We start from the raw sequence: 95,541 nt of genomic DNA, 5'->3' as shown, positions 1-95,541 counted from the left end.
CTACTAAACTTGTTTTATAGCGAGTTGTTGGAGGTAGTCATGCCTAGACCCCGTAGTACGTTAATTTCCAGCACACATATAGACAGCCATAATTAATTGCTCGTGATGACAAGCGTGGTGCTATAAGTAAAAACAGTAAAGGCATACTTGAACGGCTCAATATCCCAGCAGAGAATTGGGCAAAAATCGTCAATGATTTTGGTAAGGTATTCCATGGCCCCGTGGGTACCTTGCAAGAGTATGATAAATACTGTGAGCACTTAGAAAGGCGACGAAAGCATTTCAAACAAAGTTGCCAATTCTTCGAGTAAACACACCACTTATCTATTCAAATTTTGCACTGCACCCGCGGTGTCACAGTGTTGCGTGATTTTTGATGAATAGATGCTTAAAGTAACCAAACCAAGCCAACAAAGCTCAACCTTACTTCCAAGCACCACAGAGTATGGCCAACATGAATGAAGCTTGATTGAAGTTCAAGATTTTGTGTTGTAAGTTATTGATTAATAATGGGTGGCTATAGTTAATCATATTGAAAGGCTAAAAGCTGTTGAAACAGTTATCTCTGGAAGTATAACTTATAGTATTAGTAAGGATGTTTACGGTACGATAGAAAGTGGTAATGAGCTGGATTTAACAAAAACTGCTACAAATGTGTTGCTTGATAAGGTTGGTAATAAACTGCCAACGAGCAACCTCCCAGTCTTAAAGCAAGTGACTGAATTTGGTAGGGATGCTGCAAAGGACTTCACGAAAGCATATGTGAATAGTCAGTTTGCAGGGGAGGTGGCGCCCTCCTTGGGGAGCTCTGTTACAGGGACGTTGGAACGTAAGGTAAAAATGGCCCCTTCAACCGTACTTAACCCAATTTTGACAGGTTTGGAGTATGATGATTTCACCCCAATAGTGACTGAGGTGAATAAGTTAGCTAATCAAAAAATCTATAACTCAGAAGAAGATAAAAAATAATGTTTAATATTAGTCGTTCTACACTATTTGCTGTTTGCTCTTTATTACTTATACAAGCTAATGCAGGAGAGGTTGATAGCTTAGACGGATGTAAATCGAAATTTCCTAATCTACATAAAAGCAACGAGTCTGAGCTGGCTGATGAAATCGTTGAAAGTACAGAGCGTGGTACCGATAAGTTCTTATGTTCCGTTGGTATGCTATCTGAGCTGGCTATCAATAAGGGGGATAATAAGTCGCTTGTTAAACTGTTAGAGATCCCCTTCATCTATAAGGTTCCTATAGGAGATCAGAATCAGCTTGATTATCTGGTTGGTCTCGCAATTGAGCGAGGTTTAGATATAGGGAAATACTCTCAAGCATTACTCCACTATTATGCGGGAGAATATAGCAAGTCAGAAGAGCTTTTGGTGGGAATGAGAGGAGAAGAGTACTCTGATAGATTCAATCTTCTCGCACATATGAATTTGAAAGGCTTAGTCGGAAAGTCAAGCCGAAAAAGGGCTATGAACTTCTTGAGAAAAGGCGTACAACTTGGGAATTTAAAAAGTATTTACTTGTTGGCTGCTGAACTTACTTCAAATGTTTTACCAAACAACAAACTGGCTATTGAAGAGATCGACTCACTATTGAACATGGCGGGTGAGCGCGGAGATGGTAGAGCGTTTCTTGTTTTAGGAAGTATCTACCACAGTGATGATTATGGGTTAAAAAACTCTCAAAAAGCGATAGAGTATTATCTTAAAGCTGCAAACTTGGGCATAGTGAAAAGTACACAGTATGATTTTAATATCTATGAAGTTATTGCAGTCATGTATTTTTATGGTGATGGTGTTGAAAAAAATATCGCAAAATCCTATCAATTGGTTTGGCTATCAAAGCTACTGAAAGAGAATGAATATAACAAGTTGGTTTACGATACGATACGTAAAGGAGTAGAGCAAAACTTGAAAGAGCAAGATATTTTAAAGGTTGAAAGCTTTATGAAGAAGTGTGCATTAGATAACGGGGCTAAACTTTGTGTTAATCAAATTATTCCCTAATTCAATTAATATGGAATTAACGGAGTGGATTAACGGTGCCACCCAATAGAAACAATAGACAGCTATAATTAATAGCTGCTTTTTCAGCCTCCTACTAAACTTGTTTAATAGCGAGTTGTAGGAGGTTGTTATGCCTAGACCCCGTAGTACGTTAATTTCCAGCACACATATAGACAGCCATAATTAATTGCTCGCGATGACAAGCGTGGTGCTATAAGTAAAGACAGTAAAGGCATACTTGAACGGCTTAATATCCCAGCAGAGAATTGGGCAAAAATCGTCAATGATTTTGGTAAGGTATTCCATGGCCCCGTGGGTACCTTGCAAGAGTATGATAAATACTGTGAGCACTTGGAAAGGCGACGAAAGCATTTCAAACAAATTTGCCAATTCCTCGAGTAAACACACCACTTATCTATTCAAATTTTGCACTGCACCCGCGGTGTCACAGTGTTGCGTATTTTTTGATGAATAGATGCTTAAAGTAACCAAACCAAGCCAATAAAGCTCAACCTTACTTCCAAGCACCATAGAGTATGGCCAACATGAATGAAGCTTGATTGAAGCTCAAGATTTTGTGTTGTAAGTTATTGATTAATAATGGGGGCTATAGTTAATTGTGCCGAAGGTTTTATCGATTATTATAATTTAGCAAAAGGGAAGCAGTAATGCCGATTAGAAAAATATTGATATTTATACTGGCAGTGGTTGTCAGCAAGGTAACTTATGCTGATGTATTAAAAACGACTACTTCTTATAAAAATCCTAAACGCCTCCAGCTTAATCCAGATATGAAGCTACGGAAACAGCTTGAGAACAATCAGATTGAAGTATATGGCATGAGTACCCCTATTATCGAACAATCATCTAAATGGCTGCACTTTAAGCAAGGTGACCAAGATATGGCAGTATCATTAGTTTATATGAGTACAGATAATATTGACTGGGTCGAGCCAAGATCTTCAGGGATATCATTGGCGGTAAGGTCGGGTAAAGGAAAAGATGAAATAGTAGCAATACGTGATTTAGGATCTGCTTATGACGATGATCGTCCGGCTGAAATTAAAATTGTAGATTTAAACAAAGACGGTACCAATGAGATTTTATTAATTGGACATTATGATGAAGGTCAAGGGCAATATTGGCGTTTGTTTAGTGTTAAAGACGATGGCTATGTACTGCATGTAAAGGAAATCAATAAACGAAAAATATTCTCATCAACCGGGAATGTTGGTTTGTTTCCAGGGGAACTTCAACTCTATACCGATAAAGTTGATGAGAATGGTAAAAGGGTCATGGATGATGGCTACTATGTTGTAGAGGTTGAGAAAGTCAAAATTGAAGATGCATTTGACTTTTCTGACTAAAGGTCATGAACGACATAATTAACAAGAATAGCCATTGTTGATGCGCATTTTATAAACCATAAAAGTTAAACCTTAAAAACAGGGCCACCTACTGGCCCTGTTTTCATAGTTATTGTGTCTCCATCTCAGGCTCATTTGCCTCCGCAGCGTCGAACAAGCTTGTAGGTAATAAGGACTATAAATTCAGTTGGGCGAATATTGCGTCAGCCGCAGGTGCCAGCTACTTAGGTGGGGAGTTGGGATTAGATGATGGTTCATTCACTGACACAATATAACAAGGACTGCCGCCGCTAATCTTTAATTAGCGAGCTGAAGACAATAAAAAACCGAGCCCATAATTATTGAGCTCGGTTTTTTGTGTTTGAAGATTGATTACCGATTACCGATTACCGATTACCGATTACCGATTACCGATTACCGATTACCGATTACCGATTACCGATTACCGATTACTGATTTTCCGTATTCTGTATTCGTTGATCAGTATTCTAAATAGCCTTAAAGCGTATGAACATTCCCTTGCTGGTTAAAGCCCATCTTAACCAGGTAACTACTAAAATCTGGAATATCATTGTGGCAGCTTAGGGTCTTCACATTCAGCTTAGTTTTCAAGCCTTGCTGTTGGTATAGGAACTCACCTGTTTTAAAGTCGCGGTATTCTTTAAAAGCGTATTCAGCCACAATTTCAGCATTGTCAGCCTCAGTATTAGCTAGCACAAAGCCACACACTTGGTTGTTACGCATAATTAGCATCGCCTGAGTGTTATCACTCAGTTGCTTCTGGTATGTAGGAAAGTAGTTTTGGATGTCCCCTTTATAGCTGCCTAACCAATGCTGTAGTGTTTCACTTTCAACATCAATATTGACTAAATCAAATTGATTAGTCGAGGTGTAAATTTGTCTTAAGTAATAAATATTGGCTAAAACAATAAAACCGTTTAGCGACCATACAGGCAGGGCATCAATTTGGAAGCCGTAAACGGTAAACATAGTTGCACCAACTAGGTTTAACCAACGTAACTTTACGATAGAACTCATGGTCAATGAAATGGCTACTACTACAGAAGCAGATAAACCAAAAATTTCTACAGGGCTCATTTTTTTGCCTTTATATGTTTGAATTGATGTATTAATTTTAACCTGAGCCGAACCATTAACAAGGGGGAAACTCGGTTATTGTTAGAGTTTGTGAAGCTGATCTAAAAAAGCCCAAAGTTATCAATAACTTTGGGCTTATCTATAACGATTAAATATTTACGATAGGGTAAAGAAAATACCCGCTAGACACGCACTCATTAGGTTAGCAATGGTGCCTGATAACACGGCTTTAAGACCTAATTGAGCCACTTCGCTTCTACGCTCAGGGGCAAGAATACTAACCGCACCTAATAAAATCGCAATCGAACCAATGTTAGCAAAACCGCATAGGGCGAAAATAACGATAACTTTGGTTTGTTCGCTTAGGGTGGCTTGGTAGTTTACAAAGTCAATGAAAGCCACAAATTCGTTCATTACAATCTTTTGACCGATGAAAGAACCTGCAAGCATTGCTTCGTTCCATTCGACACCAATTAACCAAGCAATTGGTGCAAAAACGTAACCTAGTAGTTCTTGTAAGCTAATGCCTTCACCGCCAAAGATTGAGGTTAGACCCTGTAGACCTTCGTTCACCATCGCCATAACCGTGATGAATGCCAGTAGCATAGAACCTACAGCAGCTGCCATTTTCATGCCGCTCAGAGCACCCGCCGCTAATGCATCAAAAATGTTTTGGTGATCTGAACGTTCCATCTCGATGTTTTCAAGATTTTTAACTTCATCACTCTCGGGTACTACGATTTTAGCGATCATTAGCGCACCAGGTGCCGCCATAAAGCTAGCAGCGATTAGGTATTTCATTTCAACACCTAGGCCAGCATAGCCACCGAGTACCGAGCCTGCTACAGATGCCATACCACAAGCCATCATAACAAATAGCTCTGAACGGCTTAGGTTGTTAATGAACGGGCGGATAAGCAGTGGTGATTCAGATTGACCTAAAAAGATGTTACCTGTCGCTACAAAGGATTCAGGCTTAGAGGTACCTAGTACTTTTTGCAAGGCACCACCAAGCACTTTAATCACAAACTGCATCACACCTAAGTAGTAAAGGCCACTTACAATAGCGCTAAAAGCAATAATGATTGGCAGTACTTTAAGGGCAAACACAAAACCGGCATCTGGACCGGTCAGTGGGCCAAATAAAAAGTTAATACCATTGTTGGCATAGCCAAGGACGCCAGATACAGCGTTACTCATGCCAGCAAGCACTTGTTGACCCACAGGTACGTATAATACAAATGCTGCTAAACCTGCTTGTAACGCAAAAGCTTTGATTACAAGTGGCCAGTTAATTGCTGAGCGATTTTCTGAGAATAATACAGCAATGCTTACCAGCACTGCCAATCCTACTAAAGACATTAACATAATGTAATCCTACAGTTGGTAGCAGCTAAGCGCGCTGTTTGGGGGCATAAATTGTTGGGTATAAATGTTTTGTTCAGTCGTAAATGACAAAAAGTTAGACTGTTTTTTAAATTGTAAAAACATCAGCTTTTCCATACATGTTGCTGGCCGCTATGGCCATGAAGACTGTCGGTCCAGTTCCTTGGGGTCATTCACATTCCGTGGTGACAACATGTAATTTTTCGGGGCGAATTTTATAAGAGAAAACTGATACTTTCTAGCGCTTCAGGGGGAAACTGGACTTAAGGTCACGTTTTTGGTGGTTTAGCATGTCATGCTGGACGAATGGACGAATGGACGAATGGACGAATGGACGAATGGACGAATGGACGAATGGACGAATGGACGAATGGACTAGATATCTCTATCTAGTCGGTTAGCCAAATCATTAGAGTCAAAAAGCCAATGATGATGCCGCTAATGCTAAATATGTAATAAAAGCCTTTTTTACCCTTTTCTAAGGAGTGGTTGTTAGATTTTAAGTATAACGCCCAAAATATACTCAGTATGAGGGGGATCAGTAGAAATCGAGCCACATGTATTTCCTTATAGTTAACAATCAATTACTACTATAGATGAATTAACCTAGAAATAAAACTAAGGTCCAATAGTTGGACCTTAGTTAAATGTGATTAGCTTTTTATCGCTTCTGCCTCTTCGGCGCTATCGTACACATTGGTGTCTACCAATCCTTCTGACTTGCCGACTACAACCGCAGTTGCTAAATCGCCAGTGACATTGGTGGCGGTTCGCATCATATCAATAATCCGGTCAATCGCCGCAATGAAGGCGATACCTTCTAATGGCAGACCAACGGCATTTAACGTTACCGTTAGCATCACCATGGCAGAGCCGGGAACCCCAGCGGTACCGATAGAGGCAATAGTCGCAGTAAAGGTGATCAGCAGGTAATCAACCATTTCTAATTCAATGCCATACAACTTAGCAATAAAAATGGCTGAAATAGCAGGGTAGATTCCGCCACAACCATCCATGTTCATTGTTGCGCCCATGGGTAACACAAAAGAACTGTATTTCTTGTCAACCCCTAGGGTTTCGTTGGCGACTTTGGTCGAAGCCGGTAGGCTGCCGTAACTAGACGCTGTAGTGAATGCAACTAATTGTGCTGGCACAATTTTTTTGAAAAAAGTAAATGGGTTGAGTTTGGCTACAAAGGCCACTAAGCCACCATATACAAACGCAATGTGAATAATACATGCTAAATAAATGGCCCCAATAAATTTAGCCAGTGGTAATAAAGTTTCCAGGCCATATGTGCCGACAACCCAAGCCATAAGCCCTAACACACCAACAGGAGTTAATTTAAGCACCATACGGGTTAAGGTAAACATCACCTCTGACGCAGAAGTTATGACGGATTTTAACGGTTGAGCTTTTTCACCGGTTAAATTAATGGCAACACCAATCAAAAGCGCAAATACAATGATTTGCAGTACTTTGCCTTCGGCTAATGAGGCAAAGGGGTTTATTGGCACCATATCGAGCAGTACTTGGGCAAAGCCTGGGACTATTTTTTCGTTTACCTCTGTACTTTGCAAGGTCATGCTGGCACCCAGATCAATGCTGGAACCAATAGCGAGACCGATTAATGACGCAATTGTAGCAGTAAAAGCAAACATCAAGATGGTTTTAAAGCCTAAACGAGCGAGGTTATTACCTTCGTTCAATGAGGTGGTGGCAACCACAATGGCACAAAAGACCAATGGGGCAACTAACATCTTAATGGCACTAATAAATAGGTCACCAAGGGGCTTTAATTCAACAGCGAATTGAGGTGCGATAATACCTAGGCCAGTACCTATAATAAATGCAGCGACAACTTGCTTCCAAAAAGCAATCGCCGCTAAAGACTGAATTATTTTCATTTTTTATGGCATCATGTGAGCAGAATAAACCTAGTGTATCTAGATTTAGGGTCTAAAGTAAAAATAAATTACTAATAAGATATTTTGTTTTCAGTGGTTTTGTTAATTCTACTGGTGATATGTAAATTTTTGAGGTGTGGATAACAATGTCTGTTTTTAAATCTGTAGCAATATCTGAATTTGGTGCAGCATCGGTATTAACGATACAACAAAACCCAATTACCGATTTACCCGCTAATGAAGTCCGGGTAGAGGTAGCGTTTGCTTCGATTAACCCTATCGATCTGAAAACAAGGGCAGGTTTGGGCTGGGCTGCCCAAGCTAATAAAGATAATTTACCTTGGGTGCCGGGCTATGATATTGCCGGTACAGTCATTGAGGTTGGTACTGCCGTTGACTCTATCAAAGTAGGAGACAGAGTCGCTGGTATGATTGGTTTTCCAACCCAAGCTGGAGCCTATAGCCAAATTTGGCAGGGCAGTACTGAGGCATTAGTGACACTGGACGTCGCTATCGATCTTGAGCAAGCCGCCGCATTTCCTTTAGCGGGGTTAACAGCGTATCAGGGCTTATTTAAATTTGGGGCGCTTGGCCCAGGGCAGAAAGTGTTAATTGTTGGCGCAGCAGGTGGCGTTGGCCACTTAGCCGTGCAATTTGCAGCCTTTGCAGGTTGTGAGGTGATAGCCAGTTGTGGCCCTAAGGATATTGAAACCGTCAAAGCACTTGGTGCCACTAAAGCCATAAGCTATGAGGATGGTCATTTAATTGCTGCAGAAAAAAATATTGATTTAGTTTTTGATTTAGTTGGTGGGGTGGCCACCCTGACGTTACTCGAGCTGGGATTAAGGGCTGAAAAATTAGTTACCGTGCCGACAGTCACTGCGGATGTTATCAATGATAATTGTTTTGCAAAGGGGATCGCATCAAGTGGAATGCTGGTGGAGAGCGATCCGCAATTATTAGCGCATTTATTTACCAGTTTTGAACACGGATTACAGGTGATTATTAACCAGATTTACCCATTAACCCAAGCTAATCAAGCTCATGCTGATCTTGAGTCTGGTAAAGTAAAAGGTAAAACTTTACTTAAGTGTAATTAATGGCTGTTCTGCTGAGTATGTTTATGGCGGCTTTTTTGGCCGCCACTTTATTGCCTGGGGGATCTGAAGCGGTATTTGTTGGTTTGCTTAAGACTCACCCTCAATTGACTTGGGGATTATTGCTGATGGCATCGGTTGGAAACACTCTAGGGGGCGCCAGTAGCTACCTGCTTGGTTACCTTGGGCGTCATCAGTGGCAGGCTAAAGTTTTACAATCGAAAAGCTATAAAAAATCTGAGCGGCTGCTTAGCCGTTACGGTGCTTGGTCACTGCTCTTATCTTGGTTACCCTTAATTGGTGATATATTGTGCCTATTGGCAGGTTACTTGAAGCTACCTATACAAAAGAGTATGGTAGCCATGTTTATAGGTAAATTGTGCCGCTACAGTTTGTTATTAGTCATATTCCAATGGATAGGATAAAACATGAAAAAAAACCTCATAAGTTTAAGTTTGGTAAGCTTGTTAATTGCCTGCCAACCGAATACTCATTCTACTCTTCCTCAATCTGTTACCTTGGTAGAGCAAGTCGAACAAACTCCTGAACGTCTTGCTATCCCCTATAAGAAATATCGATTGGATAATGGCTTGACCGTTATACTTGCTCCTGATCATTCAGATCCATTAGTCCATCTAGATGTGACCTATCATGTGGGCTCCGCCAGAGAAGAAATTGGCCGCAGCGGTTTTGCACACTTATTTGAGCATATGATGTTTCAAGGGTCGAAAAATGTCGCTGATGAGCAACATTTTAAAATCGTCACTGAATCTGGTGGCAGTATGAACGGTACCACCAATACTGACCGTACTAATTATTACCAAACGGTTCCCAAAAATCAGCTCGAGAAAGTGCTGTGGTTGGAGGCTGATCGCATGGGCTATTTACTACCTGCGATTACTGAGAAAAAGTTTGAAAACCAACGTGAGACGGTTAAGAACGAGCGTGGTCAACGTATTGATAATGTTCCTTATGGGCGCGTAGGGGAGCGTGTTGCGCAAGCTCTATATCCCGTAGGTCACCCCTATTCATGGCCTATAATTGGTTGGATGGACGACCTAAATGCTGCAACAGTCGATGATGTGCGAGCATTCTTTAATCGTTGGTATGGCCCTAACAATGCAACCCTTACCTTAGGTGGTGATTTTGATGAAGCTCAAGCTTTAGCATTAATTGATAAATACTTTGCCCCTATTAGTAGAGGACCAGAAGTCAAAGATCTTGAAGTGCCTTTGGTTACCTTAGATGCTGATAGGTATATTTCAATGGAAGATAAAGTACATTTACCGTTACTTTATATGTCAATGCCAACGGTTAAAGTTCGACATCAAGATGAAGCCCCCTTAGATCTTCTGGCGCAAATCTTAGGTGGCGGCGATACTTCTATTCTTTATAAAAATTTAGTCAAAAATGGCTATGCGGTACAGGTAGGGGCGCAACAGCCTTGTTCTGAGCTTAGTTGTACGTTTAGTATTTATGCTTTAGCCAATCCTGCCAAAGCAAAAGGCTTGGCCACTATTGAAGATATTATCCGTGATAGCATTAAAGAGTTTGAAAATCGTGGCGTCAATGATGACGACTTGACTAAAGTAAAAGTTGGATATAAAGCGAATACAATTTTCAGTCTGCAATCCGTAGCAGGCAAAGTTTCCACGCTAGCATTAAATGAGACATTATTTGGTAACCCAGATCTGATCCAAAGTGATCTCGATCGCTATGCTAATGTCACCAAAGAGCAGGTCATGGCGGTCTTTAATCAATATGTTAAAGATAAACCTATGGTGATCATGAGCGTAGTGCCCCAAGGGCAGCAGGCGCTAATTGCCAAAGCTGACAACTTTACACCGACAGCAGCACCGGTGGTTGAGCTTTCAAAAAGTGATGGCACTGAGCGTCAGCATAAAGCGGATAGCTTTGACCGCAGTAAAGTACCCCCAGCAGCTGCAAATCCAACTTTTGAGCTGCCCGTTTTACATCAGGCCAAGCTAGCAAACACATTACAAGTGCTAAGCACACAATCCAGTGAGACCCCAACAACGGATATCACCATTCACTTTGATGGTGGCAATCTGTTAGTCGATAAATCTAAAGCGGGTTTGGCTAATTTAACTGCCGCGATGTTGCAAGAGTCTTCGCAATTACGCAGCACTGAAGAATTAGCGACGGCTTTAGAGTTATTGGGAGCAAGTGTCAGTTTTAGCGGTTCTAGAGCGGGTTCGACACTCACTATCAGTGCCCTTACTGAGTATTTGGATGAAACCATTGCTATCGCAATAGAAAGGCTGATACAACCCGCCTTTAATGAAGCGGATTTCGCGAAAGTAAAAGGACAGTTAGTACAAAGCCTAGCCCAGCAAAGTCAAACTCCAGATTGGATGGCTCGCACTGCTTTTGATGGGCTTATTTATCCCCAAAGCGCCCTTGGCCAGCCCAGTAGCGGTAGCGCCGAAAGCGTCAGTCAATTATCTTTGGCGGATGTTAAAAATTTTTATAACGTTCAATATCAAGTTGCCAAAGCACAGTTGGTAGCGGTGAGTTCATTATCAAGTGCAGATTTGATGGCTAAATTAAAGGCATTCGAAGTACTCAGTGGTGACAACGGTTTCACAGCGCCTAATACTCACATTCAAGCTTCTCAGGCAGGTGTTATTTATTTGGTTGATAAGCCTGCAAGTGCCCAGTCAGTGATCCGTATCGGTCGTCAAGCAATGCCTTACGATGCGACCGGAGAGTATTTTAAAGCTTATCTGATGAATTATCCTTTAGGCGGTGCTTTTAATAGTAGAATTAATCTTAATCTCAGGGAAGACAAAGGTTATACCTATGGTGCTGGTTCAGGCTTTAATGGGGGCAAGCTTACAGGAGTATTCGTTGCCACTGCCAATGTCCGTAGTGATGTCACCGCCGCGTCTTTAAAAGAGTTTGAGAATGAAATCCGTGGCTTTGCGTTAAATGGAATGACCGTTGAAGAATTAAACTTTTTGAAAGCTTCGATTGGCCAATCAAGCGCACTAAAATTTGAAACGCCAAGTAAAAAGTCTGGTTTCATTCGTCAAATTCAGATGCATAATCTACCCCATGACTATTTATTAAGCCAAAATCAGTTGATAGAGCAAATAACCCTTCAAGAGTTAAACTCGGTTGCTAAGCAACAGCTTAATTTCGACGATATGGTTATCGTTATTGTTGGCGATGCAGTCACGGTGAAACCTGAACTGGAAAAGTTAGGCTATCAAGTAAAACTGCATGAGCTTTAATTAGTTACAGTATTGTTGCTTTTAGACAAGCCCAAAAGGTTAAATTAATCCTTTTGGGCTTTTGCTATTTTACCGGTCAACCATTAAAATAATGGCAAATGCCCATTGGCAGAAAATAGAGAAACATTATTAGATGTCATTAACTCAAACCTTGGCGAGTTTAACCGCTGACAATAAAGCCCACCTTCTTTCTCAATTAAATCGTGGCCTAGAAAGGGAAACTTTAAGGATAGATGCTGATGCTAAATTAGCTCAGAGTCCGCACCCTGTGGCATTAGGAAGTGCTTTAACCCATGACTGCATTACCACGGATTATTCTGAGTCATTACTAGAATTTATCACAGGTGTTGAAACAGATATCGAGACCCTACTTGGTAAATTACAGGATACTCAAAAATACACTTTAGAGAATATCAATAGCGAAAGGTTGTGGCCGATCAGCATGCCCTGCGATATTGGCGCCGAGGTAAACATTCCTATTGCCCAATATGGCTCATCCAATATTGGCAAAATGAAGACTTTGTATCGAAAAGGGTTAACCCACAGATACGGAGCTAAGATGCAAGTTATTGCGGGGTTGCATTTTAACTTTTCTGTTTCTACTGAATTAATGCAATATTTACATGAAAATACAAAGTCACAGAAGAACCTGCAAGATTTCCAATCAGAGGCATATTTCGCCTTGATTAGGAATTATTTAGCTAAGGTGTGGTTTTTACCATATTTGTTCGGAGCCTCACCAGTACTGTGTAATAGTTTTTTAGACAATAATCCTACTCAAGTCCCGCTAGAGCCATTCACCGCAGGCAGTTCTTATTTGCCTTTTGGTACCTCGTTGCGTATGAGTGATCTTGGCTACACCAACAAAGAGCAGAATGCTTTAGGGATCAGTTACAATAGTCTGCAGCAATATGTCGATTCAGTGATTAAAGCCATCGTTCAACCTTCTGCTGCTTTTGCGGGTATTGGGGTCAAAGTAGAGGGTGAATATCGCCAGCTAAACGATCGTATATTACAAATTGAAAATGAATTATATTCTTCAATTCGTCCTAAAAAGGTCGCCCAAACAGGAGAAACGCCATCCCATGCATTAAAGCGTGGTGGGGTAGAGTATATTGAAGTACGTGCTTTAGATATTAACCCTTTTAGTCCTCTAGGGATCACTGCAGACCAGATCAGGATATTAGATTTATTTTTGCTTCACTGTTTATTGTCACCGGCAAAATTACTCGATACAGAGCAGCAGCAAAGAAACGCAGAAAATTTATCTAAGGTCATTCTTAATGGTCGTCAGCCCGATCTTGAACTGGACCGGGCAGGCAATATCGTTACTTTGAGAAGTTGGTTAAGAGATATTTTTGCAGCGATGACGGAAATTGCTGAAGCGATGGGACCACAAAAGCAAGAATACCTCAACGCATTAGAGCAATGGCGGCCTTGTATTGAAGACCCAAGTGCGACCTTATCGGCTCAAGTGATCAGTGCCGTTAAGCAAGCACAAGAGCATTCTATTTGGGCTTCAAAACTGGCAGATGACTATCAACAACAATTGCTGGATGGGCAATATCAATACCTAGATGAAAATTACTTTAGGGAAATGGCTGAGCTATCGGTGAGTAAACAAGCTCTGTTAGAACAGCAAGACAGCTTGTCATTTGATGAATATTTAGATGATTACTTCAGCTACCTTAAAAGCTAGTTTAGTGATGGTGCTGCTTGCCCTTTTGCAGGGGTGTAGCAGCTCTGATCATCATTTAGCTGTAGATTGTGGCTATATATCGCTGCAATCTAAAACCCAACAGCATCGCTATCCGGTGATATTAACCCATATCAACGGACAAGCGGTGATCTCTAAAAACACTTCAAAATTACCCGTTGGTACTTATCAACTCACTTTATATGAGTTTATCGATTCACCTAAAATCCACATAAATCCACAACTCAGAACCGTGTTGGATGTATCAGTGACGTTAGCTAAAAATAGCCAAGTGCAATTGTGGGCTGAAATGGTGGGAGATGGTTACTCGCTTCCTTATTGGCAAATTAAAACGCAAACGGCAGCTAAGCTGTGTGAGCTCAAACAAGCCGCAGCTCAAGCCGATTAGCTATTTATTGAAAAAATTATTCTTTATTAATGGTTTAATGGGTTGTTTTTGACAGAAAAATACCAGTAAACTGGCACTATTGTTTTGTTAGTTTTGTTATTATGTCTACTAACCTAAAGTTCGTTATCATTAGCATTAGTCTGATTGCATTAGCAGGCTGTGCCACGCCCCCGCCTCGGGACCCAGAAAATATTTGTGCCATTTTCACTGAAAACCGTGACTGGTATGAAGCCGCGAAAGATACTCGCGAAAAATGGGGGGTCCCAGTTCATGTCCCCATCGCCATGATGTATCAAGAAAGTTCATTTAAGCACGATGCTGCCCCACCGATGAAATACTTTCTAGGTTTTATCCCAATAGGAAGGGTCAGTTCGGCTTATGGGTATGCTCAGGCAAAGACAATCACCTGGGATCAATATGTCAAAGAAACGGGTAATTCATGGTCGAGCCGTGAAGATTTTGCTGATGCCATTGATTTTATGGGCTGGTTTATTTACAAGTCGAATAAAGTAAACAAGGTTTCAAAGTGGGATGCCTATGGGCAGTACCTTAATTACCATGAAGGTTGGGGAGGCTATAAGCGTAAAACCTACAATCAAAAAGGGTGGTTGATTGGTGTTGCTAAAAAAGTTGATGCAAGATCGAAGCGTTATTCCCAGCAATACTGGGGCTGTAAAGATGATCTGGAAAAAGGCTGGCTATGGCGATTATTCTTCGGTTAAACAATTATTATTACTAAGATTTGTTGAGCTTTGCTGTTGGCATCGAAAGCCGTTTGTTGGTCTTACATTCGCCTATAAAGCCAACATCAAAGATAGCAGATCCTAAAAAGGCGCCCAAAGGCGCCTTTATATATTTTGCAATTCAGCGTTAGATCTTAATCCAAACACTCTTAGTTTCTAGGAAGTAAGCTAACTGCTCTGGACCTAAATCTTTACCAATACCTGACTGCTTAAAGCCGCCGAATGGCATCGCTGGATCACCTGGATCGTGGATGTTAACCCAAACGGCACCGGCATCAATTTGTGGGATCAGACGATTAGCGCGAGATAAGTCTTTAGTCCAAATACTAGAAGCTAAACCGTAAATGTTATCATTAGCCAGCTCAACGGCTTCTTCTTCTGTATCGAAAGGAATTACGACTAATACAGGGCCGAAAATTTCTTCCTGTACGATAGTCATATCATTGGTACAGTCAGCAAATAGGGTCGGACGTACAAAGGTACCATCAGAAGCAAGGGCTTCACCACCGGTAACAAGGGTTGCGCCTTGGGCTTTACCTTGCTCAATAAAACCTAAAATGGAATCCTGTTGAGTTTTGTTGATCACTGGACCCATAACGGTTTCTGGATCTAAACAAGGACCAAGCTTGATGCCTTCTGCAATGGCTTTAATTTTAGCTACAGCTTCATCGTAACGTGAACGGTGCACGTATAAACGAGAGCCCGCAGAACAAACCTGACCGGCGTTGAAGTAAACTGAGCCTAGGGTGTTTTTGGCTAGGGCATCAATGTCAGCGTCTTCGAAAGCGATCATTGGCGATTTACCGCCAAGTTCTAGGGTAGCATGGGCAACACGGCTGATAGCCGCTTGACCAACAATCTTACCGGTGTTGGTTGAGCCAGTGAAAGAGATCTTAGATACGTCTTTATGCTCAACAATGGCATTACCTACCACTGAACCTTTACCGGTAACAATGTTAATCGCACCTTTAGGGAAGCCCGCTTTCTCAGCAAGTTCCATCAGGTAAAGCATACTCAGAGAAGTAATTTCTGCAGGTTTAAGGACAATTGAACAGCCAACCGCTAGTGGTGCTGCCATTTTCCATACCGCCATGCCTAGTGGCCAGTTCCAAGGTACAATCGCACCAACAACGCCAACAGGCTGTTTGCGAGTATAGGTGACACAATCAACAGGGAATGAAGTATCACGGGTTGAGCCTTCAATCTTGGTTGCCCAACCAGCGTAGTATTCAAAAGTATTTGCAGCAACATTGAGGTCAACAGCTTTACAACCCGAAATGGCTTTACCGCTATCTAGTGACTCAATTTCAGCAATCGTTTGAGCGTTTTCACGGATCAGTTCCGCTAATTTGCGTAGGGCTTGCTCACGGTCACGAGGAGAGAATTTAGACCACTCACCTTTGTACATAGCATGTTTAGCTGCTTTAACTGCAGTATCAACATCTGCCGCGGTACCTAGAGGGATCTCTGTGATCTTGCCACCGGTACATGGGTTGATCGCAGCAATCGTTGGGCGGTCTAAATCCGATTGAAATTGACCATCGATATACATGTATTTAGGTTTCGCTAGGAATTCACGAGTTTGTTCTGTAATACCAAACTGCTCAATTAGCGATTGTACTTTTACGTCCATTTTGTGCCTCTTATTATGTGATGGCTAAAATATTGTGACCATTGTCTCAGAGTGACAGGAAATAGCATTACCCTTGCAAGGTTACATTGGGCCATGGTTACTGGAAATGGATCTCTAACTGGTTATTTTAGCTAGATATGTAGAGATTTTATCTTGGTAACTAATGCCTGATTAATCGGCGCAATGATTCCATGTTTGGCAGCACAAGCACAAATGTATTGATTAATGTAATCAATTTCGGTTGGTCGCCCTAGTAAGATATCCTGCCTCATTGATGAACTATTACTGGCGGTAAGTTCAATCACTTTTTGTACCCTGGTCACCAACTCATTAGTCGTGAGCTTGATCCCTTCACGTTGCGCCACTTGGCAAACTTCATAACAAATATGCTCGATTTGCTCATAAAATTGCGGAGCCGATAATTGACCATTGTTAAGATTAAAAATAGCGGTTAATGGGTTGATGCAGCAATTAATAGCCAACTTATTCCAGAGGTTTTGTTGGATATTTTCAGTCCAGTTGGCATCGAGCTGTTGACATAAGCTGTGTTTGTAATGAGTTGGCACTTGGGGGCCACAATAGTGGCCAATATAAGTATCACCCACACCAGTGTGATGAACATCGCCATCGACTATCATCGCGCCTTGATTGGTGGTACCCAGTAATAAGGTTTGCTGTTGTGTGAGTTTGTTGGCAATTTCTAAGTGAGTCCCCATGCCATTATGCAGCAACAGAATTTTAGCGTCATGCTTAAGCTGGCCTAATAAGGGCAACAATGTTGGCAATACTTGATAAGCCTTTAGGGTGACTATGAGTAAATCTATTTTGCTGACGTCAGCTAAAAATATACAAGTCTGCTGTTTTGTATGACCATCTAGTGTGTGTAACGTACTAATATTGATGCTTTTATTTCTGAGATCGATAAATGGCCATAAATGTAGGGGGTTGGCTTTATGGTTAATAAGTCTACCAATGGCACCCGCGCCAATAATCGCTATTTTATCCATGTTTGTTCGGGGAAATAAAGTAATGCAAAATCATATAAGTCATCGCGCCGGCCATATCGGCAGCAAAATCAGCCCATTCAGCACTGCGGTATGGCAGAAAATATTGAACAAACTCAATTAAACAAGCATAGCTTGCCATAATCAACAGTACCCCAAAATTTGACAGCTTTGGAAAGCTGTTTGCAGTTAATAATGCTAGGGCAAAAAAAGCGGAAAAATGGCCAATTTTATCAAAATGATCAATATCGACTTTAGGGTAACTGGGTTTAGAGAAGACGAGGTAACTAATGGCGATAAAGGCAAAAATTAATGCAAATTGGATATATTTCGTTGGTATGGTCACTTTGGGCTCAAACTTAATGAAAATCAGACTAATCATAAAGCTAGCATGACAAAAAGTCACTCTCAAATGAGTATGATATGGTTACAGTATATGCTAGTTGGTCAAAATCGTATCTATTTTATGCAAGCTGCTCATTGCAATTGCAGTCGAAAGGAGGGATCCCTAAAGCATGCTGCTTTATAAAGGGTAACCATTTGTCAGTCTTGTTTGGTTTCAAATTAAAATGGTAATACTAATTCAATGATTTATTAAGGAGAGACTCGATCATTATTTAAATTACCTTATAATAATGAGCAAATTTAGAATGATAAGGGTTAAATTATGCCGTCTTTCGATGTTGTGTCAGAAGTGAATTTAGATGAAATGCGTCATGCGACTGAAAACTCAACACGTGAATTGAGCACGCGTTTTGATTTTCGAGGTGTCGAAGCGAGTTTCGAATGGAAATCACCTACGGTAACTGTTAAAACTCAGAGTGAGTACCAAGTTAACCAAATGGTTGATATTTTACGTGGCCAATTAGTTAAAAGAAAAATTGATCCCCAAGCAATGGAAATTTCAAAGCCAGAACTATCGGGGAAAACCTGCCTAAAAAAAGTCACCATTAAAGAAGGCATCGAAAAGGATGTGGCTAAAAAGTTGGTTAAGTTAATTAAAGACAAAAAAATGAAAGTGCAAGTGGCGATTCAAGGTGAAGAGCTAAGAGTGACGGGTAAAAAGCGTGATGACTTACAAGCGGTTATGCAAGTCATTCGTGAAGCTGATCTAGGTCAGCCATTCCAGTTCAAAAACTTTAAAGACTAACGTTAACAGCTTCAGTTTTTAGGCTTGTAACTAAAAAGGGATGCCATATTGGCATCCCTTTTTCGATTTCTACAGACCATTAAAGTTCAAAGTATGCTTTGATGGTATTGGTTACGCCTGTCGCATCAAGACCCAGTTCGGCTTGTACCAGTGGCGTGTCACCATGGGCAATAAAGCTATCAGGCAAGCCAATATTCAGTACTGGCAACCACTGTTTAGATTGCTGCAGGTATTCATTCACAGCAGAACCAGCACCACCAGCAATGGCATTTTCTTCAAGGGTAATAATACCATCGTGATTTTTAGCGATTTCATCAATCATGGCCTTATCGATAGGCTTTACAAAGCGCATATCCACCAAGGTTAAATCCAACTCGTCAGCGGCCGCTTGTGCTGAAGCCATGAGATGGCCAAAGTTAAGCAGCGCATACTTTTTACCTTGGCGTTTTAGCACAGCCTTGCCGATTTCAAGTTCCGTCATTTGCTCATTTGCCGTGACTTTTAGGCCACTGCCACGAGGATACCTTACAGCACAAGGTTGCCCTAATTTATAGCCGGTGTAGAGCATTTGACGACATTCGTTTTCATCAGAAGGTGTCATGACTATCATGTTAGGAATACAACGTAGGTAACTTAAATCGAATGCGCCTTGGTGAGTGGCACCATCTTGGCCAACAATGCCGGCACGGTCGATGGCGAACATGACTGGTAATTTTTGTAATGCCACATCATGAATGAGCTGATCATAGCCACGTTGCAGGAAGGTCGAATAAATTGCGACAACAGTCGGGTGCCCCATGGCGGCGAAACCGGCACCTAGAGTAACAGCATGCTGTTCAGCGATGGCGGCATCAAAATACTGCTCAGGGTATAGTTTGGAAAATTCCACCATACCTGAACCTTCTCGCATCGCCGGTGTGATGGCGATAAGTTGTTTGTCGGTGGCAGCAACATCACATAACCACTGACCGAAAATTTGCGAATAGGTTGGGGCTGATTTGGGCGCTGCTGGTTTTTTGAATTCATCAACATTAAATTTAGGTACCGCATGCCAACCAATAGGATCGGCTTCTGCAGGGGCATAGCCTTTACCTTTCTTAGTCATGACATGGAGGATTTGTGGCCCTTTTAAATGTTTCATGTTTTCTAAGGTGTCGGCCATAGACTCAACATTATGACCATCAATTGGACCAATATAATTAAAGCCCAGCTCCTCGAATAAAGTCCCAGGAACCACCATGCCTTTTAAGTGCTCTTCAGTACGGCGGGCTAATTCTTTGATGGTAGGTAATCCTTGTAGGGCTTTTTTGCCTCCTTCTCTAATGGAAGAGTAGAATTTACCTGATAACAGTCGAGCAAGGTGATTGTTTAGGGCGCCTACGTTCTCAGAAATCGACATTTCATTATCATTGATAATAACCAAAAGGTCTTTGTCGATATCACCTGCATGGTTTAATGCTTCAAACGCCATACCACCAGTTAATGCACCATCACCAATGACAGCAACCACTTTGCGGCCTAATCCTTCTTTGTCTGCCGCGACTGCCATGCCCAAAGCGGCACTGATCGAGGTGCCAGAATGACCGACACTGAAACTGTCGTACTCTGATTCTTCACGCCAAGGGAAGGGGTGTAAGCCACCTTTTTGGCGAATGGTCGACATTTGGTCGCGGCGGCCAGTCAAAATTTTATGGGGGTAAGCTTGATGGCCAACATCCCAAATTAACTGATCAAAAGGGGTGTTGAAAACATAATGCAGAGCAACGGTTAATTCAACGCTGCCTAAGCCTGAAGCAAAGTGGCCGGAGGATTGGCTTACTGAAGAAAGTAAATATTTTCTTAATTCATCGGCAAACTGAGGCAATTGGGCCTTGTTTAGTTTTCTAAGCTGATCAGGAAAATTTGCTTCAGCTAGTAAGGGAAATTGTGATAAATCCAAACTCATTTTATCTATGCCGTGGGTAAAAGTTATTGCTGACGTTCAATAATGTAGTAGGCAAATTGGCTTAACAGTGCCTTATCAGGAAATATTGATAATGACTCAATTGCTTCATCCACTAACTGTTTTGCTTGTGCTTGCGCTTGTGGCAGCCCCAGCAGTTTTGGATAAGTGCTTTTATCGGCTTCTAAATCAGAGCCTTGAGGTTTACCAATAAGTTCTGTATTACCTATTACATCTAATACGTCATCTTGTATTTGAAAGGCTAAACCAATGCACCTAGCATAATTTCTTAATGCTTGTTGTTGCTCTGATGTGGCATTAGCAGCGATCAAAGTTAATTCTATGGCGCATTCTAGCAAGGCACCAGTTTTTAAGCTATGGATCTTAACCAATTCTTGGTAACTAGTGTGACTGTTGGTTGCGGCCAAATCAAGTGCCTGGCCGCCACACATTCCAGCTTGTCCAGATGCTATCGCTAGGGCTTTAACCATTTTGATTTGTTGTTCTGGCTGGAGTTGACCGTCTTCTGCCAATAATTCAAAAGCTAAAGATTGCAAGGCGTCACCGGCTAGAATAGCGGTGGCTTCATCATAGGCGATATGAACGGTTGGCTGACCACGTCGTAATTCATCGTCATCCATTGCCGGCAAATCATCGTGTATCAAAGAATAAGCATGGATGCATTCTAAGGCAGCCGCGGCATTGTCGACTTTGGCTGCGTTTACACCTAGCAGTTCGGCAGCACTATAGACCAAAAATGGGCGCACCCTTTTACCCCCAAGGAGTAATCCATGAGCCATAGCGGATTTAAGAGGGTTGGCCAGTTGCGGCAGTAATTCTACTTTTTGTTTAAGGATTGTATTGATGCGGTCGCAGTAAAACTGTTGCTTGCGTTGTAAATTATGCATTGAGTTACTCATCGCTTGCTAGCGGGGTAGGAGCTTTAGCACCTTCTAGTAAAATAGACACTTTTTGTTCTGCTTCGGTCAGTTTGGATTGAGTCGCACGCACTAAAGTGATGCCACGCTCGAACTGCTTTAAGGCATCATCTAATGAAGTCTCACCTTGCTCTAGGGCATTTACGATTTGCTCTAATTCATTTAGTGATTCTTCAAATGATAAGTTTTCTGGCTTTTTTACCATGACCAAAGCTCCGTTTTTAATAATGCTGTCACGGTATAGCACCAAAACGTTTTGGTCAAACTTGTTTGAACTTTATTTAAGCAAAAAGTCATGATTTAACTGAGTAAATTTAATTTTTTTCTAAACTTGTTGGCGAACCAACCGATAACCAGTAGAGTTTAGGAGAAGTCCTAGTTAGCGATATATTTTTTTTCAATGGAGTGATTGTGGATTTAGCTACTCTAATCGGCCTTATTGGTGCCTTTGCATTCGTTACATTTTCCATGTTCAATGGTGGCGATATCGACATGTACATGAACGTGCCAGCCTTTTTCATCGTTGCAGTTGGCAGTTTATTCGTGGTGATGATGAAATATAATTTAGGGCAATTTTTTACCTCGATTAATATTGCCAGCAAAGCTTTCATGTTCAAGCTCGATAAAGCAGAAGATCTTATTGAACAAGCGGTGTTGATGGCGGACTCCGCCCGAAAAGGCGGCTTTTTAGCCTTAGAAGACACTGATATTAAAAACCCTTTCTTTCAAAAAGCTATTGATATGCTGGTGGATGGTCACGATGCCCAGACCGTTGCCGCAACACTTAATAAAGATATTGATTTAACCCGAGAAAGACATCAAACCGGTATTGGTATTTTCCGTTCTTTGGGGGATGTGGCTCCAGCAATGGGGATGATTGGTACCCTGATAGGCTTGGTCGGCATGTTATCGAATATGAATGACCCTAAAACCATTGGCCCAGCCATGGCCGTGGCATTATTAACGACGTTATACGGTGCTATGCTAGCCAATATGCTGGCTATTCCTATTGCCGATAAACTTGAGTTAAGGATGAATGAGGAAATGCTCAATCGACGTTTGGTCATTGATGCGGCGTTAGCTATTCAGGATGGCCAAAACCCTAAAGTTATAGATAGCTATTTGAAAAACTATCTGCACGAACGCAAGCGCTCAATTGATACCACCTCAGGGGTGTAGCGATGAAGAGGAACTCGCCAGGGTGGATGGCAACCTTTGCTGATCTGATGGCACTGCTGATGTGCTTCTTTGTACTTCTTTTAGCGTTTTCAGAAATGGATGTGTTGAAATTCAAACAGCTTGCTGGTTCTATGAAGTATGCCTTTGGTGTTCAAAATGAAATCAATGTTAAGGATATCCCCAAGGGAACGTCAGTGATCGCGCAGGAATTTAGACCTGGTAGACCTGAACCCACACCGCTTGAAATAATTAAACAAAATACCACCGATGTCACCAAGCAAGAACTGGATTTTCAACAGGGCGAAGACCCAACGGCTGGCGGTTCTGATGAGCTTTCTGGTACGGGCAATAAGGACATTATTGGACTAGAACAGGCTAATAATACTAGACAAAGGCAAATGGAATCGAGCCAGCAAAAGGTCAATGCACAGGCTAAAAATCTAGCCTCATTACTGCGGAATGAAATTATTGACGGCAATATTGAAATAGAGTCATATGGCCAGCAAATTATCATTAGGATCCGGGAAAAAGGCGCGTTTGCTGCCGGCTCTGGCTATTTGCAGCCAAGATTTAAAGGCGTTATCAAAAAAATAGCGCAAACCCTCAATGATGTACCTGGCATTATTACTGTGTCTGGGCACACAGACGATGGTCAAATTGCCAATGAGTTGTATGCTTCGAATTGGGCGCTTTCTTCCCAGCGCGCATTAAGCGTTGTACATGAAATGCTACGAGTGCCTAAATTTGAACAACATCGGCTTAAGTTAGAGGCCCATGCAGACAATCGCCCCTTAGCCAGTAATGAAGAACCAGCCAACCGAGCGAGAAATCGTCGTGTTGAAATATCAATCATGCAAGGCAAACCCTATTTGTCAGATGAAGTGAGTATTCAAAACTAACTTTGACATGGGAACTGTGATTAATGCTGCATGGAAATGCGGCGGGACTATACTGAAAGTCTAGCTTGATTTATAATCCGCCCCATTTTCAATTATCTGAGTTCGTCATGAAATTTGTCGTAAAGCTTTACCCCGAGATCACCATCAAAAGTAAGTCAGTTCGCTTACGCTTCATTAAATTACTGGAAACCAGTATCCGCAACGTCTTAAGACGTATCGATGAAGGGGTACGTGTCAAACGCAATTGGGATTCACTGGAAGTTAACTTGGCTTCAGAAGATAGCAGTATCAGAGATGAGTTGGCCGAAAAGCTGCAGTGCATACCGGGTATTCAGGCGATACTAGAGGTAAAAGTATTTGAATTTGAAACCTTAGATGATATTTATCAACTGGCACAGCAACACTTTGCAGATACTATTAAAGATAAAACTTTTTGTGTTCGTGTAAAACGTAAAGGTAAGCATGAGTTTAACTCTTTGCAGGTGGAACAATATGTGGGTGGTGGCTTAAATCAATTTACTGAAGCTAAAGGGGTTAAATTAAAGAATCCAGATGTGCTATTAACCCTAGAAATTAAAGAAAATAAGCTTTATCTGGTAACGAACCAATACCCTGGGTTAAAAGGTTTCCCAATTGCCAGCCAGGAAGATGTTTTGTCACTGATGTCGGGTGGGTTTGATTCTGGTGTAGCCAGCTTCCAAATGATTAATAAAGGCTGTCGTACCCATTATTGTTTCTTTAATTTAGGCGGTAATGCCCACGAAATTGGTGTTAAACAGGTGGCTTATTATTTGTGGAAGCGTTATGGCGAATCACATAAAGTAAAATTTGTTTCAGTACCTTTTGAGGCGGTGGTGCAAGAAATTTTAGAAAAAGTCGATAATGGCCAAATGGGCGTGGTTCTAAAGCGTGTCATGATGCGTGCTGCGACTCGAGTTGCTGAGCGTCTAAACATTAATGCTTTAGTGACTGGGGAGTCATTAGGGCAAGTGTCCAGCCAAACTCTTACAAACCTTAATGTCATTGATAGATCGACTGATATGCTTATCTTACGCCCTCTGGCTGCGATGGATAAACAAGACATCATTGATACGGCGCGGGAAATTGGTACCTATGAATTTGCTGAAACCATGCCTGAATACTGTGGTGTGATTTCTAAAAGCCCAACCATCAAGGCGGACCTTAAAAAGATAGAAATCGAAGAAGCAAAATTCTCAGAAGATCTTATCGACAATATTATTGCCCAATCAAAAACCATTGATATTCGTGAAATTGCTGAAATGGCAGAGGAACAAGTTGTCGATGCTGAGACTGTGCAAGATGTGAATAATCATGATGTTATTTTAGATATTCGTTCATCAGAAGAGCAAGAAGCGAAACCCCTAGTCGTAGAGGGACATGAAGTTCAGTGGATCCCATTCTTTAAGCTAGGCAGTAAATTTTCCGAGCTCGATCAATCTAAAACATACCTTTTATATTGTGACAGGGGAGTGATGAGTAAATTACAAGCCCTTTATTTACAAGACCAAGGCTATCAAAACGTGAAAGTTTACCGCCCATAATTCATTATTACTGAAAACCTCCATTTGGAGGTTTTTTTACATGAATAATTTGCTTTATTATGCAAATCTATTGAAGCCTTTCTAAAATCACTATATAAATTAAAGAACCTAAAAAATACTGTCGCCTGATAATATGATAGCCATAATTATCTATTTAATTCAGCGAAATAAAAACAAAAGGGTCCACATGGAAAGGTATCAAGTAAAACGTGTTCTCATGCAATCAATGGAAAATTTAGGATGGAATGCGCAGCATCTTGCTCGAGCAATCTTATCTCAGAAGTCCACAGAAATTGATGTTGTTGAATTAGAAGCACTAGAATCACAAATCAGAAAAGACATTCATTGGTTTACAACTAAGCCTGTCGTATTTGAAAGATATTTGAGCCAATTAAAAGCCCATGATGAGTATAAAATTTGGCTTAAAAAGCAAGAATTATTAAAACAAACCGCTGTTGAGGACTCTAAAGTTCAGATGGCTTAATCGATATTCGATTTCAATTATCTAAGCAGCGTATTTACGCTGTTTTTTTATTTCAATATGGGTGTTTAAAATTAACAATGGGTGGATTGGCTTAACTGGGTCTATCAAATACGGCATATTATTGCGATGTGGCCTCCCCACGAGGAATATTTTTCGAGATTGATGTAAATCGACAAAGTTGTACCTAGTTGAATTAGCGCTTTTAAAATAATCACTTAGATTCATTTTCGCCATTTTCTTCTGTACAAAAATATTTCTTCATTGATAGAGTTAGTCCCAACATTGACCACGGAGTGACCACCGTTGAGGTCGATGTTTTAATCTATCAGAGGAATGAAATGATTATACGTTCTAAAGAAAAACTCGAGCAGGATAAGCCAGAGATTAAGTTCAAACGAGACTATCTTGTACAAGCTAAGCCAAAGGCTACTCGTTACACGATTAGTGATGAAGGCACAACTAAGAGTGTTCAAGGTTTGATGCTTGAAGTGCTGCCTTCAAGGAAAAAAGTGTTTAGGTTTCGTAAGCTTGTTAATGGCGAGCGTCCTAATCTTCATATTGGTGACTTTCCGATGATCACTATTGAAAAAGCTCGTGAGATCGCAGCGACTAAGTACCATGAATTACTAAAAGGCGTAAACCCGAATACTGCAAAGAAGGAGCAGAAAGAAGCTTCAGTGTTGGAGTGTCAAGATAGCCAAACCGTTCAGGATTGAGTTGACATTCATACCGCCGAGATGAAAATGATGGTCCAAGCTGGAACTCGCCGTCAGAAGTCACTTGATGATTTCGAAGGTAACTGGAAAAACCACCTCGCTCCTCGGGTTGCTTCAATGGAGGCATGTAATATCACAGTTGATTCGGCTAATAAGTTGATGAGCGATATCTTTAAAGATTCAACACCCTCTGTTAGAGATAAATGCCTAACAATAATGAAAGCAGTATTTGCTCACCACCCGACAAACCCATTCCAAGCGATCAAAAAATGTAATACTAAAAGCCGTGAACGAGTGTTGACGCTTGAAGAGTTGAAACGCTTTTTTGATGCTATGGAAGCCGAAGCTCAAATTTATCAAGATGTGGTGATGCTACTGCTAATCACCGCTCAACGTAAAATGTGTGTTCTGTCGATGGAATGGTCAGAGCTGCATCTTTCAAGCTACTTGTGGCTCATTCCACAGTCTAAAATGAAGGGTAAGAATATCCACGGTGTGCCTCTAGTCAGTCAGGCTGTTGAAATTCTTCACCGACGTTATCAAGAAGCGCCAGATGGAGCGAAATATGTGTTTCCATCGGACAGGTCGAAATCTGGTCATATTGTTGATAAATCAGGTGAGAGCGGCTTTTGGAAGCGCATCACTAAGAAGGCGAACTTATTTAGTGACGACCTGATCGTAATCTAACAATACATGATTTAAGGCGCACCACTGCGAGCCATAACGTAATTTTAGGTGCATCAATTCAGTCTACCAGTAAGTTGCTTGGGCATCGCAATATCGAGGTGACCAACAGCACCTATGCTCACCTTGATACGACTACTGTCAGAGATGACTTAGCTCGTACAGTAAATGTTATGCTTGGCGATGTGAACTATACGGAAAAAGTGACCGAACTTGTGAACCTGTTTAATGCGTTGCCTTCGCAAGAACAACAACAGGTCAGGGCTTTGATTTAAGTACAGTCCCTAACCTACTCTAAAAACAACCAGAATATTAGAGTAGGTTAGGGTTTATTCAAAGCAATGATGACAGTTATTATTTTGAGGGGTGTCATTTTACGCTCAATTTACTTTGTTGTTTGAATTTATTCAAATCCAATCCTTTAAGGTTCAAGGTGTCAAGTTTTGCATTAGACCCGTTTAACTTCATATTGGAGATATACACGTTGCCGTAACGGATTGTTTCAATCTTAAAAACTTTACTGGATTCAGTTTCATTTAGTAGGGTTGTTATGTCTTCTTTTCCACCAAACTTAATTAGGATATCTGAATTATTGATTGATAAGTTTATTTCTTGTGCAGAATCAAAACCGGGTTGAGACACCATGGCCAATAAGTCTCTTTCAAAACTCTCAACATCAAAGTTTTCGTCTAGGTTGGATATGTGCTTTAAATAATCATTTACTTCTTTCCCATCAAATGAACCACCACCAGCTACCAAAACAGCAGTATAATAAATTGCACCTAAACCCTTGCACATAGATTCTTTAAAATAACTCTTTTGTATGCAGCTTTCATACATTGTATTTCTAAAATCCACGTCACAGACTTTCTTCCTAGCTTTCCTATTGTGTGTCTCATCACAAATGCCTTCATTAAACCATTTTCCGCCCTCTAGGCAACGGCTATAGCAGTTATCATGTGCCGCACAGGCTTTAGTAAAATCTAAATTTAAAGAGGAAATTGTTTCAGGAACCAAGTGCTCGTTCCAATCGGTACCGCAACCATTGTTGAAATCTACTTCTTGTGTATTTCCACTGAATGATAAGAACATGAACATAAAAATAAACATACTAGATTTCATCTTTAGCTTTCCTTTCTCTAAGCTGCCTACTAACTAGGCGGTTATATCTATTTTGTAAATTTGCAATTTGTTGTTCTAAAGTCATTTCCCTTTCCTCTAGTTGGGTTACGCTCTAAAGATAGCAGTGCATTTTGCTTTAACAAATAAATAATCATTTGGTCTGATATTCGTTGGATTCAAAGGGTAATCAAATCGAAAAGTATTATAATGAACCAAAGCCAGCCTTCATGCAGAAAATGAGAGTTTAGTAAATAAGCATTAACAGGTAGCATGGAGCATCGGTTGAGGGAGTAAATAATATTAATATTTAAAAGTGCGTAATTTCTCCTTTTCTCATGATATTTTTTATCTAGTTTTAGTAAACCTAAACTTTCCCTCTATATATCCAAACTCATACTCGAACATTGGCCCAGATGTAGCAGAGTGGCGGCATTTGGTATTCTCTATGCTTACTACAGTCTTTTGATTTGTACTTTCAAGTTTGTTCTTTTTGGCAATCAGAACATTGTCGATAGCTCTAGCAATTTCTGAGTGGCCACGGTAGCTCTTTTCTGACTTGTCAGTGTGGTGCAAAACCAAGATGGCCTTATTTTCTGCCCTGAGCTTATCTAAGCATGAGTTGTAAAAGTTCCAGTCGTTCTGGTTCAGCTCTTCGGCTGAACGGTAGATGGATGAAATATTATCGAGAATGATGACATCAGCGCTATCAAAAGCATCTGCTAACTGTGAGTAACCCTCTTGATAGGTGAGATCGGGTATCCCTTTTTTAAATGATTTTTTATGGATGATAGTGAGGTTGTTATCATCAGGTTGGCAGCCAAGGCTACTAAATATGAGCTTAAACCTTTCTTGGATTTGGTATGGACTTAACTCAGCATCAATATAAAGCACCTTCAATTCTTTTACCGTTGGAAAGCCAAAGCAATGGCTACCAGTTGATAAGCAAGCAGCGAGGTATTGACTTGTAAATGTCTTACTAGCACCTGCCGCACTGCACAGCATGGTGCTTTCACCTTGAGTTAGAAAATGGGGGGCTATTGTGACAGGTTGAGGGATGTCTGCTTCTATTAGTTCGTTAATGCATTGACCAATTGATGAGGTGTGCTCAGAGTTATCAGTGTTTAATTCTAGTGCTAATTGTTTCATTGTGTTTTTCCCTAATGAATGAAGTATTGAGCTATTACTTAAGGGAATGGGCTGCAAACTTTTTCAGTTTGTATGAAAGCACTAAATAAATTTATCTGATTGAAAACCTATGTAGCCGCATGGCCCTTTAAGGGGCTATGCGGCTATGTAGTCTGCTTATCTGAACTTAAGCCTTAATCAGCACATGATTCATCTTTAGGGTAAAGCTTCGGAAGCAACTTGATGTAAATCATAGAAAATGGAAAATCTTTAATAGCTTCAAAATACTTAGGTTTTTCAGTCTTTAGGTAATTTAATGCAACTAAAAATTCATCTTTGAGCATTATGAAAGTTTTATCTTCAGTGCTGCTGTTACAGTAGTCTTTGTCATTATAATTTAGTTTAAGTTCAGTAACATTTACACCAGAAATAAAGCCTGAAAAGTACGCTTCACAAAACTCTTTATTTGATTCGCATATTTTCATAATCGATTCTACTGAGGTTTGGCTAGCTTCAGTGGAATTACAAATTGGAGATAGTAATACCATAAGCACTAATAATGTTTTTCTCATTAAAATTTCCCTAATTGTTAATTTCAATTTCACATAAAACACTTTTGACGGAAACGATGAATGATTTAAGTCAAATGGGCGAGCAAAGCTCGCAACAAAAGGCGGAGCAGTAAAATAACGAAGTTGATTTTGCTGTGGAGCGTTGCACAGCAACAAAAAGGGCGCATCTCCAGAAGCTCGCAGAGGTGGCGGAACAACATGGCTTGCCTCACCTTGGGCTTCTTCCAAGGCGGGTTGCTCCGCAACCGAAGGGTAGTGGAGATGCGCCATATTGAGAATGTTTTTGCAGTATGCAAAAGCGCCAGTGGAGCATGACGCGTCATGTGTAGCCAGCAATACTCAATATATCATCGCTAAGCGATGACGTTCTTAAGCGCAAAGCGCTTGTCTTTCCCCCATTGCCTGCTGGTACAGCAGCAATTCCCCATGTCTTAAGGATTTTTTCTGTCTTTGGGCTTATGTATCTAAACACTAAGGGGAATTTTATGAGCAACAACAAATCAATTGTCTATTCTGAACGTGGTATTTTGGCACGCTATATCTCATCTACATCGACCCATCAAAGGCATCAAGCCAAAGTCTTAAGTTTACTTGACTGGATTTACCGCTTTGGGTTTACGTCAACAGCTGTACTGGAAGATCTGTGGGAGTTAGACCGTTCGGTGATTAACCGACTACTAAGGCGCTACTGCAAAGAAGAAGTGATAGAGGAAATGGCAACCTTTGCCTGTCGTGATAAGCGCATATTTTTGCTAAAGCCAAAGGGCATAAGAATGCTTGAAGCGTTTCATAATGAAAGCCTGAAGTATAAAGTTAAGCGTTCAACCATAAACTTTAAAACCATCACCCATGATCTCATGGTGCAATCCATTGTTGCCACAGGGGTAAATTCAGGCCGTTATGCTTTCTTTTACACAGAGTCAGAACAAGACAAAGATGCAATGGGGAATCGTCGCCGATTTGATGCGCTTGTTTTTGATGGTAGCCAAATGCTAGGGGTAGAAGTTGAAGCGAGTTCCAAAACAATTCCAAGCCGAAAAGATATTCTAAAACGTTACCAACAAGCAATTGAAAGTAAAAAAGTAGACAGCATTTTGTTATTCAGTCATAGGCGAAGGTTTATCGCTGATGCTGAAAGAATTCACAATAAGCTTTACGATAAATCCGAGAATCAGCTAGATAGAACATTTTTTGAGAAGCATATTCGCTACGTTTATTCGAAAGAAACAATAGCTCATCTGTACGGAAAATTCTGGGCGCATTAGCCCAACTGTTGGGATGAGAGCTGAATACACGAAAAGCGCTCTAATCAGCGCTTTTCGTGTGTTTATAGCTTTTAAATAATCTTATGTCTTAGTACAACATGGCGGTTAATCAACATTCTGCCGGTTAACCAAGCTCTTAGAAAGAGCGACTGAGGGCTTGCATACCCAGCCTTGTTCTATGTTTGCTGAACAAACAAAGTAGTCGAGTCATGCGCTGCAAGTGGCATGAAGTAGTTGTACAAATGTATGTAGGGTTGATGCTAGCAAATTAACTCGTTTTTGCTCATTCCGAGTTACGATAAGCTTGAATGAGCTGCGTACTTAAAGAGGTGAGTGGATTTTCTCTTTGTATACTCTCATAGGATAAGTCTATGTAATATCGATAGATTGCTCATCTCGATTAAGAATCATGAGACTGCAATAAGTGGAAAACCTGGTTTGAAATTTAGTCTTGGTATTGATACTGTAATTTATCAATTAAATTAGAGGTTTTACTCAGTATTCGACAAATATCGGGGCAGCCCAAGTTGAATACCTTTATAAAATGTTAAGCGTCTACTCAGGAATCAACAAATGAATGATGATGAATACATAACGTCGAGGGTTGATAATCAAATAGGGTGGTATGATAAAAAAAGTCAGAGCGCGCAATGTTGGTTTAAATGGCTTAGAGGTGCTGAAATAATTGCTGCAGCTTCAATCCCGCTAATAGCTGGCTTTGCTACCGAGCCATTCCCAGTAACTTTGGTTGTAGGACTTTTAGGGGCATCAATTGCTGTCATTTCAGCACTAATTAGTTTAAACCAGTTTCAAGAAAATTGGACCGAATACCGAACAACTTGCGAGTCCATAAAGCATGAGAAGTTTCTGTACATGACGAAGGCAGAGCCTTATCACGAAGGTGAGCCGTTTCCCCGCTTTGTTCAGCGAGTAGAAAGTTTAATCTCTAAAGAGAATAGCGCTTGGGCGCAATATACTCAGGCCAACCTCGAAAATATTAAACCAAATAATGAAAAAGGATAGGTAAGATGGATACCGGACTACTATCGAGGGTTGGTAAAATAAAAAGAAAAGTATTTGTTAGTTACCATCACGGTAATGACAAAGCTTATTACGATGCATTTATCAATACGTTCTCAAACAGCTATGATGTTATACACGATAACTCTATTGAGCGCTCGGTAGATAGTTCTAATGCAGACTATGTAATTCGCAGAATTAGAGAGAACTATATTACAGGTAGTTCGTGTACCATAGTGCTCTGCGGACCAAAAACTCCATGGAGAAAGTTTGTAGACTGGGAAATCAAAGCAACGCTAGATAAACAGCATGGCCTAATTGGTGTAAACCTTCCTACAAATACAATGAACGCGAATAATCTCTATACCGTTCCAGATAGACTCCACGACAACATTCAGTCAGGATTTGCAGTATGGACAGACTGGAATACTTTTACACAAAGTAGCCAAAGCGTACAGCAATATATTGAGTTGGCAAACTCGAGGTCACAAGCATTAATTGATAATAGTCGTCAACTATTGAAACGAAATGGTTAGAGAGTCATAAAATGGATAAACCTACAATTTTCTTTAGCCACTCTTCGCTTGACAAGGAATATATTTCTTTATTGAAGGGTAAGCTTTCAAAGAAAACTGCAAAGACAATCGAGATATTTCAATCTAGCGATGGTGAAAGTATTCCCTTTGGTAATAACTGGGTACATAAAGTTGAAGAAAGTTTAAATAATGCAAGGATTATGCTTGTATTTGTCTCGCCGCTCTCTATGGCGTCAAGCTGGATATATTTTGAGGCTGGCTATTCGTACTCAAAAGACGTTCGAGTAATTCCAATAGGTATATGTGGGATCGATGTTGGTCAGTTAAGGCCACCATTAAACCTTTTACAAGGGTTTAATATTTCAAACTCTGAAGGGCTAAATAATTTAATTACGGTTATAAATAGAGAGTTTGGTTGTGACTTTGAGGAAGGATTTACAGAACAAGATTACATGGATTTTTCAATTTTAGAAGGCGAGAATTCATCAGAATCTGTTCAAGCTTTTGAGGCTATTGACTATATATATTTCGAGTTTCCCAAGAAAATTAAAACTACGGAAAAAGACAGTAGTTTTTCAATTAAAAGCGAGCCACTGAAAATTGTTGAGCAATGCTTAAATGATTTAGATATTTCAAATAAATACAGTGATATAAATAAAATCCATGCTCCTGGAATTATCTTTTCTGCTCACAGTGAAGCTGGAAATCTCTCCGCGATAAAAATGAAAATTGATCCATACAGTCTTCTTAAGTGCAATGACATTATTAATTCGCTTTGTCTCGAGTTATATGAAAAAGAGAACCTCAAGAAGTTCTGGTGTAATGTTATTTTTAACAATGGTTTTCCTCTAGAAACAACTGATTTTAAAGTTTCATCTAGGCTACATAAATTTGGGTTGCAAATGTCAGATCTTCATGGGGGTTTCTTTAAGTATGATGAAATAGACTTTACTCTTTCACCGAAGCCTGAAAGAAATGACCTCTTTGGACCTGATGAAGATAGCTTAAGAGTTGTATTCGATGCAGGAAGTTTTCAATCGCAGGTCGTTATTGATCTGGTTGCTCAATTAATGAACGCAAAAGTAATCGGGTAGCAGCTATTTTGTCATGTTTAGAGTAGCTTAACATGACAAAGCATTCTGACGCTGTAAAGCTCATCAGTGCTTTAGACGTTACCTTAAAATCATAAAACGGTTTTGGCCAAAAATCTGCCATAAAAAGCGAGCCATTCGGCTCGCGTGTGGTGCACTACAACAAATTTAATGATTGTTGCCAAGCAGCTTTTGCATAGTCGCTGAAAAAAGTGTTTTGGTTACTCAGAAAAATGGATTGGAACTCTGTGATAACAACATGGTTACGACAATAGGCTTCAATCTCTTCACAAAAGCTTGCTAGAACAATGTGTGCGTATTTTGCTTCTAAATATTGCTTTTGAAAATTTTCTGGTAGTTGTTGCTGTAATTTTTCGCTGATAGCAAAGCCGTTGAACCCCGAATCCCCGATATGTAAGTAAATACCAGCCTTCGTTTCAGGATCAAACATCATTACCACCCTAGCCGAATCATCCCAAGGGGATCTAGATTGGCGAGTGTATTTCTTGTAAAACTGGATATGTGTACTCATGATAGTTACCGTTAGTTGTGTTCTTCTTAGTAACTAGAGCCAATAGGCGGGAATTATAAAAAGCCCACTTCAACTTATGATTTAAAAGTGGGCTTTCATATTAACAAACTCCATTTTGTTAATAGTGCATTTTAAAATGCTTATTCAAAATCGTAAGCGGCACTGGTACTTAGGTAGCGACGATCATTAATGAAATTGTTGATGTCATTGAGATCGTATTGGATACGGCCTCCGATTTTGATAAATGGTAGATTATATCTACCCGAAGTTCGCCAAGCCGCGAGGGTTTGGACTTCTAAATTCAGCTTTTTTGCGGCTTCCTTAGGTGAAATAAGCTGTGGGTTCAAGGTGTTACTCCTTAGTTGTTGAAGATATTTATAACTTTATATGGTAATTTTGGGTGCTGCAACTGGATTAATTCAGGTTAATGTAAGTCTTAAGAGCTAACAAAAATTAACTAGAATTGTCTCTGGTTTTATGAATCAATTTGCAGTTATTTTCTGTATAAATATCATCCTAACAAGCAACTCGTTAAGGAAACTCTCAAAGTTGTCTATTGCCAATCTTCGATTAAGATCGTAAATTACTCCATTTTTTATTTGGTTGTTTTTTATTCAAAAGTTGGTTGTTAACATTTCTATGACTTAACTTGAATAAAACTCATGTTTTCTTGTGTGAAAAGCTGAAGTAAATAATGGAGCGCGGATAAAACAGGAACAGCCTTTTTTACAGGCGTGGGCACATAGTGGGCACAGAATAAGTTGAATTGGTGAAAAGCTTGATATATCTGGGGTAGCTGAGAGTTATGGCCTCCCCACGAGGACTCGAACCTCGATCATCCGCTTAGGAGGCGGGTGCTCTATCCTGTTGAGCTATGGGGAGGCAATTTGTATACCCAGTATAAAAACAGTTACCCTTAAAAAGAAACCCCTTAAATAACTGTTTGCTTATTCGCTGAGCAATTTTAGTCGTTACAAGTGAACAATATCGCCAATAGCAAAATTATTGAGTAGGTGATCCTCATTGATAACGGCAATACTCTGAATTTGAGACACTTGTTTCAGCTGTGCTGTGGATGACGTTAGCTGCATTTTGGGGCTGACATTAAATTGCCGACTGTCGATATCTTTTTTGTAAGCTAATTTAATGTACTCACCGTTTTTTAGTCCATGTTGTCTGCCTAAATTGATATGGATTTCATTATTATTGATAGCAATAATTTGCCCTAAAACGGCGCGGCAATTTAATTGACGATCGATCTGTAATACGGCTTGCTGGATTTGTTCAATGGCAAGCTGACCATAATCGGACTGCCATAATAGTGCGCTATTATTGGTTAATATTGTACCGCGCTTGAAATCCCACTGTTGTTGTTCTTTATATTCTTGCTGCCAGATCAATTCACCAGATATCGCGTGATATAAATTCGCGCGCCAATGTAAATATTTATCAGGAGAGGTTTCAAATAGACCACCGAAAGTGGAGCGACTGGGTTCAGAGCTTAAATCAATAATTTCAGGGATTAAAATATACTGGCTGTTGGCGCTGTTAACTTGCTCAGATTCAAATAAGCCAAATTTAGGCACTAGCATATTGACAAAATTAGGGCTGGCTACAAAAGAAAACTCACTGTTATTGTTCAATTGCGTTACCACTTGCTGACTGAAGTTTGAGCCAAAATCATAGATACGACCCTGATTTAACTGCTGTCTGTCTCTTATGTGTGCCTGTGTCACCATGATGTTAGATTTTAATTTGGGGCCTTGGCACTGTTCACGGTTGCCATTGCTGATCACCAATAGTTGAATTTCGATTCGATTATCAACAATTTGTTCAGAGATGATTTCTATTTGCTGCAAATGACTTTGTTGATCAATTAACCCTTGTAAATGTGCACGCTGGATTGCAGAGTTAATCGCTACCTGCCTAGCTTTGTTGACATCACTATGCTTAATAACGGCACTTGATGCTAACGTGTATTCATTAGCTAATGTGGCCATTGAAAACAGGGAAAATAGACCTGCGATGACTTTTTTTGACATCATGTTATTACCTAATCTTTAGAACTTGGCTTAGATGAATCAAGAAGCAATAATCATGCCCTAAATTCTATTAAAGAATCTTAAGCAAGTGTCGATATATAACTATTGCATGTTTAGGGATGAATTATGAAATTAAGATTACTCGCTATTTTGCCAATTTGTCTTATTGGCGCTTGTTCTCACACGGTACCCAAGCAGCCTCTGGTTGAGATAGCCAAACCCTTAGAAGTTAAAAAGCAACAGCCACAACAATTATCTACAGAGTTCGCTAAGGAACTGGTTCAAAATTTAAAATTGAGCTGCCGCTCTAAAGACTGCTTTGCACCTGTGATAGTCACTACCCCCGTAAGCAGCCAGGACTTAAACAGCAGCAACCACTTTGGGTTGATGTTGCAACAGGGATTGTTGTCTGAGATGTTCGCTCAAGGGTTTGATGTCATTGATATTAATGCGGCAGAGCAAATTCAGATAGGCGTGAATGGTGAACGTTGGCTGAGTCGTGATTGGCAGTTGCTTTCTGCTAATGTACCGCAAGCCCAAGTGTTGGTCACCACAATGAGCCGCAGCCAAGATGCTCTGCACTTAGATTTACGTTTGTTGGACTCTCAGTCAAAACGTGTGCTTGCTAGCAGTAGCGGCTTATATACCGTGGATGAACTGGCAAATTATATTCATCAGTCCCGCAGGGTATCACTTAATAACGGCGTTCTAGAAAGATCGGCAAGTAACAGTGCTGAATTACAATTTTATGGAGAAAACAATGAATAAATGGATTTTACTGTTAACCAGTTTTCTTATTATTGGTGGCTGTTCGAGTAGTAATGATAGATATGTTCAGTGGCAAAGAGTAACCCCTGAACAGTTTCCTAAATTAACTGCCGTTGGTTATGCATCCATTGATTCTCAAATGGGTACTACTGAGCAGCAAAAAGTATTAGCCGCGATTAAAGCCTCTAAGTTGGAGGCATATCGTGAGTTGGCTGAACAAATTTATGGTCAATCAATCAGTTCAAGCAGCAAAGTGAGCGATAAAATTTTGCAGTCAGATTCTTTTACTGCCCAAGTAAATGGGGTAGTTAGCGGTGCTGAAATTGATAAAGCTTACCGCCTTGGTGATAACTATATTACTGAGTTAAGTCTGGACTTTGAAAAGGTTTGGTATTTGTACCAGAATAAACACCCAGATCGTCAAGTTCGAGACGTGGTTTATTTTTAAGGTATTTCTTACTAAAAAAGCGCTAACAATTTAAGTATTGGTTAGCGCTTTTTCATGGGGTATCAGAGAATTTCAGTGTACTAGGGGCTGCTTGCCGATCCGCTTGCAAGCCCTGGGAAATCGCGAGTCTAAGCGGTAATATCATCACCCAAAAACGGACTGGTATGAGTTTGTCCTTTATCGTTATAGGTCATTGAGTTGGCATTTCTGCTCGATTGCAGAGCATGATTGAGCCTTTTTAAGGCCGCCATGTTTAAATCAATGATTTTCTTGTTATTAAGGTTGATGCGCTTAACTTGATCCATTTTTTGTTGAACTTGAGCGACCACCGCTTGGAATGCCGGGTTCTGCTTTTGTTGGTTCAATTGAGGATGGTTTTGCAATTGTTGGTCGGCTTGGTTCAGTAACACTAAAATATCTAGCTTAGACTTTGCCAGCTCACTAATGCGGTTGGCATCTTGGTCTTGAAGGGCCTGGGTTTCTTGTTGCAAAAGTACGATCAGCTTATCAATTGAAGATAGCTGATCGGTAACAAATTCAAAGGCTGTTGCCATTGGGGTAAACTTCCTATAGCTCTTGCTCAAGTTTCAGCATGTTTGAAGCAAGTTTTTGGGTATCAATTTTGTACTGTCCCTCGGCAATGGCTTGTTTAATTTGATCTACTTTAGCTTGATCAATACCACTACTATTGGCAATTTTACTCTCTAATGAGTGCATTTGCTTGCCTTCTTCTGTGAGCTCAACAGAGTTAGCCTTTACTTGAGCCACTTCAGCGCTTTCACTTGAATTAGCTTGCTTTTTAAGTGTATTAATATTGGCTTGATGGCCAAGTTGACTAATGTTTATTGTCATAATTTATTTCCAACAATAGGTGTTACTGAGTTTATCGGCTTAACCATCGCTTTCTTTAATTTATTTTTAAAGAAAAACTTGAACCAATCCTACTTGGGTAACTTTTGCTTCAATAATACGGCCGCTATGCATATTTTTGACTTTAATTATGTCACCAACATTGCCATCTTCAATAGCGCTACCGCTAGTTCTCAAGCTGAGGGCGGAACCTGTCGCTTGAATGATCACTTGATCGTTCTGACAAACAAAACAAGTGTCGTTGGTAGTAATGACACTGTTATGTGTTAAGCGACGTTTCATCTTAACACCAATAAGCGTATTTGCATCTTGATAATAGCCCCCGCGTAACTTTGCCAAGGGCATTTTTTTTACCAGCAAATGAGATTGTTCAAGTTGATCACCAATATCAAGCGGACGGCTATTGATTACCACATGAGTGTATGGCTCAACTCGAACGTTGATATAACGTTGCCATGTTGTTTCATTGTTATTGATGCAGGAAACTTTTACGGTATTATGTTTTGTAATTGGCCGGTCGTTATTTAAGGTGGCAATAAGTTGCCCCTGGCAGGTGCTAGGAGCTTGGCCTATAAAAGGTAAGACCTTGATAGAATTGAAATTGGCCGGGTTGTCAGGTAGTTTAGCTAAAATCAGATCGTATGCTGCCTGCTCCATGTTTGATAAAGGCTGAGCACTGAGCTGGTTAGCTAAAGTTAATAAAATGAGATAAAAATAACGCATAGACTTGATAGGTTTTTATTTAACAGTATGCCTATGGCGGGTAAATGTTGCAATCAGAGGGAATAATAAATGTCGCAATTAATAGACTCAGTAAACAGTCGTACTCAGTTGGTAGGCCAAAACCGTTTGGAATTACTGTTATTTAATTTGGGGGGACGTCAGCTTTACGGTATTAACGTTTTTAAAGTACGAGAAGTATTGCGCACTCCTAAATTGGTAAAAATGCCTAGGACTAAAGAGTGTGTTATTGGTGTGGCCCATGTTCGCGGCCAAAGTATCTCTGTGATCGATTTAAGTCTGGCAACTAAAGGTCGTCCTATTAAAGATGTCGATAACGCCTTTGTGATCATATCTGAATATAATGGTTCGGTGCAGGGATTTTTAGTCTCTAACGTTGAACGGATCATTAATTTAAATTGGGATCAGGTTACGGCACCACCGGAAGGAATGGGGCAAGCAAATTATCTTACTGCTGTGACACAACATGAAGATAAATTAGTGGAGATCATCGATGTTGAACAAATACTGTCACGATTGATGGCTATTGAAAATCAGTTAAGCGCTGATGTTCAAGACAAAATAAATCAACAGGGTGCTCTCGATTTTTCCCATGTGATGGTGGTTGATGATTCTTCTGTCGCACGAAAACAAGTTTGTCGTGCCTTAAGTGGATTCGATTTTGAAATAATTCTTGCTAACAATGGTCAGCAAGCTTGGCAAAAGTTACAGTTATTGGCTGAGCAGAACGAGAACTTATCGAGTACCCTTCCTCTGGTCATTTCAGATATTGAAATGCCTGAAATGGATGGATATACCTTAACCTCTAAGATAAAACAGCATGAGTCTCTTAAGCATTTAAAAGTGATCTTGCATACTTCATTATCAGGGGTGTTTAACCATGCATTGGTTGGACAGGTTGGTGCAGATAATTTTATCGCAAAGTTTGATCCCGATACTTTAGCGAATGCCGTTACTGAAGTTTTACAGGAAAATTAATGTTGCAAAGCAGTACCCAGATCGATTTACCTCGCTATCGTGAGTTTTGCCAATATTTAAAACTAAAAACAGGCATCGATCTTAGTGATAATAAGCAATACTTATTAAACAGTCGTTTAAAGACTTTAGTTGACTTTTATGGCCTAAAAGATCTTAACCATCTAATTTCAGCAGTGATATCGGAATCGAATAGCAGTTTATGTAAAGCTACTCTAGATGCGATGACCACGAATGAAACCTTATGGTTTAGAGATGAATATCCATTTGAATTATTAAAGCGTGAACTTTTACCTAAGTTAAATAAAGAGGGTAAAACCATAAGAATATGGTCTGCTGCTTGTTCTTCAGGGCAGGAACCTTATTCAATTGCAATCACTTTGGACGAGTACAAGAGGCAAAGTTTTGCCTATCGCCTTGACGCTCAAATCATGGCCACTGATATTTCCCACACCATGTTAGAGTTTGCCGCTAGGGGGCAATATGATGCCTTGGCGATGTCTAGGGGCATGTCAGCCCAAAGACGTAAATTGTATTTTGATACAGTATCTGGCGCGGATAAGATCAAGCCAGAATATGCAAAAAACATTGAATTTAGGCAACAGAATTTACTCGATAGTTATTGGCTACTAGGTAAATTCGATATTATTTTTTGTCGTAATGTGCTGATATATTTTGATTCAGCGGATAAACAGAGGGTAATTAAACAAATGGCTCAGGCGCTGCAACCTGGGGGTATACTTATCCTAGGCGCTGCTGAAGCGATTGGCAGTATTATGCCTGAATTCGAAATGATTAAATCACCTATCGGTATTTACTATAGAAAAAAGGGTGGATAACCCCTTAACAAGGCCACTCGGCCGCGAACTCACCAACTGGGCCATGCCCCACCAGAGCAGCTCTTAAAAGGGGCTGCTTGCGACTTCCAATTTCTCGCCACCCGCCATCCGTTAGCTTGTTTTGAATAATTGGCACGTCCTTTGCTTCGATAAATCGAGTAAAGAGAGGAACTTATGGCCATTAATTTCAAAAATGCATTAGGAATACATCAACATGCTTTGGGCTTACGGGCTGAACGTGCGGAGGTATTAGCAACCAATATTACTAATGCTGATACTCCTAAGTACAAGGCAAAGGATATTGATTTTGCTAAAGAGCTAGCCAGCGCCGCTAAGCTTAAGGGTAAAGTCCATATGAATAATACCCATGAGAATCATTTTGAATTTGGTGGTCATGTTCAGGGGCAACTAAAGTACCGTATACCTACCCATATGGATACCGGTGATGGTAACTCGGTTGATATGGAACAAGAACGTAATGCGTTTTATAAAAATGCCGTTGAGTACCAGTCTTCATTTACTTTTCTCAATGGCAAATTCTCCGGTTTAAGAAAAGCTATTAAAGGGAGTTGATAATGAGTTTATATAACATTTTTGGCATTTCAGGCTCTGGCTCAAATGCACAGAACATTCGCTTAAACACCACCGCTTCTAACATTGCAAACGCCGACACGGTAGCAAGCTCTGCAGCAGAAGCTTATAAGGCGCGTCAGCCAATTTTTGGTGTGGAACTCAATCAAGCTTTGAACCGTAATCACCAACAGCCTGGTTCCAAAGTGGAAGTGTTAGGGATTGTTGAGAGTGATCGTCCAGCAATTAGAGAATATAAACCAGGACACCCGTTAGCGGATAATGAAGGTTATATCTGGAAATCTAATGTCAATGTTGTTGAAGAAATGGCAAACATGATTTCAGCTTCGCGTTCTTATTCAATGAATGTGCAACTTGCTGATACGGCTAAAAATATGTTGCTACAAACCCTTAAACTAGGAAAGTAAGGCAAGCTAGATGAGTACAATTAACCCTTTAGATAGTAGTCTTTACTGGCAAGAGCCATCAAACCAAATTAGTGATAGCTCTAAAGATCAATCATTAAAGCAAGAAGACTTTTTTGCATTATTGTCACAACAGTTATCGATGCAGGATCCCTTTAAACCTGTCGATAATGATCAAATGATTTCGCAAATGGCCTCGTTTGCATCGGTAGATGGCATTAATAGCTTAAACAGTGAAATTGGTAACCTCAATGCCACCATGACGTCATCGCAAGCGCTGCAAGCTTCGTCCTTGGTTGGCAAACAAGTGTTGATTCCATCAGGTAGCAGCTATTTAGCCGCAGGCAAGTCAATGGGTGGTGTCGTTACGGTTCCTGAGGGCGCCACCGTCAATAAGGTTCGAGTCGAGGATGCACAGGGGCAACTTGTTGCCTATGTTGACTTGCCAGGGGGGCAAAGCGGCAACCTTGATTTTCAATGGGATGGCACAGATGCCAATGGTAATCCGACAGCTGAAGGGGTGTATACCTTTAAAGCAGAAGCAACCTTAGCAGGAGAAAGTCAGGAGTTGGCCGTTTCAACCTATGCCCATGTAAATTCGGTTTCTCTGGGTAATGGTGCCTCAGGAGCAGTATTAAACCTCAATGGTTTAGGTGGAATTTTACTTAGTGATGTCCTAGCGGTGACAGAAGCTTAATAATTTAAGGATAAATAATTATGTCATTTAATATTGCCCTAAGCGGCATTGCAGCAAGTCAAAAAGATTTAGATTCAACGGCAAATAATATTGCTAACGTTAACACTTATGGTTTTAAGGGATCACGAGCTGAGTTTACTGATGTTTATGCCAGTTCTGTTTTTACTAACAGTAAAACCAATGTTGGTGGTGGTGTATCGACCAGTCAAGTGGCCCAGCAATTTCATCAAGGCTCGTTATTAAGAACCAATAACGCACTTGATATGGCCATTAATGGTAATGGTTATTTTGTGATGTCTGGTGGTAACACTAATGGCAATAGCATGGACTTTTCTTACACTCGCTCAGGGGCTTTTAAGCTTAACAGTGATAACTATATTGTTGATTCTCAGGATAACTTTTTACAAGCTTTTCCGGTTGATGCCGACGGTAACTCTACCAGTGTCAGTTTGAGTACCACTCAACCTATTAGGATCCCTGATACTGCAGGTAACCCTAAATTCACAGAGAATGTCACTTTAAGTATGAATTTAAATGCAGGCGAACTTGACATGGATCCAGCTTTATTCGATCCAACCGATGCCACAACTTTTAATAATTCAACTTCAGTGACGATTTATGACTCTGTTGGTAACCCACATATATTAACCACTTATTTTGTAAAAATTGCTGGCGGTTCAAGCACGACTGAAAATAATTGGGCATCGTTTTATGCGGTTGATGGTCAGCAGGTGAATGTTTGGGATACGGCAACGGATACTGCTTTAGCTGGTACCTATGATCAAGATATTGATGCCGATGGAACTCCCGATGTGTTTGGGGTGCCAGTTCAAACGGCAGGTGGCTGGACGGGTTCTGTGATGAAGTTTGATTCAGCAGGTAACTTTTTAACCTCGGTACCAGCAACCATCGAAACTCAAACCTTAGGTTTAACGGGGACGGGGGCGGGAGTATTGTCTGCAGGAACCGATGGCACCCAAAATCTAACGATTAATATGGGCAATCCAACTCAGTTTGCGTCTGTTTTCGAGGTTACTGAACTTAGACAAGACGGCCAAACAGTAGGGCGTTTAACCAATGTTGAAGTGGGCGCCGATGGGCTAGTGAGTGCCTCTTATTCCAATGGTACTCAAAAGCCACTAGGTCGAGTTGCTTTAGCGCGATTCAACAACGATCAAGGCTTAACTCAAATCGGTAATACCTCTTGGAAACAGAGCCTTGCTTCGGGTGAAGCGTTAGCAGGTGAAGCGAATTTCGGTACTTTTGGTAGTGTTAATTCCGCTTCATTAGAGCAATCCAATGTGGATTTGACCACTGAGCTTACGGATCTGATCACTGCACAACGTAACTTCCAGGCCAATTCACGTACCCTAGAGGTGAATTCAACCTTACAACAGACGATTTTGCAAATTCGTTAATTTGTAAAAGTAGCAAAGCCCATCAATGATAATTGCTGGGCTTTAATTTATCCCACCTTTTCTGCGCTCACCAATAGCGCTGGGTTTTGCTTTAGCATTTACGTTAGCAAGGCGTCGCGAGCGTGCACTCTTTAGCCCCAATATAAAACTTTGGCATTGTTTTTGCTTTTAAAATAACAATAAAAAACATAAGTTTGGAAAGCACACATGGATGAGTTTTTATACATTGCAATGAGTGGCGCTAAAAACAGTATGCAACAGTTAAGTGTGCGTGCTAACAACCTAGCCAATGCCTCAACGGACGCTTTTAAAGCAGAGATCACCCAAGCCCGTTCAATGCCGGCCTATGGTAGTGGTCATCCCAGCCGTGTGTTTGCCATGGCTGAAAACCCATCGGCTAATTTTGCCCCAGGAGCCATTAAAACCACGGGCAGAGCGCTAGATGTTGCCATAGATGGCAATGGCTTTTTTGCGGTTAACGATGCCAACGGCAACCAAGCTTATAGCCGTAATGGTGCTTTTAGATTTGATCAGAATGGCATGCTACTTAATGGTAAAGGACAAGCAGTGCTAGGTGATGATGATGCGCCAATATTTGTGCCTCTACCAATTCAAAAAGTAGAAATTTCACAAGATGGTATTGTCAGTGTCCGTCCCCGTGGTGCACCAGCAAACGCCCTAGAACAGATAGGCCGACTTAAAACCGTCAATCCACAATTTGATCAGTTAATGAAACTTGAGGATGGTTTGTTCCGTTTGAAAAGTGGTGCAAATGCTGGCCATCAAATTAACGTCAAAATGGTCAGTGGTGCCATCGAAGGCAGTAATGTTAATGCGGTGAGTGAAATGGTGTCATTGATTGATTTACAACGTCAATTCGAAATGCAAATTCAAATGATGAAGATCGCTGAAGAAAATGATTCGAGCGCAGAAAAACTAATGAGATTAGGCTAAGGAGAAGCAGATGCACCCAGCTTTATGGATAAGTAAAACCGGCCTTGATGCCCAGCAAACTAATATTGCCGTCGTTTCAAACAATGTCGCGAATGCTTCGACAGTTGGATTTAAAAAGAGTCGTGCGGTATTTGAAGACCTTTTATATCAAACCGTGAATCAAGCGGGTGGGATCAGTGCCCAAAACTCCGAATTGCCTAATGGTTTAGCTTTAGGCGCGGGTACTAAAGTGGTGGCCACCCAGAAAATGTTTAGCCAAGGCAATATGCTAACAACTAATAATTCATTGGACGTGATGATTGATGGTGCAGGCTTTTTTGAAGTGGAAATGCCAGATGGTTCCATTTCTTATACCCGTAACGGCCAGTTCTCGTTAGATTCTGAGGGGCAAATTGTTACTCCAGGTTCTGGTTACATTATTCAACCTGGGATCACTATTCCAGAAAATACCCAGACCATTTCAGTATCGGCTGAAGGCGAAGTGTCGGTAAAGTTGCCTGGCCAAGCTGAAAATCAAATTGTTGGTCAATTTACTTTAGTTGATTTTGTTAATCCATCGGGTCTGGAACCCATGGGGCAAAACCTATTTGCTGAAACAGGCGCAAGTGGCGCGCCTATCCAAGGGATCGCTTCACTTGATGGGATGGGAGCGATCCGCCAAGGGGCTTTGGAAACTTCAAACGTCAATGTGACCGAAGAGCTGGTTAATTTGATTGAAGCGCAGCGAGTGTATGAGATGAATTCGAAAGTCATTTCATCGGTTGATCAGATGCTTTCTTATGTGAATCAAACTCTATAGGTCTCTTTGATGCGTTTATTGCTTAGTATATTGTTTTTAGGATTAACGGCCTGTTCAAGTCAATATAATACGCCGATTGCAAACGATCCAAGGTTTGCTCCTGTCTACCCTGATCCAAAACCACAGAAAATGGTTCCGACAGGTTCTATTTTCCAGAAGGCTCATGCGAATGAGCTTTATTCTGACCTAAAGGCGCATAAACTTGGTGACATAATTACTATCGTGTTAACCGAACAAACTCAGGCTAAAAAGCGTGCCAATAATGATATTTCAACAGAAAATGATGTTGGCATAGGGGCGTTAACGGTTGGCGGAACACCGATAACCATTGCTGGTCGAAGTACCGAAATTGGCTATGGTGATAACTATGACACTTCTAGGCAAGCGGGTGCCGATCAATCTAATAGCCTATCAGGAAGTATCACAGCTTCGGTGGTGCAAGTACTATCCAATGGCAATCTCGTGGTTCGTGGTGAAAAGTGGATTACCATCAATAACGGCGAAGAGTTTATCCGCCTAAGTGGCTTGATCCGTCCTCAAGATATTGAAACGGATAACACTATAGTGTCAACTCGAGTTGCCGATGCCCGTATTCAATACAGCGGTACAGGTGCCTTTGCTGACTCTCAACAACCAGGCTGGTTAAGTCGCTTCTTCTTAAGCTGGTGGCCAATTTAGGTGTTTATGATGCGTTTATTAATTTTATTATTTGCTCTATTTAGCAGTTGCAGTAACGCCGCTAGAATTAAAGATATTGTTGATGTTGAAGGGGTGCGCTCTAACCAATTAGTCGGTTATGGTCTAGTCGTTGGTTTACCGGGCACTGGTGAAAAAACGCGCTACACGGAACAGACTTTTCGAACCATGCTGAAAAACTTCGATATTAACCTACCGGCAAATGTTCGCCCCAAGGTGAAAAATATTGCCGTTGTTGCCGTTCATGCGACCATGCCAGCCTTTATAAAACCGGGGCAAACAGTCGATGTAACGGTATCGTCAATCGGTGAAGCAAAAAGTTTGCGCGGTGGTTCGTTGTTACAGACCTTTTTAAAGGGCGTCGATGGCCAGACATATGCTGTTGCCCAGGGCTCACTGATTGTTAGCGGCTTTAGTGCTGAAGGGCTTGATGGTTCCTCTGTCATTCAAAATACACCTACCGTTGGCCGTATCCCAAGTGGTGCCATGATCGAGCGTATTGTGGAGACCCCCTTTAATCATGGTGATAGCTTAACATTAAATCTAAAACTGAGTGACTTCGCCACCGCCCAAAGAACCGCCGCCGCCATTAATCAATTTTTAGGTCCAGGCATGGCTAAAGCCCAAGATGCAACATCAATTATTGTACGAGCCCCAAGGGACCCAAACCAAAGGGTGAGTTTTTTAGCGGCATTGCATGAATTGGAAGTAGAGCCTGGGCGTCAAGCCGCCAGGGTTATCGTCAACTCAAGAACCGGTACTATAGTGGTAGGCGCCCAAGTAAAACTGCTACCCGCAGCAGTGACCCATGGTGGCTTAACGGTCACCATTTCTGAAAACCAAAGAGTGTCGCAACCGAGCCCTTTTAGTGGTGGTAACACTGTGGTAACCACGAATAGTGTTATTGATGCGAATCAAGTACCCAGCCGCATGTTTGTTTTTGATCCTGGCACGACTCTTGATCAACTTGTTCAGGCGGTAAACAAAGTGGGGGCCGCTCCAAGCGATGTGATGGCTATTTTAGAAGCGTTAAAGCAAGCCGGTGCATTACATGGTGAGCTCATTATTATTTAAGGTTTAGGGATGAAACTGGATAATCAAGTTGCGGGTGCTTTTGATATCGCTGGCTTAGATAAGCTCAGAGCGTCAGCACAAAAGGATGAACAAGGCAGCTTGCAACAGGTTGCAGAACAGTTTGAAGGTATTTTTACTTCAATGCTATTGAAGTCTATGCGTCAGGCTAACAGCGCCTTTAAAAGTGAAGATAGCCCCCTATCGAGTCGTACTACTGAATTTTATGAGCAGATGCATGATTCCCAATTGTCGTTAGAGCTATCAGCACAGGGGGCTCTAGGGCTGGCGGATCTCATTGTGCAGCAGCTTTCCCCGGAAAAACATAACTTAATGCCTGCAACGGCGTTAAGGGGGCCAATTAAGTCAACCAATGTTAGCAAAACGGCGCTAAATGTCGAACAAACTGAACTTGCCAACCCTCAACAATTTGTTAATAAACTTAAGCCCTTGGCACAAAAAGCCAGTAAGGCTTTAGGGGTAGAGGCAGAAGTACTATTAGCGCAGGCGGCATTAGAAACGGGCTGGGGGCAAAAAGTCATTCAAACTTCCCAAGGCAGCAGTTTTAACTTGTTCAACATTAAAGCCGATCAACGTTGGGCAGGGCGGCGCCAGCAGGTTAATACCCTTGAGTTTGAACAGGGGGTTGCCAAGCAAACCCAAGCCCATTTCAGAACTTATCAAAATTTTGAACAAAGCTTTAATGATTATGTCGCTTTTATTAAAGATTCTCCCCGTTATGCCGATGCACTTAAACAGGGACAAAATTCTGAACAATACCTGCGTCAATTGCACACCGCTGGCTATGCGACCGATCCTAATTATAGCGATAAAGCCATAGGTATTTTACAGCGCATCAAGTCAGGTAAGTTTTAAGGGGTAAGTAATGAGTTTATTTGATATTGGCCGCTCAGGTTTGATGGCCGCCCAGTCACGATTAAATGTGACGGGGCATAATATTGCTAATGTCAATACTGATGGATATTCACGTCAAGTCGTTGAACAGCGCTCCCAAGATGGTATTTATATTGGCAATTTTAATTATGGTTCAGGTACTTACGTTTCAGATGTAAAGCGAGTATACAACGAATACGCCCATCGAGAATTAAGATTAAACCAGTCCACTTTAAGCTATGCGCAAACGGCGTTGGCCAAACAAAATGAGCTCGACGAAATCTTTTCTACCGTTGGTCAAGGGGTGCCGAGTTCATTGACCGATTTCTATACCGCCTTAAATGCGGTAGCTGATATTCCTAATGATATTGGCATGCGTACCAATTTAATTTTGAGTGCAGAGCAGTTAACCGATAATTTTAATGCCCTGCATAATAATTTGGACAGGCAAATTACCCAAGTTAACTCGCAATTATCAGGCACCGTCAATCATATCAATGATATTGCTATTGAACTGGCGCATATTAATCAAGAATTACAAAAGGGAGTCGAGCAAAACTTTACCCTTTTAGATCGTCAGACTGCATTATTACAAGAGCTCACTCAGTACGGTGATGTCAGTGTTATTGCCCTTGAAGAAGGTGGCAGTTCGGTTATGTTTGGTGGTTCAGTGATGTTGGTTTCATCTACTTTTCCTGCAGAACTATCGATGGTCAATGGTGAACCTGATCCTAAGCAAACTCGCCTACAAGCGGATCTCCATGGCAATAAAATTAGTCTTGATGGTAGCCGTTTCAATGGTGAACTGGGGGCATTACATGATTATCGGGATAACAACCTTATCCCGGCTATGGATGAACTGGGTTTAATGGCTCTAGGCATTATGGATGCGTTCAATACTGCTCAAGCTCAGGGCCTAGATCTTAATGGTGATATTGGCAGTAATTTGTTTACTGATATCAATGAAAAAGCGCTGACTGAACGTCGATCTTTTGCTTATGACAAGAATCAAGGCAGTGCCTATGTGACGGTTGAAATTAATGATGTTTCAGCCTTAGCGGCGGACAGTTATCAATTACACTATGATGCGAGTGTTGGTTACCAGTTAAAAAATCATAGAACCGGACAAGTTGAGTTATTAACAATCGATGCTGCCGATCCTAATCGTCTTAATTCTGCTCAGGGTTTTAGTATTCAAACCGATGCCTTAGCTAATCTACAAGATGGTGATAAATTTGATATTCGTCCCAGCATTGATGCTGCCCATGAAATCAAAAGCTTGATTAAGCAACCACAGCAGATTGCCGCGACGGCGGGTGTCTTTGCTAATTCACAGCCTGAACAAGGGGTGATGTTAACCAACATTGATAGAACCGATCCTAACTTTGCCGCAAATTTCTCATCTGATGTCACCATTGATATTACTAATGGTACCTTCAGTGCATTGGATGATTTAGGTAACCCTGTTGTCGGCACACTCAGCGGAGAGCCGCTCTCTGGTAGCGTTTTTGGGGTGAGTTTTAGCCTAAAACAACCCCTGCTCGATGGCGCAAGTTTTACTATCGATGTGACTGGCGGCAGCGGCGATAACCGCAATATTAAAAGGATGACAGATGTCAGTGGCGCCAAAATAATGCGCGATGGTCAATCCAGTATCATGGATATTTACCAGGAGGCAAAATCAACGGTCGGTTCAAATACCTATAGTGCGGCGATTGCAGTGGATACTGCTCAGTCGATGTTTGATCAAGCCTATGCGCGAGTGGAATCGGAATCAGGGGTCAATTTAGATGAAGAAGCCGCTGATTTAATGCGTTTTCAACAAGCCTATCAAGCTTCTGCCAGAGTCATGACAACGGCTTCGGAATTGTTTGATACTTTATTTATGTCTTTAAGGTAGGGAACAATTATGCGCGTTTCTACAAATCAATTGTACTATCAAAATACTAATAATATCTCCCAATCGCAAAATAAGGTAACCCAATCACTGGAGCAAATTTCATCGGGTAAACGTGTCGTGACCGCTGGCGATGACCCGGTTGCTATGGTGGCTATTGATAACTTGAATCATCAAAATGCACAATTAGACCAGTACCTTAGTAATATTATTTATGCGCAAAATCGTTTGGCTTCTACCGAAGATTTGATCCAAGGTGCCCAAGACTATATTGGTATGGCTAATGAAAGGTTGCTGTATGCTAACTCAGGTGCATTATCTGATCTTGATAAACAAGCAATCAGTAATGAATTAGACCAGATTAAACAAGGGCTGCTTGAATTGGCCAACTCAAAAGATGAGTCTGGAAACTATATTTTTGCCGGCAGTCAGACCGATACCATTCCATTTGTGGATGACGGCACTGGCGTGATCATTTATCAAGGGGATGATTTAAATCGCCAGCTTAATGTTGCCGATGGCGTGACAGTGACGACGAATGTGAGCGGTTCGGATGCATTTCTTAGCCCAATTAACGGCGGCTTGGATGTATTTGCAGCCATAACCAGAGCCCAAGAGTTAATGACCACCCCAGGTGGGATAGCTCAGCTCGATCAAGCAGAATACGCCACTTTACTTGATGACTTGACTGGAACCATGGATGCTTTAGATGTCAACCGTTCAAAAATAGGCAGCCAATTACAGCGTCTTGATTATTACCAACCGGCTCATCAAGAAAATCAATTATTGAATGCCAGAGCCATCGCCCCATTACAGGACATTGATTTCGCACAAGCTATTAGTGAATTTGAGCGGCAATCCCTTGCCATGCAAGCGGCAACCCAAAGCTTTGCCAAAATAAATTCAACCACTTTGTTTGATTATATTTAAATCGTTTTCGTTGCTCTAAGTTATTTTACTTAGAGCTTGGTGCAATATCGTCCAACTCAAGCCTTGATATAAGGGCTTTTAAAGCACTAACTTCACGTTTAATAAAGAATTTTCTATTTTTCGTTAAAAACTCCTAAAGTATTTTTGTTCCTAGCCGAAAACCTGTTACAGAGGCAGTAATCATCCTCTACTGTGCTTGTGATTACAGGCTTTTAATAGATTTAATAAGGAAATCAAATTATGGCTATTACGGTAAATACTAATGTGACCTCAATGCAGGCACAGGGTAACCTAAACAAAGCAAACTTCGGCGTGCAAGGCTCAATGGAGCGTTTGTCTTCTGGTCTTCGCATTAACTCAGCTAAAGACGATGCCGCGGGTCTGCAAATCTCGAACCGACTAACATCTCAAATTAACGGTCTTGATGTTGCAATGCGTAACGCTAACGATGGTATCTCGATTGCGCAAACCGCGGAAGGCGCAATGCAAGAGTCAACCAATATTCTTCAACGTATGCGTGACTTGTCTGTACAGGCTGCTAACGGTTCAAACTCTAGCGACGAACGTACTGCTATGCAAAAAGAAATTTCTGCACTACAAAAAGAAATTACTCGTATTGCAGATACTACTTCTTTCGGTAGTCAAAAACTACTAGACGGTACTTACGGTACTCAGTCTTTCCAAGTGGGTGCGAAAGGCGGTGAAACTATTTCATTGTCACTAAACGATGTATCTGCAGACCAAATTGGTTTTACTTCTATGAAGAGTGTATCTGGTGGTAGTGTTTCAGCTGCAGATATTGATGCGCTAACGAATGCGGGTGCGGCAACAAACGATGGTGTACTTGAATTTACTTATACTCCAGCTGATGGTTCTGGTGCGCAAGTATTAGCCATTGACCTTTCTCGTGTATCAGATTCTGATACCTTAGCTGCTGAGATTAACTCTACTTTTGAAGGTGCTGGTCTAGAAGTCCGTGCTTTTGCTGAAAACGGTAATGTAGGTTTCGCTGGTGCTTTAGAAAATGATGGTGCGGTTGCTTCTAACTTAGCCATTACTACTCAAACTGCGGATACAACATGGACAGCGGCAGGTGGTGCAGCAACAGCCATCGTTGATAACACCATTGGTGCGGATAACTCTGGTATGTCGGTAGCGGATGTAGATGTGACTTCAGTTACTGGTGCACAGTCTGCGATTGCTGTGATTGATGAAGCGATTGCTAATATCGACTCTAACCGTGCGGACTTAGGTGCGGTACAAAACCGTATGAGCTTCACCATTAATAACTTAAGCAATATTGCAACTAACGTATCTGATGCTCGCTCACGTATTCAAGATGTTGATTTTGCGAAAGAAACGGCAGAAATGACTAAGCAACAGATCCTGTCTCAGTCTTCATCTGCAATGCTTGCGCAAGCGAACCAGTTACCACAGGTAGCGTTATCTCTACTTTAATCGGTAGGTTAGGCAAGTGATTGATAAGGGGAGGCAAGCTTTTGCCTCCTTTTTTGCCTATAAATCAATAAGGGTTACCCATTCGGAAATAAGCCATAAAAGAGGATTTAATCATGGATGCATTAAAATCAGCGGCAGTACTTCCTAATATTAGCAATGAAAATCAGGCGCATTTGGTTAAAGAGCAGTTAAAAAATAACGGGCTCGAAAAAAAACAAAGTGTTGGCACAGAACCTGCTGAATTAAAGGCGACAGACAATAATCAAGCTGTGTTAAAAGTTGAAGACTTACAAAGCATTACTGAGGCGATGAATCAATTGATGAGTCAAACTCAAAAAGGCTTGAATTTTAGTGTTGATACTGAAACCCAGACCGCCGTTGTTAAAGTTATCGATGAAACAACCGGTGAAGTGATCCGCCAAATTCCATCCCAAGACGCCCTGGAATTGGCAAGCAGGATGGCGGAAATAGCCGGCATGCTACTTTCTGACAAAGTTTAGTTAACGAATTATTTGAGGTTTTACCATGGGTTTAACGGCAGCAGGGATCGGCTCTGGTCTCGATATTAATGGTATTGTAGAGTCTTTAGTCAACGTTGAAAAAGCGCCTAAAGTGGCTTTGTTTGATAAGCAACAAGGAGAGTTGACTACCGAAATTTCTGCCATTGGTGCTTTAAAGGCTGCGATGGAGAGTTTCCAGGAGAAATTGCAAGCCTTACAAGATGAGGTGACCTATAACTCGTCGAAGGTGACTCAAAGTAATAAGGACTATTTAACGGCAACCGTTGCAGAAGGGGTGGCTGCTTCAAGTTATTCTATCGAAGTTAATCAACTGGCAACGGCCCATAAACTTGCGAGTGTGCCATTAACCAGCGCTGAGTCAATCCCAGGTGCAGGTTTTCTAAAAATTTCCTCAGGTGAAGAAACGTTTCAAGTTGATTTAACTTGGAGTGATAGTCTCCAGGATGCTGCCGACCTCATTAATAATTCCGAACAAAACTCAACCGTAACCGCCGCGGTAATTAGCAGTGATGATGGGGCGCGCTTAGTCCTAACCAGTAAAGAAACCGGTACTGCTAATAATATTACTGTTATTCCAAGGGGCAGTGATAATCTAAAAGCCGCATTTGATGCGATTAACATGACCGATATTGCAGCCCAGGACGCCCAACTGCTCATCGATGGTTTTGCTGTCACTTCAAGTTCAAATACGGTAGAGAATGCCATCAATGGCGTGACGCTGGATCTTAAACAAGCAGCCTTGGGAGAGGCGACCAAGGTTACCATTAGTGCCGATAACGGTAAAACAACAACAGCAGTCAAAGAGTTTGTTGACAGTTATAATGAATTAATTAGCACTATGTCTTCTATGTCAGGCTATGACAGCGAAACTGGCGATGCAGGTGTGTTACAAGGTGACTCATTAATACGCACTTTCCAATCGCAAGTACGCAATAGTTTATTCAAGTCATTTTCTGATGGTGGCGAAGATAAAATCTTAAGCCATTATGGCATTAGCTTAGATGAGTTTGGCAAAATGAGTCTTGATACCGCTAAGTTAAATGACACTTTAGAAACCTCGCCGAATAAAGTACAACACTTTTTTGCTGCTGAAGATAGCGGCTTTGCGGCCCATTTGCATAGTGTTGTTGATGTTTACACCCAAACCGGTGGATTACTGGATTCCCGCGATCAAACTTTAGATATACAAATGGAGCGCATTGAGGATTCTAGGGTAGCTTTAGACCGTAAAATGGTCTCCTATGAGGCGAGACTTTATGCCCAGTATTCGGCAATGGACTTATTGGTTGCACAATTAAATACCCAAGGCTCTTTCTTGGCGAGTCGTTTTGATTCTTTACCTGGTATGGTTAAGAGTAACTAATTAGATGGAATTATTAGCCGTTAACCAAGCAATTGAGAGGGAACTTACATTGCTGAGCAAGCTTGATTTAACAGACATTGAGCAAAGTGATGTCTGCTTATCTACTATTGCAAATAAAATTAATTTAAGGGATAAGCTATTACAGCAACTGCCATTAAGCGAATTACAAGCCGAGCAACAATTTGCACTCACCACAAAGTTTATTGAGCAGATCCAACAATTACAGTTACACAGAACCAAGCAAATTCAACAACAACAGCTTGGAAATAAGAAAATACAACAATATAAAAACAACAAATAAGGAAGTAATATTATTATGCGTGGTTCATTACAGTCTTATCGTAAAGTATCAGTTGAAGCTCAAGTTCAGGATGCCTCTCCTCATCGGGTGATCCAATTATTATTTGCTTCTTGTCTAGAGCGGTTGGCAAAAGCTAAGTATGGTATTGAAAATAATGATCTTGCTCTTAAAAGTGATAATCTGACTAAGGCAGTTCAAATTATTCAAAGCCTAAATCAATCTTTAGTGATGGATGAAGATAATGACGTCGCTGAGAATCTACAAAATTTATATGACTATATTTTGACAAACTTATCAAGTGCTATTTTAGAGAATAATACTGATGCGATTGAGGTGGCCAGTGATTTAGTTCGTACTTTAAAAGAAGGCTGGGACGCCATTGACAGTGCAGAACATCACACCACCTCATTAACCGCTGAAACTATTTAATACAGTCAACCAATACAGGTACGGTTCAGCTTTAGTAGTATAATCATAACTCTATGATAAACATTGAAATTTATAGAGCCATTAACAGTATAAATGTTATACAATCGGCGCATTATTACTTGATTAAGGTATTTTTTTACCTTAGTGTAACCCTATAAAACAATAATGAATAATAAACATGCACTTGGGAAATGAAAGGTTTCAAATTGGGAATGAGATGACCGCTTCTAGTTCTGCATCGGTGATGCCTTTGTGGCTGCAAGGTAGCAGTCAGTCAATCCAAGAATTAAGGGCTGCTATTACAAAATTAGCCAATTCAACATTATCTGCTGTGCTGATAAGTGAAGCTGGTTGTTTTCGTGAAAAAGTGGCAGCTTGCTTACATGAACTGAGTCATGTTGATGCGCCATTGTTTAGTTTTGATTGCGCAGGATTAAATCACGATTCGATTTTAAATCAGCTTTTTGGGGTTGAAGACAAAATCAACAATATTGAACACCAAGGACTCATAGCAAAAGCCAATGGGGCAACATTATTTATCGATAATTTTTGCCAACTGCCTTTGCCTGTTCAAAGTAAGTTTATTCGCCTTATTAAATACGGCAGCTATTCACCTGTTGGTTGCTTTAATGAGTATAAATCTCAAATTAGAATTATTTTGGGTAGTGATGATGTAATAAATGATGCGTTACATCAAGGTCGGTTATTACCAGAGTTTTATTATTTAGCAGCAACTATTCCCCTTAGGATCCCAAGCCTAAGGGAAAGAAAAGATGATTTTACCTTCCTAGTAAAAAAAGTATTGCTTGAGATAACTGACCACAACATAGACGTTTCCCAAGAACTGATTGATCATATCTCAATGCTACCTTGGTATGGTAATTATCAAGAACTACAGAATCTATTAAACAGATTAGTATTGTTGACCAATAAGCCAATAATTAGTTTGCAGGACTTACCAAGGGAGTACATGCTAAAAACCTTAGTATCTTGCAGTAACGATACTGCTGATTTTCTAAATAATGAGGATTTAGATTTACTCCCTAGTGTGCAAAATCACACCAATAATAATATTGTTAGCTTGTTACCCGATGATGGCGTTAATTTAAAAGATATGCTTGCCGAAATGGAAATTGAGCTGATAAAACAAGCCCTTGATAAGCAAGATTCGGTAGTTTCTCGAGCCGCCGATATGCTCGGTGTCCGCAGAACGACTTTAGTTGAGAAAATGCGAAAATATGGTTTAGGGAAGTAGGCGTCATTTTTCCGCTTTTTGAATTTTAGTTACTCAAATTTAAAAAAATTGTTGTTCAAATTGTTGCTCACTTGTGTGATTATGTAGTTATAAGAATAATTAGTGTATTGCACAGGTTAGGTTTTGCAGTTTATCTCTCCTTTACAACAGACATCAGGATTAGATGTGGATTCGATGTCTGCCAGAATTGTATTTGACAGTATTCCCCATGCCATTATTTTATTAGCTCCTTCGGGGGTGATCCAGTATGCCAATAGTGCCGCTGAAAACTTGTTCAATCAACCTTTGCTCAATAAAAGCTGGGCTTTGATCTTAAGTCAGAATTTTCAACCACGAGCCGATGATGGCCATGAAATTTCATTGAAAAATGGTCGACGTGTTAAAGTTGAGATCAATGCCTTGCCTAATGGTTATGCAACCTTAATTACATTAACCGATTTAACCGAAACCAGAGCGTTGCAGCAAAACGTTGCCCAGTTGCAAAAGCTTTCCTCGCTAGGCACCATGATGGCGTCAATGGCCCATCAAATTCGTACCCCATTGAGTGCGGCATTGCTGTATGCCAGTAATCTTGCCAACACCCATTTAAAGCCTGAGATGCAACACAAATTTCAAACTAAATTACTGAGCAGGCTAATGGAATTAGAGCGCCAGGTTGAAGATATGTTATTGTTTTCAAAGGGCAAGAATAAAAGCCCAGAAAGCTTTACTAATGACCAATTGTTAGCCAGTTTAGAGCAACAAGTTGACGCTGTAGTACAGCAATCACAGATACGATTTACTGTTTTAAATGATACAGAATGGTCTTTATTAGGTGACTTAGGTGGTTTAAGTTCGGCTTTAGCCAATGCAGTTATTAATGCTATCGAAGCTAAGGCAACGGCAGTTGAGTGTCGCTTTGCTATTGAGCAGGGTAATTTGTGTATCACCATCACCGATAATGGGGAAGGCATGGCCAAGGAAAAGCTCGCTAATGCTTTTGATCCATTTGAAACTAACAAGCCTCAAGGCACTGGATTAGGTTTGGCGGTTTTATTTAGTGTCGTCAAGAATCACCATGGTGCGATCAGCTTGTGGTCAGAACCTCAGCAAGGTTTTCAAGTTAAAATAATAATGCCAATAACGGGTGCACTCCATGACTAAAACTATTTTATTGGTAGAAGACGATATTAATTTAGCAGAAGCGTTAGTCGATACTTTAGAGTTGGCCAACATGGATTGTGTATGGGTTGATTGTGCTGAAGCGGCAATAGCGAAATTAAAAGCACAACCATTCGCACTGATCATTTCAGATGTCCAAATGTCTGGTATTGGTGGCTTTGGTTTACTTGATTATGTAGCCAGCCATTTCAATCATATCCCCATACTATTAATGACGGCATTTAGTCAAGTTGAGCATGCCGTTAAAGCCATTAAGCTAGGGGCGAAAGACTATTTAGCCAAACCCTTCACCCCTCAAGTACTATTGGCCCAAGTTGAACGCTATATGATGAGTCAACCCTCACAGCAGGCCATTGTTGCAGACCCACAGTCCCAACAGCTCTACAGCCTCGCTGCTAAGGTGGCAAAATCCGATGCAACTGTGCTGATCAATGGCCCAAGTGGTGCAGGTAAAGAAGTGTTAGCACAATATTTACACAACCATTCAGCCCGTGCGGATGGCCCTTTTGTGGCGATAAATTGTGCTGCAATTCCTGAGAGTATGCTCGAATCTACTCTGTTTGGTTACGAAAAAGGCGCTTTTACCGGTGCCCATCAAGCTTGCCCAGGTAAATTCGAGCAAGCTCAACAAGGCACGTTGTTGCTTGATGAAATTACAGAAATGGCACTAGAATTGCAGGCCAAACTGCTTAGGGTATTGCAAGAAAAAGAAGTTGAAAGACTTGGTTCGAAGAAAACGATAACCCTAGATGTCAGGATCATAGCAACTAGCAACAGAGATTTACTGAAAGCGGTAAAAGCCGGAGAGTTTCGGGAAGATCTCTATTATCGTTTGAATGTATTTCCTTTACAGGCGCTTGCATTATGTCAACGGCCAAAGGATATTGTGCCTTTAGCTGAGAGTTTTATTCAAAAATACTCCACTTCTGGTGCTGCTTTAAACTTGACTGACGCTGCTAAAGATAAGCTCGAAGGCTATTGCTGGCCGGGTAATGTTAGGGAGTTAGAAAATGTGATTCAGCGGGCTTTGATTTTAGCTAGTGACAATATTTCAGAAGATGATATTTTATTAGAAGCAATTGATTTAAATAATAAAGTTTTAGAACCGCAAGCCCCAGACTTAAAATCTGAAGTGGTTGCTCAGGAGCATCAAATTATTTTACAAAGGCTTGAGCAATTTCGCGGTAATAGGGCGCAAGTGGCACAGGAACTAGGTATTAGTCCACGAACTTTGCGTTATAAATTAGCCAAAATGCGCGATTTAGGCATTGAAGTGTAAGAACAATAAAACTAAGGATTGGTATGCAATTAAAAGAAAATCCGCTATTGCAACAAATGATGCAACAGCGTCTTGAAGTTCAACCACAACAAAGCAACCAAGTGTTACCGAGTCATGCTCCTGTTAAAGGGAGTGATTTTGGTGAGCTGCTCTCTGTTGCGGTAAATACCGTTAATGGTTTACAAAAAACATCCGCAGACATGACTACTCGAAAAGAATTAGGGGATGATTCCATTACTCTTGCCGATACCGTTATTGCTCGAGAAAAAGCATCTGTTGCTTTTGAAGCAACGGTAGAAGTACGTAATAAGCTAGTAGAAGCTTATAAAACTATTATATCCATGCCGATTTAAGTAAGGTGTCTTAGGTGAGTGAAGCATCAACCGACGTGGTAGTGAGTTCCGATAGTGCTAAATTTCCTGCTAGCCAATCACAGCCAGAAGAAAATACCAGTGTAGTCAAAAAGCTAGCCGACGTAGATATGTTACGTCAGGTAACCTTGATATTAGCTTTACTGATTGCCTTGGCAATGACTATTTTTATTTTAATTTGGGCTAATGAGCCAGATATGCGGCCATTAGCGAAAATGGAAACAGAGCAGCTTATCCCTGTTTTAGATTCATTAGATAAAAATAATATTGATTACGAGCTGCTAAATAATACTATTTCGGTCACCGTTGATGATTACCAGAAAGTAAAGCTATTGCTGGCTCGTGAAGGGCTGGGCCTTGCGGCACAAACCGAAGATTATTTACAGCAAGATTCTGGTTTTGGGGTATCTCAAAGACTAGAGCAAGCGCGCTTAAAATTTTCCCAAGAGCAGAATCTCGCTAAAGCGATTGAGCAACTGCAAACCGTATCGCGGGCAAAAGTTATTCTAGCCCTGCCCAAAGAAAACGTGTTCGCCCGTAAGCAACAAGAAGCCAGCGCCACGGTGGTTGTTACCATTGCCCGCAGGATGACCCTAGCTCAAGAAGAAATTGATGCGATTGTCGACATCGTGGCTTCGGCGGTACATGGCTTAAACCCCAAAAGGGTAACTGTAACAGACCAAACGGGGCGTTTATTAAATTCTGGCTCACAAGATGGGGTATCAGCCAAAGCCAGACGAGAACTGGAAATTACCAAAGCCAAAGAAAGTGAATACTTACAGAAAATCGAAACCATTTTGATGCCAATCTTGGGGCTGGATAATTTCAGTTCCCAAGTGGATGTGGCCATGGATTTTACCGCCGTAGAGCAGACCAATAAGACATTCAATAGTCAAGATCCCGCGATTCGGTCTGAAATGTTATTAGAAAGTAATAACAAAGGCGGCTTTATTGGTGGCATACCTGGTGCTTTAAGTAATCAACCCCCAATAGAAGCAAATATTCCACAGGGGCAAGAGTCGCAGCAACAGGGCAGTCAACAAGGACCAAACTCCAGTCATAAAGAGCAAACACGAAATTATGAATTAGATTCGCAAATAAGCTATACCCGTTCTCAAGTTGGGGTGGTGCAACGAGTCACCATATCCGTTGCGGTTAATTATCGCAATGCCACCGCGAGTGAATTGCAATCGAATCCGGAATTAAGTAAACGACCCATTTCTGATAATCAAATGGCCAATATTCGTCGCTTACTTGAAGGTGCAGTTGGCTTTTCTGCGTCTCGTGGAGATGTGATTGAAGTGGTTAATGTACCATTTCAGGACTCTTTGGTTGCTGATGGTGTGGCCGTAAATTGGTTTGAGCAACCTGTGGTGCAATGGTGGGTGCGGCTCGGGGCTGCGCTGTTGGTCATTATAGTGATCATTATGGCCATTATTAAGCCACTGGTACAACGACTTATTTACGGTAAGGACTACCAAGATGAAGAGGGCAATAGTAATTTTGAACTTGCAGAAATTGAAGATCAGTTAGCCCAGGATACCCTTGGCATGCTAGAAAATTCACCGATGGCATATAGACAAGGTGAAGATGGTTCAATCATTATACCGAACATTAATAAAGAGGATGACATGCTTAAAGCCATTCGTTCTCTGGTGGCCAATGAGCCGGAATTATCAATACAAGTTATTAAGAGTTGGATAGCTGAAGATGCCTAAAACAGAAAATACTGCAGAAGTTTTAGAAACTGCAAGTTTTGATATCAGTACCCTTTCTGGCATTGAAAAGTCTGCAATATTACTGCTTAGTTTAAGTGAGGGAGATGCGGCGGTATTGCTTAAACATCTTGAGCCTAAACAGGTTCAAAAGGTGGGTGCCGCAATGGCTGAAATGAGAGATTTCAGTTCTGAAAAAGTGGCCAGTGTACATCGATTATTTCTGACAGAATTACAGCATTTTTCTTCTATTGGTTTTAATAATGAAGAGTTTGTCCGTAAGGCATTAACGGCAGCGCTAGGTGAAGATAAAGCGAGTAACTTTATTGAACAAATAGTGTTGGGTAAAGGGGCAAGTGGTTTAGATTCATTGAAATGGATGGATGGCCGCCAGGTGGCATCCATCATTAATAATGAACACCCACAGATACAAACTATTGTTCTATCGTATTTAGAACCCGATCAAGCCGCCGAAATATTAAGTCAATTTCCAGAGCGTATGCGTAATGAACTGTTGTTAAGGGTGGCGAACTTAGAAGAAGTTCAACCGGCAGCATTGCAAGAATTGAATGATATTATGGAAAAACAATTTGCCGGCCAAGCAGGTACCCAAGCCGCCAAGATGGGCGGGCTTAAAGCCGCAGCAGATATTATGAACTACCTAGATACTGCGATGGAATCGCAGATGATGGATGCGATTCGTCATCAAGATGAAGAAATGGCTCAACAAATCCAAGACTTGATGTTTGTGTTTGATAATCTCAATGATATTGATGATAGAGGTATGCAGACATTACTCAGAGAGATTCAACAAGATGTGCTGCTTAAGTCCCTAAAAGGCGCTGACGAGCAATTACAAGAAAAAATCCTGGGTAATATGTCTAAGCGGGCATCTGAAATGATGCGTGATGATCTTGAAGCGATGGCGCCAATCAGGTTAAGCGAAGTGGAAGCGGCTCAAAAAGAAATATTATCCATTGCCAGAAGATTATCGGACAGTGGAGAAATCGTTTTTGGTAATAATAATCAAGAAGAGTTCTTGTAATGAATCAACCTTCGGCAACTGAAGCGACCCTTTGGCACTATCCTGATTTTGAACAAGAAGATAATACCATTGAACAACAGGGTGTCTTTGTTAGAAATGAAGCTGTAGCTGAAGAGGTTATCGATGTACCAACGCCGGAACAAATTGAGCAGATCCGCCTTCAGGCCCAGCAGCAGGGCCATCAACAAGGATTTGAAGAAGGCCGGCAGCAGGGCTATGAACAAGGGCAACAGTTAGGGCAACAACAAGGTTTTGAAGTCGGTCAACAGCAAGGGCTTGCACAGGGGTTAGAGCAAGGCCAGCAACAGATTGAACGGCGTCTAGAACAATTGCAAGGGCTAATCGATTCACTCCAACATCCCCTAGAGCACATCGATTCATATGTGCTTAACAGCATAAATGAAGTGATAAATGACACTTGCACGCAGATCTTACAGCAAGAGCTGCAACCCCAATCTAAAGTGATTATTGCACAGATTAAAAAGGCATTATCCAAGCTAGATGTGGCCCATAATGATATTAATATCCATTGCAGTGAAGAGGATTTTGAGCCTTTAACCTTGCAGTTAGAAACGGTTTTGAAAAATACCACCATTAAATTGGTTATCGATACCAGCTTGCACCCTGGCCAATATCAAATTAAACAGGATTTCTCATTAATTGATATTGATGTCGAACAATTAATACATCAAGCCCAGTCACAATTAAAAAGCAAATAGATGAATGTTCGTACTGAAAAACTGATTAGCGCACTTAGCAAGCGACCTAAACTCAAGCCTATTAACATTCCAAGCAGTGGTGTTTTACTTAGGGTAGTCGGGTTAACCTTAGAAGCTAAAGGCGTTAATGCAGCCCTTGGTGCTCAGTGCTCTATTGAATACCAAGGGCAAATCACCTTAGCTGAAATTGTCGGCTTTGATCAGCAATTAGTGTATTTAATGCCATTGCAGCAAATATCTAGATTAGCGCCAGGTGCCAAAGTGACCCCCATTGATGCTTTGCAGAGTTTACCTTTTTCAGAGCAACTTCTGGGGCGAATTTTAGCGGGCAATGGAGAGTTTATCGACGAACTACCGGTGCCTGAGCACATCGACCTAAGTTACCAGCCACAACAGGTCAACCCATTATCAAGGCAGCCTGTTGAACAGGCTTTAGATGTCGGTATTAGGTCTATAAACAGTTTGCTGACGGTGGGTAAAGGTCAACGAATGGGACTTTTTGCTGGCTCTGGTGTTGGTAAATCGGTGTTGTTAGGAATGATGACCAAAGGCACTGCTGCAGAGGTGATTGTCGTGGGTTTGGTAGGGGAGCGTGGCAGAGAAGTCAGGGAGTTTATCGATGAGATCCTTGGGCCTGAAGCCAGAAAAAAGGCCGTGGTGGTGGTCGCCCCTGCAGATGCCTCACCTTTGATGCGTTTACGGGCCTGTGAAACGGCCACAGCCATTGCTGAGTATTTTCGAGATAAAGGTAAAGATACCCTATTGTTGTTGGATAGTTTAACTCGATATGCGCAAGCACAAAGGGAAATCGCCCTCGCGATTGGTGAACCACCTGCCACTAAAGGCTATCCGCCTTCGGTATTTGCTAAATTACCGGCTTTGGTAGAACGAGCTGGCAACAGCACTAACGAACAAGGCAGCCTTACCGCTTTTTATACGGTATTAACAGAGGGCGACGACCCTCAAGATCCTATTGCAGATGCTGCTAGAGCCATTCTCGATGGTCATATTATGTTGTCTCGCGACCTAGCAGAAAGCGGTCATTATCCTGCCATCGATATTGAATCATCCATTTCTAGGGTGATGCCAAGCATAGTGTCAGCGGAACAATTAAAACAAAGTTTAAAAGTAAAAAAAAGCTATAGCCTTTATCAACAAAATAAGGAATTAATTGCCATTGGTGCTTACCAACAAGGCAGTGAACCTAATATTGATAAAGCCATCTTGATTCAACCGACTTTAACGGCATTTTTACAGCAATCTATGAATGAAAAGATCAATATTACTGATTCGCAAATGTTGTTGGCTGAAGTAGCACAGCAGTGCCCAGAGTTAAATTGATGGCAAAAACAAATTCATTAATGCCAGTAATTAACTTATTGGCCAAGCAAAAAGATCAATTACTGTTGCAATTACGACAGTATAATGTGCAGATAAGCAACCATCAGCAGCAAATAAAAAAGATAGAAAGGTATCGTCTAGATTACGTTGCGCAACTCAATGAAGCCAAGAGTAAGCAACAGGAAGCTCATTATATTCAGCAGTATTATCGGTTTATTAGACAGCTTGATAATGCTACCGAAAAGGAATACTCCTCCCTTAATAACGTGCAATCATCAAAGCAGCAAGTGACCCAGCAATACCAGCAAATTGAGTCCAAATTAAAGGGCTTAAATTTTATTCAAGATAAAAAAGTTCTAAAACAAAAGCAGCTGCTTGCAAAGCAAGAGCAAAATCTGCTTGATGAGCTGAGCCTTCTACAAGTGTTAAAACGATAAATGTTTTTGATGGCACATTATTTGCTTTGTTTTAGACAACAATAATATTGACTAGGCCATCAAAAATGGAAACTATGCAAGGTTTTACAGGTAATTTAGGATGAGTGTATCGTTAGATAACGTCGACATGCTCGCTCCATTATTTGATGCAGCAAGTGTCGACTTAGATCCCCAAACACAAGTCAATTTTTCTGAGTTGTTGGCGAATGTGAGCGATGCCATAGAAACCGATCCCATTCAACTACAAGGTCAACAACAACTATTAGCGAGTGCAGCAACGGAACCTAAGTCAGACACACTTGCAATAAATCAACGGCACACTGATTTTAGTGAAGTGGACACACAACAATTACTGCAACAAATTGAATACAGTAATGTGCTGAGCGGCAAACAATTGCCGTTCGAAGACCAACCATTGCCAGAGGCCGAAAGTCTAGAATTTTCATCCGAACACAGCTTAAGCCGCAGTGAATATAAGCTGCAACAGCCTCAAGTTTTAGAAAATGATGTTACATTAGAGGCGCAATCACCAGTAACATTGGCATTATTGCCAGATGAGCAACCTGAACCACAATCCCTTGACATGGAAAGGGCCGATTTAATCAGTGCAAGCAGCATTGAGGGCATACAGCTGCAACCAACACAGTCCCTTCAAAATGGCCATGTTGCCATTGAAAAGGCACCATTAGATGTGGCTTTAAGAGCGGATTTAGTTGTCAGTGATGGTGTCAAATTAGCGCCAGAGTTTACCCCAGAGGGCAAACAATTTGTGTCGATTGCGACGAACAAATATGAGCAGCAATTGGTTAAATCTGACGCTTTGGATGTAATGGTTAAACAAGCTGAAGGCGAGAGCCGCAGCGCCAAATCAGCAATCATCAATGAAAACGTTAGCGTAAAAACTTCGGCTTTAGACGGCTTAGCAATGACTTCTAAGCTATCCCAGTTACCTCAACAGCCAATAGAAGAAGTGAAAGTCGCGGCAAATCCGCCAATCTCCACCAGTACACTGAGTAGCTTGAACAGTAACAATATGATTCAAGCCAGTGCTCAAATTGGCGCCGATGCTGTGTCATCATCTTTGCCATTAAAAGAAGCGGCTGCCAATTCAATGATTGGCAATCAATTGGTGCAGCAACGGTTGTTGGAAACGACTCAAAATCAAATAAAACTGATGATCCAACAAGCCACAAATCAGGCCGAGATCAAGCTTGATCCCCCTGAGTTAGGCTCTATGGTTATCCGTTTGCAGGTTCAAGGGGATCAAACTCAAGTGCAATTTCAGGTTCAGCATCAACACACCAAAGAATTGTTAGAGCAATCTTTAGAAAGATTAAAAGGCATGCTTGAACAACAAGGATTGTCTTTAGCAGATACACATGTTGGCCGTGATCAAGGCTCAGATGAGGGTCGTACATTTGCACAGCATGGCAGCGATGAAGTGACGCAAACGGATGAAATAACAGCGAATACAAGTACAGCTATTGGTAAATTAGGTTTAATTGATTACTATGCGTAACAATCGGAAAAATAACTACATTGGAAGTGTCTATGGCTAATTCATTCTTAAAATTTGATGGTAATAGCAGCCCCATTAATCAAAATAAAGCAGTCGTATTTATTGTTGTGATGTTCTGTGTTTCAGTGTTGAGTTCATTAATATATTGGACGTTACCTAGCAGTGACAGTGGCGCTTCAGTTAACCCCAATATTGAGCACATTACCGGTGATGCGACGTATGTGCCTATGCCCAGACCTTTCACTTTTAATTTACAAGATGGCTCAAGGGATAGAGTGGTACAAATCAAAGTGCAGTTACTGATCCGTGGCACAGATAATCAAATAAATGTACGTAAACATATTCCACTGATTGAAGACACTCTATTAAAAAACTTCAGTCAAAGCAGTGCTAGCCAATTAAAAACAGCCGAAGGCAAAGCCCAACTTCGCCAACAAGCTTTATTAGCCGTTCAACAAACTTTGCAACAAAACCTTGGTAGCCCTAGTGTAGAACGGGTGCTATTTACAGGTTTTATTATGCAATAGGGCCCAGCTGTGACTGATTTATTAAGCCAAGATGAAATTGATGCCCTATTGCATGGGGTAGAAAATATTGAAGAAGAAAATGTTCATCAATCCAATGTTGTAACCTATGACTTTTCTTCACAAGATCGAATCGTTCGTGGACGGATGCCGACACTGGAAATCGTGAATGAACGCTTTGCAAGACACATGCGCATCAGTTTATTTAATATGATGCGTCGCACTGCAGAAGTCTCGATCAATTCAGTGCAAATGCTTAAGTTTGGTGAATATGTGCATTCTTTGTTCGTTCCAACGAGTTTAAATATGGTGCGTTTTCGTCCACTCAAAGGAACAGCATTAATTACCATGGAAGCACGCTTAGTGTTTATCCTCGTCGATAACTTTTTTGGTGGAGATGGCCGTTTTCATGCCAAAATTGAAGGGCGTGAGTTCACCCCGACCGAAAGACGCATCATTCAATTAATGTTAAAAACGGTTTTTGAAGATTACAAGGATGCTTGGGCCCCGGTAATGAACGTGGAGTTTGAGTATCTTGACTCAGAAGTTAACCCCGCAATGGCTAATATTGTAAGCCCGACGGAAGTGGTGGTGGTTTCTTCTTTCCATATTGAGTTAGATGGTGGCGGTGGTGATTTTCATATTACGATGCCATATTCAATGATTGAGCCTATTAGGGAATTGCTTGATGCCGGTGTCCAAAGTGATAAGCAAGATACTGATCTTCGTTGGTCATCTGCATTGAAAGAGGAAATCATGGAGGTACCGGTTGAGCTATCAACTCATTTACTTGAAAAGCAACTCAGCCTTCAAGAAATCATCAATTTAAAAGCTGGGGATATCATACCTATTGAAATGCCTGAGCACTTATTGGTTAAAGTTGAAGATTTGCCAAGCTTTAGGGGCAAGCTTGGCAGAAGTAACGAAAATATTGCCGTTAAGATCAGTGAACGAATTGAAAGGCCAGATGGTAATTCTCATGAGTTGCCGCTGCTCGATGATAAGAATTATTTTCCAAAAAATAAAAAATTAGATTAATACAAGGAAAGCATATGTCCGATCCAACTTTAGAGAATGAACAGGCAACAGCCGTTGCCCTTGAAGACATAGAATCGGTATCTGAAGAAATAACCCAAGAGCAGCAACAGCGATTGGATTCGATTTTGGATATTCCAGTGACGATTTCCATGGAAGTTGGTCGTTCAAATATCAGTATTAGAAATTTACTTCAATTAAACCAAGGGTCGGTTGTCGAACTCGATAGAGTTGCAGGCGAGCCATTAGATGTCATGGTAAACGGAACATTGATTGCCCATGGTGAAGTCGTCGTGGTAAATGATAAGTTTGGGATTCGTCTGACTGATGTGATAAGCCAAACCGAAAGAATTAAGAAGTTAAAATGATAAAAAAATTTAGTTTAGTTTGTGCCTTGATATACACACCTAGCTTGTTTGCATCGGATAAAGTAACCAGCCCAACTGAACAGCTTGTCAGTATGCTGTTTGGCCTAATTATGGTGGTCGGCTTAATATTCGCCTTAGCATTTATTGTTAAAAGATTAAATTTAGGGCAAATGGCTTCAGGGCCAATTAAAACCCTAGCGATTGCTAATTTAGGTCAAAAAGAAAAAGTTGCCGTTATCGAAGTTGCTAATAAGCAATATTTAATCGGAGTGACTGCTGGTCAAATTAACCTTATCGATACGTTGGAAGAACCATTAGCAGTGAATAAACCCGATTTCGCATCAATACTTAAAAAGCAAAAAAAATAAAAATATGAAAAAGTGGTGGTGGTTAGTACTGCTGGTGTTATTACCAGCATTGGGGCATGCCGATAATGGTTTCCCAGCGGTAACGATGACGCCTGCCGATGATGGCAGTGAAGAATATTCGGTATCCTTACAGATATTGTTATTAATGACGGCGCTGAGCTTTCTACCAGCACTGCTGATCATGGTGACTTCTTTTACCCGAATAATCGTTGTATTGGCTATTTTGCGACAAGCCATTGGTTTACAACAGACACCTTCTAATCAGATTTTGGTTGGAATCGCTCTGTTTTTGACCTTTTTTATTATGTCTCCAGTGATTGAACAGACATACGAACAGGCTGTAAAACCCTATATTGATGAACAAATTACCTTGCAGCAAGCCTATGATATCGGCGAAAAACCTTTCAAAGATTTTATGCTATCGCAAACTCGTATCAAAGACATTGATATGTTTGCCTCTATCGCTGGCATTGATTCTATCGATTCGATTGAACAAACACCAATGCGGATATTGATCCCGGCATTCATTACCAGTGAATTAAAAACCGCCTTTCAAATCGGTTTTATGTTGTTTTTGCCATTTTTGGTGCTTGATCTGGTGGTGGCGAGTATCTTGATGGCGATGGGGATGATGATGTTGTCGCCTATGATTGTATCGTTACCGTTTAAAATAATGCTATTTGTACTCGTCGATGGTTGGAACCTAGTGATGGGGACATTAGCCACAAGCTTCGGAGTGGGGACATGAGCCCAGAAGCTTTTGTTGATATATTTCGGCAAGCCTTATCGGTAGTGGTGTTGCTAACGTCAGCAATTATTTTACCAGGCTTGGCTATAGGCCTGATCGTGGCGGTTTTTCAGGCGGCGACTTCAATTAACGAACAGACATTAAGCTTTTTGCCTAGGCTACTTGTGACCTTGGTGGCTATGATGTTGCTGGGTCATTGGTTGGTGCGCACCATGATGGATTTTACCTTGCAACTTATTGAACAGATCCCGATGGTTATTGGTTGATGCAGTGGTTACAGGAATTTGTAAGTGGTTCTATAGCTGCCTATGTATGGCCATTTATGCGGATCAGTGCCATGTTTATGGTACTCACTACAATCGGATCTAATTCTACTCCACAAAGGGTTAGACTGTTGTTAAGTGCCACTATCACATTTGCAGTAGCACCCGCCCTTGGGCCTATGCCAGAAATTCCACTGTTTAGTTTAAGCTCTTTTATTATTATTTTACAGCAGCTGTTAATTGGTATTGTGATTGGTTTTTGTTCGCTGCTGTTTATGCAAACTTTTGTGGTGGGTGGCCAGTTAATTGGTATGCAAACCTCATTGGGTTTTGCCTCTATGGTCGATCCGGCAAATGGTCAACAGGTGCCGATAGTTGGTCAATTCTATTTATTGTTAGTGACTTTATTGTTTTTTATTTTGGATGGTCATTTAACCTTTATTCTGATGTTAATCCAAAGTTTTGAAACGATTCCAGTTGCCACCACCGGCTTAACAAGTGTGGCTTTTAAACAAGTGGTAGATTGGGGAGCTTGGATGTTTGCCGGGGCACTGACTTTAGCCTTGTCAGCGATCACTGCGTTATTATTGATTAATCTTAGCTTTGGGGTGATGACTCGAGCGGCCCCGCAATTGAATATTTTCGCTATAGGTTTTCCTATCACCATGCTTTCAGGGCTTTTTATCCTGTGGTTGACTTTAGATGGAATACTTTTGCATTACCAAACGCTATGGTTAGAAATACAAAAGTTGATATGTCAGGTAGTTCAATTAGAGTGCACTTTTTAATATGAGTGAATCTCAATCTTCCCAAGAAAAAACCGAACAACCCACCCCAAAAAAACTGCAGCAAGCGAAAGAGAAGGGGCAAGTTGCCCGTTCTAAAGAATTAGGTACGGCCTTTGTTTTAATCGGAGCCGCTATTGCTTTATTATGGTTCGGTCGAGACTTAGCCCATGCATTGGCCAACATTATGGCTGATCTTTATCAGATTGAACGGCAGAGCTTGCTCAACCAAGAGGCGATGCTAAGCGCTGGTCACATTATCTTTAGTCATATCGCTAGCCCACTTGCGAGTATTTTAATATTTGTCTTTATTGCCGCGATAGTCGGCAATGTGCTACTTGGAGGGGTAAGCTTTTCTACATCGGCGATGGCACCCACCCTCAATAAAATGTCACCGTTAAAGGGCTTTGCAAGAATGTTCGGTATTCAGGCTTTGGTTGAATTAACCAAAGCCATTGCCAAATTCGCAGTAGTCGCTGGGTTTGCCTATGTATTATTGACGTCACAATTTGAACATATTTTACAGCTTTCTCTTATTGAGTTAGGGCTGGCCGTAGAAGAGGCTTTGGTCATCCTTGCACTGATGTTTTTAGGTTTGTGCTGTGGATTATTGTTTATTGTGATGATCGATGCACCATATCAACTGTGGGATCACAATCGTAAACTCAAAATGACTAAGCAAGAAGTCAAGGATGAGCATAAGGATACCGAAGGTAAACCTGAAGTTAAAAGTAGAATAAAGCAGCTTCAAAGGGAAATATCTCAGCGAAAAATGATGGCAGAAGTGCCGACTGCTGATGTGGTTATCGTCAACCCTGAGCATTATGCTGTGGCACTAAAATATGAAGTGGCTAAAGCCAAGGCTCCCTTTGTAGTTGCCAAAGGTACAGATGAGATAGCCTTCAAAATCAGACAAATAGCCAAAGAGCATGAGGTTGTTATTGTCCCTTCTGCTGCCTTAGCTCGGGCGGTTTATTACACCACAAAACTCAATCAGCAAATCCCAGAAGGTCTATTCACTGCTGTGGCACAAGTATTGGCTTATGTGATGCAGTTACAGCAGTATCAAGCTGGGGTAGGTGAACGCCCCAGTGAACCACCAAGCAACCCTAAGCTAGATGATGAGTTTGTTTTTTAAGCGAAGCTGGCTATTTGTTTAATTTTGGTTCGCAAACTGTTAATAAATTTATCTTTTTGGGTTTATTCTGGCGTTTATTCAATGCTATATTGGCAGTTGTAAAGGAATAATAATAAGACCCATAAAAGGGCGGAGTTGTCGTTGAAGTTAGCTGCTTTAGATAAGTTAAGTCGCTTTGATCCTAGATATTTACAAGCGCTGGGTGCTCCACTTGTGGTGGTGGCCGCTTTGGCTATGGTTGTGTTACCCATGCCTGCTCTGCTGCTTGATATCCTCTTTTCTTTTAATATTGCCCTAGCATTAGTGGTATTACTGGTGAGTGTCTACACACTTAGGCCGCTAGATTTTGCGGCTTTTCCAACGGTACTGCTTATTGCAACGCTATTGAGATTGGCACTTAATGTTGCCTCAACCCGTGTGGTGTTGTTGGAAGGCCATAATGGCGGCGATGCAGCCGGCAGCGTTATTGAAGCATTTGGTAGTGTGGTCATTGGCGGCAATTATGCCGTTGGTTTAATTGTCTTTTTAATCCTTATCATTATCAACTTTGTTGTTGTAACCAAGGGCGCTGGTCGAATTTCGGAAGTTAGCGCACGCTTTACCTTAGATGCTATGCCAGGCAAGCAAATGGCCATTGATGCCGATCTCAATGCAGGCATCATCAATCAAGAACAAGCCAAATTAAGACGGGAAGAAGTGACTAAGGAAGCGGATTTCTATGGTGCGATGGATGGTGCTTCTAAGTTTGTAAAAGGTGACGCGATTGCTGGGATCTTAATTCTTATTATTAATATCTTGGGCGGGTTTGTCATTGGTATGGCACAACATGACTTGAGCCTGAATGATGCCGTAGAAATTTATACGCTGTTGACCATTGGCGATGGGCTAGTGGCTCAGATCCCTGGATTACTCCTCTCAATTGCCGCCGCATTAATGGTTACTCGTCAAAATGAATCAGGTCAAATGGGGCAGATGGTTTTTAGCCAGATGTTCAGTGATCCCAAAGCTTTATATATTGCAGCGGCGGTGATGGCCTTAATGGGATTAGTTCCAGGAATGCCGCACTTTGCATTCTTATTTCTGGCATTGCTAGCCGTCGCTTGTGGTTATTGGATTACCAAGAAAAATCAGCAACAACAAACTATTGAACAAGAACAGCAAAAGCAACTTCCCGCCAATAATCCAGCCAGTAGCAAAGAATTAAGTTGGGACGATGTTCGCCATATCGAAACCATAGGCTTAGAAGTTGGCTATCGTCTGATCCCTTTAGTGGATAAAGCACAACAAGGGGAATTACTCGCCCGTATTAAGGGCGTGCGAAAAAAGTTATCCCAAGAGTTAGGTTTCCTAGTACCCGCTGTGCATATTCGCGATAACCTCGATTTGGCCCCTAATCATTATCGCATCAACTTAATGGGAGTGGCGGTCGGTGAAGCAGAAATTCGCCATGACTGTGAATTGGCCATAAATCCAGGGCAAGTATTTGGTTCGGTCGAGGGCCAGGTTACCACGGATCCGGCATTTGGCTTAGAAGCGGTTTGGATTGCCCCTGAATTAAAAGAGCGAGCCAGTTCACTTGGCTACACCGTGGTGGATGCGGCAACGGTTGTGGCTACCCATATTTCTCAAGTATTAACCAATAATGCCTCGCAATTATTAGGTTATGAAGAAGTTCAACAATTACTGGATATGCTAAAGGAAAAATCGCCGAAACTTGTGGAAGGTTTGGTTCCGGATCTTCTCAGTTTGGGGGTGGTTGTTAAGGTGATGCAGAATCTGTTGTTTGAAGGGGTATCTGTAAGAGACGTCCGAACAATAGTACAAACCCTGCTTGAATACGGGCATAAAAGTCAAGATCCAGAAGTACTGACTGCAGCAGTGCGGATTGCGTTGAAACGCATGATAGTGCAAGAGCTTGGCGGACCTGAGCTGGAAATCCCTGTGATTACCTTAGCACCGGAGTTGGAACAAATTCTGCATCAGTCGATGCAAGCCAATGGTTCTGAAGGGCCCAATATTGAGCCTAGCTTAGCTGAGCACATACAAAAAACTTTGGCTAATGCCACTTCGCAGCAGGAGTTAGCAGGTCAGCCGGCAATTTTGCTGACTTCAGGGATGTTACGTGCCACTTTATCAAGGTTTGTGAAGCATACCATAACCAGTTTGCGGGTTATTTCTTATCAGGAAGTTCCTGATGATAAACAAATAAAAATTGTCGCTGTTGTTGGACAATAGGAGCAATCGTGAAGATCAAACGTTTTTTTGCTAAGGATATGCGTAGTGCATTAGAGCAGGTGAAAGAGGCTTTAGGCAATGATGCCGTGATCATGTCAAATAAAAAAGTGACTGGGGGAGTTGAAATCCTTGCCGCTATTGACTTTGATGATGTCGATTTGCAGCAACACTCCCAAGGTCCCAGTTCACCTATTGAAACTGCCCAGATCGATAAGGCCTCAGCTTTATCAGAGGATAAAGTGGCACTATCTAGCAAAGCCCAAGCTCATTATCAACGTGCCCGCACTGAAGCAGAGCATAAACCTGCAGAATCCTTAGAACAATTATTACAAAGACAACATTCTCCAGCAGCCAAAGTTAAATTTAATCCTTTCGAGAAACCCGAGCCAGCTAAGGATACAGGGGTATCCAGAGATGAAATTTTAGCGATTAAAAGTGAGCTCAGAACGGTGCGTGAACTTTTACAGTCCCAAGTTTCAAGTTTGATAAAGGATGATAAACATAGGCAAAATCCCATTGCTTCAATGTATTTCGATAAGCTTAAAGAACTGGATTTTTCTAATGCGGTAGCGGAGCATTTGGTATCACAATTAGACGTTGATGGTGATATTCAGGCACAGTTAATTGACGAACTGGCTGGGCTGTTAAAAACCGAGCGCAGCGACCTTAGTGTGAATGGTGGTGTGATTGCGTTGGTTGGGCCAACGGGTGTCGGCAAAACCACCACCTTGGCTAAGTTGGCTGCTCGATATGTTCAGAAATTTGGTGCAGAGCAAGTGGCGCTGATCACGACTGATCATTACCGCATTGGTGCATACGAACAATTAGCAACCTATGGCAGAATTTTAGGCTGTAACGTTAAGTGCGCAGACGATTATAACCAACTCGAACAAGCGTTATACCAATTTAGAAATTGTCGTTTGGTATTGATTGATACTGCCGGTATGAGTCAAAAAGACTTAAGACTGACTCAACAGCTTGATAATTTGACCGCAAATAATAATGTGCCGATCAAAAGTTACCTGCTGATTAATTCAACCACTCAGCGTGGAGGTTTAGCGGAAGTTTATAAGCAATTTAGTCGAATCCCATTAAGTGGCTGCATTATTTCCAAAACAGATGAAGCTTTTGCCCTTGGAGGGGCCTTGTCTATTGCCATAGAACAGCAATTGAAGATCAGTTATATCACCAATGGACAGAGGGTGCCTGAGGATCTGAACTTGGCTAATTGTTATGACTTAGCGAAATCGGCATTAAAGGATTTTGAGCAACAAGTACCAGCACAATCAGTGGCCTTAACCGCTGGAGGTCTTTGATATGGAGATTGAAGATCAAGCGACAGGTTTAAGGAAATTACATCAGTATTCAAATCATACCAAAATCATTACAGTGACCGGTGGTAAAGGTGGGGTTGGCAAGACGAATGTGACCATTAATACTGCAGTAGCCTTAGCAAAATTAGGCTTAAAAGTGTTGGTTATTGATACCGACTTAGGGCTGGCTAATGTTGATGTGATGTTGGGATTAAGAGCGAATAAGAACTTATCCCATGTGATTGCCGGCATCTGCGATATTGAGCAAACGATAGTTAAAGGCCCACAAGGCATTGAGGTAATAGCTGCGACCTCCGGTACACGGGCTATGGTGTCTTTGTCTGCCAGTCAAGAACAGCTGCTAATGCGTGCAATTGGCACTATTGAAGCTCGCTATGATGTCGTCCTTATTGATACTGCTGCGGGAATTTCAGATATGGTGATGCGTTTTAGTAGAGCCGCCCATGAAGTATTTGTTGTTGTCTGTGATGAGCCCTCCTCAATTACTGATGCCTACGCGCTTATTAAGGTGATGACTCGTGAACATCGAGTTCATCGTTTTAAAATTATTCCCAATATGGTGAAAAATGCGAAAGAAGGAATGGAGTTATTCCATAAGCTAAACACCGTTGCTCAAAAGTTTTTAAATATAGAGTTACAACTGTTGTCAATTATTCCTTTTGATGACACATTAAGAGTATGTATTAAAAAGCAAAAATTAGTCGTTGAAAGTTATCCACTGGCGAGCAGTGCTATTGCTTATAGAGGCTTAGCAAACAAAGTACAGTCCATGGAGCGACCCAACAACCAAGGTAAAGATCTTGGTTTTTTTGCTGAAAAAATGCTGGTTAATACTGCAAATTTAAGGGAAGTGAAAAGTGAATAAACTTGCAGCCTATACCCAGTTTGTCCCGAAAGAATCAATCGCTCAACAGTATGCGCCGTTAGTCAAGAGAATTGCGCTGCATCTTATGGCTAGATTGCCTGCGAGTGTGCAACTGGACGACTTGTTACAAGCGGGCATGCTTGGCCTGTTAGAAGCTGCAGGGCGCTTTGATGGTTCTAAAGGGGCCAGTTTTGAGACTTTTGCTGGCATAAGGATCCGCGGTGCTATGTTAGATGAAGTCAGAAAAGGTGACTGGGCGCCAAGATCCGTCCATAGAAATCAAAGAGCGATTGTCGAGGCGGCTACCGTACTAGAACAATCTCTAGGAAGGGAAGCTTCTGAGCTTGAAATCGCTCAACATCTTGAGGTTGATTTAGCGACCTACCGCCATATGGTGCAAGACTCAAACAACACCAAAGTGGTTGGGTTTGATGATGTGACAGGTGGTGAAGAAATAATCGAAGTTGAACAGCCTATTACTTGTTTGTTTAAAGAGTTGGCTGATGAAAAGTTTAAAGAGGCACTCGCCCAAGCAATTAGCTCACTTCCTGAGCGGGAAGTACTCGTTTTATCATTATATTACGATGAAGAGCTTAATTTGAAAGAAATTGGTGCCGTTATAGATGTTAGTGAGTCCCGTGTCAGTCAAATATTGAGTCAGTCGATTAAAAAATTAAAAGGTAAACTGACCCAATGGAATCAAAATTAGTATACAGATAGCAAATGGAGAACTGCTTTGGATAAAAATATGAAGATCTTAATTGTGGATGATTTTTCTACAATGCGCAGGATCATTAAAAACTTGTTGCGTGACTTGGGGTTTAATAATACTCAAGAGGCCGATGATGGCACTACGGCTTTGCCGATGTTACAAAATGGAGATTTCGATTTTGTGGTGACCGATTGGAATATGCCTGGAATGCAAGGGATAGATTTACTTAAAGCTATCCGTAGTGATGATAAATTGAAATCAATTCCAGTGTTAATGGTTACCGCTGAAGCAAAGCGCGAACAAATTATTACCGCAGCTCAAGCTGGAGTTAATGGTTACGTTGTTAAACCTTTTACCGCCGCCACTTTAAAAGAAAAACTAGACAAGATCTTTGAGCGTTTAGGCTAATTTAGGAAAATTTCATGGAAGTAGTTGAGACTCCGATTAGCTTAGATAAAGCGAAGGAACTCGTTGAGCTTTTAGAAGAAGGTCAAGAGCAACTGGCAAACCAGTTGTTTAATGAATTGGCTCATCAAGCGCATAGAGACTTATTTGTAGAAGTGGGCAAATTAACCCGCCAGTTACATGATGCATTGCAGAATTTTCATATAGACAATCGTCTAATTGAACTAACCAGTAATGATTTACCAGACGCGGAAGAGCGTTTGAGTTATGTGATGAGAATGACCGAACAGGCGGCCAATAAAACCATGGATGCCGTTGAGGAAAGTCTTCCTTTAGCGGATAACATCCACAGTGGCTTACAACAAATCTTACCAAGTTGGCAAAATTTAATGGATAAAAATATCCAATTAGATGAGTTCAAAAAGTTATGTTTTAGCCTAGATGATTTACTTAAAAGCAGTTCAACAGATTCAGCACAAATAAGAAACTTATTGAATGAAGTGCTGATGGCGCAGGATTTTCAAGATCTTACCGGCCAAACAATTACTCGAGTTATTGATTTGGTTAAAGAAGTTGAGTTATCTCTGGTCGGCATGCTGAAAGTGTTTGGTAATCAAGTAAAAGTCAAACAAGTGATCACAGATAATATTGCTGCTGAAGGACCGATAGTCAATCCAGCGATGCGTGGTGATGTGGTTAACTCACAAAACGATGTCGATGATTTATTGTCTTCATTAGGATTTTAAACGGAATTAAACTATGAGCTTTGAGTTAGATGAAGAGATCTTGCAGGACTTTTTAGTTGAAGCAGGGGAAATCTTAGAGGCACTTCAAGAGCAGTTAGTAGATTTAGAAAAGTCACCATCAGACAGTGACTTATTAAATGCTATTTTTAGAGGATTTCACACGGTTAAAGGTGGTGCTGGATTCCTTTCACTGACACCTATGGTGGATGCTTGTCATCGAGCGGAAAACGTGTTTGATGCTCTAAGAAATGACCAATGTTCTCTTAATGCCGAAGTGATGGATGCTATCTTGATGATCACTGATAGCATTAATGAAATGTTTGCAAATCTAAAACAGAATCAACCATTGCAACAAGCTGATGAAAACATATTAGCTTATCTGGATGCTTTTTTAGTTAACGATACTGACGCTTCTTTGTCATCATCTCAAAGCCAAAGCCAAAGCCAAAGCCAAAGCCAAAGCCAAAGCCAAAGCTCATCTCCCCAAGGAATTGACCATTTGCAGGCTGATGAATTTGAGCAAATGTTGGCAGTTTTAGGTGAGGGTAGCAGTGATTTAGCCAGTCAAGATCTCACCGATGACGAATTCGATGAGATGTTGGCAAAATTAAAATCAGCGCCATCCAAAGCAACTGCCTCGACAGCAACAATGGCAGCCCAGTTAACATCAGCAACGAATAATGATATTGAAGAAGCCGAGTTTGAAGCACTTTTAGATGAACTTCATGGTGCAGGCAAATTTAGTAGCCTCACTCAATCACAGCAATCGGAAGATATATCCGAAGATGAATTTGAAGCGTTACTCGATCAACTTCATGGACAGGGCAAGTTTAAAGACCAACAATTGCAGCAAGAAGTGGCTTTAATTGAGTCAGCAAAGCCGGCTCCAGCTAAATTGCTGAAAAAAGAAGAAGAAATCAGTAAACCCGTTGTTCAAGAGTCAACTATTCGTGTTGATACCGCTTTACTTGATAATATAATGAATATGGTCGGCGAGCTGGTTTTGGTTCGTAATCGATTGATTTCAATAGGCAATCAAGTTGAGCTTGAGGAGATGACACAGCCTTTATCTAATTTAGATTTAGTGACTGCTGACCTACAGGGCGCGGTAATGAAAACCCGCATGCAACCCATTAAAAAAGTATTTGGACGTTTTCCCCGGGTAGTAAGGGATCTCTCTAGGCAGTTAGGTAAACAAATTAATTTAACCCTAGAAGGGGAAGATACTGATTTAGATAAAAACTTAGTAGAAGCCCTGGCAGACCCATTAATCCATATCGTGCGTAATTCGGTTGACCATGGTATTGAAATGCCTGACGTTCGAGTTCAATCCGGCAAGCAAGCCATGGGTAATATTCACTTAAGTGCCGCTCAAGAAGGCGATCATATCTTGTTGACCATTGAAGATGATGGTGCAGGGATGAACGCTGAGAAGTTAAAAGAAATCGCCATATCTCGGGGCGTTATCGAAGCTGATGAAGCACAGAGAATGACCGACCAAGAAGCTTTCAATTTAATTTTTGCGCCTGGTTTCTCCACTAAACAAGAAATTTCAGACATTTCAGGCCGTGGTGTAGGCATGGATGTAGTGAAAACTCGAATTGCTCAGCTCAACGGTAGTGTCGCGATAGATTCGAATTTAGGTAAGGGCACAAGCTTAACCATCAAAGTACCACTTACTTTGGCGATTATGCCAACTCTAATGGTGAAAGTGAATGAACAAGCATTCGCCTTACCGTTATCAAATGTAAATGAAATCATTAATTTGGAAAAAAATAAGACGAATGTGGTTGATGGTCAATTGAGCATGATGGTCCGAGAGCGAGCAATACCCTTATTTTATTTAAGTGATTGGTTAACATCTGAACAAAATGACCTTAAGCGTCAAGGACAACATGTCGTTATTTTATCAGTAAGTAATCTCGTCGTCGGTTTTGTGGTCGATAAGTTGATTGGTCAAGAAGAGGTTGTCATTAAACCCCTTGGCAGTATGCTGCACGGCACGCCAGGAATGGCCGGTGCGACCATCACCTCAGATGGCGGCATCGCGTTAATTTTAGATGCGGCGGCATTACTTGCTCATTATGCCAATTACAAAGGACTGAGAATCTCTCAATAGGGTGTTAAATGAAAGTCAAGGTTTTAGTTGTAGATGATTCCAGTTTTTTCAGAAGAAGATTAACGGAAATCTTAAACCAAGATCCACTCATTGAAGTGGTCGCGACGGCAGAAGATGGCCTGCAGGCATTAGCAATGGTGAAACAGTACCAACCTGATGTGGTTACTATGGACATTGAAATGCCTAAACTCAATGGTATCGATGCTGTCAGACACATCAGGCAAGATTCCAATGTACCGGTGTTAATGTTTTCTTCATTAACCCATGAGGGTGCAAAAGCGACAATTGAAGCTTTAGAGGCGGGGGCAAGTGATTTTTTACCAAAACGATTTGAAGATATTGCCTTAGATAAACATACGGCCATAAAAACCTTACTCGATAGAGTAAAAGGCTTGGCCACTGCCGCTATCAGTGCACGCTCAAGGAAGGTTGTTGGTAACTCAATGATGGCTGGGGCATTAAAGCCTGAGTCTGTAGTAACCAAAGTTAATAAAAGCAAACAATCGCGCCCCAAAGTGTTACTTATTGGTTCTTCAACTGGCGGACCTGTGGCTTTGCAAAAAGTGTTAACACAATTACCACAGGATTTTCCTGCGCCAATATTGTTGATTCAACATATGCCCAGTGCCTTTACTCCCACTTTTGCGGAGCGACTTAATGGATTATGCAAGGTCAATGTGGTCCATGCTGAAAATGGGATGAAATTAGAGCCTGGGGTAGCTTATTTGGCACCAGGTGGCATGCAAATGCTACTGCAGCAAAGGGCCGATGAAGTTTATTTAAAAATTATCGAATCGGCGCAAGATATTAGTTACAAACCCTCTGTTGATATTACTTTTGGTTCAGCTTCCAGAGTTTATCAACAGGATGCCTTGGCATTAGTATTGACGGGCATGGGAGCGGATGGTTGTGAAGGTGCCCGCTTATTGCAACAAGCGGGTGCCGATATCTGGGCCCAAGATGAACAAAGTTGTGTTGTTTATGGTATGCCTAGAGCAGTAGTCAAAGCAGGATTGGTTGACAAAGTTTTTGCCATTGATGATTTTTCGCACAGTTTGTTGAAGGAATTTCAATGTCAGTAGCCAACAAGGGGCTTTCCAGTTTCTTAGTACTGATATTAATTTTATTTAATATCAGTAGTGCAGGTTATATCTGGTTTTTAAGTACTGAGCTCAAAAGCGCCAATAACTTGTTAAATAAGCCCTTAAAAAGACTGATAATGGTCACCCCCAATGAGCAGGGGCCGGCACTTGAAGCTTGGCTTAAAAAAGATACAGATAAATACTACTCCTATCTAGAAAACCTAGAAGGAGAAGTGAAACTTCATTTTCATATTACCCGGCCGACAAAGGATTTAGACAATAAACCAGTGTTAGCAAAAACCCAATTACTGGAAGAAGATGAAAATGGCGTAAAGGTTTTTCAACTGCCCCATGGTGGGGTACAAATCACTACTCGCGATAGGGAAATGCGATGAATATTTGGGCAATTGCGAATCAAAAAGGAGGGGTTGGCAAAACGACAACCGCTGTCAGTTTAGCTGGTATTATTGCTAAACGTCGTAGCCGTATTTTACTTATTGATATGGATCCCCATGGTTCTTTGGGGCTGTACTTAGGGGTGAAAGCAGAAGAGCTAAACTTGACTGCCTTTGACTTATTAAAACACCAACAAAGTTACAGTCGTGAAATGGTTTTAGAGCATATTGTCTCAACGCCAATAGAAGGCATCGATTTAATGCCTTCTTCAATGGCATTAGCAACATTAGATCGCTCCCAGGGTAATGATTTTGGTATGGGTCTTAAGTTAAAACAAAGCTTACAAGCGATTGAAAATGACTATGACTACGTGTTAATTGATTGCCCTCCAGTTTTAGGGGTATTAATGATCAATGCCTTGGCGGCTGCACAAAAGTTGGTCATCCCTGTGCAAACGGAATTCCTTGCTCTCAAAGGACTTGAAAGAATGCTTGCAACCTTAAAAATGGTTGAAAAGTCACTTGGCAAAACACTTGATTACAATATTATTGCGACCATGTTTGATCGCCGCACTCGTGCAGCGGTCATTGCAATCGAGGAATTAGCTTCTCGATATGGCAGTCATTTTTGTAGCGGCTATATTCCCGTAGACACAAAATTTAGAGACGCCAGTTTAGCTTTAACACCTATCAGTCACTACGCGCCCAATAGTCGTGGCTATGACGCTTATAAGAAGGTGTTTAAAGAGATCATTGAGGAACCAAGTTATGTCTAAGCATGCTCAAGAGGCGATTGAAGAATACTTTAGCCATTTGCTGCAGCCACAACAATGCTTTGCTGAAGATTGTATCAACCCACAATCTGTACAGTTGCAAAAGCAACTGGACTTGGCTCAACAACAATTTGTCGAACCAAGCCCATCAGACACCGATAACTTACCCCAAGCTGCTAGCCCATTAGCATCGTCAGCAGCACTGGTTGATGAGGTATTTATTGGCCTTGATGAAACTCTTGATGATCGCTTTCAAGCACTATTCTTTAAGGTTGGTGGGCTAACGATTGCGATTCCCTTGTTACATTTAGGCGGCATCGTCAATCGTCAACTCATTAGTCAATTACCGGGTATGCCTAATTGGCACTTGGGGGTTCAGAATCACCGAGGAAAGTCTTTAAATGTTGTTGATACTTACGCTTGGGTTACCCATAATAACGATATAAAAGCTGAAGAATATCAATACTTAATACAATTAGAAGAGTCAGATTGGTGCCTCGCAGCCGAGTCTCTGGTTGAGACCAAAACATTGAGTAAAGCAGATGTTAAGTGGCGCTCTCAGTCTGGTAAGCGACCTTGGCTAGCAGGAATAGTTAAAGAACAGATGTGTGCAATTGTTTATCCTCAAAAATTACAACAAATGTGTGCACTAGGACTAAACGAACAGGATCAATTAGGAAAATAACAATGGAACTTGCAACTCACTCCAAACAAAAGCAATTAAACGATGAAGTATTACAATGGGTGACTTTCACTCTTGATGATGAAATCTATGGTGTAAATGTAATGCAAGTACAGGAAGTCTTAAGGGTCAGTGAAATAGCACCAGTGCCCGGCACTCCTGATTATGTACTTGGTATTATTAACTTGCGTGGTAATGTGGTTACCGTGCTCGATACCCGTACTCGTTTTGGTTTGGCTGACAAAGCCATCGATGAGTCAGCAAGAATTATTATCATTGAAGCTGAACATCAAGTCATCGGTATTCTAGTTGATAGCGTGGCAGAGGTGGTGTACTTAAATCGTTCTGAGATTGAGCAGGCTCCCAATGTAGGTACTGACGATAGTTCTAAATTTATTTCTGGTGTGTGCCATAAAGATAATAAATTACTTATACTGGTTGATCTTAATAGTTTATTAACTGATGATGAATGGGATGAGTTGGCCCAATATTAACATGTCTTTAGAAATCATTAGTTTAATAAGTGGTTTGTTTTTGTTGCTGTTATGCATAGCCTTTATGCAATTTCGAAAAATAAAGCAATCATCAAAAAATATAAAAATGTTACAAACCCAAGTTGATCATCTTGAAGATCAACTTCATAGCCATGCTTTGCAATTGAGTGAATTGCATCAAATTAGTCAAGGTTTGGGTAAGCAGTTGCGTGATTTGCATAGTCAGCAGATAGAACAATCCAGTCAAATCACCCAAGCGATTGAGCAGGAACCACAAGCTAGGCTATACAACAGAGCTTCTAAAATGTTGGAGTTAGGGGCTGATGTTGAAGAAATTATGCGTGAATGTGAGTTGCCTAAAGCTGAAGCAGAGTTAATGCGACATCTTTATCACAGTAAATAGCGATTAAGTTTGCCAAATTAATTCTAATTGGGTCGGTTTCTCATAACAAAATGAAATGTAGTGACTGATCCCCTGAATGAGTTGAAGACTGGAAGGTTTAGTGCTTATAAGGGGGAATTCTTGTCTTGTGATAGAGCTGTGTTTGCCCCATAAACAATGAAGACTGCCTTTGACAGTATCGACTAATAGGTAACTAAAATCGCTGTTACTACTGATTAAATTCAGTGGTTCGCTGAGTTCTTTCTCAAGGTGACTCAAAAGATAACTAATGGGTAATTTGAAGGTTTCAATACGCCTTTTAATTAACCATTTAGCAACTTGAGAAAAATAGATTGTATGCTCCCCCTGGCTTGCCCAATCCGCTAAAAACACCAATTTGAATCGTTCACCGATGGTAAAAGCATCATAAAAAAACTGTCGGTTAGGGTTTATTTGCCTGATAGATAATGGCTCAGGCATGACTGGTGGCTGTGTTAAGTACATCGCTACATTTGTCGTTGCTTGTTGTGTTTTTATTGAACTGAGGTTTTTTAAAATGTGTTGATAATGATGGCTTGTTGAGGTTTCTAAATTATCTATTAGTTGCAATAAATCACTAAATTCGTCTAAGGGATTTTCAATACAATCTAAGGTGCCTAATTTAAGTAGCTCTGTAAGTGTCTGATAATCATATATATTACCGGTTACAACCACATTAGAATCAATAGCGGTTCGGTTTATCCAAGTCAAAAGCTCAAATGCATCAGCGCCAGGTAAATGGTGATCGTAAATGATGAGATCAACCTGATGTTGCTCTAGTTGCTGCAAGCAGATAGTGTAATTATGTGCTTCCAATATCCTATGCTGTTTTTGTTTTAAGCGCTTGCTTAAATCATAACGGATAACAGGATCATCATTAGCAATCAGTATGATTAGATTATCAGTGTTGGTCATATACCTTAGTCTAGTTCATCCATGAAATCCTCAAGTGCTTCATCGTCTTCGTTTACTTGAGGTAACTGTCCATCTAAAACACTGTAATTAACGTGCTGAAGGTAGGATTCTCTAACAAATAAGTAGGGATCTAACGCCCCGTCAATCAGCTGGTCTTGCTCAAGAGCCATTGCTCTTTTGTGAAGGTTTTTAATTCCCCATTTTGCTGCCGAGACCCATAACGTCATCTCTGATAAGGGAAAGTATAGACCATCGACAAAATCTGTGGCTTCTCGCGTCACATAGGGGCCTAAAACGGGCATCATGATATAGGGGCCATCTGGTACCCCCCAATAGCCTAAAACCTCGCTAAATTGATCCTGCTTTCTTTCTAGACCAATCTGCCCGGCGACATCAAAAATTCCCAGGATCCCAAATGTTGAGTTGATCAAAAATCTGCCTGTGGCGTTAGCGGCATATTCGGGTTTCCACTGTAATAAGTTATTTACCACCGAAGACGGCTCTTCTAGGTTAAGTGTTATGTTATACAGTCCGCTTTGTATAGGTGCAGGAACATAGTTAGCGTAACCTGTTGCAGCTGGTCTTAATAAATACTTATCTAAATACAGATAATTGAAGTCCCACATGGCACGATTGAAACCTTCAAAGGGATCTGGGTTGGCTTGCTCTTGATTGTCCTGAGCTTGGACACTAACACTTAGCGTCAATAATAAGCTTAACAGCAGGGATGAATATGCTTTCATTTAAATTTAATTTAATTCCATATATAGACACAGTTAATGTTAGCTGTATGTTTGTTATTTTGAAAGTGACGTAGGCATTTGTTGTGCATATATTAAACAATACTATCGGTAAAACCAATAACTTAACAATAAACAAAGTTATTTCTGGACAGTGGCAAAATGGTTTAAGTTCCGCTCAAATGCAAAAATTTAATTTAGCCGCTACTGAACAAACGCTTTTTAATCGTGACAGCAGTCAATGGCGACTTAAAACTAGCACTGGATTGGAGCGACTGTTAAGGCTAGGTGAGGGAAGAGTGATGTCTTTACCATTGGCTGTGCAAAGAAATATTCTGTCATTGTTAAACTCAAATAATAATGAGCAATTAAATGCATTCTTGGGGGTGCAAAAGTTACAAAATGGTTCCCTCAGCATAAATGGTCAAAAGATCATGTTGTTACCCCACGCAAAAACGACCTTAGGGAATCCGTCATTATTTGTTGATTTAGTTAAACAAGGGCACAAAATTTTTTTAAAAGTTTCAAATATTGAAGCCAGCTTTCAGCGCCAGTTTGCAGGTGTCAGTGTCGCAAAATCCACGACAGAGCAGCTTTTATGGCAACAAATGCTACGTCCTACTACGAGCAATCCAAGTATAAGCAAACTGTTTCAGTTTTCAGGAATTGAAAACTTATTGCAACATTCAACCATTCAACGGGCTTTACCTATTCTAAATTTGCAGGAATTAGGCCAAATTGGCATGTCACAGTTGATTAAGGTGTACTTCCCTAATTTAGCGAACCCAGTATCGAGTCCATTAACGTTGATGTTATGGCTGTGGCTTGCAGGTAGGTCAAGGGAGCAAGAGATTAACGCATGGCAGCAACTCTGGCCAACTAAGTATTTGGTCGATGAGTTAAGTGGACAACAGTTATTGCAATGGGCTAAACAAGTCTCTAAGGAACAGCAACAAATTGTTATTGGCCATGATCAGTGGTGTTTTTCATTACCTTATTTGGAAGAGGATGAAGTGAAAACACTACAGGTAAAGATAACTAAAAAAGAATTTTGGCAGGTAAATTTAAGATTACATATTGCTGATGGACTGGCTGTATATCAGCTTAAATATTGGCCAGAAACAAAAGAATCAACATTAACAGTGAAAAGTGATTCAAGCGCCCTATTAAGGTTGCTCTCTAGAAGTAAAGAAACTTTGGTGGCTAAAGTCGCAGAGCATGGTGTTGAACTAAAGAGCCAATTTCAATTCGCTCAAGAGTTACCTGAGTTATTAGAGCAACAAGAGGTTTATCATGGCTATCGATGATTTTAAAACGGCCACAGCACTTTTTTATGATCAGCTAAGCGCCCCTAAAGTGGTGGCTCAAGGAAGCGGTGAAGTCGCACAACAGATAATCGAAATTGCCAAACGTGAAGGTGTTGTTATCCATCAAGATCCGATGTTATCTGAGTTTTTATCTCGATTAGAGACAGGAGATGAAATTCCAAAAGAATTGTATTTCATAATTGCAGAAATTTTAGCGCATATATATTTAGTTAAAGGAAAATACCCAAAAGGATTTAAAGGGGTTACTGATCAATATGTTTAATGGGCTACAGATATGGTCTGATAAATTTGCAGTCAAGGTAATAGCAATATCGTTAACGTAGGTTGAATGCGATGACAATAGGGTAGGAATGAGTTAACTGCGGTAGCGCCCCTTTTGGGGTGAGCCAGTGACATATGGGTTAGGGTTGACCTGTCGTCCACCGTTGCTTTTATGACACTCTTTAAAGTGGCTCCCCCTGCTGGACTTGAACCAGCGACATATGGATTAACAGTCCACCGTTCTACCGACTGAACTAAGGGGGAACAAATTGTAATGCTTAGGGTTAACTAAGACTTTTAAAGTGGCTCCCCCTGCTGGACTTGAACCAGCGACATATGGATTAACAGTCCACCGTTCTACCGACTGAACTAAGGGGGAACAAATTGTAATGCTTAGGGTTAACTAAGACTTTTAAAGTGGCTCCCCCTGCTGGACTTGAACCAGCGACATATGGATTAACAGTCCACCGTTCTACCGACTGAACTAAGGGGGAACAAATTGTAATGCTTAGGGTTAACTAAGACTTTTAAAGTGGCTCCCCCTGCTGGACTTGAACCAGCGACATATGGATTAACAGTCCACCGTTCTACCGACTGAACTAAGGGGGAATTACTCTGTCCTTGAGGACGAAGCGAATATTAAAGTGACCATGGCTTAGAGTCAACTTAAACGAAGAAAAAAAAAGAGATTTTGTGCCGTTTGCTTAAGGCTTGTTCAAAAAACTAAATCCAGCTCAAATTATCGACTAATAATGGTTAAATATTCATAAACAAAGATTTAATTCTGTTTCTCGCTTTATGTTGATTTATTCCTCTTTATTCATTAGCACTCGAAAACCCTTAGTGGCACTGGGGTCGTGAGAGTTACCCACAGAAACTGTGGATAACTATGTGTGTAGTTTGTTTGAATGGTCGCTAAAGCCTTAATAGTACTGGCTAGTTAAGAAAATGTAACATTTTTGTTGACTTATTATTTTTTAGTAAAAACAATGGTTTAATATTTTTATGGGGGTTGTGGCATGGGTTTAGTTTATTTTGTTGATGACAAAATAAACGTATTAATTGAAATGAATAACTTTTAACAGGCTAACATTGAATTGCTGTTGTGGCTGACGCAGCAAACTAATCGCTAAGTGCTTATTATTATCAAAAAAAAGTTTCCATATATCGATAATGTTAAAAAGTTAGTTATTACTAACCTCGTGTTAAATGCTTATTTTGCATGAATGACTTGTTTTTTACTTTATCTCGCTTACATAAAGGCACTTTTATATAGGTAAGAATATTCGGGGCTGGATTATTGAAGCATTAATTTGAAGGAGTTGTGTTATGGTATGCTGATATGTACCAAGTTCATCATTATTCGTAGGCGTAGGTAGAATTATGACAGAAAAAAAACTTCATTTAGTCTCTAAGTATCAACCCGCTGGGGATCAGCCTACAGCCATTAAGCAATTGGTTGAAGGGTTAGAAGATGGACTTGCGTATCAGACCTTACTGGGGGTAACGGGCTCAGGTAAAACTTATACCATGGCTAACGTGGTTGCGACGTTGAATCGACCAGCCATTATTCTTGCCCATAACAAAACTTTGGCTGCGCAGTTATATGCTGAAATGAAGGAGTTTTTTCCTAATAATGCGGTCGAGTATTTTGTTTCTTATTATGACTACTATCAACCAGAAGCTTATGTGCCCAGTACCGATACTTTTATTGAAAAAGATGCGTCGATAAATGATCATATTGAACAGATGCGTTTATCGGCCACCAAAGCCCTGTTAGAGCGTAAAGACGTTATTTTAGTGGCGTCGGTATCGGCTATCTATGGTTTGGGCTCTCCTGAGCATTATATGAGCATGCTGTTGCATCTATCTATTGGCGATACCATGGGGCAAAGGGATATTTTAAATCGCTTAGCAGAAATGCAATATACCCGTAATGATATCGAATTCTCTCGCGGTACCTTCAGGGTCAGGGGAGAGGTGATAGATATCTTTCCGGCAGACTCTGAACAAGACGGCTTTCGAATCGAGCTGTTTGATGATGAAGTGGAGGACATCGCCCGCCTGGACCCATTAACCGGTGCCGTTAAAGAGCGTCTCAATCGTGTGACCATTTACCCTAAAACCCACTATGTTACTCCTAGGGAAACGGTCATTGCGGCAACGGATAAGATTAAGGATGAGCTTAGGGAGCGCAAAGCACAGTTACTCGAACTTAATAAGTTATTGGAAGAGCAACGCATCACCGAGCGTACCCGCTATGATATTGAAATGATGCTCGAGCTGGGGTATTGCTCGGGCATTGAAAACTATTCCCGCTATTTATCGGGCCGGGCACCGGGTTCGCCGCCGCCTACCTTATTGGATTACTTACCGGATGATGGGGTATTAATCATTGATGAGAGTCATGTGACCGTGCCTCAGGTAGGAGCGATGTATAAAGGCGATCGTTCCCGTAAAGAAAACTTAGTGGAATACGGCTTTAGATTACCTTCGGCTTTAGATAACCGCCCATTAAAGTTTGAAGAATTCGAAGCGATTATGCCACAAACCATCTTTGTATCTGCGACTCCTGGCGCCTATGAATTAGAGAAGTGCCCGGCCGATGCTATTGCCGAGCAGGTTGTCAGGCCTACGGGTCTGTTAGACCCAATTATTGAGGTGAGACCGGTTAATGTGCAGGTGGATGATTTGCTCTCAGAAGCCATGGCCCGTACTAAAAAAGGCGAGCGTATTTTAGTGACCACTTTGACCAAGCGAATGGCGGAAGACTTAACTGAGTATCTGGTCGAGCATGGCGTTAAGACCCGTTATTTACATTCAGATATTGATACCGTAGAACGAGTTGAAATCATCCGTGATTTGCGCCTGGGGGAATTTGATGTGCTAGTAGGCATTAACTTATTACGTGAGGGGCTAGATATTCCTGAGGTATCGTTGGTGGCGATTTTAGATGCCGATAAAGAAGGTTTCTTACGTTCAGAGCGCTCACTTATTCAGACGATAGGCCGTGCTGCCCGCAACCTTGAAGGTAAAGCTATTCTCTATGCTGATAAAATCACTAAGTCGATGAAGGTCGCTATTGATGAAACTAAGCGACGTCGTCAATTGCAGCAAGACTTTAATGAAAAGCATGGCATTACTCCTAAGGGCGTCTCTAAGAAGATCACCGACTTGATGGCCCCTGGCGCGGGCAAGGGTAAAGCGCCTAAATCTAAAGCGGTTAAGTTACAGGATGTACGTAAACAACAAGATATGTCACCGGCAGAAATTGCGGTGCAGATAGAGCAACTCGAAAAGCAGATGCACCAGCATGCTAAAAACCTAGAGTTTGAGCAAGCAGCAGCCCTTAGGGATCAGGTGCATCAATTAAGGGAAGCGTTTACACGTTTGTAGCACGAGTCGTTTTTGCCAATCTAAACAGTGGCAGTACCACAAGTGCTGCCACTACCCCAAGCAAATGCGATTCTGTCGCCACCCTGGCATCAATTAAGCTTTCGACGGAGGTAGTCGAACCCCAAAACTGCTCATAAATAACTTTGATAATTACCCCCGCAAACAATAAATAGCCGGTAATCATTTTCTTTTGGCTATCTATAAATGCGCCGATCAGTACGAGTCCATGTAAAGCCCCACTGAGGCCTACATAATGGCTGGTATCAGGGTAAAAGGCGTATAAACCAATCGAAACGGCCAACACTAAATAAATTAATAATAAATGCAGCTGATTTGGCCTAAAGTAATGGCCGTGCAAAAACGCCAATACTACTAGTGCAGCGCCATTAAACAAAAGGTGATAACCATTAGTATGGGCAATGCCTGCACTGAACAAACGCCATAGTTGACCTTGGGAGACCTCATAGCGTAAATAACTGACCCAAGTGTCAGGCACTAGCGCCACGATTAATATCGCCCATAACCAAATTCCATAGGCGAAATATGGCTGCGCAAGAGTGTCCTTTATCTTGGGCATATTAATACTGCTCTTTGTTGTTTAGGTATTGCTCAAGGCCTTTGGCGCGTAAATCACAGGATGGGCAGTGACCGCAACCATCACCAATAATGCCGTTATAGCAGGTAAGCGATTCATTTTTAACAAGTTCAAGGGCGCCTAATTTATCTGCCAATGCCCAGGTTTGGGCTTTATCTAACCACATTAATGGTGTTTGAATTTCAAGTTTTCTGTCCATACCGGCAACCAGTGCCGTATTCATCGCCTTAACAAACTCATCGCGACAATCAGGGTAGCCTGAAAAATCGGTCTCACATACTCCTGTGATCACCGTATCAGCTCCGACTTGGTAGGCATAAATGCCCGCGAGTGTTAAAAATAATATATTGCGACCGGGCACAAAACTATTTGGGAGGCCATTGTCATCGAGCTCATGGCTTACTGGAATATCGTCTCGAGTTAAAGAGGAGGGGGAAAGTTCATTCAATAATGACACATCCATAATCTTGTGGCTGGTTACCCCAAGTTTTTTTGCGAGCTTTTGTGCCACTTCAATTTCTAAGGAGTGACGTTGGCCATAGTCAAAGGTAATGGCATGAACGCTATCAAATTCTTGTAAGGCCTGAACCAAACAGGTGGTGCTGTCTTGACCACCACTAAACACGACAATTGCACAGGACATATGTTTCTCTTATTTGAAATGATTTGTTTTATATAGATTGATTGTAACTAAACCCAGCTCAAAAGAATACTTGCAGATGTGACAGTGATCACTTATAAATGTGCCGCAATTAAGAAGGAAATCCATGAAATATCCAATCAACGAAGTATTTGAAACCATTCAAGGGGAGGGCAGCCATACCGGTGTCCCTGCGATTTTTGTACGCCTACAGGGCTGTGATGTGGGTTGCAGTTGGTGTGATACTAAACAAACTTGGGCGCTAGAGCCTCAAAATCAAGTGGCTATGGATGAAGTCATTCAGGTTGATGGCACTATAGGTCGTTGGTCGATGCTCACCCCAAGTGAGTTAATTAGTCGAATCGCTAAGTTTAATGCCAAGTTAGTGGTGGTCACTGGTGGCGAGCCTGCTATGTATGACTTGATGGCGCTATCATTAGAGCTTGAGAGGGCAGGTTATCAAGTACAGCTGGAAACCTCGGGTACTTACCCGATCAGTATCAGTGACAATGCTTTTGTAACGGTGTCACCTAAAGTCAATATGCAAGGTAAAAAGACCGTTTTAAAAAGTGCCCTTGAGCGTGCGAACGAAATTAAACATCCAGTGGCGACAGCAGCGCACATCGATGATTTAAATGAGTTGCTCGCACAAATAGATAGCAATGGCAAAGCGATCTGCTTGCAACCTATCAGCCAAAAGCCAAGGGCAACAGAGCTGGCTATCGCAACCTGTATTGCCAATAATTGGCGATTATCCATTCAAACTCACAAATACATTAATATTGATTAATTAATCATAATGCCGTTTAAATGGATAAAAAATTAGCGCCTTAGAGGCGCTAATTTTTTAGATTAGAACATTGGCTTATATTCGCCAGTTTTGCTCTCTTGAGGATCTGCAACCGTTTCTGTAGCTGAAATACTAAAGAGATTTGAGTCGAGATCTTGCTTTGTTTGAGATTCAATTTTTTCAATCTGTTCAAAACAAATCTGATTTAAGGCTTGCTCTAACTTATTGTATTTATGCCAACTGCCACCTAACCAAGTGTTCGGATAGCCGAGTATCATGAAGGAGGCAATGAAACCTACAATAAAGCCACCAATACCACCAGGTGTTCCCCAATTGAATGATTCTGCGAAAATAAAACCTAGCCCAATACTCAAAGCTATTACTAAACCGAGAAAAATACCATCTATGGTTCTGGCAAAAAGACGACGGATAAGCCCCCAGCCGCTCAACGCTCTGCGGGCATTCTTTTTGCGAGAATCTCCGAGGCTGTATAGCATTTCAGTATCATGCACATAGAAGTTAAACGGGTAGAGATAATCATCTTTGGGGTAATAAAATACGGTGATATCGCCACTTGGAATATTAGCGGTGCCAACTTTAGTGAAGGTAGTAACTTTACCATCTTGAGTACGGATATTAATGGTTTGGTAACGAGTTGTGTTGACTTCAGTTCGGCCATTACTCGTTGTGGTGGTGGTACTAGTTTCAACCTGACCACCTATGTATTGACCGGTAATATAACCAAAATTACCCTTAAAATTTTCACCGTGAAAGGTGAGATCATAGTTAAACTTTTCCATAATTATCCTAGTTACCTTCCTTGTTTTCTAACGCTGTGGCAGCACCAGCTAGAGCTGCTGGAGCTGGGTCTTTAAGTTGCAGTGAAGAGAGTGAGCGACTTTGTTGATTGAGCTCATTAATTTGAGAGGTAGCAAGCAAATCAGCTTCAGTGTTAACATTAGCGATAGTTTGTCTTGAGGCTAAATACCCCTTTAAGTCATTAGTAATCGCCAAAAGCTCATTATCATTACTATGCAGGGCCATAATATGCCGAGGTTGTTCTAGATTTTTACTACCAACACCTGCAAAAGTCGAAGTTACCAGTTTAGAGACTACCACCCATGGGGTCATTGATGAACGAACAATAACATTTTCAGATTGAGTAGAGTCATAAATGCCTTTACCTGTAGCGATGGTGCTTTCCGTAAAAGTACCTTCACATTTAAAGTAAATAAGCTGTGATTCAAACTGAAATTCACTCCAGAATACATGACTGAAATTGCCTAATAATCTTCCGAAACATGCCAGTATAGCTAAACCAATAACAGAGTTAATTATAATGGCTAACTCAGAACCAAACATTTGTGTGTTGGCTAAGGCTTGTTCTAAAGTGGGAGACGATTCAGCTATTTCGGTGAATTTATTTATCAAGGTGAAGATGATTTCATAATTGATAAACAGCAGTAACGAGCCGCCAAGTAATAAACTTTGACCAATAACCGTGGCTGCTTTACGTATTTGATCTTCAACACCAACAACCGCAACAGGTCTTACACTCGGTTGCGTCTCTTGAATGGTTTCCCCATAAAAAGCACCTTTGCCATTAGTTTGTTCTTGTAACATTGGCTTCATGCTACGGTAAACACGGTTAGGTACCTCTTTGTAACGACGGTTTGCCATGACCATTGAATCGAGATTGATAAAAATTTCACGGGGGTGCACAGACTCTTGCCAATTCTCTCTTAATTCAGATACTTCGGTAATTGGAGAGGTTTTTTCACAGCGTTTTGCAATCAAAAAAGCAATCAAAGCAAATGAGCCGATACCAAGAGCAGCCACAATCATAATCCAACTTGGAATACTGACATTGTTATAAATGCCTTGGACTAATCCAACCAATTCCATGTCTCCCCTGACAGTAATAGTTTCTATCGGCTGAAGCCATTGTGGGGCTCGGTGTTGACTGACAGAATCCAAGAACATATCAACCAAGTAACTTGCAGCAATCGGGAACGTGATGGCTGCAATAATGGTTCTGCTAATACCGGCAGCGCCTTTGGAGATGACCGAGTGTGTGGCCTGCCGAGAAATAGGCCTTCCTGCAGCAATCCAAATAAACACTAGGTTTATTAAAAAAAGGCTGGAGACTAAAGGTTGAATGAATGGTCCATTTGGACCTATAAGTCCGCTGGAGATTACGAATGACGCCAGTAAATAAGCTACGATAGCCAATATGGTTTTAGCAATGGCATCACTTAATTGGGCCGCCATGTTTCTTATTGGGTATGGTGCTAAGGTAAGCTTAGGGAAAAGGGTATGGATTAATCGATTGATTAGCCCCTGTGGCTCAGTAAAAGTCAGGTTTTTGCGACCAATTAGCATTTGTTCTAACTGATCAGCATCATAAGCGACATCGGCCCTTTCTCGATTGGCGCTGTCTGCTTCAGATTTTGCTTGGTTATAAGCAAGGGATGTTGGTACTGAGCGGCCGACAAAAAAGCGTAAACATTGCATGAGGCCTTTACCAAGGACCCATAGACCATTACTCAATAAAATGAATGCGACAGTGGTAGCGATCCAGCCGAATATTTTACTGACGGTTGTTTGCTCTTGAATTAACTCGGGTACACTTAAAAGTACCAATAACCCCATAACCGTGGTTATTAAGCCCCTTGCCGCTTTTAAGGTTCCCTCAAAACGAAAGGGGTTACGAATCCCTAAATCTAACGATCCGTGTTCAAATGCCATATTTTAGTTCCTTTAAAATATTAAAATATTTTAAATGTTAACATACTAATTATTGATATCTATAGCGAGTATTGCAGGCATAAATAATGGTTTTTAGTGATTGCGAGTTGAATTTAATTCACATTGCTGGCGGGGGGGATTAGAAATGAAAAAGGCACCCGTTTGGGTGCCTTTTTCTACAATGGTGGTGGTGGGAGATGGATTCGAACCATCGAAGGCTGAGCCGTCAGATTTACAGTCTGATCCCTTTGGCCACTCGGGA

The 95,541-nt window shown here is 41.1% G+C and carries 101 protein-coding genes, 5 tRNA genes and 2 pseudogenes; 79 read left to right on the top strand and 29 right to left on the bottom strand.

The features are described from left to right. Positions 1-95: 95 nt before the first annotated feature. From GFB48_RS17705 to GFB48_RS17760, 6 genes and pseudogenes are all read left to right on the top strand, one after another. Positions 96-311, top strand: a pseudogene (locus tag GFB48_RS17705) (transposase); the annotation flags it as partial. A 202-nt stretch (positions 312-513) separates the two neighbouring features. After that, complete coding sequence (locus tag GFB48_RS12240; protein ID WP_163936016.1) at positions 514-969, top strand: hypothetical protein; 456 nt, start codon at positions 514-516, stop codon at positions 967-969. Then, on the top strand, positions 969-2,012 hold the full coding sequence (locus GFB48_RS12235) for a tetratricopeptide repeat protein (protein ID WP_163936012.1): 1,044 nt from the start codon (positions 969-971) through the stop codon (positions 2,010-2,012). Before GFB48_RS12240 ends, GFB48_RS12235 begins: the two co-directional genes overlap by 1 nt. 186 nt (positions 2,013-2,198) lie before the next feature. Beyond that, positions 2,199-2,414, top strand: a pseudogene (locus tag GFB48_RS17700) (transposase); the annotation flags it as partial. Between the two features lie 266 nt (positions 2,415-2,680). Further along, positions 2,681-3,379 carry a hypothetical protein gene (locus tag GFB48_RS12230; protein WP_163936009.1) on the top strand — a complete coding sequence of 233 codons (699 nt, stop codon included), beginning with the start codon at positions 2,681-2,683 and terminating at the stop codon, positions 3,377-3,379. Positions 3,380-3,740: 361 nt separating this feature from the next. Continuing rightward, positions 3,741-3,875, top strand: a complete 135-nt coding sequence (locus GFB48_RS17760; RefSeq protein ID WP_256377993.1) for a hypothetical protein — start codon at positions 3,741-3,743, stop codon at positions 3,873-3,875. A 2-nt stretch (positions 3,876-3,877) separates the two neighbouring features. Here the strand turns inward: GFB48_RS17760 and GFB48_RS12225 are convergent, their stop codons facing one another. The 3 genes from GFB48_RS12225 to GFB48_RS12215 all read right to left on the bottom strand — a co-directional run bounded on the left by GFB48_RS12225 (position 3,878) and on the right by GFB48_RS12215 (position 7,770). Next, entirely contained in the window at positions 3,878-4,477 is a 600-nt protein-coding gene (locus GFB48_RS12225; RefSeq protein WP_163936007.1) for a hypothetical protein, read from the bottom strand. Between the two features lie 156 nt (positions 4,478-4,633). Then, a complete protein-coding gene (locus GFB48_RS12220) occupies positions 4,634-5,845 on the bottom strand; it encodes a NupC/NupG family nucleoside CNT transporter (protein WP_163936004.1) in 1,212 nt (403 codons plus the stop codon). Between the two features lie 671 nt (positions 5,846-6,516). Further along, the gene (locus tag GFB48_RS12215) at positions 6,517-7,770 is read right to left on the bottom strand and encodes a dicarboxylate/amino acid:cation symporter (RefSeq protein ID WP_163936001.1); all 1,254 of its coding nucleotides are present in this window, start codon (positions 7,768-7,770) and stop codon (positions 6,517-6,519) included. Positions 7,771-7,916: 146 nt separating this feature from the next. Between GFB48_RS12215 and GFB48_RS12210 the strand changes: the two genes are divergently transcribed. From GFB48_RS12210 to GFB48_RS12185, 6 genes are all read left to right on the top strand, one after another. Continuing rightward, positions 7,917-8,870 (top strand): NADP-dependent oxidoreductase, encoded by a 954-nt coding sequence (locus GFB48_RS12210; RefSeq protein ID WP_163935998.1) that lies wholly within the window; start codon positions 7,917-7,919, stop codon positions 8,868-8,870. Next, positions 8,870-9,292 (top strand): YqaA family protein, encoded by a 423-nt coding sequence (locus GFB48_RS12205; RefSeq protein ID WP_163935996.1) that lies wholly within the window; start codon positions 8,870-8,872, stop codon positions 9,290-9,292. The genes GFB48_RS12210 and GFB48_RS12205 overlap by 1 nt, the downstream gene beginning before the upstream one ends. 3 nt (positions 9,293-9,295) lie before the next feature. Then, complete coding sequence (locus tag GFB48_RS12200) at positions 9,296-12,124, top strand: pitrilysin family protein (protein ID WP_163935993.1); 2,829 nt, start codon at positions 9,296-9,298, stop codon at positions 12,122-12,124. A 133-nt stretch (positions 12,125-12,257) separates the two neighbouring features. Then, positions 12,258-13,823 carry a glutamate--cysteine ligase gene (gshA, locus tag GFB48_RS12195; protein WP_163935990.1) on the top strand — a complete coding sequence of 522 codons (1,566 nt, stop codon included), beginning with the start codon at positions 12,258-12,260 and terminating at the stop codon, positions 13,821-13,823. After that, a complete protein-coding gene (locus GFB48_RS12190; protein WP_163935987.1) occupies positions 13,795-14,229 on the top strand; it encodes a hypothetical protein in 435 nt (144 codons plus the stop codon). The genes gshA and GFB48_RS12190 overlap by 29 nt, the downstream gene beginning before the upstream one ends. A 101-nt stretch (positions 14,230-14,330) precedes the next feature. Further along, positions 14,331-14,951 (top strand): hypothetical protein, encoded by a 621-nt coding sequence (locus GFB48_RS12185; protein WP_163935983.1) that lies wholly within the window; start codon positions 14,331-14,333, stop codon positions 14,949-14,951. 148 nt (positions 14,952-15,099) lie between these two features. On the opposite strand, the gene GFB48_RS12180 is transcribed toward GFB48_RS12185, so the two are convergent. The 3 genes from GFB48_RS12180 to GFB48_RS12170 form a co-directional block, all read right to left on the bottom strand. After that, complete coding sequence (locus GFB48_RS12180; protein ID WP_163935979.1) at positions 15,100-16,605, bottom strand: aldehyde dehydrogenase; 1,506 nt, start codon at positions 16,603-16,605, stop codon at positions 15,100-15,102. A 131-nt stretch (positions 16,606-16,736) separates the two neighbouring features. Beyond that, complete coding sequence (locus GFB48_RS12175) at positions 16,737-17,612, bottom strand: ketopantoate reductase family protein (RefSeq protein ID WP_163935976.1); 876 nt, start codon at positions 17,610-17,612, stop codon at positions 16,737-16,739. Then, the gene (locus GFB48_RS12170; protein ID WP_163935973.1) at positions 17,605-17,991 is read right to left on the bottom strand and encodes a VanZ family protein; all 387 of its coding nucleotides are present in this window, start codon (positions 17,989-17,991) and stop codon (positions 17,605-17,607) included. Before GFB48_RS12170 ends, GFB48_RS12175 begins: the two co-directional genes overlap by 8 nt. A gap of 285 nt (positions 17,992-18,276) precedes the next feature. Here GFB48_RS12170 and GFB48_RS12165 point away from each other — a divergent pair, with 285 nt between their 5' ends. Then, a complete protein-coding gene (locus tag GFB48_RS12165; RefSeq protein WP_163935970.1) occupies positions 18,277-18,759 on the top strand; it encodes a YajQ family cyclic di-GMP-binding protein in 483 nt (160 codons plus the stop codon). A 79-nt stretch (positions 18,760-18,838) separates the two neighbouring features. On the opposite strand, the gene dxs is transcribed toward GFB48_RS12165, so the two are convergent. Genes dxs through GFB48_RS12150 form a run of 3 tightly spaced genes read right to left on the bottom strand, consistent with a single transcriptional unit; the run spans position 18,839 to position 21,844 of the window. Beyond that, positions 18,839-20,704 carry a 1-deoxy-D-xylulose-5-phosphate synthase gene (gene dxs, locus GFB48_RS12160; protein WP_163935968.1) on the bottom strand — a complete coding sequence of 622 codons (1,866 nt, stop codon included), beginning with the start codon at positions 20,702-20,704 and terminating at the stop codon, positions 18,839-18,841. A gap of 23 nt (positions 20,705-20,727) precedes the next feature. After that, positions 20,728-21,609 (bottom strand): (2E,6E)-farnesyl diphosphate synthase, encoded by an 882-nt coding sequence (ispA, locus tag GFB48_RS12155; protein WP_163935965.1) that lies wholly within the window; start codon positions 21,607-21,609, stop codon positions 20,728-20,730. Positions 21,610-21,613: 4 nt separating this feature from the next. Further along, positions 21,614-21,844, bottom strand: coding sequence for an exodeoxyribonuclease VII small subunit (locus GFB48_RS12150; RefSeq protein WP_163935962.1), 231 nt, complete (start codon positions 21,842-21,844; stop codon positions 21,614-21,616). A gap of 206 nt (positions 21,845-22,050) precedes the next feature. Between GFB48_RS12150 and pomA the strand changes: the two genes are divergently transcribed. From pomA to GFB48_RS17815, 7 genes are all read left to right on the top strand, one after another. Next, the gene (pomA, locus tag GFB48_RS12145; protein WP_163935960.1) at positions 22,051-22,818 is read left to right on the top strand and encodes a flagellar motor protein PomA; all 768 of its coding nucleotides are present in this window, start codon (positions 22,051-22,053) and stop codon (positions 22,816-22,818) included. Between the two features lie 2 nt (positions 22,819-22,820). Further along, complete coding sequence (locus GFB48_RS12140; protein ID WP_163935957.1) at positions 22,821-23,717, top strand: flagellar motor protein MotB; 897 nt, start codon at positions 22,821-22,823, stop codon at positions 23,715-23,717. Positions 23,718-23,824: 107 nt separating this feature from the next. Beyond that, on the top strand, positions 23,825-25,279 hold the full coding sequence (thiI, locus tag GFB48_RS12135) for a tRNA uracil 4-sulfurtransferase ThiI (protein ID WP_163935954.1): 1,455 nt from the start codon (positions 23,825-23,827) through the stop codon (positions 25,277-25,279). Positions 25,280-25,466: 187 nt separating this feature from the next. Next, the gene (locus tag GFB48_RS12130; protein ID WP_163935951.1) at positions 25,467-25,763 is read left to right on the top strand and encodes a hypothetical protein; all 297 of its coding nucleotides are present in this window, start codon (positions 25,467-25,469) and stop codon (positions 25,761-25,763) included. Positions 25,764-26,101: 338 nt separating this feature from the next. Next, the gene (locus GFB48_RS12125) at positions 26,102-26,479 is read left to right on the top strand and encodes an Arm DNA-binding domain-containing protein (RefSeq protein ID WP_163935948.1); all 378 of its coding nucleotides are present in this window, start codon (positions 26,102-26,104) and stop codon (positions 26,477-26,479) included. A 30-nt stretch (positions 26,480-26,509) separates the two neighbouring features. Next, positions 26,510-27,166 carry a tyrosine-type recombinase/integrase gene (locus GFB48_RS12120; protein ID WP_205597733.1) on the top strand — a complete coding sequence of 219 codons (657 nt, stop codon included), beginning with the start codon at positions 26,510-26,512 and terminating at the stop codon, positions 27,164-27,166. Positions 27,167-27,168: 2 nt separating this feature from the next. After that, on the top strand, positions 27,169-27,438 hold the full coding sequence (locus GFB48_RS17815; RefSeq protein ID WP_163936026.1) for a hypothetical protein: 270 nt from the start codon (positions 27,169-27,171) through the stop codon (positions 27,436-27,438). A gap of 94 nt (positions 27,439-27,532) precedes the next feature. Here the strand turns inward: GFB48_RS17815 and GFB48_RS12110 are convergent, their stop codons facing one another. From GFB48_RS12110 to GFB48_RS12100, 3 genes are all read right to left on the bottom strand, one after another. Continuing rightward, positions 27,533-28,285, bottom strand: a complete 753-nt coding sequence (locus GFB48_RS12110; RefSeq protein ID WP_163935942.1) for a hypothetical protein — start codon at positions 28,283-28,285, stop codon at positions 27,533-27,535. 345 nt (positions 28,286-28,630) lie between these two features. After that, positions 28,631-29,431 (bottom strand): AAA family ATPase, encoded by an 801-nt coding sequence (locus GFB48_RS12105; RefSeq protein ID WP_163935939.1) that lies wholly within the window; start codon positions 29,429-29,431, stop codon positions 28,631-28,633. A gap of 173 nt (positions 29,432-29,604) precedes the next feature. After that, a complete protein-coding gene (locus GFB48_RS12100; RefSeq protein WP_205597732.1) occupies positions 29,605-30,210 on the bottom strand; it encodes a hypothetical protein in 606 nt (201 codons plus the stop codon). A 257-nt stretch (positions 30,211-30,467) separates the two neighbouring features. Here GFB48_RS12100 and GFB48_RS12095 point away from each other — a divergent pair, with 257 nt between their 5' ends. The 4 genes from GFB48_RS12095 to GFB48_RS12080 all read left to right on the top strand — a co-directional run bounded on the left by GFB48_RS12095 (position 30,468) and on the right by GFB48_RS12080 (position 33,897). Beyond that, the gene (locus tag GFB48_RS12095; protein WP_163935933.1) at positions 30,468-31,247 is read left to right on the top strand and encodes a hypothetical protein; all 780 of its coding nucleotides are present in this window, start codon (positions 30,468-30,470) and stop codon (positions 31,245-31,247) included. A 573-nt stretch (positions 31,248-31,820) separates the two neighbouring features. After that, positions 31,821-32,270, top strand: a complete 450-nt coding sequence (locus tag GFB48_RS12090; RefSeq protein WP_163935930.1) for a DUF4231 domain-containing protein — start codon at positions 31,821-31,823, stop codon at positions 32,268-32,270. 5 nt (positions 32,271-32,275) lie between these two features. Beyond that, positions 32,276-32,803 (top strand): TIR domain-containing protein, encoded by a 528-nt coding sequence (locus GFB48_RS12085; RefSeq protein WP_163935926.1) that lies wholly within the window; start codon positions 32,276-32,278, stop codon positions 32,801-32,803. A gap of 11 nt (positions 32,804-32,814) precedes the next feature. Further along, positions 32,815-33,897: a toll/interleukin-1 receptor domain-containing protein gene (locus GFB48_RS12080; protein ID WP_163935923.1), complete on the top strand. Its 1,083-nt coding sequence runs from the start codon at positions 32,815-32,817 to the stop codon at positions 33,895-33,897. Positions 33,898-34,051: 154 nt separating this feature from the next. Here the strand turns inward: GFB48_RS12080 and GFB48_RS12075 are convergent, their stop codons facing one another. The 4 genes from GFB48_RS12075 to GFB48_RS12060 form a co-directional block, all read right to left on the bottom strand. Beyond that, positions 34,052-34,426, bottom strand: coding sequence for a hypothetical protein (locus GFB48_RS12075; protein ID WP_163935920.1), 375 nt, complete (start codon positions 34,424-34,426; stop codon positions 34,052-34,054). A gap of 140 nt (positions 34,427-34,566) precedes the next feature. Then, complete coding sequence (locus GFB48_RS12070; protein ID WP_163935917.1) at positions 34,567-34,773, bottom strand: helix-turn-helix domain-containing protein; 207 nt, start codon at positions 34,771-34,773, stop codon at positions 34,567-34,569. Between the two features lie 459 nt (positions 34,774-35,232). Continuing rightward, positions 35,233-35,308 (bottom strand) — tRNA-Arg (locus tag GFB48_RS12065). An 89-nt stretch (positions 35,309-35,397) separates the two neighbouring features. Continuing rightward, positions 35,398-36,471 (bottom strand): flagella assembly protein FlgT middle domain-containing protein, encoded by a 1,074-nt coding sequence (locus GFB48_RS12060; RefSeq protein ID WP_163935914.1) that lies wholly within the window; start codon positions 36,469-36,471, stop codon positions 35,398-35,400. Between the two features lie 123 nt (positions 36,472-36,594). Here GFB48_RS12060 and GFB48_RS12055 point away from each other — a divergent pair, with 123 nt between their 5' ends. Both GFB48_RS12055 and GFB48_RS12050 read left to right on the top strand, forming a co-directional pair. Then, positions 36,595-37,236, top strand: coding sequence for a FlgO family outer membrane protein (locus GFB48_RS12055; RefSeq protein ID WP_163935911.1), 642 nt, complete (start codon positions 36,595-36,597; stop codon positions 37,234-37,236). After that, on the top strand, positions 37,229-37,684 hold the full coding sequence (locus GFB48_RS12050) for an LPP20 family lipoprotein (protein ID WP_163935909.1): 456 nt from the start codon (positions 37,229-37,231) through the stop codon (positions 37,682-37,684). Before GFB48_RS12055 ends, GFB48_RS12050 begins: the two co-directional genes overlap by 8 nt. A 128-nt stretch (positions 37,685-37,812) precedes the next feature. Here the strand turns inward: GFB48_RS12050 and flgN are convergent, their stop codons facing one another. The 3 genes from flgN to flgA form a co-directional block, all read right to left on the bottom strand. Further along, on the bottom strand, positions 37,813-38,238 hold the full coding sequence (gene flgN, locus GFB48_RS12045) for a flagellar protein FlgN (RefSeq protein ID WP_163935907.1): 426 nt from the start codon (positions 38,236-38,238) through the stop codon (positions 37,813-37,815). 13 nt (positions 38,239-38,251) lie between these two features. After that, positions 38,252-38,536, bottom strand: coding sequence for a flagellar biosynthesis anti-sigma factor FlgM (gene flgM / locus GFB48_RS12040; RefSeq protein WP_163935904.1), 285 nt, complete (start codon positions 38,534-38,536; stop codon positions 38,252-38,254). A gap of 66 nt (positions 38,537-38,602) precedes the next feature. After that, positions 38,603-39,277, bottom strand: a complete 675-nt coding sequence (gene flgA, locus GFB48_RS12035; RefSeq protein WP_163935901.1) for a flagellar basal body P-ring formation chaperone FlgA — start codon at positions 39,275-39,277, stop codon at positions 38,603-38,605. A gap of 69 nt (positions 39,278-39,346) precedes the next feature. Here flgA and GFB48_RS12030 point away from each other — a divergent pair, with 69 nt between their 5' ends. From GFB48_RS12030 to GFB48_RS11790, 49 genes are all read left to right on the top strand, one after another. Then, complete coding sequence (locus GFB48_RS12030; protein WP_163935898.1) at positions 39,347-40,273, top strand: chemotaxis protein CheV; 927 nt, start codon at positions 39,347-39,349, stop codon at positions 40,271-40,273. After that, positions 40,273-41,109, top strand: coding sequence for a protein-glutamate O-methyltransferase CheR (locus GFB48_RS12025; protein ID WP_163935896.1), 837 nt, complete (start codon positions 40,273-40,275; stop codon positions 41,107-41,109). The genes GFB48_RS12030 and GFB48_RS12025 overlap by 1 nt, the downstream gene beginning before the upstream one ends. A 174-nt stretch (positions 41,110-41,283) precedes the next feature. After that, entirely contained in the window at positions 41,284-41,682 is a 399-nt protein-coding gene (gene flgB, locus GFB48_RS12020; protein WP_163935893.1) for a flagellar basal body rod protein FlgB, read from the top strand. Between the two features lie 2 nt (positions 41,683-41,684). After that, the gene (gene flgC, locus GFB48_RS12015) at positions 41,685-42,107 is read left to right on the top strand and encodes a flagellar basal body rod protein FlgC (RefSeq protein WP_163935891.1); all 423 of its coding nucleotides are present in this window, start codon (positions 41,685-41,687) and stop codon (positions 42,105-42,107) included. A gap of 10 nt (positions 42,108-42,117) precedes the next feature. Then, positions 42,118-42,801, top strand: coding sequence for a flagellar hook assembly protein FlgD (locus tag GFB48_RS12010; protein ID WP_163935888.1), 684 nt, complete (start codon positions 42,118-42,120; stop codon positions 42,799-42,801). Between the two features lie 20 nt (positions 42,802-42,821). Continuing rightward, positions 42,822-44,219, top strand: a complete 1,398-nt coding sequence (gene flgE / locus GFB48_RS12005; protein WP_163935885.1) for a flagellar hook protein FlgE — start codon at positions 42,822-42,824, stop codon at positions 44,217-44,219. A 207-nt stretch (positions 44,220-44,426) separates the two neighbouring features. Continuing rightward, a complete protein-coding gene (flgF, locus tag GFB48_RS12000; protein ID WP_163935882.1) occupies positions 44,427-45,173 on the top strand; it encodes a flagellar basal-body rod protein FlgF in 747 nt (248 codons plus the stop codon). A 10-nt stretch (positions 45,174-45,183) separates the two neighbouring features. Then, on the top strand, positions 45,184-45,972 hold the full coding sequence (gene flgG, locus GFB48_RS11995; RefSeq protein ID WP_163935879.1) for a flagellar basal-body rod protein FlgG: 789 nt from the start codon (positions 45,184-45,186) through the stop codon (positions 45,970-45,972). Between the two features lie 6 nt (positions 45,973-45,978). After that, positions 45,979-46,650, top strand: a complete 672-nt coding sequence (gene flgH, locus GFB48_RS11990) for a flagellar basal body L-ring protein FlgH (protein ID WP_163935876.1) — start codon at positions 45,979-45,981, stop codon at positions 46,648-46,650. A 6-nt stretch (positions 46,651-46,656) separates the two neighbouring features. Beyond that, complete coding sequence (locus tag GFB48_RS11985; RefSeq protein WP_163935873.1) at positions 46,657-47,742, top strand: flagellar basal body P-ring protein FlgI; 1,086 nt, start codon at positions 46,657-46,659, stop codon at positions 47,740-47,742. A gap of 9 nt (positions 47,743-47,751) precedes the next feature. Then, entirely contained in the window at positions 47,752-48,615 is an 864-nt protein-coding gene (gene flgJ, locus GFB48_RS11980) for a flagellar assembly peptidoglycan hydrolase FlgJ (RefSeq protein WP_163935869.1), read from the top strand. Positions 48,616-48,625: 10 nt separating this feature from the next. Beyond that, positions 48,626-50,533, top strand: a complete 1,908-nt coding sequence (gene flgK / locus GFB48_RS11975; protein ID WP_163935865.1) for a flagellar hook-associated protein FlgK — start codon at positions 48,626-48,628, stop codon at positions 50,531-50,533. A 9-nt stretch (positions 50,534-50,542) separates the two neighbouring features. Further along, positions 50,543-51,460 (top strand): flagellar hook-associated protein FlgL, encoded by a 918-nt coding sequence (gene flgL / locus GFB48_RS11970; RefSeq protein WP_163935862.1) that lies wholly within the window; start codon positions 50,543-50,545, stop codon positions 51,458-51,460. A gap of 240 nt (positions 51,461-51,700) precedes the next feature. After that, positions 51,701-52,918, top strand: a complete 1,218-nt coding sequence (locus tag GFB48_RS11965) for a flagellin (RefSeq protein WP_163935859.1) — start codon at positions 51,701-51,703, stop codon at positions 52,916-52,918. 113 nt (positions 52,919-53,031) lie between these two features. Then, on the top strand, positions 53,032-53,418 hold the full coding sequence (locus GFB48_RS11960) for a flagellar protein FlaG (RefSeq protein ID WP_163935857.1): 387 nt from the start codon (positions 53,032-53,034) through the stop codon (positions 53,416-53,418). Positions 53,419-53,443: 25 nt separating this feature from the next. Further along, positions 53,444-54,802 (top strand): flagellar filament capping protein FliD, encoded by a 1,359-nt coding sequence (gene fliD, locus GFB48_RS11955; protein WP_163935854.1) that lies wholly within the window; start codon positions 53,444-53,446, stop codon positions 54,800-54,802. A gap of 4 nt (positions 54,803-54,806) precedes the next feature. After that, positions 54,807-55,103 (top strand): hypothetical protein, encoded by a 297-nt coding sequence (locus tag GFB48_RS11950; protein ID WP_163935852.1) that lies wholly within the window; start codon positions 54,807-54,809, stop codon positions 55,101-55,103. Between the two features lie 15 nt (positions 55,104-55,118). Beyond that, positions 55,119-55,532, top strand: coding sequence for a flagellar export chaperone FliS (fliS, locus tag GFB48_RS11945; RefSeq protein WP_163935849.1), 414 nt, complete (start codon positions 55,119-55,121; stop codon positions 55,530-55,532). Between the two features lie 217 nt (positions 55,533-55,749). Then, complete coding sequence (locus tag GFB48_RS11940) at positions 55,750-56,787, top strand: sigma-54 dependent transcriptional regulator (protein WP_163935846.1); 1,038 nt, start codon at positions 55,750-55,752, stop codon at positions 56,785-56,787. Between the two features lie 123 nt (positions 56,788-56,910). Further along, complete coding sequence (locus tag GFB48_RS11935) at positions 56,911-57,930, top strand: nitrogen regulation protein NR(II) (protein WP_163935843.1); 1,020 nt, start codon at positions 56,911-56,913, stop codon at positions 57,928-57,930. Next, positions 57,923-59,227, top strand: coding sequence for a sigma-54 dependent transcriptional regulator (locus GFB48_RS11930; RefSeq protein ID WP_163935840.1), 1,305 nt, complete (start codon positions 57,923-57,925; stop codon positions 59,225-59,227). The genes GFB48_RS11935 and GFB48_RS11930 overlap by 8 nt, the downstream gene beginning before the upstream one ends. A 23-nt stretch (positions 59,228-59,250) precedes the next feature. Next, a complete protein-coding gene (gene fliE / locus GFB48_RS11925) occupies positions 59,251-59,580 on the top strand; it encodes a flagellar hook-basal body complex protein FliE (protein ID WP_163935836.1) in 330 nt (109 codons plus the stop codon). 14 nt (positions 59,581-59,594) lie between these two features. After that, positions 59,595-61,316 carry a flagellar basal-body MS-ring/collar protein FliF gene (fliF, locus tag GFB48_RS11920; RefSeq protein ID WP_240464869.1) on the top strand — a complete coding sequence of 574 codons (1,722 nt, stop codon included), beginning with the start codon at positions 59,595-59,597 and terminating at the stop codon, positions 61,314-61,316. Next, positions 61,309-62,358 (top strand): flagellar motor switch protein FliG, encoded by a 1,050-nt coding sequence (gene fliG / locus GFB48_RS11915; RefSeq protein ID WP_163935832.1) that lies wholly within the window; start codon positions 61,309-61,311, stop codon positions 62,356-62,358. The genes fliF and fliG overlap by 8 nt, the downstream gene beginning before the upstream one ends. Beyond that, entirely contained in the window at positions 62,358-63,077 is a 720-nt protein-coding gene (locus tag GFB48_RS11910) for a FliH/SctL family protein (RefSeq protein ID WP_163935829.1), read from the top strand. Before fliG ends, GFB48_RS11910 begins: the two co-directional genes overlap by 1 nt. Continuing rightward, positions 63,078-64,418 (top strand): FliI/YscN family ATPase, encoded by a 1,341-nt coding sequence (locus GFB48_RS11905; protein WP_163935827.1) that lies wholly within the window; start codon positions 63,078-63,080, stop codon positions 64,416-64,418. After that, the gene (locus GFB48_RS11900) at positions 64,418-64,855 is read left to right on the top strand and encodes a flagellar FliJ family protein (RefSeq protein WP_163935824.1); all 438 of its coding nucleotides are present in this window, start codon (positions 64,418-64,420) and stop codon (positions 64,853-64,855) included. The genes GFB48_RS11905 and GFB48_RS11900 overlap by 1 nt, the downstream gene beginning before the upstream one ends. Before the next feature lie 100 nt (positions 64,856-64,955). Next, positions 64,956-66,374: a flagellar hook-length control protein FliK gene (locus tag GFB48_RS11895; RefSeq protein ID WP_163935820.1), complete on the top strand. Its 1,419-nt coding sequence runs from the start codon at positions 64,956-64,958 to the stop codon at positions 66,372-66,374. Positions 66,375-66,406: 32 nt separating this feature from the next. Continuing rightward, a complete protein-coding gene (locus GFB48_RS11890; RefSeq protein ID WP_163935817.1) occupies positions 66,407-66,901 on the top strand; it encodes a flagellar basal body-associated FliL family protein in 495 nt (164 codons plus the stop codon). A 9-nt stretch (positions 66,902-66,910) separates the two neighbouring features. Beyond that, a complete protein-coding gene (gene fliM / locus GFB48_RS11885; RefSeq protein WP_163935815.1) occupies positions 66,911-67,936 on the top strand; it encodes a flagellar motor switch protein FliM in 1,026 nt (341 codons plus the stop codon). Between the two features lie 14 nt (positions 67,937-67,950). Further along, positions 67,951-68,301, top strand: a complete 351-nt coding sequence (fliN, locus tag GFB48_RS11880) for a flagellar motor switch protein FliN (RefSeq protein WP_163935812.1) — start codon at positions 67,951-67,953, stop codon at positions 68,299-68,301. Continuing rightward, on the top strand, positions 68,298-68,669 hold the full coding sequence (fliO, locus tag GFB48_RS11875; RefSeq protein ID WP_163935809.1) for a flagellar biosynthetic protein FliO: 372 nt from the start codon (positions 68,298-68,300) through the stop codon (positions 68,667-68,669). The genes fliN and fliO overlap by 4 nt, the downstream gene beginning before the upstream one ends. Before the next feature lie 4 nt (positions 68,670-68,673). After that, on the top strand, positions 68,674-69,417 hold the full coding sequence (gene fliP, locus GFB48_RS11870; protein WP_163935807.1) for a flagellar type III secretion system pore protein FliP: 744 nt from the start codon (positions 68,674-68,676) through the stop codon (positions 69,415-69,417). Next, on the top strand, positions 69,414-69,683 hold the full coding sequence (gene fliQ, locus GFB48_RS11865; RefSeq protein ID WP_163935804.1) for a flagellar biosynthesis protein FliQ: 270 nt from the start codon (positions 69,414-69,416) through the stop codon (positions 69,681-69,683). The genes fliP and fliQ overlap by 4 nt, the downstream gene beginning before the upstream one ends. Beyond that, complete coding sequence (gene fliR, locus GFB48_RS11860; protein ID WP_163936020.1) at positions 69,683-70,468, top strand: flagellar biosynthetic protein FliR; 786 nt, start codon at positions 69,683-69,685, stop codon at positions 70,466-70,468. Before fliQ ends, fliR begins: the two co-directional genes overlap by 1 nt. Before the next feature lies 1 nt (position 70,469). After that, positions 70,470-71,603: a flagellar biosynthesis protein FlhB gene (flhB, locus tag GFB48_RS11855; protein WP_163935801.1), complete on the top strand. Its 1,134-nt coding sequence runs from the start codon at positions 70,470-70,472 to the stop codon at positions 71,601-71,603. Between the two features lie 141 nt (positions 71,604-71,744). Then, positions 71,745-73,838, top strand: a complete 2,094-nt coding sequence (gene flhA, locus GFB48_RS11850) for a flagellar biosynthesis protein FlhA (RefSeq protein ID WP_240464868.1) — start codon at positions 71,745-71,747, stop codon at positions 73,836-73,838. Between the two features lie 8 nt (positions 73,839-73,846). Continuing rightward, the gene (flhF, locus tag GFB48_RS11845) at positions 73,847-75,154 is read left to right on the top strand and encodes a flagellar biosynthesis protein FlhF (RefSeq protein WP_163935795.1); all 1,308 of its coding nucleotides are present in this window, start codon (positions 73,847-73,849) and stop codon (positions 75,152-75,154) included. A 1-nt stretch (position 75,155) separates the two neighbouring features. Continuing rightward, positions 75,156-76,037, top strand: coding sequence for a MinD/ParA family protein (locus GFB48_RS11840; RefSeq protein WP_163935792.1), 882 nt, complete (start codon positions 75,156-75,158; stop codon positions 76,035-76,037). Beyond that, positions 76,030-76,746, top strand: a complete 717-nt coding sequence (locus GFB48_RS11835; RefSeq protein ID WP_163935790.1) for an RNA polymerase sigma factor FliA — start codon at positions 76,030-76,032, stop codon at positions 76,744-76,746. The genes GFB48_RS11840 and GFB48_RS11835 overlap by 8 nt, the downstream gene beginning before the upstream one ends. A 27-nt stretch (positions 76,747-76,773) precedes the next feature. Continuing rightward, positions 76,774-77,157, top strand: a complete 384-nt coding sequence (gene cheY / locus GFB48_RS11830) for a chemotaxis response regulator CheY (protein ID WP_163935788.1) — start codon at positions 76,774-76,776, stop codon at positions 77,155-77,157. Positions 77,158-77,171: 14 nt separating this feature from the next. Further along, entirely contained in the window at positions 77,172-77,900 is a 729-nt protein-coding gene (locus tag GFB48_RS11825) for a protein phosphatase CheZ (protein WP_163935786.1), read from the top strand. A gap of 13 nt (positions 77,901-77,913) precedes the next feature. Next, positions 77,914-80,019 (top strand): chemotaxis protein CheA, encoded by a 2,106-nt coding sequence (locus tag GFB48_RS11820; RefSeq protein WP_163935784.1) that lies wholly within the window; start codon positions 77,914-77,916, stop codon positions 80,017-80,019. A gap of 8 nt (positions 80,020-80,027) precedes the next feature. Beyond that, entirely contained in the window at positions 80,028-81,101 is a 1,074-nt protein-coding gene (locus GFB48_RS11815) for a chemotaxis response regulator protein-glutamate methylesterase (protein ID WP_163935782.1), read from the top strand. Further along, positions 81,092-81,496 carry a hypothetical protein gene (locus GFB48_RS11810; protein WP_163935780.1) on the top strand — a complete coding sequence of 135 codons (405 nt, stop codon included), beginning with the start codon at positions 81,092-81,094 and terminating at the stop codon, positions 81,494-81,496. The genes GFB48_RS11815 and GFB48_RS11810 overlap by 10 nt, the downstream gene beginning before the upstream one ends. Beyond that, entirely contained in the window at positions 81,493-82,272 is a 780-nt protein-coding gene (locus tag GFB48_RS11805) for a ParA family protein (RefSeq protein WP_163935778.1), read from the top strand. The genes GFB48_RS11810 and GFB48_RS11805 overlap by 4 nt, the downstream gene beginning before the upstream one ends. Further along, positions 82,265-82,954 carry a chemotaxis protein CheW gene (locus GFB48_RS11800; RefSeq protein WP_163935776.1) on the top strand — a complete coding sequence of 230 codons (690 nt, stop codon included), beginning with the start codon at positions 82,265-82,267 and terminating at the stop codon, positions 82,952-82,954. Before GFB48_RS11805 ends, GFB48_RS11800 begins: the two co-directional genes overlap by 8 nt. 2 nt (positions 82,955-82,956) lie before the next feature. Next, a complete protein-coding gene (locus tag GFB48_RS11795) occupies positions 82,957-83,445 on the top strand; it encodes a chemotaxis protein CheW (RefSeq protein WP_163935774.1) in 489 nt (162 codons plus the stop codon). Between the two features lie 106 nt (positions 83,446-83,551). After that, a complete protein-coding gene (locus GFB48_RS11790; protein ID WP_163935771.1) occupies positions 83,552-83,848 on the top strand; it encodes a DUF2802 domain-containing protein in 297 nt (98 codons plus the stop codon). A gap of 3 nt (positions 83,849-83,851) precedes the next feature. Here the strand turns inward: GFB48_RS11790 and GFB48_RS11785 are convergent, their stop codons facing one another. Then, positions 83,852-84,781 (bottom strand): response regulator, encoded by a 930-nt coding sequence (locus tag GFB48_RS11785; protein WP_163935768.1) that lies wholly within the window; start codon positions 84,779-84,781, stop codon positions 83,852-83,854. Positions 84,782-84,786: 5 nt separating this feature from the next. Next, complete coding sequence (locus GFB48_RS11780) at positions 84,787-85,524, bottom strand: VacJ family lipoprotein (protein WP_163935765.1); 738 nt, start codon at positions 85,522-85,524, stop codon at positions 84,787-84,789. An 83-nt stretch (positions 85,525-85,607) separates the two neighbouring features. Here GFB48_RS11780 and GFB48_RS11775 point away from each other — a divergent pair, with 83 nt between their 5' ends. Together GFB48_RS11775 and GFB48_RS11770 are read left to right on the top strand one after the other, a co-directional pair. After that, positions 85,608-86,828 carry a hypothetical protein gene (locus GFB48_RS11775; RefSeq protein WP_163935762.1) on the top strand — a complete coding sequence of 407 codons (1,221 nt, stop codon included), beginning with the start codon at positions 85,608-85,610 and terminating at the stop codon, positions 86,826-86,828. Continuing rightward, the gene (locus GFB48_RS11770) at positions 86,815-87,111 is read left to right on the top strand and encodes an EscU/YscU/HrcU family type III secretion system export apparatus switch protein (protein WP_163935759.1); all 297 of its coding nucleotides are present in this window, start codon (positions 86,815-86,817) and stop codon (positions 87,109-87,111) included. Before GFB48_RS11775 ends, GFB48_RS11770 begins: the two co-directional genes overlap by 14 nt. Before the next feature lie 187 nt (positions 87,112-87,298). On the opposite strand, the gene GFB48_RS11765 is transcribed toward GFB48_RS11770, so the two are convergent. The 4 genes from GFB48_RS11765 to GFB48_RS11750 all read right to left on the bottom strand — a co-directional run bounded on the left by GFB48_RS11765 (position 87,299) and on the right by GFB48_RS11750 (position 87,719). Continuing rightward, positions 87,299-87,374, bottom strand: a tRNA-Asn gene (locus tag GFB48_RS11765). Between the two features lie 39 nt (positions 87,375-87,413). Then, a tRNA-Asn gene (locus GFB48_RS11760) sits at positions 87,414-87,489 on the bottom strand. 39 nt (positions 87,490-87,528) lie between these two features. Next, positions 87,529-87,604, bottom strand: a tRNA-Asn gene (locus GFB48_RS11755). A gap of 39 nt (positions 87,605-87,643) precedes the next feature. Continuing rightward, a tRNA-Asn gene (locus GFB48_RS11750) sits at positions 87,644-87,719 on the bottom strand. Between the two features lie 774 nt (positions 87,720-88,493). Here GFB48_RS11750 and uvrB point away from each other — a divergent pair. Further along, positions 88,494-90,506 carry an excinuclease ABC subunit UvrB gene (gene uvrB, locus GFB48_RS11745; protein ID WP_163935756.1) on the top strand — a complete coding sequence of 671 codons (2,013 nt, stop codon included), beginning with the start codon at positions 88,494-88,496 and terminating at the stop codon, positions 90,504-90,506. On the opposite strand, the gene rrtA is transcribed toward uvrB, so the two are convergent. After that, a complete protein-coding gene (rrtA, locus tag GFB48_RS11740) occupies positions 90,493-91,083 on the bottom strand; it encodes a rhombosortase (protein ID WP_163935753.1) in 591 nt (196 codons plus the stop codon). The two genes, uvrB and rrtA, sit on opposite strands and share 14 nt — an antisense overlap. Position 91,084: 1 nt before the next feature. Further along, entirely contained in the window at positions 91,085-91,744 is a 660-nt protein-coding gene (queC, locus tag GFB48_RS11735) for a 7-cyano-7-deazaguanine synthase QueC (RefSeq protein ID WP_163935750.1), read from the bottom strand. 124 nt (positions 91,745-91,868) lie between these two features. Between queC and queE the strand changes: the two genes are divergently transcribed. After that, positions 91,869-92,531, top strand: a complete 663-nt coding sequence (gene queE, locus GFB48_RS11730) for a 7-carboxy-7-deazaguanine synthase QueE (protein ID WP_163935747.1) — start codon at positions 91,869-91,871, stop codon at positions 92,529-92,531. A gap of 62 nt (positions 92,532-92,593) precedes the next feature. Here queE and GFB48_RS11725 read toward each other — a convergent pair whose 3' ends face one another. Both GFB48_RS11725 and GFB48_RS11720 read right to left on the bottom strand, forming a co-directional pair. Further along, complete coding sequence (locus tag GFB48_RS11725) at positions 92,594-93,331, bottom strand: hypothetical protein (RefSeq protein ID WP_163935744.1); 738 nt, start codon at positions 93,329-93,331, stop codon at positions 92,594-92,596. A 7-nt stretch (positions 93,332-93,338) separates the two neighbouring features. Next, on the bottom strand, positions 93,339-95,279 hold the full coding sequence (locus GFB48_RS11720) for a hypothetical protein (RefSeq protein ID WP_163935741.1): 1,941 nt from the start codon (positions 95,277-95,279) through the stop codon (positions 93,339-93,341). Positions 95,280-95,541: the final 262 nt, after the last annotated feature.

The sequence above is a fragment of the Paraferrimonas sp. SM1919 genome, from assembly GCF_010993985.1.
GTDB lineage: Bacteria > Pseudomonadota > Gammaproteobacteria > Enterobacterales > Shewanellaceae > SM1919.
This window is presented reverse-complemented; position numbering and strand designations above follow the sequence as displayed.

Excerpts from the sequence above, each read along its gene's own strand:
- fliR (WP_163936020.1), top strand. The coding sequence starts at position 69,683 with ATGCAGTGGTTACAGGAATTTGTAAGTGGTTCTATAGCTGCCTATGTA.
- GFB48_RS11840 (WP_163935792.1), top strand. The coding sequence starts at position 75,156 with ATGGAGATTGAAGATCAAGCGACAGGTTTAAGGAAATTACATCAGTAT.
- GFB48_RS12050 (WP_163935909.1), top strand. The coding sequence starts at position 37,229 with ATGAATAAATGGATTTTACTGTTAACCAGTTTTCTTATTATTGGTGGC.
- fliO (WP_163935809.1), top strand. The coding sequence starts at position 68,298 with ATGATAAAAAAATTTAGTTTAGTTTGTGCCTTGATATACACACCTAGC.
- GFB48_RS12025 (WP_163935896.1), top strand. The coding sequence starts at position 40,273 with ATGTTGCAAAGCAGTACCCAGATCGATTTACCTCGCTATCGTGAGTTT.
- GFB48_RS11960 (WP_163935857.1), top strand. The coding sequence starts at position 53,032 with ATGGATGCATTAAAATCAGCGGCAGTACTTCCTAATATTAGCAATGAA.
- flhB (WP_163935801.1), top strand. The coding sequence starts at position 70,470 with ATGAGTGAATCTCAATCTTCCCAAGAAAAAACCGAACAACCCACCCCA.
- GFB48_RS12230 (WP_163936009.1), top strand. The coding sequence starts at position 2,681 with ATGCCGATTAGAAAAATATTGATATTTATACTGGCAGTGGTTGTCAGC.
- GFB48_RS12130 (WP_163935951.1), top strand. The coding sequence starts at position 25,467 with ATGGAAAGGTATCAAGTAAAACGTGTTCTCATGCAATCAATGGAAAAT.
- GFB48_RS11905 (WP_163935827.1), top strand. The coding sequence starts at position 63,078 with ATGAATGTTCGTACTGAAAAACTGATTAGCGCACTTAGCAAGCGACCT.
- ispA (WP_163935965.1), bottom strand. The coding sequence starts at position 21,609 with ATGCATAATTTACAACGCAAGCAACAGTTTTACTGCGACCGCATCAAT.
- GFB48_RS12055 (WP_163935911.1), top strand. The coding sequence starts at position 36,595 with ATGAAATTAAGATTACTCGCTATTTTGCCAATTTGTCTTATTGGCGCT.
- GFB48_RS12030 (WP_163935898.1), top strand. The coding sequence starts at position 39,347 with ATGTCGCAATTAATAGACTCAGTAAACAGTCGTACTCAGTTGGTAGGC.
- GFB48_RS11785 (WP_163935768.1), bottom strand. The coding sequence starts at position 84,781 with ATGACCAACACTGATAATCTAATCATACTGATTGCTAATGATGATCCT.
- GFB48_RS12210 (WP_163935998.1), top strand. The coding sequence starts at position 7,917 with ATGTCTGTTTTTAAATCTGTAGCAATATCTGAATTTGGTGCAGCATCG.
- GFB48_RS12190 (WP_163935987.1), top strand. The coding sequence starts at position 13,795 with ATGATTACTTCAGCTACCTTAAAAGCTAGTTTAGTGATGGTGCTGCTT.
- flgF (WP_163935882.1), top strand. The coding sequence starts at position 44,427 with ATGGATGAGTTTTTATACATTGCAATGAGTGGCGCTAAAAACAGTATG.
- fliD (WP_163935854.1), top strand. The coding sequence starts at position 53,444 with ATGGGTTTAACGGCAGCAGGGATCGGCTCTGGTCTCGATATTAATGGT.
- GFB48_RS12225 (WP_163936007.1), bottom strand. The coding sequence starts at position 4,477 with ATGAGCCCTGTAGAAATTTTTGGTTTATCTGCTTCTGTAGTAGTAGCC.
- fliP (WP_163935807.1), top strand. The coding sequence starts at position 68,674 with ATGAAAAAGTGGTGGTGGTTAGTACTGCTGGTGTTATTACCAGCATTG.
- GFB48_RS11930 (WP_163935840.1), top strand. The coding sequence starts at position 57,923 with ATGACTAAAACTATTTTATTGGTAGAAGACGATATTAATTTAGCAGAA.
- flgJ (WP_163935869.1), top strand. The coding sequence starts at position 47,752 with ATGAAACTGGATAATCAAGTTGCGGGTGCTTTTGATATCGCTGGCTTA.
- flgM (WP_163935904.1), bottom strand. The coding sequence starts at position 38,536 with ATGACAATAAACATTAGTCAACTTGGCCATCAAGCCAATATTAATACA.
- GFB48_RS12120 (WP_205597733.1), top strand. The coding sequence starts at position 26,510 with ATGGTCCAAGCTGGAACTCGCCGTCAGAAGTCACTTGATGATTTCGAA.
- flgB (WP_163935893.1), top strand. The coding sequence starts at position 41,284 with ATGGCCATTAATTTCAAAAATGCATTAGGAATACATCAACATGCTTTG.
- GFB48_RS11780 (WP_163935765.1), bottom strand. The coding sequence starts at position 85,524 with ATGAAAGCATATTCATCCCTGCTGTTAAGCTTATTATTGACGCTAAGT.
- queE (WP_163935747.1), top strand. The coding sequence starts at position 91,869 with ATGAAATATCCAATCAACGAAGTATTTGAAACCATTCAAGGGGAGGGC.
- GFB48_RS11965 (WP_163935859.1), top strand. The coding sequence starts at position 51,701 with ATGGCTATTACGGTAAATACTAATGTGACCTCAATGCAGGCACAGGGT.
- gshA (WP_163935990.1), top strand. The coding sequence starts at position 12,258 with ATGTCATTAACTCAAACCTTGGCGAGTTTAACCGCTGACAATAAAGCC.
- GFB48_RS11895 (WP_163935820.1), top strand. The coding sequence starts at position 64,956 with ATGAGTGTATCGTTAGATAACGTCGACATGCTCGCTCCATTATTTGAT.
- GFB48_RS12060 (WP_163935914.1), bottom strand. The coding sequence starts at position 36,471 with ATGATGTCAAAAAAAGTCATCGCAGGTCTATTTTCCCTGTTTTCAATG.
- flgN (WP_163935907.1), bottom strand. The coding sequence starts at position 38,238 with ATGGCAACAGCCTTTGAATTTGTTACCGATCAGCTATCTTCAATTGAT.
- GFB48_RS12110 (WP_163935942.1), bottom strand. The coding sequence starts at position 28,285 with ATGAAATCTAGTATGTTTATTTTTATGTTCATGTTCTTATCATTCAGT.
- GFB48_RS12105 (WP_163935939.1), bottom strand. The coding sequence starts at position 29,431 with ATGAAACAATTAGCACTAGAATTAAACACTGATAACTCTGAGCACACC.
- GFB48_RS12175 (WP_163935976.1), bottom strand. The coding sequence starts at position 17,612 with ATGGATAAAATAGCGATTATTGGCGCGGGTGCCATTGGTAGACTTATT.
- flgL (WP_163935862.1), top strand. The coding sequence starts at position 50,543 with ATGCGCGTTTCTACAAATCAATTGTACTATCAAAATACTAATAATATC.
- GFB48_RS12090 (WP_163935930.1), top strand. The coding sequence starts at position 31,821 with ATGAATGATGATGAATACATAACGTCGAGGGTTGATAATCAAATAGGG.
- GFB48_RS12170 (WP_163935973.1), bottom strand. The coding sequence starts at position 17,991 with ATGATTAGTCTGATTTTCATTAAGTTTGAGCCCAAAGTGACCATACCA.
- flgG (WP_163935879.1), top strand. The coding sequence starts at position 45,184 with ATGCACCCAGCTTTATGGATAAGTAAAACCGGCCTTGATGCCCAGCAA.
- GFB48_RS11950 (WP_163935852.1), top strand. The coding sequence starts at position 54,807 with ATGGAATTATTAGCCGTTAACCAAGCAATTGAGAGGGAACTTACATTG.
- uvrB (WP_163935756.1), top strand. The coding sequence starts at position 88,494 with ATGACAGAAAAAAAACTTCATTTAGTCTCTAAGTATCAACCCGCTGGG.
- GFB48_RS12095 (WP_163935933.1), top strand. The coding sequence starts at position 30,468 with ATGAGCAACAACAAATCAATTGTCTATTCTGAACGTGGTATTTTGGCA.
- flgC (WP_163935891.1), top strand. The coding sequence starts at position 41,685 with ATGAGTTTATATAACATTTTTGGCATTTCAGGCTCTGGCTCAAATGCA.
- GFB48_RS11810 (WP_163935780.1), top strand. The coding sequence starts at position 81,092 with ATGTCAGTAGCCAACAAGGGGCTTTCCAGTTTCTTAGTACTGATATTA.
- GFB48_RS12010 (WP_163935888.1), top strand. The coding sequence starts at position 42,118 with ATGAGTACAATTAACCCTTTAGATAGTAGTCTTTACTGGCAAGAGCCA.
- fliQ (WP_163935804.1), top strand. The coding sequence starts at position 69,414 with ATGAGCCCAGAAGCTTTTGTTGATATATTTCGGCAAGCCTTATCGGTA.
- fliN (WP_163935812.1), top strand. The coding sequence starts at position 67,951 with ATGTCCGATCCAACTTTAGAGAATGAACAGGCAACAGCCGTTGCCCTT.
- flgE (WP_163935885.1), top strand. The coding sequence starts at position 42,822 with ATGTCATTTAATATTGCCCTAAGCGGCATTGCAGCAAGTCAAAAAGAT.
- GFB48_RS11815 (WP_163935782.1), top strand. The coding sequence starts at position 80,028 with ATGAAAGTCAAGGTTTTAGTTGTAGATGATTCCAGTTTTTTCAGAAGA.
- GFB48_RS11720 (WP_163935741.1), bottom strand. The coding sequence starts at position 95,279 with ATGGCATTTGAACACGGATCGTTAGATTTAGGGATTCGTAACCCCTTT.
- thiI (WP_163935954.1), top strand. The coding sequence starts at position 23,825 with ATGAAATTTGTCGTAAAGCTTTACCCCGAGATCACCATCAAAAGTAAG.
- GFB48_RS12185 (WP_163935983.1), top strand. The coding sequence starts at position 14,331 with ATGTCTACTAACCTAAAGTTCGTTATCATTAGCATTAGTCTGATTGCA.
- GFB48_RS11825 (WP_163935786.1), top strand. The coding sequence starts at position 77,172 with ATGGAAGTAGTTGAGACTCCGATTAGCTTAGATAAAGCGAAGGAACTC.
- fliG (WP_163935832.1), top strand. The coding sequence starts at position 61,309 with ATGCCTAAAACAGAAAATACTGCAGAAGTTTTAGAAACTGCAAGTTTT.
- GFB48_RS11900 (WP_163935824.1), top strand. The coding sequence starts at position 64,418 with ATGGCAAAAACAAATTCATTAATGCCAGTAATTAACTTATTGGCCAAG.
- GFB48_RS12200 (WP_163935993.1), top strand. The coding sequence starts at position 9,296 with ATGAAAAAAAACCTCATAAGTTTAAGTTTGGTAAGCTTGTTAATTGCC.
- GFB48_RS12085 (WP_163935926.1), top strand. The coding sequence starts at position 32,276 with ATGGATACCGGACTACTATCGAGGGTTGGTAAAATAAAAAGAAAAGTA.
- fliE (WP_163935836.1), top strand. The coding sequence starts at position 59,251 with ATGCAATTAAAAGAAAATCCGCTATTGCAACAAATGATGCAACAGCGT.
- GFB48_RS11770 (WP_163935759.1), top strand. The coding sequence starts at position 86,815 with ATGGCTATCGATGATTTTAAAACGGCCACAGCACTTTTTTATGATCAG.
- GFB48_RS11790 (WP_163935771.1), top strand. The coding sequence starts at position 83,552 with ATGTTACAAACCCAAGTTGATCATCTTGAAGATCAACTTCATAGCCAT.
- GFB48_RS12205 (WP_163935996.1), top strand. The coding sequence starts at position 8,870 with ATGGCTGTTCTGCTGAGTATGTTTATGGCGGCTTTTTTGGCCGCCACT.
- GFB48_RS12180 (WP_163935979.1), bottom strand. The coding sequence starts at position 16,605 with ATGGACGTAAAAGTACAATCGCTAATTGAGCAGTTTGGTATTACAGAA.
- GFB48_RS12165 (WP_163935970.1), top strand. The coding sequence starts at position 18,277 with ATGCCGTCTTTCGATGTTGTGTCAGAAGTGAATTTAGATGAAATGCGT.
- GFB48_RS11805 (WP_163935778.1), top strand. The coding sequence starts at position 81,493 with ATGAATATTTGGGCAATTGCGAATCAAAAAGGAGGGGTTGGCAAAACG.
- GFB48_RS12125 (WP_163935948.1), top strand. The coding sequence starts at position 26,102 with ATGATTATACGTTCTAAAGAAAAACTCGAGCAGGATAAGCCAGAGATT.
- GFB48_RS11940 (WP_163935846.1), top strand. The coding sequence starts at position 55,750 with ATGACCGCTTCTAGTTCTGCATCGGTGATGCCTTTGTGGCTGCAAGGT.
- GFB48_RS12150 (WP_163935962.1), bottom strand. The coding sequence starts at position 21,844 with ATGGTAAAAAAGCCAGAAAACTTATCATTTGAAGAATCACTAAATGAA.
- GFB48_RS12220 (WP_163936004.1), bottom strand. The coding sequence starts at position 5,845 with ATGTTAATGTCTTTAGTAGGATTGGCAGTGCTGGTAAGCATTGCTGTA.
- GFB48_RS12215 (WP_163936001.1), bottom strand. The coding sequence starts at position 7,770 with ATGAAAATAATTCAGTCTTTAGCGGCGATTGCTTTTTGGAAGCAAGTT.
- queC (WP_163935750.1), bottom strand. The coding sequence starts at position 91,744 with ATGTCCTGTGCAATTGTCGTGTTTAGTGGTGGTCAAGACAGCACCACC.
- GFB48_RS11890 (WP_163935817.1), top strand. The coding sequence starts at position 66,407 with ATGGCTAATTCATTCTTAAAATTTGATGGTAATAGCAGCCCCATTAAT.
- GFB48_RS12080 (WP_163935923.1), top strand. The coding sequence starts at position 32,815 with ATGGATAAACCTACAATTTTCTTTAGCCACTCTTCGCTTGACAAGGAA.
- GFB48_RS11910 (WP_163935829.1), top strand. The coding sequence starts at position 62,358 with ATGAATCAACCTTCGGCAACTGAAGCGACCCTTTGGCACTATCCTGAT.
- GFB48_RS11800 (WP_163935776.1), top strand. The coding sequence starts at position 82,265 with ATGTCTAAGCATGCTCAAGAGGCGATTGAAGAATACTTTAGCCATTTG.
- rrtA (WP_163935753.1), bottom strand. The coding sequence starts at position 91,083 with ATGCCCAAGATAAAGGACACTCTTGCGCAGCCATATTTCGCCTATGGA.
- GFB48_RS12075 (WP_163935920.1), bottom strand. The coding sequence starts at position 34,426 with ATGAGTACACATATCCAGTTTTACAAGAAATACACTCGCCAATCTAGA.
- GFB48_RS12235 (WP_163936012.1), top strand. The coding sequence starts at position 969 with ATGTTTAATATTAGTCGTTCTACACTATTTGCTGTTTGCTCTTTATTA.
- dxs (WP_163935968.1), bottom strand. The coding sequence starts at position 20,704 with ATGAGTTTGGATTTATCACAATTTCCCTTACTAGCTGAAGCAAATTTT.
- GFB48_RS11725 (WP_163935744.1), bottom strand. The coding sequence starts at position 93,331 with ATGGAAAAGTTTAACTATGATCTCACCTTTCACGGTGAAAATTTTAAG.
- GFB48_RS11820 (WP_163935784.1), top strand. The coding sequence starts at position 77,914 with ATGAGCTTTGAGTTAGATGAAGAGATCTTGCAGGACTTTTTAGTTGAA.
- GFB48_RS11795 (WP_163935774.1), top strand. The coding sequence starts at position 82,957 with ATGGAACTTGCAACTCACTCCAAACAAAAGCAATTAAACGATGAAGTA.
- flgA (WP_163935901.1), bottom strand. The coding sequence starts at position 39,277 with ATGCGTTATTTTTATCTCATTTTATTAACTTTAGCTAACCAGCTCAGT.
- GFB48_RS12140 (WP_163935957.1), top strand. The coding sequence starts at position 22,821 with ATGAAGAGGAACTCGCCAGGGTGGATGGCAACCTTTGCTGATCTGATG.
- GFB48_RS11985 (WP_163935873.1), top strand. The coding sequence starts at position 46,657 with ATGATGCGTTTATTAATTTTATTATTTGCTCTATTTAGCAGTTGCAGT.
- fliS (WP_163935849.1), top strand. The coding sequence starts at position 55,119 with ATGCGTGGTTCATTACAGTCTTATCGTAAAGTATCAGTTGAAGCTCAA.
- flgK (WP_163935865.1), top strand. The coding sequence starts at position 48,626 with ATGAGTTTATTTGATATTGGCCGCTCAGGTTTGATGGCCGCCCAGTCA.